The organism is Massilia sp. UYP34 (assembly GCF_056279385.1).
This window is the reverse complement of record NZ_JBWBRF010000007.1, coordinates 115343-229359: the sequence shown is the minus strand read 5'-3', so window position 1 is coordinate 229359 and position 114017 is coordinate 115343. Positions and strand designations below refer to the sequence as shown.

The following is a 114017-nucleotide window of genomic DNA, read 5'->3' as shown; positions in this document are numbered from 1 at the left end:
GGCCAATGGCGCTGTCGGGCACGCGGTAGACGCCCTCGTCGTCCGGCAGCACGCGGCGGTATTCGGGATACACGGTCAGGCTCTGGCCGCCGCGCGCGACGAAGTCGAGCGCCCACTGCCATTCTTCCTGCGCCAGGTGGCGGTAGGACCAGGCCTGCCGCACTTCCTGATACAACTCCTCGGAGCGAAAGCCGCCGCCCAGCGCCACCGTCACCAGGTGCTGCACCAGCACGTCGAACGGCTTGTTGGGCACGTAGCGCCCTTCGATGCGGCGCGCCGCCACCGCCTTCCTGGCCCCGGCCGCTTCCAGCAGTTCCAGGCTGTTGGTCGGCACCAGGGTCACGCGCGAGACCCGGCCGGGCGCATGGCCGCTGCGGCCGGCGCGCTGCAGCAGGCGCGCCACGCCCTTGGCGCTGCCGATCTGCAGCACCCGCTCGACCGGCAGGAAGTCCACGCCCAGGTCCAGGCTGGCGGTGCAGATCACCGCTTTCAGGATGCCGCTCTTCAGGCCCAGCTCGACCCACTCGCGCACCTCGCGGTCGAGCGAGCCGTGGTGCAGCGCGATCACGCCGGCCCAGTCGGGCCGCGCCTCGAGGATGTTCTGGTACCAGATCTCGGCCTGCGAGCGGGTGTTGGTAAACACCAGGGTCGCCTCGTGCCCCTCGATCTCGTTGATCACCGGCTGCAGCATCTGCAAGCCGAGGTGGCCACCCCAGGGAAAGCGCGAGACGTTGTCGGGGATCAGGCAATCGACCACGATTTTCTTGCGCGTGTCGCCTTCGACCAGCACCCCCGCATCTTCCCCTTGCGCACCGCCCAGCAGCACCTGGCGCGCCAGGTCGAGATTACCCATCGTCGCCGACACGCCCCATACCAGCAGCTCCGGGCGCCAGCGCCGCAACCTGCTCAGGGCCAGCTGCACCTGCACGCCGCGCTTGCTGCCCATCAGTTCGTGCCATTCATCGACGATGACCATGTCGAGGTGGCGGAACTGTTCATGGGCAGCCGCATTGCTGATCATGAGCGACAGGCTCTCGGGCGTCGTCACCAGGGCCGCCGGCATGCTGCGCGCCTGGCGCGCCCGCTCGGCCGGCTTGGTGTCGCCGGTGCGCGCGCCGATGCGCCATTCGGGCAGCAGCTCGGCGGCGGAGTCTTCCAGCGCGCGCTGGGTGTCGGCCGCCAGCGCGCGCATCGGCGTGATCCACAGCACGCGCAAGCCCGACTTGGCCCTTCCCGTGTCGAGGCCGGCGCGCTGCAGCGCCGCGAACCAGACAGCGAAGGTCTTGCCGGCGCCGGTATTCGCGTGCAGCAGGCCCGATTCGCCCTTCAGCGCGGCCTTCCACACCGCGCGCTGGAATGGAAAGGCGGTCCAGCCGCGGCTGGACAGCCATGCGTCGATGCGCGCGCTGACTGGATTACGGCTCATGCGGTGGCCGCCTCCAGCAGTCCCTTGAGCGTGTCGAGCGTATCGGCGTCTTCCACCGGCTTGTCGAGGCGCCGGCGCAGGATGCGCGGAAAGCGCACCGCGATCCCCGCCTTGTGACGCGGCGACAGCGCAATGCCCTCGAAGCCGATCTCGAACACCATGGTCGGCTTGACCGAGCGCACCGGCCCGAACTTTTCGATGGTCGTGCGCCGCACGGCGTTGTCGACCTGGGCGATCTCGGCGTCGGTCAGGCCCGAATACGCCTTCGCGAACGGCACCAGCCTGCGCTCGGCTCCTGCCCCGTCCCACACGGCAAAGGTATAGTCGGTGTAGAGCGACGCGCGCCGCCCGCTGCCCGGCTGGGCGTACAGCAGCACGGCGTCGATGGCGTACGGGTCGATCTTCCACTTCCACCAGGTGCCGACAGTCTTGGTGCGGCCGACGCCGTAGTGGGCGGTGCGGCTCTTGAGCATCATGCCCTCGACGCTGCGCGCGCGCGAGCCGGCGCGCAGCGTCGCCAGTTCTTCCCAGCTATCGGCGTGGACCAGCGGCGACAGGCGCAGCTGCGGCTGGTCGAGCTTCGCGACCTCCACTTCCAGCAGCGCGCGCCGCTCGTGCTGCGGCAGGCCGCGCAGGTCGACGCCGTCCAGCTCCAGCAGGTCGTAGCAGCACAGCACCGCCGGCAGCTCGCCCAGCAGCTTGGCCGACAGGGTCTTGCGCCCGATGCGCTTCTGCAGGTCGGCGAACGGCGACGGCATGCTCGATCCCGGCTGCCAGATCAGCACCTCGCCGTCGAGCACCATGCCGTCGGGCAGGCGCGCCGCCGCCAGCTCCGGAAAGCGTTCGGTGATCAGGTCTTCGCCGCGCGACCACAGGAAACTCTGGCCGTCGCGCCGCACCAGCTGCGCGCGGATGCCGTCGTACTTCCATTCGACCAGCCAGTCGTCCAGTTCGCCCAGGTCGGCCGGATCGCCATTCAGTTGGTGCGACAGGAAGAAGGGGTAAGGCTGGCCGCCGCGCAGCTTGTGCTCTTCGTCGGACTGCTCGGCGATCAGCTGCAGGAACCCGCTGGCGGTGGGTTTGACGCGGCCGTCGGTCCAGCCCATCAGGCGCTGGGCAACGAGCTTGCTGTCCACCGCGGCGATCGCGGCCAGCGCGCGCGTCACCAGCAGCTTCGAGACGCCGACCCGGAAGCCTCCGCCGATCAGTTTCACCAGCAGGAAGCGCTCGCGCCAGTCGAGCTCGTTCCAGTAGCTGAACAGCGCTTCGCGGATGCGGCCCGGATCGGCGCCGCGCAAGGGCCCGATGCGTTGTTCCATCCACTCGGCCAGGCCGACGTCCGAGCGCTCGGTGGGCGGCGGCAGGATGTGGGCGATGGTTTCGGCGAAGTCGCCCACCGCATGATAGGACTCGTCGAACAGCCATTCGTCCAGGCCCGCGTAGTCGATGGCGAACTGGCGCAGCAGCTTGGTCGGCACCGCCTGGCGCGGCTTGCCGCCGGCCAGGAAGTACACCGCCCACGCCGCGTTCTCGGGCGCGGCGCTGGCGAAATACCCCTGCAGCGCTTCGAGCTTGCGGGTGGTCGACGTTGTTTCGTCGAGGTCGGCGTACAGGCGCGCGAATTCACGCATCGGCGTCTCCGCCGGAAGCCTGCTGCGCCTCAGCTGTCGCCGCCGCGGCGCCGGCCGGCGGCGTCGGCGGCTCCACCGCCTCATCGGCTTCCTCGTCGCCATATTCGGTATCGAAGCCGGACGCGTCCAGCCCGTTCTGGCACAGCCAGCGCACCAGGATCGGGATCGAGCCGTGGGTGACGATCACGCGCTCGGCGCCGGTGCCCTTGATGGCGCTCATGAGGCCAGGCCAGTCGGCGTGGTCGGACAGCACGAAGCCGCGGTCGACGCCGCGCCGGCGCCGCGCGCCGCGCAGCAGCATCCAGCCGCTGGCGAAGGAATCGCTGTAGTCGCCGAAGCGCTTCATCCACGGCGAGCCGCTGGCCGATGGCGGCGCCACCACCAGCGCACGGCGCAAGGCGGCCTTGTCGACGTCGCTCACCATCACGGTCGGTGGAATCGCGATGCCCTCGGCGCGGTAGGCGCGGTTGAGCGACTCGACCGAGCCATGGCAGACGATCGGGCCGATCGCGGGATCGAGCCCGGCCAGGATGCGCTGGGCCTTGCCGAAGGAATAGGCGAACACCACGCTGCAGCGGCCCTCCTCGGCATTCTTGCGCCACCAGGCATTGATTTCGTCCATCACCTGCTGCTCCGGCTGCCAGCGGTAGATCGGCAGGCCGAACGTCGATTCGGTGATGAAGGTGTCGCAGCGCACAGGCTCGAACGGCGCGCAGGTCTTGTCCGGCTCGACCTTGTAGTCGCCCGACGCCACCCATACCTCGCCGCCGCATTCCATGCGCACCTGGGCCGATCCCAGCACATGGCCGGCCGGATGCAGCGAGATGGTGACGCCGTTGTGGACGACCTTCTCGCCGTACGCGAGCGCATCGACCGAGATATCGCCCAGGCGCGACTTGAGGACGCCGATGCCGGGCGCCGCCGCCAGGTAGCGGCCGTGGCCGACGCGCGCATGGTCGCCGTGGGCATGGGTGATGACGGCGCGCGCCACCGGCCGCCACGGGTCGATGTAGAAGTCCCCCGGCACGCAGTACAGGCCCTCCTTGCGGACGACGACCATGTCTCCCGTCGGCATCGTCTACACGGGCCCCGGTTCGAGGAAATCGGCCATGAAGCTGCGGCTTTCCCCGTCCGCGAAGTCGACCGTCACCTGCTCGCCGGCGATGGCCACTACCACCCCTTCGCCATACTTGGCCGACCTGGCGCGCGCGCCCACCTCGAACTTCGGTTTTGGCGCTTCCACGGCCGGCTCGCGGTCGAATTCGTCGTCGCGGATTTCGATGTCCTGCGGCAGGCTCAGCGCCGGTGGATTCAGGCAGTTGTCGCACTTGCAGCACCGTTCGAAACCGGGCGCGTGGTCACCGAAATAATCGAACAGCAGCTTCCAGCGGCAGTAGCCGCTCACCGCATAGCCCACCATCTGGTCCAGCGCTTCCTTGTCGCGCTCCTGTTTCTGCACATACACCTGGGCCAGGCGCGCATACACGCCGGGGCGCGCCTCGGACGCGCTGGGCACGTATTCCAGCTTGCGGTTCTGGCGCACCAGCTTGGCATCCTTGAGCAGCTTGAGGCAGACCTTGATGTTGGCGTCGGCGATGTCTTCGAGCGCGTCCTCCAGCCGGCGGCTGGTGACGGCGCCTTCCTCGGCCAGGGTGCGCACCGTCTCGTGCACCAGTTGCAGTTCTTGCGCATCGGGATAGTGCTTGACCAGGAAGAACTGCTGGATGCGCTTGTCGTCCTGCAGGAACAGCAGCGTGCACTGGGCGTCGAGCCCGTCGCGGCCGGCGCGGCCCGATTCCTGGTAATACGATTCGAGGTTGGCCGGGATCTGCAAATGGATCACGAAACGGGTATCGCTCTTGTCGATGCCCATGCCGAAGGCATTAGTGGCCACCATCACACGCCGCTCGCCTTCCATGAACAGGTCCTGGTTCAGTTTGCGCTCGGCTGCCGACAGCTTGCCGTGGTAGAGCGTGACCGATTCGCCGGCTTCTTCCAGTACCGCCAGCATCTCCTCGGCCACCTTGACGGTGGCGGCGTAGACGATGCCGACGCCGGGCGTCTCCTGCACCAGGCGCAACGCCTCGCGGTATTTCTCCGTGGCGCTGGTCACCTGCACCACGCGGTAGTGCAGATTGGGCCGGTAGATGCCGGTATTGATCACGTTCAGCTTGCGGCCCAGCTGCTTGCCGATGTCGGCGATCACGTCGTCGGTGGCGGTGGCCGTCAGCGCCAGCACCGGCGGCCGGCCGATCGCCTCGATCGCGGCGGCCAGGCCAATATAGGCCGGGCGGAAATCGTGACCCCATTGCGAGATGCAGTGCGCCTCGTCGATCACGACGATGTCGAGCGTGACCGCGCGCAGTATGGCGATGAACTCGGGCGAGACCAGGCGCTCCGGGGTGCAGAACACGATTTCGCAGGATTCGTTGGCGATCGCCGCGAGTGCGGCGTGTTCTTCTTCGGCGCACAGGCTGCTGTTGACCTGGACCGCGCGGATGCCGACCTCTTCCAGCTTCTCGAGCTGATCCTTCATGAGGGAGATGAGCGGGGAAACGACGACCGTGATCCCCTCCAGCATCTTGGCCGGGATCTGGTAGCACAGCGACTTGCCGCCGCCGGTGGGCATGATGGCCAGGGTGTCCTTGCCGTCGAGTACGCTGTCGATCACGCGCTGCTGGCCGTCGCGCAGTTGCGCGATGCCGAACACGGCGTTCAGGAGGCGTCGGATGGTATTGCGGCGCACGGCGAGCAGGCCGCGGTGCATGAGTGTGGGGTCGTGTCGTGTCATGGTGATGCCGACTTTATTAGCACGGCGACAACTCGACTATAGGACGCCACCTACTTCAAGCGTAGGAGGTCAACGTCTGGCGAATTCGGCGCGTTATGGAGCTAGTGCCAGGCCGCTCGTATCAATTGTGCGACACAAATTCTCCACAAGGTTTAGTCCTACAACCAGACGGATAATTCACCGATGCCGGGTGTCCAGCTAGACATTTACTATTGTGACCATCATCCACATCCCGCCACCTTCAGGAGAATCATCATGTCGCGCCGCCCTATGACCTGGACCGCTGTCCACCTGGCCCTTGCCAGCGCGGCCACGTGGTTTTTGCTGGAGTCCGGCGCGCTGTCGTCGGCCTTGCTGTTCTCTTTCCACTGAGCCCCTGCCCGGTAGCTTCGATACGTCGTTCCCGCGCAGGCGGGAACCCAAGTTCGACGCGCATTGCATACGCATCAAGTATCTCTACTCTACCGGCCTTGGATTCCCGCCTGCGCAGGAATGACATTCACTGGGCGCGGACCAGGCTGGCCGCAGCTGGAACCGAATAAAAAAACGCCGCGTCCCACTGGGATGCGGCGTTTGTCTTTTTGCACCGGCGGGCCGTGAAGCCCGCCGTCGTTCATCAGGCAGCTTTCTGCTCTTCCTCTTCCACCGGCTGGCGGATCAGGTAATCGAAGGCAGCCAGCGACGCCTTGGCGCCCTCGCCCACGGCGATCACGATCTGCTTGAACGGCACCGTGGTCACGTCGCCGGCGGCGAACACGCCCGGCAGCGAGGTGTGGCCGCGGGCATCGACCTCGATCTCGCCATGCGCCGACAGGTCGATCGTGCCCTTGAGCCATTCGGCGTTCGGCACCAGGCCGATCTGCACGAACACGCCTTCCAGGTCCAGCTTGTGCACGGCGCCGGTCGTGCGGTCCTTGTAGCTCAGGCCGTTGACGATCTTGCCGTCGCCGTGAATCTCGGTGGTCTGGGCCGACTTGATCACCTTGACGTTCGGCAGCGAGTACAGCTTGCGTTGCAGGACCGCATCGGCGCGCAGCTCATTGCCGTATTCGATCAGGGTCACTTCCTTGACGATACCCGCCAGGTCGATCGCCGCCTCGACGCCGGAGTTCCCGCCGCCGATCACCGACACGCGCTTGCCCTTGAACAGCGGGCCGTCGCAGTGCGGGCAGTACGCCACGCCGTGGTTCTTGTACTCCTTCTCGCCCGGCACGTTGATCTCGCGCCAGCGGGCGCCGGTCGCCAGGATCACCGACTTCGACCTGAGCACTGCGCCGCTCTCGGTGTGCACCTCGATCAGGCGACCCGCCACCAGCTTGCTGGCGCGCTGCGTGTTCATGATGTCGACCTCGTAGTGCTTGACGTGCTCTTCCAGGGCGACGGCGAATTTCGGGCCGTCGGTTTCCTTCAGCGACACGAAGTTCTCGATCGCCAGCGTATCGAGCACCTGGCCGCCGAAGCGGTCGGCCAGCACGCCGGTACGGATGCCCTTGCGGGCGGCGTAGATCGCGGCTGCCGCGCCGGCGGGGCCGCCGCCGACGATCAGCACGTCGAATGGGTCTTTCTGGCTCAGTTCGGCAGCCTTGCGCTCACCGCCCTTGACGTCGATCTTCGACAGGATCTCTTCGACGTTGGTGCGGCCCTGGCCGAAATGCTGGCCGTTCAGGAACATCATCGGCACGGCCAGGATCTGCTTGTCTTCCACTTCCTTCTTGAAGACGCCGCCATCGATCGTCACGACCTTGATGCGCGGGTTGATGACCGACATCGTGTTCAGTGCCTGCACGACTTCCGGGCAGTTATGGCACGACAGCGAGATGTAGGTCTCGAAAACGTAGTCGCCGTCCAGGGCTGCGATCTGGTCGATGACGGATTGTTCCAGCTTGATGGTGTGGCCGCCGACGTGCAGCAGGGCCAGCACTAGCGAGGTGAATTCGTGGCCCAGCGGGATGCCGGCGAAACGCACGCCGATATCGGTGCCGACGCGATTGATCGCGAACGACGGGGTCCGCTCGTTCGCTTCCTGGCGAACGGTGATCTTGTCGGACAGGGCTGCGATCTCGCCCAGCAGCTCATTCATTTCGCGCGATTTCGGCGAATCATCCAGCGATGCAACCAGCTCAATCGGCTGCACCACTTTTTCCAGATAGGCTTGCAACTGCTTCTTGAGGGTTGCGTCCAGCATGATGTTTTTCCTTTTGTTTATCTACTTTTACTTGCACAGGCCGGGCGTAAAACGGGCCGCCGCAGCGGCCCGTTCACGGGTGCTACTTGACTACTGCTTGACTACTTAGATCTTGCCGACCAGGTCCAGCGACGGGGTCAGGGTTTCGGCGCCTTCGGTCCACTTGGCCGGGCAGACTTCGCCTGGGTGCGAAGCGACGTACTGGGCTGCCTTGACTTTGCGCATCAGTTCCGAAGCGTCGCGGCCGATGCCGTTGTCGTGCACTTCCATGATCTTGATCTGGCCTTCAGGATTGATCACGAAGGTGCCGCGCAGTGCCATGCCTTCTTCTTCGATCATGACTTCGAAGTTACGCGACAGGACGCCGGTTGGGTCGCCGATCAGCGGGTAGTTCACTTTCTTGATCGCGTCCGAGGTGTCGTGCCATGCCTTGTGGGCGAAGTGGCTGTCGGTCGAGACGCCGTACACATTGACGCCCAGCTTTTCGAATTCCGGCTGGAATGCGGCCAGATCTTCCAGTTCGGTCGGGCAGACGAAGGTGAAGTCTGCCGGGTAGAACATCACCACCGACCAGGTACCCTTGAAGTTCTCTTCGGTCAGGTCGATGAACTTGCCGTTGTGGTATGCGGTTGCTTTGAACGGCTTGATCTGGGTGTTAATGAGGGACATGTAATCTCCTGTTTGGGGTTGATGAAACGTATGACAAGCAGTGTACCGCTCCGCCTGCCGTTTGGGAAATTGATTGATTCGATATTCTTGATTGATTTTGGCTATCAGTCAAGTGTTACTTTGCCGTCTTGCAATAGAGTTGGCTCGAAACAAACCCGGACAGTGTGTCGCAAATGGCAAGCGGGTGCAACCAGCGTCTCGTTTGCCCACCCACCTTTTTCGGCAATCGCCCATTGATCCGGGGCGGACAGTAGCCGACCCGGGGCGGGCCGGATATGGGTACAGCGTCAGATGTCGGCTTCGGCGTAGACCGGGACCTCGGTGCAGGGCAGCACCAGACTGAACACCGAGCCTTCGCCGGGACTGCTCGTCACCCGCAGCTCGCCGCCGTGCGAGACCGCCAGCTGGCGCGAGATGTACAGGCCCAGCCCCAGGCCTTTCGGTTCGCCGTTGCGGGCGCCCCGCTCGTAAGGCTCGAAGATGCGTTCCAGGTCGGACGTCGCGATGCCCTTGCCCTGGTCGCGCACGTCGATGCGCACCATCTCGCCGGTGCGCTCGACGCTGACCTCGACCGGCTGGCCGCAGCCATAGCGCAGTGCGTTGGTCAACAGGTTGACGATCACCTGCTCGACGCGGAATTCGTCCCAGCAGCCGGTCACGCCGTCGTGCGGGCGCAGGGTCAGCGAGCTGCCGGTGGTGGCTGCCTGCAGCGACAGGTCGCTCACCACCCGTTCCAGCAGGTTCATGAGTTCGACCTGGGCCGGGCGGATCGACAGCTTGCCGCTGCGCATGCGCGAGACGTCGAGCATGTCGTCGATCAGCCGGATCATCGACTTGATCTGGCGCTCGTCGCGCTGGATCATCGCCTCCATCGGTTGCGCTGCGAAGGCGGCCGTGTTGCCGCGCTTGAGCTGCAGGCTGCGCATCTGCGTTTCCAGGAACAGCGTGTTGAGCGGCGTGCGCAGCTCGTGCGCCACCAGCGACATGAATTCGTCGCGCATCTTGAGCGAGCGCTGCAGTTCCTGCTGGGTCTGGTTCAGCTCGCGTACCAGCGCCTCTTGCTCTTGCCGGCTCTGCTCCAGCGCCAGCACCTGGCGCCGCGTCTCGCGCCGCTGCTGGTCGAGCGCCACGAAGACGTTGACCTTGCTGCGCACCGCGTCCGAGTCGAGCGGCTTGTACATGAAGTCGACCGCCCCGCTCTCGTAGCCCTTGAAGGCGTAATCGAGTTCGCGCCCGGCGGCCGAGACGAACACGATCGGAATGTGGCGGGTTCGGGTGGTCGAGCGCATCACCTCGGCCAGCTCGAAACCGTCCATGCCCGGCATCTGCACGTCGAGGATGGCCAGCGCGAACTCGTGCTCGAGCAGCAGCGCCAGCGCCTGTTCGCCGGAGCCCGCCTGGTAGATGGCGCGCTGCTCATGGCGCAGCAGCGCCTCGAGCGCCTGCAGGTTTTCCGGCAGGTCGTCGACAATTAATATCTTGCTATGTTCCTGGGCGCTCATGGGGTCTCCAACAAGGGCAGCACGGTGCGGATCGCGGATAGCGGCAGCACCAAATGCGGAGCGCAGCGCCGTATTGCCTCTCCGGGCATGGCGCTGGCCTGTGCTTCATCAGGGTCTTGGACGATGGTCAAACCACCGCATTCGCGGATGCGGCACATGCCCTCGGCGCCGTCGAAATTGGCGCCGGTTAATAGTATACCTGCCAGCGCCGGACCGTACACGTCGGCGGCAGACTCCGTCAAGATGTCGATCGCCGGGCGGGCGAACTGCACCGGCGGCTCGCAGCTGAGCGAAAAGCAGCGATCCGGCTCGACCGACAGGTGGTAACCGGATCCGGCGAAATACACGGTGCCGGGCTGGATCGGCTCCTTGTCCCGCGCTTCGCGCACCGGCAGGGCGATGCGCGCGGCGAACAGCTCGGCCAGGCGGCTGTCGCGGTCCGGCGGCACGTGCAGGATGCAGGTCACGGCCGGCCCGAACCCCACCGGCAGCGCCGGCAGCAGGCCGATCAGGGCGTCGACGCCGCCGGCCGAGCCGCCGATGACGACCATCTCGATCCGGCGCTTGCCCATGGCCGCGGCCAGCTGTTGTGCGGGATTCACGGCGACACCTTGCGAAACAGGCGCTCGCGCTTGGCAAGCGCCTCGAAGCGGTCGGCGTAGCCCGAAAAGTCGATGCTTTCCTTGCTGCCCAGGCCCAGGAAGCCGCGGTGGCACAGCGAATCGTGGAACAGGCCGAGCACGCGGTCCTGCAGGCGCCGGTTGAAATAGATCAGGACGTTGCGGCAGCTGACGAAATGGGTCTCCGAGAACACGCTGTCGGTCGACAGGCTGTGGTCGGCGAAGGTCACGTTGTCCATCAGGCTGCGCTCGAACAGCACGCCGCCATAGGCGGCCGTGTAGTAATCCGAGAATGCGGCCTTGCCGCCGGACTTCTGGTAGTTCTCCGTATACAAGCGCATGCGCTCGAGCGGGAACACGCCGCGCCGCGCGGCATCGAGCGATTCGGGATTGATGTCGGTCGCGTAGATGATGCTGCGTTCGAGCAGCCCTTCTTCCTTGAGCAGGATCGCCAGCGAATACACTTCCTCGCCGGTGCTGCAGCCGGCCACCCAGATCTTCAGCGACGGATAGGTCTTGAGGAAAGGCGCCACCTGCTCGCGCACCGCCAGGAAGTATTCCGGATCGCGGAACATCTCGGTGACGGGGATCGTCAGGTATTGCAGCAGCTGGGCGAAGCCGTTCGGCGCGTGCAGCACTTTCGACTGCAGTTCCGACACCGTGGCGCATTCCATCTCGCGCATGGCGACCAGCACCCGGCGCTTCTGCGAAGCGCCGGTGTAGTCGCGGAAATCGTAGTTGTACTTCAGGTAGACGGCCTCGACGAGCATCCGCAGCTCGATGTCGAAGTCGCTCGGGGGTTGGCTCAAATTCGCTCCAGGGTGGGCATCCAGACCCGCAGCAGCGAGTACAGGCGGGAGAGGTCAATCGGTTTGGCCAGGTAATCGTTGGCGCCGGCGGCCAGGCACTGCTCCTGGTCGTCCTTCATGGCCTTGGCGGTGATGGCGATGATCGGCAGGCGGTCGAAACGGCCGTCGGCGCGGATGCGGCGCATCGCTTCCAGCCCATCCATGCCCGGCATCATGATATCCATCAGCACCAGGTCGATCCCCGGCACCTCATCCAGTTTCGCTATTGCTTCAAATCCATTGCGACCGACTTCGATCCTGGCCCCGCGCTGCTCCAGCGCCGACGTCAATGCGAACACATTGCGCACGTCGTCGTCGACCAGCAGGATGGTGCGGCCTTCGAACACTCGGTCGCGTCCGCGCACCGCCTTGAGCATGGTCTGGCGCTCGGTCGACAGCTCGGACTCCACCTTGTGCAGGAACAGCGTCACTTCGTCCAGCAGGCGCTCCGGCGAACGCGCGCCCTTGATGATGATCGAGCGCGAATAGCGCAGCAGCTGCGCCTCTTCGTCGCGCGTGAGGTTGCGGCCGGTATACACGATCACCGGCGGGAAGGAACACAGTTCTTCGTGCGACATGCGTTCGAGCAGCTCGCCGCCCTGCATGTCGGGCAACTTGAGGTCGATGATCATGCAATCGAACACGTCGCTCTTCAGATGGGTCAGGGCCTCGCTGGCGGTGCCCACGGCCGCGATCTCGACGTCGTCGTCGGCGATCAGGGCCACCACGCTGTCGCGCTGGCGCTCGTCGTCCTCGACCAGCAGCACGCGCTTGATCTTCTGGGCCGACTTTTCCTGCAGCTTGCGGAACACCTCTTCCAGCGCTTCGCGGCTGGCCGGCTTGAGCGCATAGCCGATGGCGCCCAGGTGCAGGGCTTCGCCGCCGTTCTCGATGCTCGAGATGACGTGCACCGGAATGTGGCGGGTCGACGGATTGTCCTTCAGTTGCTGCAGCACGGTCAGGCCCGAGCGGTCCGGCAGGCGCACGTCCAGCAGCACGGCGTCCGGACGCTGGCTGACGGCCAGCGCCAGCCCCTCGTCGGCGCTCATCGCCACCAGGCAGCGGTAATCGAGTTCGTGGGCCAGGTCGTACAGGATGCGCGCGAACGGCGCCTCGTCCTCCACCACCAGCACGGTGCGGCGGCCGTCGGCCGATCGGTCGCGGTCGTCCGGGAAGCTGCCGACCGGTTCGGCGCTGCCAGTGGGCGTAGCGGGCGCCGTGGGCGCCACGGCGGTCGGCGCCGCTGCGGGCGCCGGCGTGTAATGCGGCAGCGGGGCCGACACGACCGGCAACTCGGCCGGCGCCGGCAGCGCCGGGATGCCGCGCGGCAGGACCAGGGTGAACACGCTGCCCTCGTTCGGCGCGCTCGATACGGTCACGCTGCCGCCCAGCAGGCGGGTCAGGTCGCGCGTGATCGACAGGCCCAGGCCGGTGCCGCCGAACCGGCGGCTGGTGGTGCCGTCGGCCTGGTGGAAGGCGTCGAAGATCTTGTCCTGCTGGTCGGCCGCGATGCCGATGCCGGTGTCCTGCACCCGGAAGGCAACGTCGCCGTCAGGCGTGGTCGCCACGGACAGGCTGACCGAGCCGACTTCGGTGAACTTGACGGCGTTCGACAGCAGGTTCTTGAGGATCTGCTCCATGCGCTGGCGGTCGGTGTGCAGGCTGGCCGGCACGCCAGGCTCGACGGCGATCCTGAACTCGAGCTGCTTCTGGCGCGCCAGCGGCTCGAAGGTGCGCGCCAGGCCCTCGACCACGCGCCGCACCGGCACGTCTTCCGGCACCAGCTCCAGTTTGCCCGCCTCCACTTTCGAGATGTCGAGAATGTCGTTGATCAGCTGCAGCAGGTCGTTGCCGGCCGAATAGATCGTCTGGGCGAAGCGCACCTGTTCGTCGGAGAGGTTGCCGCTGGTGTTGTCGGACAACAGCTTGGCCAGGATCAGGGAGCTGTTCAGCGGCGTGCGCAGCTCGTGCGACATATTGGCGAGGAATTCGGACTTGTAGCGGCTCGCGCTTTCGAGTTCGACCGCGCGCTGGTGCAGTTGCTCCTGGGCCGCTTGCAGGGCCGCGTTCTTCATGTCCAGGTTCAGCGCCTGCTCGGCCAGCTGGTCGTTGGTCGTGCGCAGCTCGGCCTGCTGGTTTTCCAGCGCCGACTGCGATTCTTCCAGCGCGCGCGACTGTTCTTCCAGCTCTTCGTTGGCGGTGCGCAGCTCTTCCTGCTGCACCTGCAATTCCTCGTTCAGGGTCTGGCTTTCTTCCAGCGCGGCCTGCAGGCGCTGGCGATACAGCACCGCGGCCATGGCTGCGCCGACCGACTGCGCGATGAAGCCCAGGAACTCGCGGTCGCGCTGCTCCACCGGCCGCAGGAAGGCGATCTCGAACACGCCCTTGACCTTGCCGTGGTTGTGGAACGGCGCGATGATCACGGCGCGCGGCGCCGTGTCGCCCAGGCTCGAGCTCACCTTGACGTAGTCGGGCGGCAGCTGGTCGAGGACCAGCAGGCGGTTCTCTTCGGCTGCCTTGCTGGCCAGCGTGGCGCCCGGCGCGATGAACTCGGCGCGCTCGGTGTCGGTATGCCTGAAACCATAGGCGCCGATGCGGCGCATCGCGCCATCTTCGCTGCGCACGTACATGGCGCCGATCACGCCGCCGAGGTATTTGACCACGTAGGGCAGCACGGCCTCGGCCAGCGGCTCCAGGTCGATCTGGCCGGCGCTGCGCATATTCAGTTCGTTCTGGCCGGTGCGCAGCCAGTCCTGGTGGCGCAGTTTTTCGTTGTGCTCGGCCTCGTGCCCCAGCACCTCGTTGTAGGTCTCGGACAGGCGCACCAGCTGGCGCCGGCCGAAGGCGGCCAGGCTGCCGCCGACGACCGCGGACAGGAGCAGGAAGGCGGCCACCGACCAGAAGGTGATGCTGCGCGCCGAATCGCTGCGCTCCTGCAGCAGGCCCATCTCGGACGCCAGCACCAGGTCGAAGTCGCGCCGCATCTCGTCGGTCAGCGCCTTGCCGCGGCCACTTCTGACGGCATCGATATAGCTGATGTCATTGGCGCGGCGGCGGTCGATCATCTCCTGGGCGAAGGCTTCCCACTGCTTCTGGATCTGGGAAATCCGGGTCAGGCGCTCGGCCTGGGCGATGTTGTCCTTGACCAGGTCGCCCAGCGACTCCAGGCTGGACGCCATGCGCTGCCTGGACTGGACGTAGGGCGAGAGGAATTCTTCGTCACCCGCCAGCAGGTAGCCGCGCATGCCCGCCTCCATGTCGGCCGACAGCTTGCGGATCTCATGGGCCCCGCCGATCACCTTTTGGGAATGCTCGACCCAGGTCAGGCTGTTGATCAGGTAGGCGATGATGCCTACAAACACGAGCGCGCTCACGATACTCATGCCCAGCGGCAGCGCGACATTACGGGTAAGGATGCGGCGAAACTCGCTGTTTTTGATGGTTGGACCGGCCATGCTTGTTGTTATGTTAGAAAAAAAATATCCCAAGTGTAACTCAACTACATGATTCGACGCACACCAGAGCGGCACGGTCGTGCGCAAGCCGGTAGCGGCCGGCGCACGATGATCTTATCAAAATAAACACAAATTCCACAAGGCGCCCGGCGCGCCGGTTGTTCGGCCTTAGGTCATCTGGGCTGCCAGGTAGGGCGCAGTGCGACTTTTCTTGTTGCGCGCGACTTCCTGGGGCGGGCCGGAAGCCACCACCGAACCGCCTTCGTCGCCGGCGCCGGGGCCGACGTCGATCACCCAGTCGCTGCCGGCCACCACCCGCATCGTGTGCTCGACCACGATCACGGTGTTGCCGGCGTCGACCAGGCGGTTCAGCTGCACCATCAGGCGGTCGGCGTCGACCGGGTGCAGGCCGGTCGTCGGCTCGTCCAGTACATACAGTGCATTGCCGCGCGTGGCGCGCTGCAGCTCGGACGCCAGCTTGATGCGCTGCGCCTCGCCGCCGGACAGTTCCGTGGCCGGCTGACCCAGGCGCAGGTAGTCCAGGCCAACCTCGCTGAGCACTTCCAGCGCGCGCTCGACCGACGCTTCGTCCTTGAAGAACGCGCTGGCTTCGCCCACCGTCATGCCCAGCACCTCGGCGATGTTGCGGTCGCGATAGCGTACCTGGAGCGTCTCGGCGTTGTAGCGCGCCCCTTCGCAGGTCGGGCATGGCGCGTAGACGCTGGGCAGGAACAGCAGCTCGACCATCACGAAGCCCTCGCCGGCGCAATGCTCGCAGCGGCCCTTGGCGACGTTGAACGAGAAGCGGCCGGCATCAAAGCGACGCTGCTTCGCATCCTTCGTGGCGGCGAACAGCTTTCTCACCTGGTCGAAGAGGCCCGTATAGGTCGCCAGGTTCGAGCGCGGCGTGCGGCCGATCGGTTTCTGGTCGACCCGCACCAGGCGCCGCACGCCCTCCATGCCGGATACGATGTGGCCGGCCAGAGGCAGTTCCTCGTCGCGTTCCAGATCCGGTTCGTCCGGCTGCTCTTCCGGCTCCGCGCCGCCCTGCCCCAGGGCCTGGCTCACCAGTTCGACCAGCACCTGGCTCACGAGGCTCGATTTGCCGGAGCCCGACACGCCGGTCACGCTGGTCAGCACGCCGAGCGGAAAGGCGACTTCGAGGCCCTTCAGGTTGTTGCGGTGCACGCCCGCGAGTTTCAGCCAGCCGCTCGGCGCACGCGGCGTGCGCTGCGGCGGCGGCGCCTCGCCGAACAGGTAGCGCCTGGTCTGCGACTGTTCGACCTTGCGCAGTCCTTCCGGCACGCCGCTGTACAACACCTGGCCGCCGCGCTCGCCGGCCAGCGGGCCGACGTCGACCAGCCAGTCGGCCTGCCGGATCACGTCCAGCGCGTGTTCGACCACGAACAGCGAATTGCCGGCCGCCTTCAGCTCGGCCAGCGCATCGAGCAGGGCTTCGGTGTCGGCCGGGTGCAGGCCGCTCGAGGGCTCGTCGAGCACGTACACCACGCCGAACAGGCTCGAGCGCACTTGCGTCGCCAGCCGCAGGCGCTGCAGTTCGCCCGGCGACAGGGTCGGCGTGCTGCGTTCGAGCGCCAGGTAACCCAGGCCCAGTGCCAGCAGCACTTCCAGGCGCGCGACCAGGTCGGCGGCGATGCGGCGGCGCACGATCAGCTGCTCGTTGTGCAGGTGCGCCTTGTCCTTTTCCTTGTCCTTGTCCTTGCCTAGCGCATACGGCTGGAGCAGCTCGGCCAGGCGCGCCAGCGACAGGCGCGAGATCTCGGCGATGTCGTGGCCGGCGAAGGTGACCGACAGCGATTCGCGCCGCAGGCGCTTGCCTTCGCATTCCGGGCAGGCGCTGCTGACCATGTAGCGCGCCACGCGCTTCTTCATGGAGGCGCTCTCGGTATTGGCGAACGTCTGCGTGACGTAGCGCCGCACGCCGGTGAAGGTGCCCTGGTAGCTGGGCGTGTCCTTGCGCCGTAATGCCGCCTTCGTCTCCTTGGGCGTGAGGCCGGCGTAGACCGGCACCGTCGGGCTCTCGTCGGTGTACAGGATCCAGTCGCGGTCCTTCTTCGGCAGGTCGCGCCATGGCGTATCGACGTCGTAACCGAGGGTGACCAGGATGTCGCGCAGGTTCTGGCCATGCCAGGCCGGCGGCCAGGCGGCGATCGCGCGCTCGCGGATCGTGAGGCTGTCGTCCGGCACCATCGACGCTTCGGTCACGTCGTAGATACGGCCCAGGCCCGAGCAGCGCGGGCAGGCGCCCTGCGGGGTGTTGGGCGAGAACGATTCGGCGTACAGCAGTTCCTGCCCTGGCGGATAGTCGCCCGCGCGCGAGTACAGCATGCGCAGGGAGTTGCTGAGCGTGCTGACGCTGCCGACCGAGGAGCGCGCGGTCGGCGTGCCGCGCTGCTGTTGCAGGGCGACGGCCGGCGGCAGGCCTTCGATCGCGTCGACCTCGGGCACCGGCATCTGGTGGAACAGGCGGCGCGCGTAGGGCGAGACCGATTCCAGGTAACGGCGCTGGGCTTCCGCATACAGGGTGCCGAAGGCCAGCGACGACTTGCCCGAGCCGGACACGCCCGTGAACACCACCAGCTGCCCGCGCGGAATGTCGAGGTCGACGTTCTTCAGATTGTGTTCGCGCGCGCCGCGCACGTGGACGTAGCCGTCTTCGGCCCTGCTTTCGGCCATACGTTTCTTGTTGGAATTTTTGCTGGGCATCTGCCCTCCGACATCATCGAGAATCCACCATTGGACGCCTGCCGGCGCCCGACGTCGGTGCGCTTGCCAACAATGCGGTCAAGCCAGGGTCTCCAGGCGCGCACACAATCCATCGACGCCGCCCTGCCCCGCGAATCGCATGGCGAGCCCGGCGCTCTGCGCCGCGAGCTGCGTGTTCCCGACCACCCCTTGCAAGGCCCTCGCCATGCGCGCCGGCGTGACGCGCGCCGCGTGCAGGCTGGCGCCACCCCCCATCGCCACCACCCGCGCCGCGTTGTCGAACTGGTCGTGCGCCAGCGGCACGACCAGCTGCGGCGTGCCCGCGCGCAGGGCTTCGGCCGTGGTGCCGATGCCGCCGTGGTGGACCAGGGCCGCGACGTGGGGCAGCAAGGAGCGCAAAGGGACGTATTCCTGCCAGCAGACGTGGGGGCCGAGCGTGGCCGGCAACTGTTCGGCGTGCGGCGTCAGGAACACCGCGCGCAGGCCAAGTTCGGCCACCGCCTGCGCCGCCGCCTCGAAGTAGCCGCGCGCCTGGCGGTTGCCGGTGCCGGGGGTGAACACGACCGGCGGCTTGCCGCCGTCGAGAAAGGCGCGCAGCGCGGCGCTCGGCGCGGCGTTCGGGGCGGGATCGTGCAGCGGAAAGCCGGCCTGGTACAGCGGCTGCGGCCAGTCCGGCTGAGGCGCGGCGAACCAGTCGGGAAACAATGCCAGCGACAGGTCGGGAACGAAGGGAATGAAGTCGATCATGCTGGCGACCCGCGGCAAGCCGCGCTGCGCGCGCGCCTTGTTCAGGCCCGGCAGCGCCACCGGGTCGAGGGAGTACGCCGCCAGCGCCCGCCACAGCCAGCGGCGTGCGCCGTGCGGCACCCAGGCGGGCACCGGCCAGGGACCGAGCAGCAGCGGGTCGTGCACGGTCGGCAGGTTGGCGGGCGCCAGCCAGGCCGCCGCGACCTTGAGGCCAGGACAGGCGTGGCGGCACAGGTCGGCCTCCGGCAACGCCAGCGGATGCACCAGCAGCACGCGCCGCGCGTTCGGCTGTTCGCGCGCGAGCGCCTCGACCACCCGCGGCAGCTGCGCCATCGCCGGCCGCGTCGCTTCCCACACCACGGCCAGGCCGCGGGTCGCGTGCCACAGGTCGGGATGGTCGAGCACGGCCATGTCGGCCGGCAGGCCGTGGAAAGTGAGCCCGGCCGCCTTGACGTAGTGCGCATGCTGCTCCGGGCCGAGGAAATCGACCCGGTTGCCGCGCTCGCGCAGCGCGCGGCCGATCCAGAGGAAGGGAAACAGGTCGCCGGCCGAGCCGATCGTCGCCAGGATGAAATGCACCCGCTCTTCTCCTCTTAGAACGACAGCGTGCCTTCGATCGAATCGTCGAGCGTCTTGCCGAGCACCGCGCCGACCGCGACCTTGACGCCGGCCACCGCGTCGCCGTGCTTGTTGTCCCAGTAATAGCCGGCCTTGGGCGTGATCTTGACGACGCTGATGCGCGGATCGTCCTCGCCTTCCGTGAATCAGGTCTTGAGCAGCGGGTTCCACAATTGCTTGATGCGCGCCTTGTCTTGCGAGATCTCGGCGTGGCCGTCCAGTTCCAGGAAACCCGAATGCTTGCCCGACTGGAACAACAGCTTGACGGTCGGATTGGCCTGCACCTCCTGGTTCTTGTGGCTGTCGATGCTGCTCAGGAACCAGATGGCGCCGGCATCGTCGGTCTCGCGCACGCTCATCGGGCGCACGCCGCGGCTCGGACCCTGGCCATTGCCGGTGCAAAAGAAGCACGCATCGGCAGCGTCGATCATGTCCTTGATGCGCTCGATGGCGTCCACACCGGCCAGGTCGCGGCGGTTCTGTTCGGGTTGGTTGCGGTTGATGGAATCCATTGTCTTCTCCTCAAAGCGTGGCCATGTGGCCGATGAGAAGACTGTAACCGGATTGTTACCGACGGTATGTGGGAGGCCGAACGCTGGACGACGCTTCAGAAAAACGCGCCGCCCGGCGCCCGTTCATACCAGGGTCAGAGGAAGCGATCGAGGATCTTGCGGCTGTGCTTGTCGATCTTGAACATATCGCGCACCAGGAAGTTGATGCCGTGGCTGTCCGCCACCAGCAGCGACGCTTCGCCGATGCGGCGGATGTCCTCGTCCACCTTCAGCACGAACTCGGTGTCGCCGCGGTCGGTCTTGACGAACCAGGTGCAGGGCGTGGCGAAGCTCGTCACGTCCTTGATGGCCAGGATCTCGGGGATGAACTCGCGGCCCGCGATTTCCTCGCCGATCAGGGTGCGGATCGCGTCCGGCATGTCGGCCAGGTCGTCGATCCAGGCGACTTCCTTGCCGCCTTCGCGCACCAGCGAGATGCCCCTGGTCGGCGCCTGGATCGGGAAGGCGCGCACCGGCGTCACGCCGACCCATTCCTCGCCGTTTTCGAGCGTGATCACGAGTTTTCCAAAACTGTCGCGGCGCAGCTGGAAGGGGATGGTCGAAACGGTAGTCATTTATGCGTCCTTGTCGTCCAGGTCCTGGTCCACGTTGCGCGCCTGCGCTTCGTAGAGGCGGTGGTAGGCGCCTTCGCGCGCCATCAGTTCGTCGTGATTGCCTTCTTCGACCACCACGCCGCGGTCCAGCACCACCAGGCGGTCGGCCCGGTGCAGGGTCGACAGGCGGTGCGCGATGGCGATCGTGGTGCGGCCCTGCACCAGGTTGTCGAGCGCTTTCTGGATTTCTTTTTCGGTTTCCGAATCCACCGACGACGTCGCTTCGTCCAGGATCAGGATCGGCGGGTCGATCAGCAAGGCGCGCGCGATCGAGATGCGCTGGCGCTCGCCGCCCGACAGGCCCTGGCCGCGCTCGCCGACCATCGAATCGTAGCCCTGCGGCAGGCGCAGGATGAATTCGTGGGCGTGGGCGGCGCGCGCCGACGCGATGATCTCTTCGCGCGTTGCGTTCGGTTTGCCATAAGCAATATTCTCTGCGATCGTGCCGAAGAACAGGAACGGCTCCTGCAGCACCAGTCCGATGTTGCGGCGGTAGTCGGCCACGGCAAATGAGCGAATATCCTGGCCGTCGAGCAGGATCGCGCCTTCGGACACGTCGTAGAAGCGGCAGATCAGGTTGACCAGCGTGCTCTTGCCCGAGCCGCTGTGGCCGACCAGGCCCACCATTTCGCCGGCCTTGATCTTGAGGGAGATGCCGCGGTTGACCGCGCGGTTGCCGTAACGGAAACCGACTTCGCGCAGCTCGATATTGCCCGCGACCTTGTCGACCTTCACCGGATTAACCGGGTCCGGCACGCTCGAAACGTGGTCGAGGATGTCGAAGATGCGCTTGGCGGCCGACGCCGACTTTTGTGTCACCGACACGATGCGGCTCATCGAATCCAGGCGCACGTAGAAGCGGCCGCTGTAGGCGATGAAGGCCGACAGGGTGCCGACCGTGATGTCTCCGCGCGACACCTGCCAGATGCCGAAGCACCAGATCACGAGCAGGCCCAGTTCGGTCAGGAACGACACGGTGGGCGAGAACAGCGACCACACCCGGTTCAGCTTGTCGTTGACCGTCAAATTGTGCTTGTTGGCTTCGCGGAAGCGTGCCGCCTCGCGCTTTTCCTGGGCAAAGGCCTTCACCACCCGGATGCCGGGGATGGTGTCGGCCAGCACATTGGTCACCTCGCCCCAGACGCGGTCGATTTTCTCGAAGCCGGTGCGCAGCTTGTCGCGCACGATGTGGATCATCCAGGCAATGAACGGCAACGGCAGCAAGGTCACCACGGCCAGCCACGGATTGATGGTGAACAGGATCAGGCCCGTCATGATGATCATCAGCACGTCGGACAGGAAGTCGAGCAGGTGCAGCGACAGGAACACGCAGATCCGGTCCGAACCGCTGCCGATGCGCGCCATCAGGTCGCCGGTGCGCTTGCCGCCAAAGAATTCCAGCGACAGCCGCATCAGGTGTTCATAAGTGGTCGAGCGCAGGTCGGCGCCGATGCGTTCGGAGGCCAGCGCCAGCACGTAGGTCTTGGCCCAGCCCAGCAGCCAGGCCAGCAGTGCGGCGCCAAACAGGCCGCCCATGTATAAATAAACAATATTGGTGTCGATGGCCTGCCCGTTCTGGTACGGAATCAGGACGTTGTCCATCAGCGGCATCGTCAGGTAAGGCGGGATCATGTGCGCGCCGGTCGAGCCCAGCATCAGCAGGAAGCCCAGCAGCAACTGCCCTTTGTATGGCTTGGCGAAGCGCCAGAGCCGGAACAGCGTCCAGGTCGACGGCGGCGTATGCAGCACCTTTTCGCAGATCGGGCAGTCTTCCTGGTCCGGTTCGAGCGGGGCCTTGCAACTCGGGCAAGTGTGCTGGTCGGGCGGCTGCACGGGCACGCCGCTGGCCACGCTGTGCACCTGGTCGCGGAAATGGTCGGCGACGCGGATCGCGTGCAGGTTCTGGCCCAGGGTGAAGCGCCAGGCGGCCAGCAAGCCGCCGTCGTCGACCAGCTCGAGATGGCCGACGCCGGCGTGGTCATGGTGGTGCAGCGCGGTGCCGGCGCGGTGCGGCCAGTCGCGCCACCCGCTTTCGCCCGGCGCGCGCGCCAGCAGGCGGCGATCGGTGACCAGCACCAGGCCTTTTGAAAAATGTAATTTCGCGTCGAGGTCAACCTCTACGCTGCTTAAAACGTTTTCCCCTGGTGCAAGCTGTTTCGCGACGTCACTTTGCCACTGTTCAGGTACAGAACTGGCGGCTACCGCAAGCGACGATGGAATAGCAGGTTGTTGAGTTGTCATGTATTGCGCCCGATAACAGGCTTTTGTTCTCGAAGGGTGGACATGGCGCCGGCTCGGCGATGCACGAGGACCGTCGTTACGCCGTTGCGTGAAACGCTCCACAGAGCGGTAAAACGTTTGTGCGTATCGTTTGGATGACACGGAAAACGTGATAGTAGGAATGTTGCGGCGCAGCAGGTTGGCAAGTGGTCCTGTTTCAGGCGGGTCGCGGCCGCTTTCGGCACCGTTTTGAAAGTCGGGCAGACAAGGACAAGTCGCCAGCGCAAGAGAGGCGCCAGGCGGCAAAAGTGATTACATGACCAAGAAGAATGACATCAAATTCCTGCGCGTGACCTATCTGCGCGGACCGAATATCTGGACCTACCGTCCGGTACTCGAGGCCTGGCTCGACATCGGCGAGCTCGAAGACTATCCGTCGAACCTTCTTCCCGGCTTCACCGAGCGCCTGACCGCCTGGCTGCCCGGACTGGTCGAGCACCACTGCGGGCTCGGCTACCGCGGCGGCTTCCTGGAGCGCCTGGTCGACGGCACCTGGGCCGGCCACATCCTCGAACACATCGTGCTCGAGGTGCAGAACCTGGCCGGCATGAAGACCGGCTTCGGCAAGACCCGGTCGACCGGGGAACACGCCATCTACAAGATGGCTTTCCGCACCCGCGACGAAACCGTCGGCCGCGCCGCCCTGGACGTGGCCCACCGCCTGATGATGGCCGCGATCAACGACGCGCCGTTTGACCTCGCCGCCGAAGTCGCGCGCCTGACCGACATGGTCGACCGCCACTGCCTGGGCCCCTCGACCGCCCACATCGTGGACGCCGCCACGGATCGCCGCATTCCTTCCATCCGTCTGACCGACGGCAACCTGGTGCAGCTCGGCTACGGCGCCGCCCAGCGCCGCATCTGGACCGCCGAGACCGACCGCACCAGCGCGATCGCCGAAGGCATCGCCAGCGACAAGGACATGACCAAGTCCCTGCTCTCCTCGTGCGGCGTGCCGGTGCCGGAAGGCGCGATCGTGCGCAGCATCGACGCCGCCTGGGACGAAGCCCAGGACATCGGCCTGCCGGTGGTGATCAAACCGATCGACGCCAATCACGGCCGCGGCGTGTCGCTCAACCTGATGACCGAGGCTGAGGTCAAGGCGGCCTACACGATCGCTTCCGAAGAAGGCGAAAGCAAATCCGTGCTGGTCGAGCGCTACGTGACGGGCAACGAACACCGCCTGCTGGTGGTCGGCCGCAAGGTGGTGGCTTGCGCCCGCGGCGAATCGGTCTGGGTGACCGGCGACGGCCGCCACAGCGTGGCAGAGCTGTGCGACACCCAGATCAACATCGACCCGCGCCGCGGCGAGAGCGAGGAATTCCCGCTCAGCCCCGTCAAGCCGCGCGAGAGCGAAGAGAACCAGCTGCAGCTGCAGCGCCAGGGCCTGACGCCCGACTCGGTTCCGGCCGAGGGCCAGAAAGTGCTGATCCAGGTGAACGGCAACGTCGCCGACGACGTGACCGACCTGGTGCATCCCGACGTCGCCTACGCCGCCGCCCTGGCCGCGCGCATCGTCGGCCTGGACATCGCCGGCATCGACCTGGTGTGCGAAGACATCTCGCGTCCGCTGGAAGAGCAGCGCGGCGCCGTCATCGAAGTCAACGCCAGCCCGGGCCTGCTGGCCCACATGAAGCCGGCCAGCGGCACGGCGCGCAACGTTGGCAAGGACATCATCGACCACCTGTTCGAGCAAGAGCAGACGGCGCGCATTCCAGTGGTGGGCGTGACCGGCTCGAAGGGCTGCAGCCTGATCACGCGCCTGGTCGGCTGCCTGGTCAACATCACGGGCAAGGAGGTCGGCGTCGCCAACGGCGAAGGCCTGTACCTGAACGCGCGCGCCATCTCGAATCGCGATTCGACCGGCGTCGAAGCGGCCCAGCGCATCCTGATCAACCGTAACGTCGAGACCGCCGTGTTCGAATCGAACGCGCGCTCGATCCTGCAGGACGGCCTGCCCTACGACCGCTGCACGGTGGGCGTGGTGACCGACATGAACGGCATCGAGGATGTGGCCGAGTTCTACATCCGTGACCAGGAGGCGATGCGCAACGTGATCCGCAGCCAGGTCGACGTGATCCTGCCGGACGGCGTGGCGGTGCTGAATGCCGCCGACGCGCAGGTCGCCGGCCTGGCCGAACTGTGCGACGGCAGCGTCATCTATTACGCCGCCGACGAGACCAACCCGATCCTGGCCGCGCACCGCCAGAACGGCGAACGCATCGTGTTCACGCGCGACGGCCGCATCGTGCTGGCCGCGGGCGAGCAGGAAACGCCGCTGATCGCCCTGTCGGCAATGAAGCCGTCGACCGTGAAGTACCCGGAAAACGTGCTGGCGGCGGTGGCCGCCGCGTGGGCGCTCGGCGTGCCGAGCGACCTGCTGTGCGGCGGCCTGCGCGCCTTCGACGCGACGCCGAAGAAGTAATCCATCAATAAAGGAACACGGTTTATGGAAGTATCTCGCGTACGGGCCCTGCGTGGCCCCAATCTCTGGAGCCACCACACCTCGGTCGAGGCCATCGTGGCGTGCACGCCGCAGGAAGCATCGATCGACGCCCTGGCCGGTTTCGAATCGCGCCTGCGCGTGCGCTTCCCGCAGATGGGCGCCCTGCAGCCCTATGGCCACCACGACACGGTGCCGCTGGCGCAGGTGCTCGAACTGACGGCGCTGACCCTGCAGGCCGAAGCCGGCTGCCCGGTGACCTTCAGCCGCACCACCGCCACCCTGGAAACCGGCATCTACCAGGTCGTGGTCGAATACAGCGAGGAAGACGTCGGCCGCCTGGCGCTGGACCTGGCGCAGCAGCTGATCGGGTCGGCGCGCGACGACACCCCGTTCGACCTGGCCGCCGCATTGAAGCAATTGCGCGACCTGGACGAAGACGTGCGCCTGGGCCCATCGACCGGCGCGATCGTGCAGGCCGCCGTGGCGCGCAACATCCCGTTTCGCCGCATGACCGAGGGCAGCATGGTGATGTTCGGCTGGGGCAGCCGCCAGCGCCGCATCCAGGCCGCCGAGATCGACGCCACCGGCGCCATCGCCGAGTCGATCGCCCAGGACAAGGAGCTGACCAAGAAGCTGCTGGATGCGGCCGGCGTGCCGGTGCCGCAGGGCCGCAGCGTGGTCGACCCCGATGACGCCTGGGCCGCGGCCCTGGAAATCGGCCTGCCGGTCGTGATCAAGCCCAAGGACGGCAACCAGGGCAAGGGCGTGACGGTCAACGTCACCACCCGCGAGCAATTGGACGCCGGTTTCAGGGCGGCCAGCGAATTTCGCGACGACATCCTGGTCGAGCGCTACCTGCCGGGCCACGACTACCGCCTGCTGGTGGTCGGCGACAAGCTGGTGGCCGCCGCGCGGCGCGAGCCGCCGCAGGTGATCGGCGACGGCAAGCACACCGTGCGCGAGCTGGTCGACGAGGTGAACCGCGACCCGCGCCGCGGCGACGGCCATGCCACGTCGCTGACCAGGATCCGCTTCGACGACATCGCCCTGGGCACCCTGGTGCAGCAAGGGATGCACGCCGACTCGGTCCCGGCCCTGGGCCAGCGCGTGGTCCTGCGCAACAACGCCAACCTGTCGACCGGCGGCACCGCCACCGACGTGACCGACGACGTCCACCCCGAAGTGGCCGAGCGCGCGATCGCCGCCGCCCACATGATCGGCCTGGACATCTGCGGCGTCGACCTGGTGGCCGACAGCATCCTGAAACCGATGGAAGAGGTGGGCGGCGGCATCGTCGAAGTCAACGCCGCGCCGGGCCTGCGCATGCACCTGGCGCCGTCGTTCGGCAAGCCGCGCGCGATCGGCGAAGCGATCATCGACACCCTGTACAAGGACGGCGACAACGGCCGCATCCCGGTGGTGGCCGTGACCGGCACCAACGGCAAGACCACCACCGTGCGCCTGATCGCGCACCTGCTCACCGCGTCGGGCCTGCGCACCGGCATGACCAATACCGACGGCGTCTACATCGAAGGCCGCCGCATCGACAGCGGCGACTGCAGCGGTCCGCGCAGCGCGCGCAACGTGCTGCAGCACCCGGACGTCGACGCCGCCGTGTTCGAGACGGCGCGCGGCGGCCTGCTGCGCGAAGGCCTCGCGTTCGATCGTTGCCAGGTCGCGGTGGTGACCAATATCGGCGCCGGCGACCACCTGGGCCTGAACTACATCACCACGCTGGAAGACCTGGCCGTGCTGAAACGCGTGATCGTCCAGAACGTGGCCGTGGGCGGCATGGCGGTGCTCAACGCCGCCGACCCGACCGTGGCGGCGATGGCCGAGAAGACCCGCGGCGACGTCACCTTCTTCGCCCAGGACGTGGGCTTGCCCGTCATGGCGATGCACCGCGCCCAGGGCCGCCGCGTCGTGTTCGTGGAAGACGGCCACCTGGTCGCCGCGCAGGGCCGCTTCATCGAGCGCATCGACCTGAAGGAAGTGCCGATCACCCGTGGCGGCGTGGTGGGCTTCCAGGTCGAGAACGTGATGGCGTCGGTGGCGGCCGCCTGGGGCGTGGGCACGTCGTGGGACGCGATCCGCCTGGGCCTGAAGACCTTCGTGGGCGAGAGCGACAACGCGCCGGGCCGCTTCAATGTGTTCGACTACCGCGGCGCCACCGTGATCGCCGACTACGGCCACAATCCGGACGCGATCGCCGCGCTGGTCAATGCGGTCGAAGGCATGCCGGCCAAGCGCCGCTCGGTGGTGATCAGCGGCGCGGGCGACCGCCGCGACCAGGACATCCGCCAGCAGACCGAAATCCTCGGCAAGGCGTTCGACGACGTGCTGTTGTACCAGGACCAGTGCCAGCGCGGCCGCGCCGACGGCGAGGTGATCGCGCTGCTGCGCGCGGGCCTGGCCGGCGCCACCCGCACCGGCCACGTGGAAGAGATCAATGGCGAATTCGTCGCCATCGACCGCGCGCTCGACCGCCTGAACGAGGGCGACCTGTGCCTGGTGCTGATCGACCAGGTCGATGCGGCGCTGGCGCACATCACGCGGCGCGTGACCCAGGCCAAGGCGGCCTGACGTTCCGCCGGGCTGGACGGAGTGCTATCCTGCGCGGATGCGCATTCCGTCCCCCGCTTCCCTTCCCGCTCTTCCTCCATTGGGCGCGGCCATGCTGCTGCGGGCGCTCGTCAAGCGCCCGGCGCGCGCGCCGACCAGCCAGATCGGCGCCACCTGGCGCCTTGAGCGGATCGACCTCGATCACGTGCGCCGCTATAACGCCGCGTTTGGATTCGCGGGCGTCGCCATTCCGGTCACCTTCCTCTATCTGCTGGCGCAGCGCGCGCAACTGGCCACCATGCTGGCCTGCCCGATCCCGTTTCGCATTCCAGGCCTGATCCATGTCGAGAACCGGCTGGCGCTGCACGGCCCGGCGCCGCATGACGCGCCGCTGGCGCTGGCGACCGCCTTGCACTTGCCGCCCCCGGCGCCGAACGGCGCCTTGCACTGCGTGCTGGAGACGCGCGCCTTCGACGGCGAGCGCCTGGCCTTTTCCTGCGACAGCACCTATCTGATCCGGCGCGGCAGCCGTGCCAGCCGCGCCGCGCCGCAGCCCGACGCACCGTCCGGTCAGGCGCTCGGCCGCTGGACCGTCGCGCATGACGCCGGCCGGCGCTATGCGGCCTTGTCGGGCGACTGGAACCCGATCCACCTGTGGCCATGGTCGGCGCGCCTGATGGGCATGCGCGCGCCGATCATCCACGGCGCGCACACGCTGGCGAAGGCATGTTCGCTGCTGCAGGCATCGACGGAGCGCGACATCGCCGCGCTCTGGTGCCACTTCCGCCAGCCGGTGGCGCTGGGCGCCGATGTCACGTTGCTGGCAGGCGGCAGCGACGGCGAGTTCGCTGTCATGTGCGGCGGGCGTCTCGCCATGGAAGGAAGGTATTCATGAGCGGGCGCTCCTTGTAGCCGCCTGGGATCTTGGCGGTCGATCACGGCTGCTTGTCGAGATGGGCGCGGAGGTGGCAATGACGTCAAGTGAAGGCGAAAGTCTTCTTGAGTCAGCGTATAAACGTCGTCCCCACGCAGGTGGGGACCCAATCATGCAAGCGTTTCGACGATGTTTGCAGAACTTGGGTCCCCGCCTGCGCGGGGACGACGTAGTTGACTGCTAGCTCAGCAGCTTAACTTCACGGCATTAGCGCGGAGGTGACCTTGCACGCCTGCGACACCGGAAACGACTTCCATGCGATCTGCAACGGGCGCATTGCCCTAGAAGGACGGTGGGAAGCCGCGACAGACCAGTGCCTGCCACAATAAATAAATCAGATTGACTTATCATTAGATTTTAACTATAATTCATGCCCATTAGGCAATAGTTACTTTTAGCAATACCCTGCCGCACCGTATTTTCCATCCATTGATGGGAAATCGCTCTCAGGCCCAGCGTCTGCATCCGTAGTCGTTGACGTCATTGTCGTCAGCATCCCCTCGCCGGTCCAGCGTGCCAGTTCCTTGCGCCGCCTGCGCTTGCACGCCATTTGCACCGACGACGGCGCGGGTCCACCCACTCCCATGAGCGCCAATGGCCGCAGGGTTTCATTCATTCGCCCAATCGAAGGAGAACAACAACGTGGCAAAACAAATCATCATCGACCATGTCTTCAAGGTGTACGGCGACCGGCCCGACGACGCGCTGGCGCTGGTGCGCCAGGGCGCCGACAAGCAAGACATCCTGGCCAGGACCGGCTGCACGATCGGCGTGTTCGACGCCACCTTCACCATCGAAGCGGGCGAGATCTTCGTCATCATGGGCTTGTCGGGCTCGGGCAAGTCGACCCTGGTGCGCATGCTCAACCGCCTGGTCGAGCCGACCGACGGCCGCATCCTGGTCGACGGCAACGACATCAACACGCTGCCGGACGCCGAGCTGCGCGCCTTGCGCCGCAAGGACATCAGCATGGTGTTCCAGTCGTTCGCGCTGCTGCCGCATATCACCGTGCTCGACAACACCGCCTTCGGCATGGAGCTGGCCGGCATTCCCAGGGCGGAGCGCCATGCCCAGGCGCGGCAGGCGCTGGAACAGGTCGGCCTGGCGGCCTATGGCGCCAGCTATCCCGACGAGCTGTCCGGCGGCATGCAGCAGCGCGTGGGCCTGGCCAGAGCGCTGGCCAGCGATCCATCGATCCTGCTGATGGACGAGGCGTTTTCGGCGCTCGACCCGATCATGCGCACCGAGATGCAATCCGAGCTACTGCGCCTGCAGCAGATCAAGCGCCGCACCATCGTCTTCATCTCGCACGACCTGGACGAGGCGATGCGCATCGGCGACCGGATCGCCATCATGAAGGATGGGCACGTGGTGCAGGTCGGCACGCCCGAGGAAATCCTGCGCAAGCCCGCCAACGACTACGTGCGCAGTTTCGTGCGCGGCGTCGATGCGGCGGCGGTGTTCAAGGCCGGCGACATCGCCCGCAAGAGCCAGATCGTGGTGTCGGAATCGCCGACCCGCGGCTCGCGCGCGGCGCTGTCGATGCTCGAGGAGCAAGACCGCACCTACGCCTACGTCGTCAATCCGCAGCGCGAATTCCTCGGCCTGGTGTCGGTCGATTCCCTGCGCAGCGCCCTCGACGGCCATTCCGGCCCGCTGGGCCTGGCGCATGCCTTCCTGACGGAAGTGCAGACCATCAAGGCGGACGAGCCCGTCGCCGGGCTGTTCGGCCAGGTGGCGCAACTGCCGTACGCGGTGCCGGTGGTGGCCGATGACGGACGCCTGTGCGGCGCGATCAGCAAGACCACCTTGCTGAAATTCCTCGACCCCGACACGCCCGCCATTCCCGAGGCCCCGACTCAGAAAGGACCAGCATGAGCACCACCGAAAACAGTATCACGGCAGTCCAGCCGGCCGCAGAACAAGCCGCAGGGCAGGCAGCAGAACAGGCCGCCCAGGCCAACCCCTGGCTGCCGACGCCGCCGGGCGACACCTCCTGGCTCGACGCCGCGCCGGCCGTCACGCCCGGGGACGCCGGCAGCGTCGGCCTGGCGCGCATCTTCGATGGCGCGCTGCCGCTGCAATCCTGGATCAACGACGGCCTGGGCTGGGTGGTCGAGCATTTCCGCCCCTTCTTCCAGGCCGTGCGCGCGCCGATCGACGCGACGCTGACCGGTTCCAGCCAGCTGCTGCTGGCCGTGCCCTCGCTCGTCCTGATCGCCATCATTGGCCTCTTGGCATGGCAGTTCACCAGCCGCGCGCTGGCCGTCGGCACCGTGCTGGCGCTGCTGGCGATCGCCATGCTGGGCGTGTGGCCGGAAGCGATGGTCACCCTGTCGCTGGTGCTCACTTCGCTGGTGTTCTGCCTGGTCATCGGATTACCCTTGGGAATCTTCCTGGCCAGCAGCGACCGCGCGCAAAACATCCTGCGCCCGCTGCTCGACGCCATGCAGACGACGCCGGCCTTCGTCTACCTGGTGCCGGTGGTCATGCTGTTTGGTATCGGCAATGCGCCGGGCGTGATCGTCACCATCATCTTCGCCCTGCCGCCGCTGGTGCGCCTGACCAACCTCGGCATTCGCCAGGTACGCCCCGACCTGATCGAAGCAGCGCGCGCCTACGGCGCCTCGCCCTGGCAGCTCTTGACCCGCGTGCAACTGCCGCTGGCCATGCCGTCGCTCATGGCCGGCATCAACCAGTCGCTGATGCTGTCGCTGTCGATGGTGGTGATCGCCTCGATGATCGCGGTCGGCGGCCTCGGCCAGATGGTGTTGCGCGGCATCGGCCGCCTGGACATGGGCCTGGCCACCGTGGGCGGCCTCGGCATCGTCCTGCTGGCCATCATGCTCGACCGCCTGACCCAGGCCATGGGGCAACCGCGCCGCGGCGTGCGCCACTGGTACCAGACCGGTCCGGTCGGCTTCGTCCTGCGCCGCCTCGGCGGCGCCGCGCGCACCGATGCGGACCCGGGCGCCAAGCCCGCCACCGCACAATAATTCGAAAGGAACCCGATGCGTCAAACCGACCACTTCAACGCCACCTATAAAACACGGCGCGCATTCCGCTGGATCTCGACCCTGGTACTTGCCGGGCTCGCCCTGAGCACCGGCATCGCGACGGCGCAAACCCCAGGCGCCAGCCTGCCCGGCAAGGGCGTCAAGGTGCAGGCCCTGCAAGGCCCGCTGGCCGAGGAAACCTTCCAGACCATGCTGGCCAACCGCGCGCTGGAACAGCTGGGCTACGAAACGCAACCGATCAAGGAAGTCGCCTACCCGACCGCGCACGTCGCCGTCGGCAATGGCGACGCGACCTTCCTCGCGGTGCACTGGGACCCGCTGCACCAGGACTATTACGACAATGGCGGCGGCGACGCCAAGCTGCTGCGCACCGGCCAGTATGCCGGCCCGGCCGCGCAGGGCTACCTGATCGACAAGGCCACGGCCGAGAAGTACGACATCACCCAACTCGACCAGCTGCGCGACCCGGGCATCGCCCGGCTGTTCGACCATGACGGCGACGGCAAGGCCGACCTGACCGGTTGCGATCCGGGCTGGGGCTGCGAAGCCATGATCGAACACCATATGGACGGCTATAAACTACGTCCGACGATCAAGCACGTGCAGGGCAGCTATTCGGCGCTGATCGCCGATACGATCGGCCGCTACGGGCGCGGGGAATCCATCCTGTATTACACCTGGACGCCGTACTGGGTCAGCAGCGTGCTTGTTCCCGGCAAGGACGTCGTGTGGCTGCAGGTGCCGCATTCGTCGAATCCGCAAAACGCCAACACCCGCCTGGCCGATGGCAGCGACTATGGATTTTCGGTCAACACCACGCGCTTCGTCGTCAATCGCGCCTGGGCCGAAAAGAATCCGGCAGCGGTCAAGCTGTTCGAGGTCATGCGCCTGCCGATTGCCGACATCAATGCGCAGAACGAACGCGTGCGCAATGGGCAAGGATCGCAGGCGGACATCGCGCGCCATACGGCAGGCTGGATCAAGTTCCACCAAGAACTGTTCGATAGCTGGATTGCACAGGCGAAGGCAGCCGCGAAACCGTAATCCCTGGAAAGGTGGCCCGCTTCTTGCGGCCACCGGCGTTGCGGACGAAAAACTGTCGAGCAACGACGATCTTTGCCGCGGACTGCCGGGTCGATCGGGTTAAAATGGCAAGTCCTGGCCTTCCACGCGCCAAGCCGTACCGATTCAGACCACATGACCACCGCTCCCAAAGAAATCAACGCCGCCGCCATCAAGCACAGCGCGACGGAAAAGCTCACTCCCATGATGCAGCAATACCATGGCGCGACTTTTTTAAGCATCTCTTCAAGAGGCAGCGACACTTTTCTCGCCTAAAAATCGCGAATTCAGTCCCCCTTTGCTCCCCGCGCGGTTTAACGCGTCGACTGACCAACGATTCATGAATCCCTTGCACACTCAACCTTTCCAAGCGGTTTTGCTGCGACTGGACGAAGACAGACAAACTTGCTCGTTGCCTGGGAAGCCATGATCGGCGGAAGCGGAACGCCGTTCTTCCCGCTCGATTTGCTCGCCAGCGGCGCGGTCAAGCGTGGCGTCAGCGCTTCGGCGGCCGTCAAGGTTTTGGTGGAGTCCTGGAACCTGGTGAGCGCCAGGTCGCTGCTGCGCACGGACCTCGACATCGCCTTGATGCTCGCAAACACGTCGTTTGTCGAAAACGCGCATGAGTTCGTGGTCCTGACGACCTGAGGCAAGATCTTACGTTGTCAATCGTGACGAGCCGCCGTTGTCTCGAGGCATGACACTTGCCGAACATGATCTACGGCTAAGCTTGGACTAAAATCTATTCCGACAGGACGGTCGCTCCGCGCGCTACGCGACGGACGGGCCGACTTTCCTACGTATCCGAGACCAACACTCTTGCCTTTTGGGCCCAAAAGAAGGAAGATTAATCCATGGCTGCTGTAAAGACTGTCAACATCGAAGAAGCCTTTGGCGCATATATCTCTCTCCCCGATCGCATCTCTATCTACGTGCCAAGTCAAGATAAACATGGAGCAAAAATTGACAACGCAAAATGGGTTGATCGAACTCTTACCTTGTTGGCTGAGATTAATGGCGGTGCGACTGCCATGCCACCCGTGCAGGGCGCCTGGCTGAACGACGAAGGAAAACTCATCAAAGAGCAACCAGTTGTCGTGTATGCTTTTATTCGTCCAGATGCATTTGAAACCCGCCTCTCTGAAATAGTTGGCCTGGTTAAAGAGATTGGAATCAAAACCAACCAAGGCGAAATGGCTGTCGAGTTCAACAATGAGCTTTTTTTGATTAAGATCGAGCAATAGGAGGCAGTATGAATTCCGAAGTCAAATTTGTCAGTGGTCGTAAGCAAGCTGCTCGGCTTTCCGCCACCCTCTCTTCAACTCGCCGGGTGGACCCCGAACGTGTGCGGGAAGCGTTTGACGGCATCAAAGTCGGAAACGTCCAAGGATTAGACCTATATAGTGTTCGCGAAGCGATTACACGACTCTTGTCGCCGAAAGGTGGGCGCCCGAGCGTGGAAGGTTCAAGCGCCCAAGTCAAAATTCCGCGACTTGACGAAGATTGGAATAAAATTGAGCGGATAGCGCGCGCGGCATCCGGTCTTCCTCATAAGCCTTCAGTCACTCAAACCGCAGCGCTCATACTGCATGTAGCGTTATCCAGCATTCCTGAACACAAACTCGACGAGGAAATGAAAAAAGCTTTTGGCTAAGCTAGTCGCTCGATTCAAATAACTCGGACTGGACTGATTTGTCGCTATGCAAGTGATTGGACTATTTCCCTGTTTTCGTAGCAACGCTTAGGGAAGGCCGGTTTAGGTTTCATTCACTCGTCCGTTCCAATTCGACGAATCCCGATCTCGGCGCTCGAATTAGATTCCATTCGGCGGGCGCAAGCCGAGCGACGCCTGAGAAGCTGTTTGCATAACTTTGGCTGACAAGTCTGCTCCAGACACATCCTCGTATCGGGCTGGGATGCGCTCTTTCAATCGGAAAAGCCGCTTGTTGGCAGAGCGAGTGAGCTGATGGTAAGTGGTAGCTTGGACACGCCCGCGGACGACGCCATCCTCCTTGATCTCCTTCTCCCCCGCCGTCTTGGCCGCGATCTCGTGTCCAACGACGAAAGCCCTGAACATTGGCGTCCCCTCAAGGGCTCCGCTTTCAAGAAAATCCTGGATGTAGCCATCGGCTTGCGTCATCTCATCACGGCCAATCGCAGAGCGCCCTTTCTTTAACTCGATGATCAGCACGCTCTGGATGCGCGTGAGCATGGTGTCCGAGTGATCGAATCCTTCGGTGCCCACGATCGAGCAGGTCGAGTCTTTGAGCACAAGAATGTCCGGACGTTTCTTAGCGTTGATGAAGGCCTGCGCCGGAAGACTCTTGCCAAAGACCTTCTCCGCAGCGGTTTTGAGACTGACGTTTGAAGCGTATTCGCTGCTGTCGAACTCGGGACCGAAAAGCCATCGCGCCTGCGTCACCAGAGGATGCAGCGTGTGCAGCTCGTCGGCCGCTTCGTCCCCAGAAAGTTTTTCGATCGCGGCGATCACCGCCAATCGCTGATCGATCTCGTCGAGGACCGATAGAGCATCATTAACGGTCCACTGGCTCAGCAGCCGATCAAGCCCTTCGACGTCCGACTCGTCAAGTTTGGTGAGCTTGTCGAGCAACGCCGCGCCGCCGCGGGCCTTCTCGATATTGATCAACGCCTGCACCGCTGCTGAGAGCACGTCCTGTGAGACGGTTGGCGTGGCCTTAACTAAATCGCGGGCGAAACTGGCTACTTCGGCGCGGCCTAGGGGTGATAACTCCTTGAAGTCCTCTCGGTTCTTAACCAACGCCTCTTCCGAGCTCTCCTCCACCAGCGTCGCCGAAATCTGGGCAAAAACCTTCTTGGCGTAGTCGCGTGCGGCCTCGAAGAGGGCCTCGACCTTCTTGCTGCTCTTGAATCGAACCCAGTCCTGCTCGACCTCAGGCAGCCAGCCGTCGTCGGCCTTGATGACGATCGAAAACCGTTTGGCGAAGCGCGCTCGCCCATCGATCACAGCCTCCGAGCCGACCACCCAGCTCGGCACGCCGACTAGGCGCCCATTCACCCAGAAAGCGATGCCTTGGTAGAGCGTGTATTTGGCAGTCCGCGACGTGTCGACGACAAAGGCCTCGGCTGGCGGGCAACCGGCAATCCGCAAGTCCTGCTTCTCGATGAGTCCAGTTTGGTCGGCCAACGCAACCGACACGCCATTGACCCGGACAACGAACTGGGGATCGTGAACGAAGCGGCCCGCTAGTAGCCCACGGATGGCGTCGGCGTTGGGCAAGTGTCGCTGGACGATGACAGAGAGCTTGGTCCCATGGCCTTTTCGGAGGAAAGATCCTTCTTTTTCGATCTTAAAGGGATTCTCTTCGCTTTGGGTGCCGATGTCGAAGTTTGCGCCCTTGTCCTCGCGCCATGTCTCCACCGAATACTGGTCGGCGAAGCACAGCAGGCCGTGGCGGCCGACGCCGTTGCGCCCATAGGCCCTGCGGCGCCAGCCGTGGCGCTCTGGCGGGAACTCGACCATGGCGCTTTGGTGCTTGAGGCGGTTGTAGCCCAACTTCATCCAGCGGCCTTTGAACTGGGCGGCACTCATGCCATGCCCATCGTCCTCAACCGTGAGGGCCAGCTCGTTGGTAGGAGGTATCGTCAGATCGACCAGGGAGGCGCCGGCATCCCAAGCGTTGGCCACGAGTTCTGTGAGAGCAACCTCGGGGTCTTGGGCGATGCGCCCTAGCGTGCGGACGAGGTAGTTCTCCTCGAAGAGCGATCCGGTCGCAGCGTCCGCGATCATTTTAGTCCTTGAAGCCATCCCCTCCCCTTTCATGAGTTTGCCGCACCTTACCGCGGAAAAATGTCGCGCTCCCGCTCAAGGCGTCTGCGTGTTCACGCAATGCAAAGTCGTCCGGACAGCTAAATTTCGAGCGCTGCTCGACGGCCGAATGGGCTCATCGCCGCAAACGCCGCTCGCAAGCGCGCGCTGCCCGCTGGTTGAACGCCTCTCCGTTTCACTCGGGCAGCTTCTTCGCCTGACTCCCAGCCTTTGGTAAAGACAGGGTTTTGTCGCCGAGTTTAAGTTTCGCTGCCTTCACGACGACCACCGCCGGCATTGTAGCGGCTGGCTGGGCAGGGTTCGAGTTGATGCCGGCGGCCACAACCGCAGCTCTGACGTCGGCCAAACGGCCGTCAGGCACTTTGCCAAAACCGCGAAACATCGCGACCGGGCCATATGACGGTTTGAACCACTCGACAGTGAATGGGAGCCACACAAAGCGGGAACAATCAAAGCGCGTCTGCTCATCAAGCGAGTTGCCTCCCTCGCCTTTATCCAACTCAAACTCATGCGACATCAAGACAGGCCCCGACTTCGCGGTGGTTGCCTGTCCGGTGCCGTAGATTAGACCGATCTTGGGGTGGTCTTCGAGCATGTGCATATTCACCGCGACGACGAATACCGGCCTGAATTTCGGGCCAGGAGAGTGAGGTGCATGGTCGTAGGGGAACCAGCATCCGACAAGTTGTCCCTTTTGAGGAACCGGACCAGGCATGCGCACAGACATGCTCATATCCAATCCGTCGCGCTGGCGTTCGCCGGAGCGAACTTCATGCGGAGCGCGGCGGCGGTCTCGAGGGACAGCGGACCACCCTCGTAGTCGACATCGAAATTAGCCTGGGGGCCAAGCGAGCTACCGTAGGTCGCGATCCATTCCTCGTAATCAGCCATGACGAGCTCCGAGCGCTTTAGGATCGGCATCAAGAATGACTTCCTATCCGGGTGCGTGTAGATTTCCGGCTCGGTGTTGGCCGCATCGAGAAGCTCGGAGAACTTCCCGAACCGCTCCTCCCACGGGTAGTCGACGCCGCTTGCGGCCATCGCCAAGATCATCTTGCGATGGATTCCCTTGTTTCGTGATTGGCCGACCCGGTCCATCGCTTTGAACAAGGCTGCCAGGAACGCCTTTAGTTTTGCGATCAGGGCGAGCTTCTGCTGCTCTGTGAGCTGCAGCGCGGTGAGCATTTCGAGGGCGTCAGCGACGGCCTTCGGCGAGCGCGGCTCCGCCGACGAACCGGGCTTCTTACGCTCCCTCTTCTCCTGCTCTTCGGGCAGCTCGTCGAGGCCCCAGCCGTCGGCCTCCTCGACCATGTCGACATCGAAGACGGCAGCAACCCTCCCGTCGACTTCCTTCGCCTTCGCGCGAAGGTGGACGAGGACCTGCTCAGCGAAGGCCGCCTTGTTATCATCGTTATGCTTGGCAAGCTCTGCTCGCGCGAAATCCAGGATGCCCCGTAGGCGCATTCGTGCGGCCAGCCAGGCTCCGGCGGCCTTTTTGAGAAGCTCAGCGCGTGGCAGGTCTTTCGCGACGAGCCCGTCGAGAAAGTCCGACAGCGCGGTGGCCGTCTGTAGCTTCGTCGCCGGGGTCGTGGACTTCCACTTCTTCCAATGGGCGTCGATATCCGCGTCCTTGAAGAACGCGCAGTAGGCAGCGTCCATCTTTGCCATGAGATCCATCGCGTCCAAATCCGACACCGTGATTCCACCGTATTTGGCGAACACCTTCGGAAGGTTCTTCGAGACCACGCCGTCGCGCGAGAAATCGATGATCAGGCAGTCGTTTTTCCACTTGCGCACGCGATTGACGCGGCATGCAGTCTGGAACAGCAGCACGTCATCCATTCCGCGGTCGATGAAGATGGTATGCAGCGTCGGCTCGTCGAAGCCGGTCAGCAGCTTGTCAACCACGACGAGGACCGAGTTGCGCACCTTGAGCCCTGGCTCGGACTCGATCCCCTTGCGCCGAAAGTCGTCGATGATCTCCTGCTGCGACCTGCCCCCGTTCTTCTCCATGCACGAGGGCTCGCCCTGCTTGTCGGTGTAGAGGACGAGGACAGGGATCTTCCTTAGCGTCTCCGCGAGCTCGGCGAAGCGCGGATCAGAGGCCAAGGCGACGAGCTCCTCCTTGATCAGATCCTGGTAGGCGATCGCAGCCTTGATCGAGTGGGCGGCGAACATGGCCTTGCCCTCGCCTAGAGCCCGGCCGCCAGGCGGCCGGATCGCCATGATCGTTTTGGCGGCGATGATCAGCGCCGCCTGCTTGGCCACGAGGCGCTGCCGGCTCGGGTTTTCGTAGATCTCGTCGGCGTTCGGCGCGCGCACCTTATCGTCGTCGGCGAGCTTCGCGACAGTCTGCGCGATCTTGTAGTCGATATGATCCCCGAAGCGCAGAACGTTCTGGATCGGGTTGAGGATGACCTTCTCCTTGATCGCCTGCGACATCGTGTAGGCGAAGAAGGGGGCCCATCGGATGTCATCGCCCGGGGCCTTTGGAGATCGAAATTCTCCGATGCGCGCGAGGATATCATCCTTCGGCGTCGCCGTGAGACCAATAATGAGATTGCGCTTCGCGCCGGCAGGACGCAGCGTTCCCCACTCGTCGAAGAGCTCGATAGTTGCATCGTGGAGGACGCCGTTCTGGCTGCGGTGGACCTCGTCGATCACGATCGCGACGCGCTTTGAGCGCAGAAGCTCGGAAAGCTTCGAGTCGTCGGCAGCCACACGTTTCATCGACGGGAACTTCTGGATGTTGACCACGACAACGCGAGCGGCCCCCTCCAGAGCGCCGCGAAGGTCGGTGAAGGACTCTGCCTCCATAACGAGGCTCTTGGTCGCCCGGAGACGAGCCGCTTCCTCTGCGACGTTCTTGCGCAGGTCCGTTCGGTCAGTGAGCAGGATGACACAATCAAACAGCGGCGCGGCAGCTGGGCTCCGCGGGTCCGCCATGTCGGCCAAGGCCTGCGCCGACCAGACGATGACGTTTGTCTTGCCCAGGCCTGCCGCACCTTGCAGCAGGATCGAGTGTGAGTCCGCGCCGTTGCGGTGGAGCGAGGCTTTGGTCAGGATCTCCTGCATCTTCGCGGGGTCGAGTCCCGGCAGGTCCCGCTCGACGCGCGCGCGGATGTCGTCGGGACTGAACTTGGGCTTCTCCTCACTCGCGTATAGTTCCGCAACGCGCCGCATAGCTTGGTGCAGCATCGCGCGCTGAGCGGGGCGCGGTCGCAGGATCTCGTTGCCGGTGGTTGTGCGGCTCGATCGAACCTGGTTGAAGAAAAAGATCTCCCGGTCAATTCCGTCGGTGGGGTCGAACAACGAGGCAAGGTGGTCGGCAAGCGCAGCGCTGGGGGTCTTGTCCCGAATCTCAGCTGCAGGCGCAAACGACGCGATCAACTTGGCCGGGATGGAGGAGTCGAGGGCCGCCCGGTCGTCCCGCTCGATCGCGTCATCGACGTCGGCAAGCAGCCATTCGAGGTCTTGGACCAACATCAACGAGCCCATGTCCGAGCACGTAATGTGGACTGCCTTCTCATACAGGCAAATCTGTTGCCTAATCCGGTTGCGCTCGGAGGCCTGAAGCGAGCGGTTTCGGAACCCAGGCCATTTGCCCCCGGCATGCTCCCAACGCGCGCGCGCCTCGAGAAGCGCGGCCTTGGCGGCCTCAACCGCATTGTGAGCAATCTTCTTGCGGCCGTGGGTGCGCGCCGTTTGCCCTGTCTGCGCCGTCTTGAGCTCAGAGTAGGCGAAGTAGATGCCGTTCACGAAGAACACAACGTCGGGGCGGCGCGTGACGTCCTTACCCGTAATGGGGAACAGGCGTTGAAAGGTCGCCTCGGGGATTACCCGCAACGCGTTCTTCGCAAACAGAGCGACGGAATCGCCTGCCGCTCCAGCTCGTGGGGCCTCATTCCAGAGGGTGAACGCGAACGCCCCTCTGAACTTCACTTCCTCGCGCAGCACGAAAGCGGCGTTCGGCGCGCTTTCGAGCGCGGGCAGAAGGGCCTCGTCCACGAAAGCTGCTGCGCATGCCTCGTCGGAGTCGAACTGCTTACGAGCCTGCACAAATGCGGACGCGTTACGCGGATTGCCGTCGCGGATGAAGGCGAGAACGTCCTCCATGACAACCCAGCGCTCGGCGTTAACGTCGCCCGGCTTGCCAAGAATCCAACCCAGTTGGCCTGGGCCGTGGTCAGTGAGAAATGGCAGGACGATCCCATTTTGAAAATCACTCTCTTTGATTCTTGGATTCATCACATCCTCACTTTGACGTGGCCATCTCGGGCGAGGGCGCGGATGCAGAGATAGAGCTCGCCGACGCCAACCGCCCCGTCACTGATTCGAAGACGAGCGCCCTCCTCTGCTCGGACAAGGCAGTAAGTAGATCGTCAATGACCTCGATCTCCAAGTCGACGATGGCAATGCGACTGTCGATCTCCGAGGCAATGCGCCGCTGCTCGGGAACATCCGGATAAGGAATCACCATTTCCTTAAACTCATCCCAATACAGGCGAAGGCGAAAGTCCGTGATGCCACGAGAGCGCCGACGCATTTCCTCGATCGCGCGTGGCGACCGAAGTAGATGCTCGACGAATTCCGGCGAAACGTTCCTTCGCGGGCGCGCCACGACATAGGCGGGGCTGACCAGGCCTTCGACCTTAGCGACACCAAAGCCGCCTTGCCAGGCGCGCATTTGGTTGTATACGACGTCGCCTGGAATCACTCGCTTGTATACGCCGCGATCCTCGCTGCGACTGACTTTCCGCTCGAGAGCGTCGTCGTCGAGCTCCTTATCCGAGATGCCTGAATGAATCGACACGCTGAGGACAGGCAGGTCCGTGAAGCCGAAATCGCACGCCTCCCGAAACAAGTTCCCGAGGCGCTCCACGCGCCATGACGCGGGCAAGTTGATATGCCAAGGTTCAGAAGAAGCCGCACGCACTCCCGGCACAGTGGTTCCGAACGTCCACTCCTCGCGCACCGAGGCCTTCAAATCCCGAAGCAGCGCTTTCTTGCCATTTAGCGCCTCCATGCGCTGATCGATCAACGCGCACTCGCGATCGAGGAAGTCCGCAATCGCCCTGCGCACTGGGCGCCCAGGCATCGCGATGGGCATTGAGAGAAATGTCTCTCGTTGAAGCTCCGTCTGCTTCGTGGCACCTAACGCGCAAAGGCTATTGATCGTCTCGTAGTGGCCGACCACCCACCAATACAGGAAGCGCGCATCGTCTCTATCGCGGCAGCGAACGATCGAGACGTGGGAATCGCAGTAACCGCTCGCAGTGGTCAATGCGCATTTGCCTAGGACACCCTCGCCCGTCGATGCGACCAGCAGGTCGCCTGCTTTGAACCGGCCCTTTGGGCCAGCAAGCGGCTTGCACTCTCGCATACGGCTCTGCTCTATGCGATAGCCGGAGATAGTGCCCTGGTTCGCAATCCAGAATCCAGTGCCTTCCTCGTAATCAGGGTGGGCTCCGCGCGCCATCGAGACTACGAGTGTCTTGATCTGCTCAAGAGGCCAGCTCATTCGCCTGCCCCCAGCGCTGCCTCGAACTGACGCTCAAGCTCCACCATCTTGCGATTGAGGCCAGAGATCTCCGCAAGGACGTCCTTCGTCGAACGCGCCCCACTCAGACGTGGAAATGCCTTGTTGAAGTTGATTTCGCTACCCAGTGTGACTTTCGTGATAGTTCCCGGCTCGCGCATCCACCGGGTGAGGTAGTCCTGCACGACCTTCTGGTTCTCGGCTTCATCGGTCCGATACTCGACATGCTCTACGTCGCGCTGCATCAGCGGCTCGAGCGAGGCGTTGACTCGGCACCGATCAACCTTTTTCACTTTGCCCACTTTCGCCTTGACCGCAAGCTTCCCGAGTCCAAGCTCGATGGATTTGCCTGCCTTTGTGGCTACGACCTCGCCGGTAGAGACATCCCAGACCCAGCTGCCCTCCGTGGTGCTCACCCCAATGCGCGATGCGTTCTTCACGCGCTCGTTGAAGTTGGCTGCCAATTCCTTGGGAGAAAGTTCGGGCGCACCCGTCGGAGCACGAAGCTCGCCTTCGGCCACTTGGAACTCTACTTCGTCGATGTGGATTGCCATGGAGTCCCGGCCGAGGTCGAGCAGATCCTGCACTGCGCGCCCGTCCTCATCGTGACGGTGCACCAAAAGCTCCACTTTATTGTATAGCAACTGGTCGACGGTCAACACCTTGCTGATCGGCCCGTCTTCAAAGTTTCTGAGCGCCTCGACGATTCGGGCCCGGTTAGTTGCGTCCACTTCGCAGTTCTTCTTGTTCAAGTTTCGCTTCAGCTTAACGCAGCACCTCTCAGCGTTGATCAAGAGGACCCTGCCTTTGCGAGCGGCCGGCTTGTGTTTGTTCAATACCCAAACGTAGGTAGAGATTTCCGTGTTGAAAAATTCGTTCTTGGGAAGCTGGATGATTGACTCTACGATATCGAGCTCTTTCATCAACCAGCGACGCGTCTCTGACTCGCCTCCGCCCGCATCGCCGGAGAACAGCGTCGATCCGTTATGGACGATTGTCGCCACGCCGCGCTCTGCCAAGTGAAAAGCAGCGTGCTGAAGAAATAGCAGCTGGCCGTCTGACACGGGCGGTAGCCGCTTTTTCGCGAAGCGCCCCGTAGCATCGGCCTCTACGGTCGCCTTGAAGTCCTTCCAGTCGCTACCATAGGGCGGATTGGCTTGGATGACGTCGAAGCGCTCGGAGAGGAAGTGGTCGTGCGTCAGCGTGTTGCCGTGCGCTATGGTCGCGTCCTCGCGAAAACGCGCCTCGATGGCGGCGAGCGCGTAGAGCGCGTCGTTTAGCTCCTGGCCGAAGGTCTGGACCGACAGCTCTGGAAACTCCTGACGCAGCGCGTCCTCGCCCCCGAACAAGAAGTTGCCGCCGCCGCAGGTCATGTCATAACACTTCGCGATGCCATCGGGCGCGTGCCCGCCCCGCTTGCGCATCTCGACCACGAGCGTGTTGCACAGGTCGATAACGTCGCTCGGGGTATATTGCTCACCCGCGGTCTCCGCCGAGATGTCGCCCCACTTGCGTTTGATGTGCTCTTCCATGGTCGTGACCTCCGAGTTGCTGAACGGAGTGAGGTCGATCGCAGCCCACTTCTGGGCGAACGCGAAGAGCAGACTGTTGGGCCGAGCGAAGAGGTCGGCGGCCTTACCCTGTATATCGAGGTATTTGGGGTCGCTCTCCGCGTAGCCCAAACCAAGCAGCTTTTTCGTTTCAGGATCGTATTGGTCAAGGTGCGCCATAAGGCGGGCGCGGAAATTGCCTCCTGGCACCGCGCAGGTCTCGCGCAACCCCTTATCGAGCAACAACAGCTCGGGGTGATAGCCCTTGTTGACAGCCTTTGCGGCTGCTTCGAGCCAGTCGCGGTGGTCCTTGTTGGCTGGATCAAACTTGACCTTCATAGCCTTCTCGAACTCCGCAACCTTTTCGGCCTTGAAGCGGCGCAGTCTTGACTCCAGCAGCATGAGCGCGAAGAAAGGCATCATGTAGCTCGGAAACTCGCTTTCCTTGACGCCAGCCGCCCGCAACGTATCGGCAGTGCGCCAAATGGTTTCTGCATGCGCGAGCAACGCCGCGCCGATCTTCTGTGCCATGTGTCCTCTTCAGTCCTTCTTAGTTCGATGCACGGCGCTCGGTTCGGTCGGCATCGCCGCATCCTCACCCGCTACCGGGGGCCAGCCCAAACCCTCCGCTTGGCAGTGCTTCCTAATGAGCCACTCGAGCGTGTTTGCCATGCTCCGGCCCTCCCTATCGGCGATGAGGGCCAATGCCGCCTTCGACGCTGGGTCGAATCGGAATGTGGTCGGCTGATTTTTGGGATTCTTGGTCGGCATGGCTTCGTCGTGCACTACACCCGAGCTACATTACCAGCCTATTCCCCAAAGTCAATAGCTCTTCAGCGATTTCATGCGTTTTAGGTCCACGAAAACCACCTTGGCTTATCCGGCGGCCTAAGTGAATCCGTGGGAAGCCGTCGCGTCGGTTCGGCCGCAACTTCACCTTCCTGGCTTCGCCTCGTATGCGGCGACCCACTCGGCGTGCTCCTTCAACGCCTTATGCTGATGCTCGATGCCGAGCATGTAACGGGCCATGGACTCGGCGCGCTCGATCGGACTGTTGCGCATCGCCCCCCCCCCCGATGACGATGTCGCGGCTCGGCATGGTTTGGCGCTTTGAGAGAGAGAGATCGTTTGCCAACACTACAGCGTGTCCGTGCGATTTTTGATTGAACGCGGTGGCGAAACATTCGGGGTCTTGCTGGCGCGAGCAATCTGGCTGGACTCGTGGATCGCTAGCAGCCGAGCCGGCGCGGGAGCGATGACTTCGTAAGACATGTCCGCCCTCTTGAATCCTCTCGGTGAGCATGCACCGAACTTCGCTGCCAGAGACACCAACCACTCGCCCTGGCCATCCTCGCGGCCTGCTGGGTAGAACGAGACCTTCACTGTGAAGTCGCCGCTGTTGATCTGCCGTCGCATGGCGGCCGCGGAGGAGGAGACACGCTTTTCAGTCTCGGCGCCGCAGTCCAAATAACTGACGCCGGCCAGCTTTTTGCAGCAGATGAACTCCTCACCATGCTTGACGAGAAGGAGCGCAATTTCTTTGGCAGGCAGAGTGAGCGCATTCATCAAAGCCTCGCGTTTTTACGAAAAGCGACCGTCGCGGCGGCCGCATGTCCAAATTTGATGACGAGACGCCCTCGCAGCATTTTCCGTCCCGCTCTTGAACGCGCCGCATTGCGAGCTCGGCCAAGCCGATCCCGTGTTTTCTCGCGATGGCGGCGATCAAAATGGTTGGGGCCAACTGGACCGCCATGCCCACGCTCAGCGGGCAAGCTCTCGATCACTCGGCAGTCGGTCAAATGGAACCCGCGCGGCGGGCATCCGACGCCTCCATTTCGGAGAGCGAGGATTCCAAAGCGAATTTTGTTTTCAGCGCATCGAGCCCGGCGTCGGTCAAGAATGGAGCCAGCCGAGCATGCCAGCCCGGCCCAGGCCCAACCTCGCGACGCACAAGCTCCATAAAAGCTTTCATCTCGGCGCCTTCGTCGTCCCAAGTGAATTCCGCACTTTTCGAGCCGTAAGTCTTGTCGAACGGGTTGCCGCCCTCGCACAAGCATTTGATCGCCTCCTCAATCCCAAAGACGTAGCCTACATACCTTCCGGCGATGAACGAAGCTTCCCAGTCTTTTTGCTTAGACAGCAGAGGATCGGTGAGTGAGGGAAGATCCGTTGCGGCGCCATTGGCTTGGGCCTCATGGAATTTCTCGACCAGCTGCCTGACCCTGGCGTCCACCGAAAACTGGATCTCGAAACCGGTAACTCGGCGCTCGCCTTGCCAAATCGGGCCGAAGCTAAGTTTCCAACGGCTCGCGCCACCCCGCCTGGCATCTTCGCATTTCGCATTCTTGATGCGGCCCCACTTCGACCCGATGAGCTTGGCGGCGGCTTTCGCGGTGTCCAGCCCTCGCAGTTTGGTGCCTGGGTCACCCGAAAGCAGTGTCGTGATCCCAGAAAACTCGTAACCTCGCAGAGCCACAAACTCGACAAGCGCGCGACTCCATCGATCGGGGCTCTCCGCCATCGGGGGAAGAGCTTTGAGACCGCGCGAGCGCGCCGCCTCTTCGATCACCAGCGACACTGGACGCGCCCCACGACTCTTCGCCAAATCACGCAACCTAGTCGCCCCGTCAATCCAAAAGGCGTCATAGTCCGCCTTGGCTTTTAGCGCGCCCATCGCCGCCTCCGCGTCCCCTTCTACGATCGACTTCGCTAGGGCCAAAGTGGCCAGTTCTTTCGCGCTCGCCTTTTTGTTCATCCGTCCGCCTTGTTTTGGTGTGTCTGAGCTCGTTCGCTGCCCCCGTGCAAGCAGCACGATCCAACTGGCGCCCGTCAACAGCGCGAACGTAGGCGCGCAGGGTCGACAATGCGCACCGCATATAAACAAGTCCGTGCAATCCCGATGACAAACTATAAACCAAAAAGTTCATATTTAAGCAGCGACGCTCCTCCTTGGCGGCGCAAGCGCGCGGTTTATAATCGGCGAACCATCAGCACAATGAAGCCTTCATGAAATTCATCGCCCTGGCGCGCAAGTTCATCGAGTGGAGCAGCGAAGCGCAACCCGACCCGGAACCTTGGCAACAAGTCGGCGCCGCTGGGGGCTGGCTGACCTGGGACCAAATTTTGCAGTCGAAACGAACCGTGATTTTGGCCGAAGGCGGGTCCGGCAAATCGACCGAGTTCACCGAGCGCGACCGCGCTCTCAACGCGCAAGGAAAATTCAGTTTCCATTTGACCGTCAAGAAAGTTGGCTCGGGAGGCTTTGAGAACTCGCTCCCGCCCAGGCAGCGCTTGCGGTTCGCGCAGTGGCGCGCTTCGGATGAGCCGGCATGGATTTTTGTCGACTCTGTCGACGAAGCCAAAAACGCTGGCGTTCCCTTAGCGGACGCGCTCGTCCATATCGCCGACGCCATTGAAGGCGCAGAGGCGCGCGCGCACGTCATCTTCTCGGGAAGGCCCACCGACTGGGAGTATCGACATGACTTGGATGCCGTCATGGCGTTGTTGCCGCCGCCCGCGCCCCCCTCGGCGCCCGAGGCGATCGACTTCGATCAGCTCGTGATCAACGCGATCGAGCGGGAGCGAAAGCAGCCCGCCCCTCCCGAGAGCGCGGCGCTCATTGCCATCATGGCGCCGCTAGACAACCCTCAGGTTGAAGCGTTCGCTCGCGCGAAGGAAATCGATAACGTTTCCGAGTTTCTCAAAGGCTTGGAGGATGCCCACTTGTGGCCCTTCGCTCGCCGCCCATCCGACTTGGACTGGCTTTCGAAGTATTGGCGAGGGCATGGCAAGTTCGCCAGCTTTGAGCGAATGTTGAAGGCGAACCTGAACGAACGGTTGACCGAGGCGGACCCTGCCCGCGCGCGAGGCTCTCGCCTGGACCTTGACAGCGCCATGCGGGCGTTGGAGCGCGTCGGAGCGGCCATGGTTTTGGGCCGCAAGCGGGATGTAGAAATCGACGACAGTGGAAATGGGGGAGTGCCCAGCGATGGACTGCGCTTGGGCGACGCGCTCTCGGACGTCGCACCTGCTTTGCAAAAAGAGTTGCTGAGCGCCGCGATTTTCATTCCGGCTTCGGCTGGCTTGGCCCGTCTGCAAAACGACAACGATGGAATCGTCAGATCCTACTTGGCCGCCCGATGGCTGCGGCGCATGTTGAAGCAAAACTGCCCGTGGAGCGCCGCGCGCGACCTGCTGTTTGCGCAAACCTACGGCGTGCCCACCGTGAAGCCTTCGATGGCGGCCGTCGCGGCTTGGCTCGCGATTTGGGAACCGCGCGCAGCCGAAGAGCTTATCAAGCGCCAACCCTTTGCTCTTATCGAGCATGGAGATCCTTCGAGCTTGCCGGTGTCGGCGCGGCGTTCAGCCCTGCGCGCCATCTTCGCCATCCTGGGCGGTGAGTCGCCGATTGCATTCTTGCATCATGAAGGCCTGATGCGGTTTGCGACCTTGGACATGCAGGAAGATATCAAAGAGCTTTGGGCCGAGCTTGAACACTCTTCGGAGTCCGAGACTCAACGCCAGTTCCTGTTGCGGCTTATCGCCGAAGGTAGGTTGCGCGATTGCGCGCTCATCGCGTTCGAAGCTGGCGTGGCCGCTCGCGCCGACCCCATCACGCGCGCGCTTGCCGTCCGCGCCATCGCCGAGGCGGGCGACGATGCCCTGCGCGCCAGCTATGGGGAATTTTTGCGCCGCGAAGCCCACGCGCTCGACCCAGATTTGGTCTGGAGCGCGTTTCGTCTTCTGTTCCCAGTGGCCTTGACGGTGGACGATCTCTTGGCCTTCCTGCCCCAGCTGAGCGACGACGAGCGAGTGGCCGGCCAAGGCCTCGATTTTTATGGCCCACGACTGGCTCAGCGAATCAACGACCTTTCAGGAGCCAAGAAGCTTCTTCTCGCTCTGTTTGCGAGACTTCCGCAAACGGCCCAGGCCGTCGCGTCCGTGGACCACGAGAGCATGGCGCACTTGACGCCGACGATCGCTACCCTAGCCATGCGGGTGTTGGACTTGGACAGCGCGCTGGAGCCCGACGTCTCGGCCATCGACGCCTCGCTGCGGCTGACTGCTCTCACTTGGCGGCATGGATGGCGGGAGGAAGCTTTGACGACGCTGGCCGAGCGGCTGCGTTCGACTCCTGAGCGCCGCCGCGCCACGATCTGGCGTCTATGCGAAACGCATTTGACGCTTGAGGCTGCGTTGGCCGAACCCCTGAGCGACCTGCGCCAGCTTCATGTGGCTAGATTCGATCCCGGCGTTGGCTTGGCCGATCTGGATTGGCTCACGCGTGACATCCAGTCGCGTTTGCACTCCAACGAGAAATTGCTAGCAGTCCATTTAGCGATGTCGGTTTGGTTTCAAAATAACAAACCCGACTGGGCTCTTCATGACATATTGAATGCGGCCGGCTCATCGGGCGAACTCGTGAGCGCCATTGAAACCTGGGTCGAGCCGCCGCCGCCCTCACCTGAGCAGCTTCGAATGGAAGAAAGCCATGCGCGTTACGAGGCCGAGAGCCGCGAGCGCGAAGCGGAGCGCAAGGCCTCCTGGGTTTCTTTTGCCGCGCGCGTTCGCGACGACCCGGCGCAGCTCGACTCGCCGCGTCCACCCGACGAGAAAGGAGTCGACTCCAACCTTTACCACATCTGGCAACTGCTCGATGGGCTCAGCCGCAACTCGCAGGGCCGGTCAATGTCTGACGTGAAGTTGCTGGAGCCGATTTTTGGACCCCGAGCTCTGTCCAATATTCAACGCGCCTTCATTCGCTACTGGCGACTTGGAGCGCCAAAGTTGCGATGCGAGCGTCAACCCGAGGACTTCAACGCCGTGACCGCCATGGAGCTCATCGGCCTGGTCGGCGTCTCGATAGAAGCGGCGAGCGATCCCACCTGGCCTCGCGGACTCACGGACAACGAGGCCGCGCTGGCGACGATTTACGCCACGTTAGAATTCAACCGCTTTCCGAAGTGGTTTAATGCGTTAGCGCGGCGCGCGCCGGGACCGGTCCGCGCCACGCTGCGGCGCGCGTTCGCCGGCGAATTGAGCCAAGCATTTGTCGGCGATCGTCGCGAAGTTTTGGAGCGCATCGCGAGCTCGTCTGACGAGATCGCCGCGCTGGTCGCTGACGATTTGATCTCCATTCTTCATGCGCCAATTCCACCAGCTTTGGACCTGTTGCGCCTCGCTCTGCGCATCGTCCGCCGCGGCGCCTCCGATCAGCTATCGCTCCTCGCACTCGTTCTGTCGAAGGCTTGCGAATCCGGCGAGCCCGACCGCCTGGCCGCTTATCTCGCGTGCGCGTTCGCCATCAACGGCGACGCCGCCACCGACGCGCTGGTTGAGATTTCTCGCCAACTGAGTTCGGCTGACCAAGCCCGACTCGGACTCTCCCTGATTCCCTCCATTGTCGGCACCGATTGGGACTTCGGCCGTGAGAACGATCGAGAGCCTGCGCTGTCCACCGAGAGCTTGGCGAAGCTGACGCGTTTCGCGTTCCAAGCGGTGCATCCTGCCGAGGACAACGACAGGTCAAATGGCGGGGTCTACTCACCCGACATTCGGGACAATGCTCAAAGCGCGTGCTCGGCGTTGTTGAAGCGGCTAGCGGCGACGCCGGGAGCGGCCACGTTCCACGCGCTGCGTCAATTGGCAGCTGATCGTGAATTCCCGGTTCGCAAAAACTGGCTGCATGAGCTTGGCCAGACTCGCGCCGAAGAGGATTCCGAAAGCGCTCCCTGGACGGCGCGCGACGTCAAAGCTTTCGAGGATGATTTCGACACGATTCCACGAAGCTCCCAGGACCTGCAACGCGTCGCGATGGGTCGCATTGAGGATTTGCAGCATCGCCTGCTTCACGCGGATTTTGGTTTGGGTGTCCAGTTCAAAGCCTTAAAGAGCGAGGTTGAGGTGCAGCGTTGGGTGGCCGGCGAGCTGCAAGCAAAACAAGGACGCAGTTTCACACTGGAGCGAGAGGCGCATGTGGCCGAAGAGAAGGAGCCCGATATCCGCCTCAGCAGCAAGGGCAGCGACGCGCGTCTGCCAATCGAAATCAAGGTGGCTGAGAGCTGGAGCTTGGGAGACCTTGAAAAAGCCTTGACCGTTCAATTGATGGGCAGATACCTTCGCGACAGAAACGCGCGGTGGGGGATTCTTCTCTTGGTCCACCAGAATAAGCCCAAGTTGGGATGGAAAGGCGGGCCAGGACAGTTTTTGACGTTTGACGAAACCGTCGCGCGCGTGCGGGCGCTGGCAGCGGCTATCTCCGCATTGGATAGCTCTGGGGCGCAAATGCAGGTAGGGGTAATCGATGTGTCGGCAGTCGAACTGGCGCGCCGCAAGAGCAAGACTTAGTCCTAAGCTTTCGTCCGCCGAAGGTTGTTCGCAGGGTGAGCCAGTTTGGCTCACCATGGCTTACCTATTGCAGGCTCATTAAATAAAAGCTGTGGGGCCAACCCGAGTCATTAACGCGTTGAGTTTAGGGAAACGACACTGTGAGTTGAGCGAATCGCGTAAGCGCAGGCGCGAATCAAGCTCCCATGGTGCGCTTGCTGGGCACTGGCGATACCTCAGGCTCAGCGGCAACGAACATCCTCAAGGGGAACAAATAACTTTCGCCAGACTCGTCTACGATCCGCACACGCCCGCGCTGCTCCGCTTTCCTGTCTGGAATCGATTCATATTCTTGGCCCACCTCAAGGGAAAAGCTATAGCCTTGATTGGCAATGCACTTTAACTTTGTCATAAATATTCCTTGATCTTCATCTCCACTTTGCCGATACCATGGGCTTCATACCAATGTATCTCTGCCAACGCTGGGGCGCAACCTTGCTCTCTGATGAGCGCCTGCCCTTTCTTCTTCTTCCAGTTCTTTCCGGAGTAAAACTTCTTTAGACGAACGAGACACCGAATGCCGCCACCTTCGGCAATGGTCTCGATGTTGGTGATCGGGCCCACCACTTCGAAGTCTGACAAATTTCACTCGCTTTCCAAAGCAAAACACACACACAGCGCGGCGCATCGTCGGCATGCAGATCCGAAACACTTTCGGCGCGAGGGCGAACGCGCTCTCTGCCAAGTCGTGCGGCGATCGTTAGCGCTCCATTAGGCCACCAGCGCGCTGAGCTACCTCCCGCAGCAAAATTTCAGCGCGCGCCGGTTTGACAAGGTGGGCGTCGAATCCCGTGGCCGCCGACCACTCGCGGGCCTTGGCGTTTCCCCACGCGGTAAGGGCCACGATGCGAGTCCCAGAGAAGCGGCCCGAGCGGCGCAGCGCCGACGCGACCTGATATCCATCCATGCCTGGCATGCCAATATCCAGGAATACCACTTCGGGAACCAATCGATCGGCCACCGCCAGGGCATCGGCGCCGCTGCACGCAAAGAACACTTCGTGGCCTTCCAAGGCCAACAGTTGCGCGACGAGCTCCGCCGCGTCGGGGTTGTCGTCGACGACTAGGATGCGGCGAGAAGGACGTTGTTGGCCCATGGTTCACCTCTTCTGGATCGAACAGCTTGGCGTTGTTCAGCGGCGGCCTCGATTCCATTATGCCTCAACCCATGGGCGCCTCCCGGGCGTTCGCTTCAATTGAAGCGAGGTAAAGAAAGTGGATCAATTGTGCGGCCTCCACGCCACAAGTCGGGGCGACCGAGAGCGCCAAGGGAGTAGAATTGCGCGCTCAACAGAGAGCGCTGGATCGCCTACTCTCGCTCCAAGGCTTCTTATTAAGCGGCAACGCAGGCTGCTAGCTTGCCGGAACTATTCTCACCTGAATGAACATGAACTTGGCCACCGATCAAAATCTCGCCGACGACGGTTTGTCCGACACTGGACGCAAATTCGTCGCGCTGAGAGATTCGACCATCGCTCGCTGGGAGCGCGAAATCCGCTCGCGCATCGATGGCGCCGACGAGCTTCGCAGCCCCGTGCTCACCAACACGATCCCGGCCTTTTTCGACAATATTGCCGAGGCGCTCAGCCCAGGCCACAACCGCCGCGACGCGACGAGCAACACCAACGCGGCGGCCGTCCACGGTGGCGAACGCGCGCGCATGACGTCGTTCAGCCCAGACCAAGTTATCCACGAGTATCAGATTTTGCGCGAATCAATCGCGGCAGAGGCTTCGGGCAAGATCGATTTGACGGCGAGCGACTGGGCGATCATCGACCGCTCGATCAACCGCGCGGTGCGCGAGGCTGTGCGCGAGTTCGTCTCCATTCAAGACGACTTGCGCCGCAAGCTCGCTGCCGCCTTGTCGCATGACATGCGCACCCCGTTGGCGGTGATCCTCAATGGCGCCGAGGTCGTTCAAATGGCGCCGGACTTGGCCATGGCCCAGCGGGCGGCTGCGAAGATCTCGAACAACGCCATCCGACTTAAAGACATGATGGAAGAGCTTCTCGACGCCCTGACCTCGAAAGGCGGCGATCAACTCCCGATGACCCTCTCATCATTCGACATCGTCGACTTGGTGGACGATGTCGCCGTTTCGTATGGCCAGCCGGGCGGAATGAAACTTGACACTTCGTTGGAGCCTGTTGAGGGGTTCTGGTGCCGCGGGTCACTGCGGCGAGCTTTGGAAAACCTGATCAACAACGCCTCGAAATATGGCGACGGCTCGAAAGTGCGCGTCGCGGCGACCCAAACGCGTGGGAGATTGATGCTTTCCGTGCGCAACACCGGTGAGCCGATCCCCAAAGAACGCCACGGCGCGATCTTTGATTATTTGACCCGTGAACGCGCGGATGCGACCGTCGGCTGGGGCGTGGGGCTGCCCTTCGTCAAGCGCGTCGCCGAAAGCCACGGCGGCAGCGTCGCTGTAGACAGCTCGCTTGAAACAGGCACCACCTTCCTGATCGACATCCCCGTCGATTGCCGCCCTTATGTGGTTCCGTCCAGCAGCTCGACAGATCGCGCAGACTGACGACGCACACGCAAGCGCGTTGTGTGGAATCCCGCGATAGGGCTCATCGCCGGGTTTAATTCAAGCTCACTCTCCACCCGCCATCCGATGCGATGGCGTGGCGTTGGGTCGCCACGACAATCTGCATGGACCCAGCTCACTTGGCAGCGCGGACCAAGATAGCCTCGTTAAGCAAGCTCTCGATCTTAGCCGGCTTCACTAAATGAGCGTCAAAGCCACATTCGACGACGCGCGCGCGCGACTCGGCGTCGCCCCAAGCTGTCAGCGCGACTATTCGCACGGCGACCAGCGAAGGATTGCGCCTTAACTCGATGGCCACTTGGTAGCCATCCATTCCGGGCATTCCAATGTCCAGAAACACCACGTCCGGCAGAAAATTGGCGGCCGCAGCCAAGCCCTCGCGGCCGCCGTGGGCCACCTCCACGACATGCCCTTCCATGGCCATGATCGCGCCAAGTAGGTCCGCGGCGTCGGCGTTGTCGTCGATGACCAAAATTCGCCGGACATTCAATCGTTGATCCGCCAACAAAGCTCCAACGCTCATCATTTGTGAATTATTATGGAAATTAACTTCACACTATAGCATTAGGAGAAACATCCTGCTTCTATATCCCAATCCTCATCCGTGGCGTGAATCCAACATTGACAAGGGGGCGTGGTTCCTCGCGTATGATTTTAACGAAAGAAATAATTATCGAAGTGAGATCGCAAAGGCTCGATTCGTATTAAGATCCAGGCAAGATATTCGATCGTTCAAGGACCCGTCTCATGGGCTTGAACGCGCTCCGATGGCGCCTCGTTGGCACCACTGGACGTCTATCCGTCAATCCTCTCGCGATTAGCAGCAGTCCTCATCCACTGGATCGGAACCGCCATGCCGCTTGAACCACGCCTCGAAGCGATGGGGCTTTCGCCAAACGGAGAGAAGCTCTTGGCCCATGGCGAAGAAATCGCCTCGAAGTGGGAGCTTGTGGCCAGATCGCGGATCGTCGGCGCCGACGCCCTGTCCAGCCAAGCCTTGACCTTCATGCTGCCCGCGTTGCTCGTCGACATCGCCGAAGCCCTGACCCCTGATTTTTCCAAACCATTTCGAGACCGCGCCGACATCGCGGCATCCCACGGCGCGGAGCGAGCCCGATGCGCCAATTATGGACCGGAGCAGATCGCGCAGGAATATCAGTTCGCGCGCGAGACGATCAGCGAATTCGCCGCCGCCCACCTCGACTTGACGGCGGAAGATCGCGTGGCCATCGACCGCCTGATCGATTTGGCCCTGTGCGATTCACTGCACGCGTTCGCCTTCACCCAGGAAGAATTGCGGCGCAGGCTGGCGGCCTCGATCTCACATGATATGCGCACGCCGCTGGCGGTGGTGCTCAACGGCGCTCAACTGGTCCAACGTTCTTGCCGACCCGACCAGGCCAAGCGGTGGGCAGAAAAAATCGCCAACAACGCCGACCGGCTGAAGGAGATGGTGGGCGAACTTCTCGACGCCCTCACCTTCGCTCATGGCGACAAGCTGCCCTTGGAGCTATCTAGCTTTGACATGGCCGATTTGGTGAAGGAGGTTTGCGCCGAGTATCGGCAGATGAGCTCGACGCGCGTCCGGACGCGCTGCGATGCGCTTCCTGGAATCTGGTGCCGCAAGTCGATGCGGCGAGCCTTGGAGAATCTGGTCAACAACGCCGTCAAGTATGGCGACGGTCAAGCGGTGGACATCGAGTCTAAGCGCCGAGGGGAAAGACTAATCTTGTCGGTTCACAACAGCGGAGCGCCCATCCCCGCCGAGCAACAAAACAGGATCTTCGAGTATTTCACGCGTGACGTGACCGCGGCGGCGTCCGTCGGGTGGGGGTTGGGCCTTCCTTTCGTCAAACGCGTCGCCGAGAGCCACGGAGGCTTCGTCGCGGTCGAAAGCTCGGCGGGCCATGGCACCACGTTTATCATCAACGTGCCGATTGACTGCGTGCCCTACGTGTAGGTTGACGACCGAAAGCAGCCACGGCGTCGCGACGAGCGCCAATTTGCGTTCGCGTCGACGGAGCGATAGGGTGGATGGGACGTCCCAGCTCAATGCTGGCCTACCGATGCTCTTCCACCGCGTGGCGACCCATGACCTCCATCACCGCAATCGACATCGTCCAGTTTTTCTGGCCTGAGGAACCTTCCGCTAACGGGGTTGCTCCTCGCGGCGCGTCGCTGGACAAACTGCGCAAGCCTTGGTCCATTCAAGACATTCATGAAGCTGGCGAGGCCGCCCTGATGCGCCACTCCACCAATAGCCATCGAAAGCTCCTCGCGCCTCTTTGGGCGCAACTGGACGATCGGGAATGGCTGGAAAAGATCAAGGCGCGCCACCGCCAAGAGTTCCATGAGCGACGCCTTGGCGCGCCGCTGTCGAATTTCCATCTCGCTATCGCCAGCGGCGATATCGAGAAAATCTACTCGCTCACTGGCGGCGATATCCCTGATTCAGATATCCGCGACGCGCTACTTGTGGCGGCCGTCGAGGGCAACGCGGCGTTGATCGACGCGCTGGCCTCAAATGGGGCGCTTGCTCAATCGACGAACAAGCAGGGCATGACGCCTGCGCACATCGCTGCCGCGGCGGGCAACCGCTCGGGGCTCGGAGCAATCCTGCGATATGGAGCTGATCCCAACGCTGTCGATCTCCAAGGCGCAACGCCGCTGATGCTCGCCATTGGAGCGATGTCGACCGCATGCGCGGAGCTTTTGCTTCCCCTATCCAATCCGAGCGCTCGGGATCTGGACGGTTACGAAGCCAAGAACTACGCGCCAGCATTCCATGCCGACCCCGACGATCCCGGTTTCGAAGACGCAATGCGCTTCTCCCAGTTGCTGCAGAGTTTGGAGGAAGCATCGACGCTTCAAGCGGCATGCGCGGACACCGCATCGGTCAAACCTCGAACGTTATGAAGTCAGCGCGGTGAACGCGAACGCCACCTCAAGGGTGGCGTTCCATCACACATTTTTTTCCTCAGCAGGGCCTTAAAAAGATCGGTGCCGATGGCGAGACGTTGCATCCTTCGATGTTGCAGTTGAAAAACTCCTCGGCTCCCTCCAGGTCCATGCCGTCGCGGCGCATCAGCCGCCGAATGACCGCGCCATGATCATAGACCACGCGAGTATCGCCCTCCACCTCCGCCACGCCCAGGAGGGCGTCGTCGTGCCCGTCGATGAAGACGAGCTTTTCGTCGCCAGAGAAGTCCGAGCAAAAGCGTCGACGGCAGGCGCATGAGCCTTCCAACTCGCCACAGTTCTCGCAGATTGTCTTTTCCATCAAGCGCTCCTCGCGTTGTCGTATTCTTCGACCCATTGTTGGTGCTGCCCGATCGCCGATCGCTGCTTTTCCAAATCAAGCATGTAGCCAGCCATGTGCTCCGCATCCCTGGCGGCTGAGAAGATGGCCATGGGGTCGGCCGCTACCACTTTTAACCAGCTTTGCAGGTAGGCGGCGTGGTTGTCGATGTGCGCCTGAGACACTGGCACACCCGTCTCCGCCGCCATAATCGCTGAGCAGATTTCCGCACGCAGCTCCTCCACCGCATAAGCCTCGTCGCCCCACTTTTTCGACAGCGCTTCCTTGCGGTCCAGGCGCTTCGCATGGAGGGTGCTGTGGGCTCCCTCATGCATGGCGGTCGCGTAGTAGTCGTAGACGCTGTTGAACTTCTTCTTTGGAGGCAGCCGGATCTCGTCGAGATCCGGGATGTAGCATGCCTGCGCGCCTTTGCGGACGACGATCAGTCCGGTTTTCTCCTGCAGGGCCGCTATCACCGAGTCAGCGCGTGCGACGGGGTCGAAGTCCAGCGGCGCCGGCGCTTCGAGCTCCGGAACCCCATCGATCTGCTGAGCATTGAACACGGTGTAGCGCCTGAGCGCGAACGCCCGACGCTGCCCGCCCGCCTCTTGCCCTTGCTCGGCATCGCCGCCGGCCTGCCCTGCCTCCTGGGGACTGAGCTCGACGAGCTTGACGATGGCCGTTCCTTTCTCGCCGCGGCGCACTTGCCATTTGTTGGCCTGGGCTTGCTGGTAAGTCATCCAGCGCGGATCATCCCGCCCGGACATGGCGAGAAGCAGTCGATTAATGCCCCGGTAGCCGTTGCCCGAGGTGGGGTTCGTGGGGCGCAAGGCTTGGGAGTTCCAAGGCTTCTGCCAGGGCGTGTCGCCTCGCTCCATGGCCTCGATCAGTTGCTTGGCGATTTCTGACTTGACGTCCACTCGCGCTGCGACGGTTTCGCTTGCCACTGCCGGGGCGCTCATCGCGCGCCTCGCTGCAACGAGTCGCGATCGTTATTGCCCCCATCAGTCGGGGCCGGTGGAGGCGAGACTTGGCTGGGCCCGCCGCCACCGCCATCATCCTCGCGCAACTTCGCGAAAAGCGCCGACTCGCTGAGCGCGATCCAGTCGGCATCCGAAAAAATGGTTCCGCCATCCAACCGGGACGCTCGCCGTTCTTGGGCGCTCCGAGTCCACAAAGTCCTAAGCCGCGCGAGAATCGCGGAGAGTTTCCTGTTGTCGATGTCTTCATCGAGCGCTTCTTGGGGCGTTTGGCGCCGAAGATGCTCCTTGTCGGAGCCGTCTGCCGCAAACAGAGGATACAGATCATCGCATCCGCAATCCGTCGAACTTCCACACCTCGTGCATCGCTGTTTCTTTTCCATGCGCATCTCCGGTTGATGCGCCCCCATGGGCGCTTCGCGGAATGCTGGCCGTCGTCGTCCTGCGGCGGGGAGCCCGCTAAACGGCGCGTAGGATGCGCGCCGTCGGAGATCTGTGAGGGCCGGCGACGCGCATGGAAGTCAGTGGGTGTCCACGTTAGCCAGCAACGCTTCGATCTCCGCGAGGCTGGGCATGGAGGCCGTGGCTCCATCTTGTCGATGCGGCTCCTCATCCAGGTCGTCGACAAGGTCAAGCAGATCCGCCAGTTCAGCCGCTTGCTCGGCCGACAGCGCATCCCCTCCATTCAGGGGCAGCTCGCTCCCGTCGCTAGACAGGACCGCGCCAACCGAGGCGCCTGCGACGGGCTCGGCGTCGGCCAGCATGGCCACGTTCTCAGACTCTTCCCGGTCCGGGACGGAGGCGTCCAGCGACTGGACATCATCGAAGACAAAGCGGCGTGTCCAAGGCGCTGGGACGTGAGCGCGCCGAGCGTTATCCATGTCAAAGCGCGGCCAGAACAACTCGTAGGCGTTCCCCGCGACACAAAGGGCCAACCGCACGCCCCGCCCGTCCGCGGTCAGGCCCAGACGGGAGGCCAGCTCCGAGGGCTTGTATAGGGCGAGCTCGTCGCGCGAGAATGAGAGCGTTGTCGAGCGGCCCGATCCGGCCCCGACCGACGCCGACACGTTCGCTCGCTCCACTTCGCGAGTGCCCAACGCCTTGCAAAGCTGTTCGGACGTTTCGCCTGGCATCATCTGGCCCAACAAGATCGAACCCGCCATTGACACGATGGCCTTCACCGTCTTGTCCCCATGGATCTCTTCAAGCTGGCCGAGGTCTTGGCAAGCGACAACGCAGCGGACGCCGCGAGAGCGCCCAACATCGAACAGTGGCCGAAGCGGGATCTTCCCCATCTGGGCCGACTCGTCGGCGATGAACCATATTTTGCGACGGGGATCGTCGTCCATCTCGACGCTGTTGACGATCGCGGCCATCACGCCAACGATCCCCTCCAAACAACTTTTAGCCAAGTCTGGATACGCCCCGTGCCCCTGCAAAATGATCTGTTTTCGCTTGTCTCGCCCATGCGTCCATTCCACGAAGCTGACTCGACGCGCTTTGGGGATATTGCCCCAAGCCTGCGCCAAGTCCCGCACCGGCGACATGAACGACGCGAGGTTGATCAGGATGCCTTGCGTCGTCACCGAAGCGCGCTCCACGGCGCGGACAGCCTCCGGATGGTGCTCCTCCATCATCGGCAAAATATCGGTCTGCGGCGCCGACGCGATCTCGTCGAGCTCTTTCCAGCCCCAGTCGTTGCGGCGCGTGGCTTTGAGGTAGACCATGAACCCCACGAGAAGCTGGCGCGCGGCGTTGGACCACATGGGATCTTGCGCTTCTCGGACAAAGGCTGCCGCGAGCCGGCGCATGTCGCCGATGTTGCGCATGTCCTTCGCCACGTCCCACGCGACCGAGCGCGCGTCCCAAGGCGCCAAGATGGCGGGCCGGCCAAACCCCTTTGTGAATTCGCCTTTGGGGTCGAAGATCAGCGCGCGTTCGTTCGCGTTGACGACCTTCGCGATCAGCGGCTTCAACGCGGTCGACTTTCCACTGCCCACGCCTCCGACGACGAGCATGTGCCGGGTCCACATATCGGCCGGATAGGGAACGTTTGGCGCGACGTCGTGGTCCGGACGAACAGCGGCGCGCTTGGACAGCATCTTGCGCAGCTCGCTCTTGGCCGCCTCGCCTTCGAGTCTGGTCGGCCCGCGAAGCACGGTCAACCCGTCGCGGGGCCGCAGCATCCTCGGGGCCAGCAACGCGGCAGGAAGGCAAGCTGCCAACGCGGCGGCGCAGGCCCGCCATTGCAGCGCGAATTTGGCCGAAGGCCCGAGCCCCGCCAAACCTGAGGCGTAGTCCGAAGCTTCGCGCGCGAATGCCGGCGCGAAGGCTTGATGGATCGCCCAGCGCATCGCCATCCCCGCATGCTCCCGAAGTCCCCCGACGGGCGCTTCGAGCCCCGGCCACGGCCGCCACGAGAGCGCCAGGGCCGCCACTCCCGACACCACCCCCAACGCGACACCGGCAAACGCCCACGATGACACGCCCACGCGCTTTGTCGTTGGCGCCACCAGCGGCATCGCTCCAAGGTCGCGCCATGTCTTGTCTCTTCGCTCCATCGCCTCGCCTCCTGCGCGGGCAATGCAGGCGAGACCTTTCAAGCGCCATCGCATTCGCTTCGCCCCGACGGCCGGCGTTTCGCCCCTCCGGTCGGGCCGCCGGGCCGCGGCGGCGTCTGAACCGCCATCTGAGCAAAGCCCACATCACATCAACTTTGGAATGCACAATGACCCAACACGCCACGCCGCAGGACATCATGGACGCCTTCGCCAATCTCTCCGATCGGGAGCGGCGCGTCATCCATGCGATCGCCCGCAAGCATCTGGGCGGCACCCGCTTTTCCGAGCCGCTCGACCTGGTCCACGAAGCGCTTTATCTCGCGGTCGAGGGCCGGCGCAACTGGCCTTTGGGTTTGGACTTCGCGATCTTTCTCGCGATGACGATGCGCAGCGTCGCCTATGCCGACCGCACCGTCAGCGAGAACGCGATGGCCGTCAGGGCGCCGGTTGAAGATATTTTGGAATGGACGACTGGGGACCATGCCTCGCACGCCTCTGCCGAAGACTGCGCCGCGCAGGCGCAGGACTTCCAGATCGCTTGGAGCAAAGTGGCGTCGGCGCGGGGACGCTTGGCCGAGCGCGATCCGATCGCCGCGCGCGTGCTCGATGGCTTCGTGGCCGAGGCACCGGCCGCGGAGCTGCGCCGAGAGCTCGGGCTGTGCGCGGCCCAGTTGGACGCGGCGAGAAAAAGGGTCTTGCGCGCGCTGCGGAATACAGCGAGACTTTGACGCCGACGGGGCGTTCAAAAAGGCGCAGCCTTCGCTACCGCCGGCGCTCGGAGCCTGCGCCCATGAAAAACAAAGCGAAGCGAAACAGCGAGAACAAATCCATCGACGACCATCCTCTCCCGGTGGAGGAGTTCGCTCGCTTGGTCGAAGGCCTCGACGCTTCTGATATCGAAGCGGCTTGCGTCCGAGACGGAGCGGCCCCTGGTGGCGTTCCCCCTGCCTGGAACAGCGACGCGCTCATGACGGCGCTTGATCAGCGGGCGGCCGAAGTCCGCGCCAGCGATCAAGCATCCCGTTCGGAATGGGGCGTATGCCCAAGCGAGCCAGTCGGTCAAACCTGCGAATCGCCCCGTCGCTTGGTCATCGCCCGTGGGCGCGAGCTAGCGTCGCTGGGCATCGAGGACGGCGCGACGTTGGAGGCTCACATGGATTTGATCCCGAGCGAAGGCGATCTTGTCATCGCCGAGATCGCAGGCCTTGGCCGATTTCTCCGTTGTTTGCGCCTCATCGGCGGCGCCATCGTGCTCTGCTCCAATCACCCGGAGCGGCCCGCGATTGTTTTGGACAGTTGCAGGCCCTATTGGGTCAAAGTGGTCACGCTGCTTCCGCGGCGCGAGTAGACGCTAAGCCGAATCGGTTCAATCGGAGCTCGGCGCCAGCGTCTTGAACATGCGGCTGCGGTCGCCTGTCAACGGCGAGGCGTAAGTCCCTTCAAATTCCAACGCGGCAAGGACGAATCGGACCACCAGCTCGCGCGCGAGGCGGACATGCGCCATCATGTCCTCGTTCGGGTCCTTCGGCAGATACTGGCCACGATGGACGACGTGGTCGCGAGCGCGCTTGGCGGCGCCAAGCGCATCATCGGAGATCTCGTCCATGGGGACGCCCCAGCGTTTAGCGAGAATGTGGATTTTGTCCTTCAATGGCCGACGGTTGATATCTTCCAGTTTGTCTCGCATCGTCGCCAACTCCGCTTCGATGTCCTCGCCGGGAACGCCCAGCCCCTCCAGCGACCGCTTTGCCGCATCCAACATGGCGGCACGCAATGCCTTGGCTTGCTTGTCTTTGCGTAGCTCCATATCGGTTCGGGATAGATTGTTGGTCAAAAGGTGCTCCAATACGGTCATCGCCGAAGTTAACTTTGCCTCGCGGTAGCCATGCTGCATGGTGAACCACTCGATAGCGATGTTGATGCTCTTCGCCCGCGGCTTCTCGTCGAAGTGGGACGAAACCGCACGGCGAAAAATCGTCTCATAGTTGAAAGGCGTAAAAATGTTCATCGGCTGGTTATCATCGTCGTCACTTCGATATCGAGCCACGACTTCAATCCGCCCGTCCCAAACGGTTTCCACCAAAGGGGCATGCACTTGGGCACTGCGGGCGAAAGATAAGATGGCGCGCACATGCTTGAACAAGCTTTCAACGTCCTCTCGCCAGGGAGCAAAATCAGCGTTCGGAGGCGGTCCATCGATCACGAGCGCGCCTGCCACGTGATTTTTTTCCGATGTAGTCACGATCATGGGACCGGACAGCTCAACCGTTCCAAGGCGGCAGGTCGCGGAGATTGGCCTGATGCAATCGAAGCCTCTCAATAGGAAACGCACTCCCGCCCTCGCGTTCGGATCTGCTCGGGAGACAAGTTTGCATTTCGTGCACAACAGCTTTGGCTGCATGGTCGCAGGCGCGCTGTCCGAGAACGAGCTGCTTAACCTGAGGATGATGACCGAGTCGCTGTGAAAGGTCATTCCGTCACGGGTTTGGCCTGTCAGCGTGAAGTTCGCAAAACGTCGCGTCGCTTCTTGCCCGTCGGACGCGGCGCTGATGAACTTTGTCGACTCTTCGTAAGGCAACTTGTCCAGCTTCACTTCGGGCGCGCCCTTTTTTGTTATCGCCACCGAAAACCGCACGCTGCGGCTTTGACCTTCGAATTCGATCGTCCCCGCGAACTTCTTTGGTGCCATATGCCATCGTTTCACGCGCGGTTCCCATTGATCTCAATGATAAGCATTGTAGTTTAGGTCGCAAACGCGGCTCTCCGGCCGCCTGTTTCAAGCACTTACGGCCTGCGTCGTCAACGTCGGGGTAGATTAATGCCGATCGACCACGACATGGCAGCGTCCAGTTTTTTGTAGGCCGCAAGATCGGTTGGCGCTTCGACAGCGCGCCGCACTCCCTATGAACCCTGATGAGTTGGCGCAACTGTGCGCGGCGCGGCGCGTCGCAAAATCGAGAAGAAATCGTTGCTAAAATTAATTTTGCTGGACCCGAGCTCGGCTTGTGCTATGCTTCCGGACTCACTTTTTTTTCGGCGCCTTGACCTCCGGTCGAATACTAGAATATTTTTAGTGCGCCCCCCTCCGTATGTGATAAAAGATCATATACGTAAAGTGCTTTCGCAAATGTTGAGCAATGCACCACAAAAGGAGTATTGACAATGGCCAAAGAATTGCAGATGACGACTTTAGGACTGATGACGCACAGCGCTCACGCTGCTGCTCAATGCTTAATGAATGACATGCCGATCACCGTAGCGCCCTCGTCGAGCAAATCGCCGACTGTGGCTCCGGCTCCGCGCGAACTGACCGATGTCGAGGTTCAGTCGATGTGGGCAAAGCATCCTGGCGTTTCTTTCTCCGATTTTCTCTAAGGCGCAGATAGCATGACGTTTGCGTCGATGCCCTCCAAGTGGTCGATCGCCTCGTGCCTGTTTCCCCGCGAGGAAAATCCGACCCTTCCTGGTCCTGGTCCTCATCCAGTTCTCATCGCGGGTGTCATTCCCGAAAAGAGGTTGGTTCTGGCTGCGTATGGGAGTGGGCAGACCAATGTGACGCTGGCGCGAGCGTTGGAGCCATACCAGATTGAGATCACGCAGCGCACCTCGTATCTCAAACTTACTACTCGCTTCGATTTTCGCAAAGCCGTCCCGATCGAGTGGAGTGAAGAGTGGTTCAAGCCAATTGGTCACAACGTGCCCATCATCATGGGCACGTTGGATCGCGCTCAGATTATTCAAGCTAGCAGGGCAATGAAAGAGTGGAACGACCGACTCACGGCTGGCGCCGCCCCATGGGGAGCCGCGCAAATTGCTGTCGCACCGGCACACACGGCAATACCTCAGAAAGCTTCGCCAGTGATCGTCGTTCGACAGCGGCGCAACTACTCAGCGCCTGGCAAAAGTGAAGAGTAGACTGAACAAGATCAAGCGAGTTAGGGCTGGCTTACTCCTTGGCTCATAGAGCTGTAGTGACGAATATCAGTCGTGCGAGCAGATAAAAAAAAGGCGTCCACAGGGACGCCATTTTTATCTGCTCGGTTGTTTACGTCGACGGCTAGAAGGGTCGATGCCCATCGAGCGCATGGCGTCGTCTGCAGCCTTGTGGACCGCCGCGTCGACCTCCGCCTTTGACAGCGCTCGGCCCTCCCCTCCGTCGCCCTCTTGATCGTCCCCGGCCAGCTCGCGCCATGGCTTGGCCCCGAAGGCCGGCACGACGCCGCGTCCCGAGCAGTGCCACTCCACGAGGTCGTCGATGAAGATCTTGGGCGCCGCGTTGAACATTCGGTAGGGAAGGAAGAACCGTCCGCTGCGCATGTGCCCGTAGATCGCCGACGGTGATATTCCCAAAATCCTCGCGAGCTGGCTGACTCCGATGTATTCCGAATCCAGCTTGTATTGAGCGATCAGCTTGGCGCGATAGCGATCCCGTTGCGCCATGCCAGCCACGTTTGGCGTTTCGGACGGATTCTGAACAGGCGAAGCATCCGCTGCGTGCCCGGCTTCCGCCTCCCTCTCCTGCGGATCTACTCCCAGCCCCTTCCCCTGGCTGTGGTCCTGCCCCTGGGCCCGGGCCCGGCCCTGGGTATGGCCGTTATCCAATCGGCGCCTAGCGCGCAGCTTTTCCACATCGAATTCGTGATTCATCGTCCGCCTCCTCGCGATCGCCGCCCATGCGGCGCGCTGGCGTTTGCTCGGCCGGCCATGCGCGGCGCCAGCGCGAGCCTGTCTTGCGGCATCGAATTGGACGCGCGGGCGACCATTGGCCGCGTGTCGGAGGTTCTGGAAAATTTCGGCTCAAAAGCCGAGCTGGGGAGCCTTTAGCAAGCGCGGCCCGGTCAATGGCGCGACGGAGTGGGTCCAGGGCGCGCCGTTTTTCCTGAGCGCTTTCAGGAGATTTGAGAATCGCGACGACGGCTATTGACAAACCGCTTGGCGCTTGAGAAGGGTTAACCCGCCCGAATGCGTAAACCATCGTTTACGCATTCATCGATTGCCAGGAGAACGCGATGGAAACTTCTCAAACCGTCCCCGACGACGACCCGCATGGCTGGCCGAGTGTCTACGAGCCCGACCCTATGCCTGCGGCGCAAGCAACCGCGAAGCCAGCGGTTGGCGCGCCCACAACCCAACGGACCCCAGAACCGTCCCCCGGGGGGCGAGACAACGCGCATGTCCAAGGAGGCGACGAGGATTGGTCCGAAGGCGCCAACACGCCTTTCGAAGCACCCAAGGACGCCGAAGCCAGCGACGCTCTCGCGGCGAGAGGCCTGGGCCAGGGCGACTCGGCCGGCAGACGCGCCTTCGGCAAAATCGCCTCACCCGCCGCGTCCACGATGTCCAAAATTTTGCCTCACGCCGACCACGAGGACATGTTCCCCGCATTCATGTCGAGAAGCGCCCTTTTCGGGGCCTTGCGGCCAAACCTTGGGGATGCCTGCGCGGGACCGCTCAAAGCGGCCGGGGACGTCTCCCTGACGTTCCAGGGCCCACGACTTTCGATGGCGGACAAACGCGTCTGGGAGGCCTTGATCCGGATCGCCAAGCGAGACCGGATCGACGCATCGGAACCTTTCGACGCCCGCCTTTCGGAAGTGGCGCGGTTGGCGGGTTACGGTCAAGGCCAATCCCGACCGGCCTGGGCCTCGATCGAACGGCTTGCGCGCTCGAAGCTCGACGCGACGGTCTACGGCGCGAAGGCCAACGGCTGGCTGGTGATGTCCAGTGAGCGACGCGGGCGAATCGCAAGGGTCCGATTCGATCCGGCGTTCATCCGGCCCGCCCTGTCCCTGACGATGCAAGCGTCGATGGCCGGCGCGGTGGGCGATGGCCCGCGCTCGTTGCTCGGGCAATGGCTGCGCGACTACCTGTCCACCCACAAGCCTCCCGCCAGGCCGCTCACCTTGGGCTACCTGCGCGAGCTGAGCGGCTACGTCTCGAAGCCCAAACATTTTGTGGCCGCGCTCGAAGCCGCGATGGGCGAGCTGGCGTCCGTTCGCCCCGACCTGGTCGCGTCTTGGTCGATCGACAAGGGCGAAGCGGTCGGCAACGCGAGCGATCGTTGGACCCTGCTTGCGATCCGTGGTCCCGCGATGCCCGTGGTGAAGCACCCGCCCAAAACGGCCCCGGCCGAGGTGCCTGCAGCCACGACTGCAACGAAACGACGGGGCGGACCAAGCCTGTGATTTCAAGTCGTCTTGGCCGGCAATGCTCGCGCTTATGCCTGTTTAAAATTTAGCATTTTGCGAGATCGATAGCTGAACTTATGAAAGCCTTCCTCGACGAGGATGGGCCGCCCAAACACGCATACCCGATTATTCATTTGCTCCAACCCGCGTTGAGTTGGCCGACTCTCCTATGAAGTCATCGTTTTCGTCCGATCGGCCGATCAAGTCGAAATTGCCAGCGCTTCACTGCGAAGTGTCGACGAGTCGGCAATCCAAACGCCGAGGCATGGAAGCGAACATTCAAATGTCTGAGCACAGACACCAGGACAGCCTCGCGCTCGCCTGTTTTTTGCGTCGTTCCCAGACCGAAAAATCGTGAAGTTTGGACGCCGAAAGAGGCCTCGTTGGCGACCTGCGTCATCGGATGCCCAAGCGCCTCGGATTTGTCCCCGCATGAGAAATCGGCGCCAGAGAACCTGCGTTGAATTGGCCGGAATCGGTGTTGAATTGGCCGCAACCCGCGTTAAGTTGGCCGACTTGTCTCAAAACCCGCGTTGGATTGGCCGCAAACCCGCGTTGAGTTGGCCGATTTCCCTATGAGCCATAGGTTTTAAATAGAACTACAAAACCCATAGGGAAACGCCGCGGCCTGTGATCGGCGCTTTGGCGCCGCCGACGTCCGCCGTGTCGAACAAGCGCGGCGCCAGCGCCGCTAGCTGCCTGACGGCCCAAAAACCCAGCGACTGCGGCAGGCCCTATGGGGCCTCGCCGTAACGGGGCAGCCGCGTTAACGATCGAGGCGCTAGATTGGTCCTGAGCCCGCCTTGCGAGATACGCGTTCGAGTATGATGACGAAAACAGGGCGGAGCGGTCCTGTGGCGCGCAGGCCATGAGGACTGCATCGACAAACACGCGCAAGGAGCACGAATGGATTTTCCATCCACTGATTGTGAACGCCAGGTATTGAAGCGTTTGAAAGTCCAAGGCAGCTTCGCCCTGTCCTTTGGAGTCATGCACTACATTCACGCAGCCTGCCAAGCGGGGTTTCCCTCGTCGATGACAGCCCTTCATTGCGCCCGTCTTCTGGCGTGGCCAAAGATATTCCAAAAATTGCGCGACAAATTTCCTGAACTCGCGGACTCGTCTCTGATCGAAAAAGAGCTTCGAGAGCTGCATTTGAACAAGGGGATAAACTCGAAATTTCTCGAGCGGCTGTCACAATTTCTCGAGGCAGCCGGCGGCCACGAAAAAGAGGTGAGGCTGCTCGAAGAACGAATCAAGCAGCGGACAGAAAGAAGGAAAGTGTGGGACGCGGCCATGGCGGCCAGCGCCGAAGCCCACAATCCACGTTTTGAGCACGAGCTCCTTCTCGACTATGAGGTGTTCAATCTGTCGCTGGAACAAGCTCAACGAGAATTGATGCGCATGGCCGACGCGGAGGACCACGCAAACGGCCAGACCGCATCGATCACCAAGGCAACTCTGACTTAAGCGAACGGTGAGGCCGCCCACTCCATCAACATTTTTTTCTGCGACTCAGGCCAGGAAAACGGCGCGCTGGCAGCCAGCGAGGCCAGCGCGAGCACTGACTGACATTCCCGCCACGGCAACCGGCGCACGATCTCGCCCAAGTCGATAGGGTATTCGTCGCGCAAGCCTCCTAGATTTAACGCGGCGCGAGCGAGCCGAGGGCGAAATTCAGAGCTCTCCAAGCTCTCGAGAAACACGAGCTGTCCAAAACAAAGATCTTCTTTTCGGGGTCGGCTCATCGCGGCGCTCCTATGTCTGCTTGGCCAACATAGCGCAGCGCATCGCCGTTTACAACGAGCAGGCGCGGGCCGTGGACTCACGCTTGCTTCACGATCTGGTCCCTACGGGACGGTGGAAGCAGTTCCACTTGCCTCGGTTTCGTCACTTAAATCCTGCGTTGAATTGGCCGGAATCGGTGTTGAATTGGCCGCAACCGGCGTTGAGTTGGCCGACTTGTCTCAAAACCCGCGTTGAATTGGCCGCAAACCCGCGTTGAGTTGGCCGATTTCCCTATGAGCCATAGGTTTTAAATAGAACTACAAAACCCATAGGGAAACGCCGCGGCCTGTGGTCGGCGCTTTGGCGCCGCCGACGTCCGCCGTGTCCTCGAAGCGCGGCGCGCAGCGCCGCTGGCTGCCTGATGGCCCAAAAAACCCAACGACTGCGGCAGGCCCATGGGCCTCGCCGGAATAGCGACGGCGCCCCGCGCCGCCATGACAGCCTCAGCGAAATCAGTTTGCGGCGTTGAGACCTGGGACGCGACTTTGACATCGACGACTCTTCTGGGTAGCCTGAACCGCTGCTAAACGATTTCGTCCTTCTTTCCTCTTTGCCCGCGCCAACCCATGCCTCTCAAATGCCATCGCGACGACCAACCCCTCATGGCTTTCGACTTCGAGTCCGAGGAAGCGTGGGAGGCGCTGCGCCGCGAGAACGCGCGGGAGAAGAACCTCCGGATGCCGTGCTGCGGCGCCGGCGTCACGCTTCGAACCAGCGCGCTGGGGACCAAGCACTTCGCGCATGCGCGCCGCGGCCCTTGCGCGACGGCGCCGGAATCGGCCGAGCACTTGCTTGCGAAGCGAACGATCGTCGAGGGCGTTCGTCAGACGGACTGGGAGGCGGTCGCCGAGCACGCCGGATGCTCACAGGACGGCGAGCCTTGGATCGCGGACGTTCTCGCTACCAATGAGCATCGCCAAGTGGCCTTCGAGGTCCAATGGAGCCGGCAGGAGAACCCGGAGACAAGGCGCAGGCATCAGCGCTACGCGGCCTCGAGCGTGCGCGCGCTATGGTTCTTCCGCCAACATGCCTTCCCGATCGAGAAGGAGGTCCCCGCGTTCCGCCTGGTCTTCGATGAGGAAGCGTCGCGCTTCATGGCCCAGTTGCCCTCCCCGTCCCACAACGAGTGGATGAGCGCCAAGGACAAGGACGAGCCGCGCTATTGGCGCCAATCCGTCGAGCTCTCGCGCTTCGTCGAAGGCGCGCTGACTGGACGCCTGCGCTTCGCCCCGGCGCTTGGGCAGACGATGCCCGTCGAGGTCCTCACTGAAACGACCGTTTGCTGGAAGTGCAAAGAGGACACGCGCCTCGTCCTGGGCCTCACGTTCGCCGCCAGCCGCGTCCTGCCGGGATGCGCCGACATCGAACTCAACCTCCATTCGTTCGGGGACAACTTGAAAGATGGCGCCAGCGTCGTCGCCCGCATTCTTCCGGCCTCTTTGTTGAAGTCCCATGGTATCGGCGAACTGCGCCCGCGCCACAGCCGCACCGAGGGCGGCTCCTACCTCTCCAACGGCTGCGTCCGCTGCGACGCCCTGCAGGGGCGCTTCTTTGAGCATGAGCATGGCTATGATTTGGAGAAGACGCTCGAAGTCGAGGCTCGCTTCGAGCCCGAGTGGGGCCCGCTCATGGAAGACGCCGCGAGCGACATCTATCGCTGGTGGTTCGACGAGCGCGCCTGATGATTTGGTCCGGGACGAGCGGAAAAAACGACGCTTTTCGTGCCGCTCGTCGGCCAGTTTAACCGCGCGAAACGCAGCGCGTTTTCCGCAGAATGCTCGTTCTGCCAAGTAAAAAAAATCAAAAGCACATATATAGCATCATATAAAATAAAGTTATGACAGCCATAACATTAATTTTCCTATAAATTCCTCGAATAAGTCAACACACTCCTCCACCATGAATGCGAGTGCGCTTGATAGCTCTGTTCAGATAAGTAAAAAAACTAAGCCTTGTGCTAGCAGACCGTTAGCGCTTTCATTGTATTCGAGTTGGAATACGCACCGCGAATCTGAGCGCCACATTGGATCAAAAAATTTGACTGCCTTTCATCGTTTTTGTGGCGATGCAAACCCGCTTGTCAGCAAGTTGCCTCCGACTCAAAACCATTCACTTCAATCGGAGATCCCATGGGAATCAAAAAAATAATCCTTGCCAATGGCGCAATAAAATTTGCAGCAGATGCTCGAGTTCGCGGCACCCCACGACGAACCGCAACGTTTGACACCAAAGAAGACGCTGAAAAATTCATTTCAGAAATCCGAGTCGCCGCTCGCAAAGCATTGAACTCAGAAGCCAAATACAAGCTGGCTCAAGCGGCGAAAATCGGTGGCCAACGAACCTATGAACGGGCAAAACTGTCCGACGTCATCGCCGCCTTCCGTGAGTCCCCAAAATGCTCCCCCCGAGGAAAAGATGCATTAGTGCGCGCTGCTGAACTTGTTGGCGACGTGGATATCGCAAGCGCTAACGAGGACTGGGTCGAACGCTACGTGTCCCAAATGCGTCACCATGGACGCAACGGCAAACCTTACGCCTATAGCACTATCAAAGCTCATCTCATTTATTTCGAGTTGGCATGCAATTGGTGGGCGAAACAAAATCGAGTTACTCCTGCGCAAAATGAGTTTTCAACCGAATGTTTTCCCGAGCAATGGGAGGTCAAGCGGACTCGAAGAATTGAAACCGGCGAGTATGATAAAATCATAAATCGAATCGCACAAAAGGAGCACAGCGAGCACTGGAAATGCCTTATCGACCTTTGTTTGGAAACTGGCGCACGACTGCAAGAGTTGATCCTTGCCGAGTGGGGTGAAATTGGACGAGGCGATCAAATCTGGACTATCCCGCTTGGGCACACTAAAAAGCGGACGGAGCGCAAGGTTCCCCTTTCCAGCAAAGCCCGATCGATAGTTACTAAGCTGAGATTGCTGAGCAGGGATGATGAAACACGAATTTTCTGGGTTTTTCCTACGCCTCGATCGGTCTCTGTAATTTTTCGCCGGATGGCGAGGCAGGCCGGAGTTCAGAACTTCAGGTTTCACGATCTCAGGCATGAATCGATCAGCAAAATGATCATTAATTATCCAGATGTTCCCGTCAGGGCTGTGATGGAAATCGTTGGACATAAGTCCTACGATGCGTTTGTGCGATATTCTCACCTGCGAGAAGACGAACTGATTGGCCTCTTTGACTGAACTCTTCCCCGCTTCGGCGGGGTTTTCGTTCGGCGGAGCGGATCGCTCGCCAGCAATGCCTCTTCGAGGAGGCATCCATGCGCGAAGAAAAATCGGTCTCGGACATCCAGCGAAAGCGGCAGGCGTCCAAAGCGTCATACGTCAAAAGCAAAAATGACCATGAACATGCGCTGCTGAGGCTGCGCCCTGGTTCGCTCGCCAGGCTGGACGCGGCAAGGGCTCCCTTGGGACTGTCCCGATCGGCCTACGTCGAGTCCCTTCTGGAAGCCGCTTGCCAATCGCAGTCATCGCCTGCCGCGAACCTCGTCCTTACGCCGAGTTCCATCAGTGACGAGTTCGAAGCGCTTTTTGGCGGCGGCGCCTGAGCCATGCTGTCGATCACGAAGATTAACTCCGCCTCCAATCAAGCCAAGCGCGGCGACGCTGGCGGATATCTGCATTACCTGGGCGGGCCATCGACGTCCACGAAACAACGCGGCGACTTCGACGACTATGCCCGCGGCGACGCCAAGCAAGCTGGCCCCCAGCCCACTTGGGCCTGCTCCGGCGCTTCGCTGCTGGGCCTTTCCGGCGCCGCCCTGCCCGAGCAAGTGGAGCGTCTTGCCCAAGGATTTCATCCCCTCACTGGCGAAGCGCTGGTCAAGGGAGCGGGAGCCGATCATGTGATGGGATTGGATATGACGTTTTCCGCGCCGAAAGACGTCTCGGCCGTCTTCGCCGGCGCCGACTCCGCCACCCGCGACGCCGTCGCGGACGCGGTCATGCAAGCCGCCAAGACCGCCTTGTCCCACGTCGAGACGCAATGCGTCACCCGCCATGGGCGCGCCGGCGCCGAGAAGCGTTTCGCCAAGGCCACCGTGGCCGCTTGCTATCCGCACTTTGCCAGCCGCGCGGGTGAACCGCAGCTCCATGTCCACGGGTTTCTCTTCAACCTGGGCAAACGTGAAGGCCAAGATGAATGGAGCGCGTTGGAGCAGCGGGCCCAGTTCGAGCGCAAGATGAGCGTCGGCATTCTGTTCCGGACGGAGCTTGCCAGCCGCATGAAATCGCTGGGCTTTGAGGTCGAGGCTGAGGGCAAATACTTCACCTTGCGCGGCATCGATCAAGCGCAGCGCGACGCGCTGTCGTCGCGCTCAAAGCAAATCGCCGAATATGTCCGCGAGGGCGGCATGCTGGGCGTCGACGGCGCCGCCGCGCGAGAAGTCGCCGCCCTCAACACCCGCCGAGCGAAAGCGGAGCCGCCCCTGCCGGAACTTCTGGCCAGCTTCTCCGAACAGGCGGCCGCCATCGGGCTGACGCCGCAAAGCGTCGCGGCGATGAGAATGCCGCTGCCCTCGCCTGGCCTTGGCTCCGACTTGCCCAGCCTTGCCAGCGGTTCGTCTGGGTCGTCGCGCGACGCTTATCCAGCCAGTGCAACCGAGGGCCAAAGTAAGGCGCAAAGCGACGCGCGAGAGCCCTTCCAAATCGACCACCGTGACTTGATGGACCGCCTCATGGAGTCGCAGTCGTGCGCGACCTCGTCGGACGCGCTGGCCCTCATCTGCGAGATGGCCATGGGCCACTGGGACGCGGCGCAATGCGTCGCTGAACTGGACAACTTCTTGGCTTCGCCCCTCGTGGTTCAGCTGGGGCGCACCGAGCAGCTCGCGGAGGTCTTCACCTCCACCGCCACCCTCGCCGCGGAGACCGAGTGCTCGGAGGCCGTCGAGCGATGGGCCGGAGACGCTGCGCACCGTTTGAGCCGCGCCGCAATCGATCTCGAATTCGACCGGCTCGAAGCGGAGATATCCGCCAAGATCGGCGCTCCGGCTTCGCTTGTCCAGCAGCGCGCCGCGGCGCTGCATGTGGCTTGCGAGACGGGCCGTCACGCCTTCGTCGAGGGCTGGGCCGGCACGGGCAAGACGACCATGCTCAAAGCCCTTGGCGACTCGTATAAAACCTCCGGCTTCGACGTCCTGGGATGCTGCCAGTCCGCGGCCGCCAGCCAGAACCTCGCGCGCGAGACCGGCATCCGCTCGCGCACCATCGCAAGCCTCCTGCACGCCGTGAACCAAGGCAAAGCGAAGCTGAGCGACAAGACGATCATGGTGCTCGACGAGGCCGGAATGGTCGGCTCGAAGGATTTCTATCTGCTGCAGCGGGCCGTGCTCAATGCCGGCGGCAAACTGGTCGCCGTCGGCGACGCCAAACAGCTCCAACCGATCGCCGCCGGCGGCATCTTTCGAGCGCTGTGCGAGCGCCACGGCAAGATCGAGATATCGAACATCCAACGCCAGCGCACCGACTTTGCGCCCCTGCTCGATTGGCTGCGCTTGCGCGGAGATCTGACCAAGCGAGCCGCCGCCGCGCTGCGGACCTTGCCCGAGGATGCCAAGCTTGGAGCCTTGGAGTCGCTTTGCTCCATCCTGCCCAAGCTGGCCAGGGCGTTTGCCAGGTGGCGCGAGCGCTACGACCACCGTTGGCTGCGCGACGTGGTGCGCGCGTTCGCCACTGGCGAGGCCAAAGACGCGCTGTCGGCGCTCGACGAGCGTGGCCGCTTGAAGCTGATATCCGGCCACTGGGCCACGGTCGACGCGCTGATATCCGACTGGGCTGCCGACAAGGCGGCGCTGCCGTCGAAAACCATGATCGCCGGCACGCGCGCGGAGGTCCGCGAGCTCAACGCGATGGCCCGCGCGCTGCTAATATCCGCCGGCCACGTCCGCGACGGCGTGGGCTTGGATATCGAGATCATGCACCGCGACGAGACGCGAGAGTTCAAGCGCTTCGCGCCGGGCGACCGCGTGGTGTTCACCAAGAACGACAAGAATCTGGGCGTGGCCAACGGTGTCGCCGGCACGATCCTGGCGATCGAACAAGCCGCATACACCCCACTGCTGCGCGTCCAGCTCGACGACGCCAACGAGCGCGGCGAAACCATCGCCATGGTCCCGCCCTCGTTTGGCCGATTCGACCACGGATACTGCTTGACCAACCACAAGAGCCAGGGCCGCACGTTCGATGCCGCATATGTCCTCGTCAACCCGTCGATGGCCGACCGCGAGTGGACCTATGTCGCCGCCAGCCGATCGCGATTTTCGACGACGCTCTACGTCAACCGCGGCGCGCTCGCTCCGATCGACATCGACTCCCATCAGACGCCGGCGCCAGCCCCCGGCGTGGGGGATCGCTCTGCCTTGCTTGAAAAGCTCGCTTTTGGCATGTCCAAGAGCCGCGGCAAGGGGACCGCATTGGATTGGGCCGCGCAAGCCGAAAACAGCGCGTCTTCGCGCATTCCAGCGGCCAATGTCACGCCCCACGCTGCCGCGCGCTTTTTGGCAGCGCTTTCAGCCAGTGCTGCACGCGATCACGAGGCGGAGCCTGAGCGGTAAGCAATCTTGACCCTGGTTTTGGCTCGCGATGTGTTCGAGATCAGAAACGTCGAAGCCCAACTCGCCTTTTGAAGTGTTTAAGGACATGTCATGAAACAGAAACGAAGCAATCCGAGTGTGGCGCCTGTCCCGTCAACGCGCGCGGCAGCCATGGCCCCTTATGCGCCCGCGGTCGATTCCGCCTCGTGGCTGGCGGACATCGAAGCAGCGTGGGCGCGCGAGGCTGTGACGTTGCGCCTGACGGTCGAACGCAAGCGGAAGCTGCGCGCCTTGTTCGACCACGGCGAAGAAAATCTGTCGCCGACCGGGGCTTTGGATCTAGCGATTGAGCGGGCCATCGTCGCCAGCATTCTCGAGCCAGACGACGAGACCAGATGTTCGCCGGAGCGCGACGTGCCGCCCCTGGTCGACGAACTCCGGAACGCGACCCAAGTTTTCGCCAGCGCTTCGGAAGACTGGGCCAGCATCCGGGCGCAGCTCGCGGGCGTAGCCGCCGACTGCGCGGAGCTTCGGTCGGCCATCTCTTCGGCTGCCATGTTGCGCGACGGCGTCCCGGCCATTGAGCTGGACGCTCCGATGCCCCTAAAATCTTGGCTCGATCGCCAAGCTGAGCCATGGCGCGCATGGGTGCTCGCCAAAGCCAGGTGGATCGCCAAAAGGTCGGCTGGCTTGGCCTCAAAGGCCGCCATGTGGGAATTTGAGATTCAACGGGTGGACGACTCCGGCGGCTCGAAGCAGCCTCAGCCCTCGCCCACCACGGTTTACGTCGGGCCGGCTCCAAACCATGCGCCAATTTCGCAAATCGAAATGGGCGAAGTTCTCATTCTCGTTTGCAGCCGATCTCGCGAGGGCTGGGCCATTTCGGCGCGAGCAATCCATGACGGCGCGAAGGTGGGCGAGGTTCTTGCGACGTTCACACTGGAATAACGATCGAGAATTTTATGTCGCGCGGCTGCGCGATATCCGCGCGAAGAATGCGGCATGTCCCGTTCTAAAAAAGAGACATCAGTTTCAACTCAAAATTGACCATTGACACTTTAATATCTAAAATTGCTCGGTATGAGCCTGAATCTCGCAATCTTAGGTAGCAAGGTCGCCGCATATCGCCAGCAGCTCAGCGATACCGTCGACGAAGTCGCCATCGCTACGGGAGTCGCTGGCGAGCGGATCGCGGCCATCGAGGCGGGCAAGTGCGAGCCTACCGGCGATGAGATTCTCATCCTGAGCGACTACTTTCGGTGCGACTACAAAGTCTTTCTCTCCAACGACGCAGCAGCGGGTTCTCCGCCGGCGCAAGCTCTGTATCGCGCCAAGAATGAGGACTTCAACAAAGACGATCGCCGCGCTATCTGCGACTTTCTCTACTTGTGCGAAACTGAGCATGAGTTGGCCAATGAGCTTGGTAGGCTCCCCAAGCCATTCGAGCTCCCCCCTGCCACCCACGTCAAACGCTCCGCCGCCGAAGGCGTCGCCGCCGTGCGCGCCCACCTTGGCCACCGGGGACAAGAGCTCCCTTATGACGTGTTTGGCGACTGCCGGCGACTCGGCATTCATGTTTTCCGTAGGCGCCTAGGCGACTCCAACATTTCTGGCCTGTTCATTGTCCATCCGGTGGCTGGAAAGTGCGTGTTGGTGAACTCCAGCGAGGACATGTATCGTCAACGATTTAGCGCGGCTCACGAGTTAGCCCATGCGCTGTTCGACGCCGGCACTGTCGCGCGCGTCTCCTTGCGCTCGGAAGGATCTAATCCACTGGAGCGGCATGCAAACGCCTTCGCTTCCGAATACCTCATGCCTACTCATCTTCTTCGACAGCTTCCCAAATTGTCCGCATTGAGCGATGACGAGATCAAGCGGTGGGCCAACCATTTCAAGGTAAGCTGCGACGCGCTCGGTGTGGCGGCGCAAAGAGCCCGAATCGTGGACAACCAGCAGAGCCGTCGCATTCGCGACCTTCGGGTCGCGGCGGCCGACAAAGTCGATCCTGAGATCCCAGCGTCATTGAGCGAAACGCAGCGTCGGCAAAAGTCCACGCTGCTTGACTTGGGGCTATCGGATCACTATGTCGCGCTGTGCTTCGACGCCCATCGGAATGGATTGATCAGCGCGGGACGGTTGGCCGAGGCCCTGCTCCTCAGCCATGGCGAGCTTCAAGAAGTCGCGGCGCTTTATGGAAGATCGTTGAATGGCCATTGATCCATCCAATTTTCACCGCGTGAACGTCGCCGACACGTGCGCGGTTTGGAACATCCTGTCATCGGAAACTTTGCACTTGGCCGCCAAGAAAGCTGGCTGCTCTTTTTGCGTCACCGGCGTCGTGCAGTATGAGCTTTTGGTCAAACCTCGGTCTCAGCGCAAAGCTTGCGACGTTGAGCTGCGCGCTCGTCTCGAACGAGAGCAGGCGGCGGGAGGATTCCCTAGCCACGCTTGCACACTTGATGACCTTCGCATGGTGAGCGCGTTGGAAGAGCGCAAAAAGCTTGGCAAGGGGGAGCTATCCTCGATCGCGCTGGCCATGAGGCTCTATCAGGCTGTTATCACCGATGACCGTAAAGCAGCCAAACTGTCCCGAGAAGCGGGCCACAATCTTACCCAAACCACGCCCCATCTGCTCTCCTGGTTGGAATTCAATGACGCGCTGTCCGAGGCGGACAAGCAATCAGTCATGCAGCAGCATGCCGAATTGAACGGCACATTGGTCAGGCCGTTCCACGACGCGCTGGATATGGCGCGCCAGTGCAAAGCAAACGCGGGAAGCGCGGCTGCGCCGCCGAAGGCGACTACTCCAGCCTAATAGGCTGGGCACCGCGCCCGCGCCGCACAGCAAACAGGCACGCCAACTCTACGGAGTTCCAATGTCGAATAAGTCGGTCTTTGATTCTGATCAAAGAAGCAAACGCAAACGTAGTGGGCGACGACATTGGTCTGTGCAAGCCGCTCCCTTGAAAGGGCTAAGTTTTAGCCAATCAAACTAGCGTTGATTGATATCGCCTCGGCAACTGGGATCACGATTTTCTTTCGTCCATGCCCAGCGTTGCTCACTTCCTCAACTTTGACCAAACCCAGCTTTTTCAATCGCCCAATATCTTTGGACACGGCGCTATGCTCTCGACTGACGGCATTGGCCAGTTCCGAGATTGAGTGCGTCTTCTTGAACGCCAAGCGCAAGAGCTCAAAACGCTTTGGCGTCAATTCAGAAATGAAAGTCGCGAATTCCACGCTATTGAAAGTGACGGCATAGGGCAAGCTGGGCGCGCTGGCGTCCAGCGCCTTCGCCACCTCTATCCCTTTCCGTGTCAGGTCTTGGAGTTCGGGATCATTTAAAAAGTCATCTCGCGTAATTTTCTCGCTTGAAAAGTCATCTCGCGTAGTTTTCTCGCTCATGGTAATTTTCCTCCATTCACATGCCGCATGGCGACGTTCATCCATTCTTCCTGAAATTTCTTGTAGAGTTCTTCATAGCTCGTGAACTCCTCAGGAGTGATCGTGCCGAAATAGTGTTTATGCGAGTGACCGTGGCTGTTGTCATACCCCAAGACCCTTCCATTGTCGCCAGCGTGAATGACGGGGTTGATGTATGCCAGCGCGTAGTGGACAACTTCTCTCGACGGCAATTTTCTGACAACCAATTCTTTGAGGACCCCTCCGCCCAACTTGCCTTTGATTTGAACGTCATCAGGCGCATAGCGCTCTAACTTGGACACCGACAGTGACTTTTTCCCCTTTCCAGCCATGATCCCTCACTTCCTACCTGTTGTCAACCTGTGCTTCCCGATCGCCAGATGAAGGGCGAGGCGGCTGATCTTCCTTGGCAAGCACAACATGCGTTCAAGCCCTGATATCTCAAGGCACTACGATGACTAAAAACGTTATCAATCATACACCTTGACATCATGGTTAACCAGCGCGAGTCCAATCGCGCACCGCGCCCGCACCGCGGAAAGGTGCGTCAGGTGTATATCAAAAAAACGTATGAACAACCGCTAGCCATCGCGTCGCCCCGCGTCGCAGGCATGCCGACTACACGGCCCTGAGGCTCTGTGGGCTGCGTTGCAGCGCTTCGCCGATGGCCCGGGCTTGCCTCCCCACCTTTCGGCCGCGGATCAAACGGCAGATGCCCATGCAAGACGCCACGCCCGATCCAAGCCGCTGCCTCGACCGTGACCCGCTAGCGACGGAGCGCCACCGGCCGCTTCGCCCCTAAACGCCAGCTCTCGCCTTCTCGTCGAGCAAAAATTTGTCGACGGAGACGGTCTCGGCTTTGGCGAGCAAGCTGGATTTGAAAACGGCTTCAAGCGCAGCGATCTTCGGCGTTGCCGAGCTCTCCCATTGCGCCAGCAACTTGGCAGAGACATCCTTGGGAAGGGGGCCAAGCTCCACCGAGATATTGCGCGCGCCAGGCGTTCGCTCAACGCGACCGTGATAGCGCAGAGAGCCATCGCCCCATCTCAACACGTAGTCTTGCGCGACCCTCCACTCGGTCGAGCGATGGTCGATGACGACGCGCATTTCGCCGGTTGCGTATTCGATCGAATGCCCCGGCTGGGGCACTGGCATGGAAATGGATTCTCCGCTGTAGGTCCTGCCGTAGACGTTGACCAGCGTGCCGCGATGTTCTGTTTTCACGACTTTGCTGAACGCCACGGAACATTCCAGCAAGGGGCGGATCAGAGTCACTGGCCCCTCGTTGAAGCTCGAGGAGGCGTCGGACCAGTGCGCGCGTCTGGCGCGAACCCGCAATTCGCCAGCGGTCAAATCCACCGCGATCTCCAAACCATCCGCCGTGAACGTCCAGTCCGCCATGCGGCCGCTTGTGTCGCGCAGCACCGACTCTCCCTTGCTAAACCCCATGTCGCGACGGCCCCGACTCCATCCGTCTGCGGCTGCGACTGCGATCAGCGGTCCCCAGGCTGCGAGAAGATAAGCCATCCCCCCCGCTGGGGGATAGCGTCCAAGCAGATAAAAGGACCCGAGGAATCCCCAGAAAAAGCATAGGAGCTTCAAGCTCCCCAGCGGAAATAAAATTGGACCGAATCCCACCGCGGCGATAAAGACCACTCTCGACACCAGGACGTTTCCAAACAGGCCCAAAAAGACCTCGCCGACGGCGCTCAACGACACCGCCGTGATCAGGCATCCCCAGACAACTCGAAGCAACAAAGCCATATGCTCTTCTCCATGTGGCCGTCGACCGGCGTAGACTGATGTCATGTCTTGGCCGATCGACGGTCGGTCCTGTTCAGTTGGCGACTGACCAGCCGGCGTCGGTTTTCACGAAGCGAGCATTCGCCACGGCGCCTTGGGCAGTCGAGACGTCGCAATCGAAGCCTCCACGCTCGGCTTTCTCGCAACCGACGAGCTTGACCTTGGCGATCGTCTCTTTGTAATCCGGCGCGACCATCCTGACGCCACTGGCTTCGGCTTGTTTGATCATCGCGTCGCGCACATCCGACTCGCTCGGTCCGCCACTGCAGGCCGCCAAAGCGATCGCGGTTGCGGCGATAAAAGCTGCGCGAACGCAGACCATGGATGCATCCATTTCTTCTCCTTAGTTGTGTGGTTTGGATATCTGACGCGCCCGCCTTTGGGACGCTCCGCTCGCAGACGCGCGAATCGGTGAAGTGAAAACGAATATTAAACTAATTTGGTTGACAGTCAACTTTTAAAGTCCTTCAAAGCGCAGCGTCGACACTCGACCATTGAAGTCGAGGAGGCTTCATGCAACATTCAATTCACACCCAGCCCAGCGACGCCCCGTCCAGCAACGTCCTGGGCATTCGCAAAACGATCGGCTTGGCCATTTCCAACGCTCGACAAAACGCCGGACTTACCCAAGAAGATGTCGCCGAACGCTTGGGCATCGGCCCCGAGGCGGTGTCGCGCTTGGAGCGTGGCATCGGCTCGATCACCGCAGAGCGCTTAGTCGTCCTCGCGGACATGTTCGGTTGCCGCTCCGACCAACTCCTTCTCGGATCAAGCTCCCGCCAAGATGATCAGGCCGCCGCCATCGCTCAGCTTCTTGATGGCTTGGCGCCGGCAGACCGCGCGTTCGCGCTCGAAAACGTCGAGCGCCTGACGGAGTTCTTGCGCTCGAAGCCTTCGGGATCAAAAGGCCGCCGCCCGTAAGTGCGCGCGCGCCCGCCCATCTCGACGCATGATCGAGACGTTATCGAAAGTTGACGGAAAAGAATTGAATTGGCGCGACAGATCTTCAAAAGATCGCGCTTCAATGCGCTGTGGCGTTTGGCGACCGCGCCGCCGCGATCCAGGCTAGAACGCGCTAGATCTCTCTTTCAGCATGCAGAGATTCTTGCGGCCTCCGGTATGGCAATCGGGACGGGGAGACGCTGAGCTTTTCGTCATGGCGCGCGATGGCGATGAGCATCGACGGCGTCATGCCACACGCGGTTCGAAACGATCGGCTCATGTGCGCCAAGTCCGAGAAGCCGCAGTCGAGCGCGATCGCGGTCGCGCTATCGCCCGAGAACAGGCCCGCGGTGGCCCGCAGCATGCGGTCGGCTTGCCGAAGCGACTGCGCGGTGAGGCCGACTTCTTTCAGGCGCCGCTCCATCGTGCGCTTTTGGCATCCGAGTTTGCGAGGGAGATCCGCCACGGGAGCGAGCCAGTCGTCTTCGATGGCGCGCGAGACGTCGGCCGCCACGCCATGGCCGCGGCCAAGGAACTCCGCCAAGCGCGACAGCGACGTCGGGCGATACATCCGCTGCCCCTCGCTTTGCACATGCTCGAGAACCGAGCCCATGACGCTGAGGGTTGCCGTCCTGCAGGGCTGGGGGTCGTCGCTGTCGGCTACCATCGCGCGGCTCGCCGCCAAGCTGCCCACGCCCCGAAGGGAGGGATTGGCTAGCGTGACGCTGGTGCGCACGCCCAGGTTGGCGGCGGCGTTGTAGGCGTTATAAGCCATCAATGCGCTGGCGGGATGACGCAGCCCGGAGATGAACGAAATCGCTGGGTTGACGTCGGTTTCCAGAAAGTCGTCGACCAGCCGCGCGACGCCCTCTTCTCCAATGCCTTCGCGAGCCCGCTGCCGGCCGGCCGCGTGATAGCGGGAATAGGCTAGGTGGCCGTGGATGGCATGGTGAACGGCGACTGCGAAGCGGCGGTCCTCGGTCCAACCGCGCCTCGCTTCCAGGGCATGGACGACAGTGTGATACGCGAACGGCTCCATGCGAACTTTCTGCCCAACCGGGCGGGCGCTCCGCGAAAACGGCGGCGCAGATCACAAAAAAAGCGCCGCGACATATTCGCGGCGCCCACCTTTGCTGATATCCAAAACTGCGGATCGGCCGTCGCGATTCGTCTCGCGTCTGGCGCGCGCAATCTTCGCACATGTCGACATTGATCGCTTGAATCTGCGCGACAACGCACGCTATATGCTTCCAAGTGCAATGTCTTTATTTGGTTTGGCCTGTCGGGACGAGCACTGCGTTGACCGACACCGGGGCAATCAACGTTTGGGCTGCCTCCGGCGCTGTCGCTTTGGGCTCAGGCGCCGCGGCGATCTCGGCGACAACCTCGTTGGCCCTGACCTCCTGAGCCTGTTTCGTTTCAAGGTTCTTGGTGAGCTCTTCGAGGTTTTTCGCAGGCTTGTTGCCGCGCGCAGCGCTGGCGGACGCATTGGCTGAAAGTTGCTCAACCAAAGCGGGAGTCAAAGCTTGCGTAGTGGGCCGAGCGAAAAAATCTTTGAGCTCGGGCGTGTTAGCGACCCTCGCCGCCTCGACCGCAGGCAGCGCCTTTTGCGCGCTCACCACGCTTTGGACGACGGCCTTGGCCGCTGCTTCTTTTTGCGCGGCGATTTCCTGTTGCTCTCGATCCGCTGTGCGCTGGGCAGCCAGCTTGTCCGCTTTGTAACGGTCGCCAAAATTTCGGAGGATCGCAATGTCTTGAAGCATCTCCTTCCGTCGCGGCTCGTCCTTAACTGAAAAATCTTCAAACAGCTTTTTCGAGTTCGGCGAAATCATTGATTCGATGAACGTGGAATCCCCAAGTTGGACGATTTTCCCCAGATATAGCTGATAGAGCTCGTCGTCATTTAGGCGCTGCGCCTTTTCGCCGTAGATATCCACCGACAGCTTCGATGCCAGCACGTCCGCTTGAGCCTTTGCGATCTCCCCAGCGAGCGTCGTGTCCGCGGGCTGATATTTGACCGCAGCCAAGCTCGTTTTCAACAGATTCTTGACTGCATGAGGCGAACAATCGCGATGGTAGGCGAGCAGCTGTCCTTTGGCATCGTCATAGTTTGTAGTCCTTGGAATGTAGCTCCTGATGGTAGCGGCGGTAATCTTGCGCCCCTCGTTGAGCTTTGCTTCGATGTCGGATATTGTGCCGAGGATCACCTCGTTTTTGAAGGAATCGATGGAGGCATTGCCAGCCGCAATCGCCAATGAACCCCGCGCGAGCGAACTTGGGTTGGCCCCATTGATTCCAGAAATCCCCAAGATCAAGTTGCCGACAATGTTGAGCACATCCTTGGCGAAGCCGGCGTCGCGGTCAGCCCTACCCAGCGTGTCCAACCAATGCTCGCAAGCCAAGTTTGACAGAATGATGCCGGAGCGGAGGTAATCGGCAATGTCTGCTGGCCTACCTTGTCCTTCAGCAGCTCTATCAAACTTATTGAACCGCTCGATGGCTTCATCGATTTTGTGAATCGGCTGGTCGGGCTGATATGAGCGTCTCCAGAAGCCATCCGAACCATGTGCGGGCGAGACGGCGCAAGCTACAAACGCGACAGCTGCCCCAACGAATTTCAATCTCAGGCGCATTTTTTCCCCTCGTTTTGATTTGGCTTGGCCGCTGCTGGTGATCGCATGAGCAACATGCACGCAGCCCCGCTCCGCGTTGCGCGGATACGAATCATCTTACAAGGAGAAATTTGCTCTTGAGTTTGTTATCTTTTAAATATTTTACGCGTGTTGTATATATGTAACCATATGTTACCAAAAGCCGTAAGATCGCGTATTGATCTAGATCAGGGTATCAACGCGTTTGGGAGCGCCGACTACAAGATCCGATTGCCCAAACAGCACCGGGCGTCCAAGGGTATGCTTCCTAGCCTTGGCCAAATTTGCCACCGTTACTGGTCTGCGCAGTCACTGGCACGTATGGATGATTTTGATCCCCCTCTCAGCATCCGCACGGCGGTGAGAATAGCGTCGCTTGAATCCAATGGCGCTTGGACTTCCATCTCTCTGGCAACTGGGAGATGCTCCAATGGCCCGTCTCTGAACTGTGGACTGCCAGCCCTTATCAGGCTGTTTGTGGCGCCACGTTAGGCGCGCCGACAGCTGAGGCAATTTCGCTCGCATCGAAGCCGGCCGCGATTTTGTTGAGCTCTTGCTGCAAGATGTTAATGAGGCCGCCGCCGAACGCGCGATGCTCCGCGATGTTGCCCCACGCCCGGCCCGCCGCGTCAGCGGGGCGCATCCACTCGATGTTGAACACGCCAAGACGTTCGATGACCGTCGAGACCGAGGCGGCCTCCACCATTCCGACGACTTGGCCATGCGCGTCGACCCAAAAGGCCTCGGGCTGCCCCAAGTCGCCCAGTGTCGTGAATAGCTGCCCCTTGCGGACCGCGGCTTCAACGGTCGAGCTAATCTTGTTCGCCCGCTGCCACGCCAAAAGGTCGGCCTTCTCGTAGAGGCATTTCTGATTCGCTCCTCGCGAACCTTTGACGCCAGCCTGGATGTAAGTCGGACCAGTTCCGGTGGTTCGCATGGCTTCAAGAGCGCTCACTGAGCTGCGCAGAAACACCGCCGCTTCACTCGTGGTCAACGCCACTGCGTCGGGCAGCGCATGTAGGCGGGCCAAGACGTCAAGCTGCGCCAGTGGTTCATTTGGATCGATCAGTTTTGGCATGTCGAGATAGGAGGACGAATTATTTCAACTCTAGCATGGCGTGTCGTCGACCCTGAATGCCTTATCGTTCCGGCACGCCCGCATTGCACGCAGGCTTCATCATATATACTGTATATTTATACAGTATCAGTCCGACAATCATGTCCATCAAAATGCTCAAGCTGCGGGCGCGCGGTGTTGAGGTGCCCAAGCGTTCGCTGCACGACCGATTCAACATCGCGCGCGCCGGATCTCTCGAAGTTCTCGACACGACGAGTCAAGGCCTGCATCGCATGGCGAAGGTCGCCAGATTCACCTACCGTGATTTCAACCGCGCAGGGGATGAGCTCTACGATCCACACCTGCTCTGGTGGAACGGCGGACGCTTCGTCCTTAGCGGCTTTGAGCGGATCAAAAACGAGAGCCTTGAAGTCGTGGACTTCGCGCAATCTTGGCTTTGCTTCCACGACACCGAGCCTCCCACGGTGCCGGAAGGCCGCTGATGGCTCACTGATCAAGTGTCACGGGTCACACAACGTGTCCCAAGTCGCTTTCCTCGGCGATGGGACTCGTTTTACGAGGCCGGCCAGAACGCGCTTTCGCGGCTCGACTTACGTGAGGCTCCGGCGCTGCGAGCATCGGCCAGTCTACCGGTTTGAGCGCGTTGTAGACGTTTGGCGCCTTCGCCAAAATCTCCTGCTCAATGCGCGTCATCCACTCCCTCAACATTGCCCATTCAGCGCGGGTGTAGGTGTCCGTAACGCTGGCGTCGCTGTGATTGAAGAACCGCTTTCGCACGCCTTCGGGCACGTCTAGCGTTGTCATCATCGCGCCGAAAGAGCGGCGCAAATCGTGCCGGGTCAGCTTCTCGATTCCGGCCTCATCGCGCAGCGCGTCTAGCAGTGTGGTCGCGTCTGAATAGTGCCCGCTCTTGGACTGTTTGCTGCGCGCAGGGAAGACGAAGCCGCGCGACTTGGCGTCAAAGCCGCGACGCGCGCTTTCCTCCGCCGCTGACGCCTGGCGGCGGCGCAGCAGCTCAGTCGCCATTGGCCCCAACGGCAAGCGATGATTGCGGCCGTTCTTCGTGCGAGCGAAGAAGACATGCGCGCCATAGTCGTCGCCGCCGTCCAAAACCACATGGCTGGCCACGCGGCGCTCGTCGCGCGAGAGCAGCTCGCCCCACCGGCATGGCGCATGCTCAGATTTGCGACATCCCCACAGCAACATCAGCATCAGATAATGCACGCCGGTCTCGTTATCATTCACAGCACGCTTCGCCCACGCGACTTCAAGAAACTGTCCAATGGTTTTGGAGGGCGTCAACGGATTGCGCTTGCCCTTTTCCTCGCGGTCGCGCTCGACTTGCTCGCGCGAGCGGAACATCTTGTTGAGCGTCAGGACCATGAACGGATTGGCGCGCAGCAGCGGCTCTCGGCCAGCAGAAGCGGCATCCAGCTCTTCCATGCCCATGGACCAGCGCACTGCCGCCATCCCCCATCGGAATGCTTGCTCGTTGGCGGTGGGGTGGGCCGACTTGCTCTGCTCAAAACGCTGCTGGATCTCTTCGGGCGTTAGGTCCTTGATGCGCTTGGCCATCCACTTCCAGCTGTCGAATTTGCGAGCGGCGCGGTCGGCGACGCGCAGCGTCTCCTTGGTCGCTGGCCTCTGCGTTCGAGTAGCGAGGTGATGCCGGTATTTTTCAAAGGCCTCGCCAAGTGTCAGCTCCGCCGCGGAGCGCTTGCGCGCGGTCTCGTTCGGATTGGCCCTGGTCTCGACGATTTCCAGAGCCATTTTGGCAGCCTTGGCGCGTGCATTCGACAGCGCGCTTTTGGTGTCGGCCAAGAAATCAGCGACGTTGCCGACGGTCGGCATGAAGGACTTGCCGTGAACTTTGCGGCGGATGACGAACGTCTTCTTCTTCGCGACGCGCACGCCAAATCCTGGCGGCGCCTCCTGGCTCGCGTCGTAGATGATGTAGTCTTTGCCGGAAGGGTTTGGCCCGAACACCAAGTCCCCTTTCGCGTCGACGCCCACTGGCTTGGAGTCCAGTCTCAGCCGCTTGATGAGGGCCATCGTCAATTCCGTTTTCATCCCGTTCCTCGAAGAAAGCAGTCGCCCGGCAACGGGGACTGAGCAAAAAGATTCACGTATAATTCTGTCCTCGTTCTCGCTGGCCGCCAAGGGGACCGTGAAACTGGAAATTTCCCCTATTATTTCAGAGACTTACGAAAAGATATGGCCAGCGGGGGACTGAGTTTTATTATATCCAAATTGAACTGACTTTAGTTCCCTTTCCGCACCCTTCAAATGCGGGGAACAACAGGGCAAACAAGGGCAAATTGGGGCAAACTAAGGAATCGAATTTTGCGCAAGTCGTTGAAATATATGAGCATTAGCTACAACAGGAACTGGCAACGATGAGCGCAGTTTTGAAAAGTCAGCTAACGCCCATGATGCAGCAGTACATGAGCATCAAGGCCGACTACCCCACCATGCTGGTGTTCTACCGCATGGGCGACTTCTACGAGCTGTTCTTCGAAGACGCCGAAAAAGCCTCGCGCGTGCTCGGCATCACCCTCACCGCGCGCGGCAGGTCGGGCGACCAGCCGATCAAGATGGCCGGTGTGCCCTTCCACTCGCTGGACGGCTACCTGGCCAAGCTGGTCAAGCTGGGCGAATCCTGCGCCATCTGCGAGCAGATCGGCGACCCGGCCCTGTCGAAAGGCCCGGTCGAGCGCAAGGTGGTGCGCGTGGTCACGCCCGGCACCCTCACCGATTCCGACCTGCTGCCCGAAAAGGCCGAACGTCCGCTGCTGGCGCTGTGCCTCATCAGTCAACGCAAGACCGTCACCGCGGGTCTCGCCTGGCTGTCGCTCGCCAGCGGCAATCTGCGCCTGATGGAATTCTCGGGCGATGCGCGCGCCGTCGAACAGCGCCTGACGCACGAACTCGAACGCATCGCGCCGGCCGAGATCCTGCGCGCCGATTGCGCCGACATGTTCGAAAGCGACAGCACCAATGTTCACACCCAGCGCGTCCCCGAATGGCATTTCGACGTGCTCAAGGGCCACGGCGCCCTGCTCGAGCAACTGGGCGTGGCCACCCTCACCGGCTTCGGCGCCGACGGCCTGGGCGCCGCGTTCGGCGCCGCCGGCGCGCTGCTGCGCTATGCGCGGTCGACGCAAGGCCGCGGTCTGCAGCACGTGCGCGGCCTGGCCTGCGAACTTGAAAACGAATACATCGGCCTGGACGCCGCCACCCGCCGCAACCTGGAACTCACCGAGACCATCCGCGGCCAGGAGTCGCCCACCCTGTTCTCGCTGCTGGACGGCTGCCGCACCGCGATGGGCTCGCGCCTGCTGCGCCACTGGCTGCACCATGCGCGCCGCGACCAGTCGGTCGCGCGCAGCCGCCACCAGTCGATCGCCGCGCTGATCCAGGCCGAGGCCAATGATGCGCTGTCGTCGACCCTGGCCCAGGTACCGGACATCGAGCGCATCACCACGCGCGTGGCGCTGCTCACCGCGCGGCCGCGCGACCTGGCGGCCCTGCGGGATGGCTTGACCGCGTTACCTGTGGTGCGCGAGCAGGTGGCGCGCTGCTTCATTCCGGGCGACACGTCCCTGCTGCGCGAGATCCACGACGACCTGGCCACGCCCGGCGCGTGCGTGGACCTGCTCACGCGCGCCGTGATGGAAGAACCGGCGGCGATGGTGCGCGACGGCGGCGTGTTCGCGCGCGGCTTCGACGCCGAGCTGGACGAACTGCGCGCGCTGTCCGAGAATGCCGGCCAGTTCCTGGTCGACCTCGAAACGCGCGAGCGCGCCCGCACCGGCATCGCCAACCTGCGGGTCGAATACAACAAGGTGCACGGTTTCTACATCGAAGTCACCAACGGCCAGACCGACAAGGTGCCGGACGACTACCGCCGCCGCCAGACCCTCAAGAACTGCGAGCGCTACATCACGCCCGAGCTGAAGGCCTTCGAAGACAAGGCCCTGTCGGCGCAAGACCGCGCGCTGGCGCGCGAAAAAATCCTGTACGACCAGCTGCTTGCCGACCTGGCGCCGCACATCGGCGTGCTGCAGACCATCGCGCGCGCGCTGGCGCAGGTCGACGTGCTGGTGGCCCTGTCCAGCCACGCGCTGCGCCACAACTGGTGCGCGCCGGTCCTGAGCGACGCGCCATGCCTCACCATCGTCGAAGGCCGCCATCCGGTGGTGGAAAACCAGATCGAGCGCTTCATCGCCAACGACTGCAAGCTGTCCAACGACAGGCGCCTGCTGCTCATCACCGGCCCCAACATGGGCGGTAAGTCGACCTTCATGCGCCAGGTGGCCCTGATCACCCTGCTGGCCTACGTCGGCAGCTACGTGCCCGCCGCCAGCGCCACGATCGGTCCGATCGACCGCATCTTCACCCGCATCGGCGCCAGCGACGACCTGGCCAACGGCCGTTCGACCTTCATGGTCGAGATGACCGAATCGGCCGCGATCCTGAACGGCGCCACCGAGCACTCGCTGGTGCTGATGGACGAAGTCGGCCGCGGCACCTCGACTTTCGATGGCCTGGCGCTGGCCTGGGCGATCGCGCGCCACCTGATCGACGCCAGCCGCAGCTTCACGCTGTTCGCCACCCACTACTTCGAGCTGACCCAGCTGCCCGACTCCCATCCGAGCGCGGCCAACGTGCACCTGTCGGCGGTCGAGCACAAGGACAGCATCGTGTTCCTGCACGCGGTGCAGGACGGCCCCGCCTCGCAGAGCTACGGCCTGCAGGTGGCGCAGCTGGCGGGCGTGCCGCAGCAGGTGATCAAGGCCGCGCGCAAGCACCTGGCGCGCCTCGAAGCGCAGGCGCTGGATGCAACGCCGCAGCTCGACCTGTTCGCGGCGCCGGTCGCCGAGGAAGAGATCGGCGAGGCGCCGGCGCAGACGCCGGCCACGGCGCCGCGCGACGACGGCCTGCGCGACGCGCTCGATGCGATCGACCCGGATGCCTTGAGCCCGCGCGAAGCGCTCGAACGTCTCTACGAGCTCAAACGCCTCGCCGCCTGATGCAAGCACGGCGCCGATCATTCCTGCTGGCCGCGCTGCTGTCCTTCACGGCGCTCGCCGGCGCGATGGACAAGGCGGACAAGGCGGACGAGGGCGCGCACCGGTTCGCGGTGATCGGCAATGGCGCAGGCGGCAAAGGCGACGCGGACGGCGAGGCGCGCCTGAAGCGGGCGCTGGCCGATTCGTCCGAAAAATCATTGGCCTTCGTCGTCATCAATGGCATCAAGGGCGAGAAGGAAAGCTGCGGCGACCGGCTATACCAGGAGCGGCGCGACATCATCGAGCGCGCCCGGCGGCCGACCATCGTGTCGCTGGCCGGCAGCGACTGGACGGCCTGCCGCAACTCGGCCAGCCGCACCAATGCGATCGAGCGCCTCAACCGGCTGCGCGAGCTGTTCCACGGCGAGCCCGAGTCGCTGGGCCGCGAGAAAATCCACCTGACCCAGCTGTCGGCCAGCCCGCGTTTTCGCAGCTATGCCGAGAATGCGCACTGGATGGTCGGCAAGGTACTGTACGCCACCATCAATCTCCCGGCCGGCAACAACCACTACCTGCCGGCGGCCGGCCGCAACAGCGAGTACGAAGACCGGTCGGTCGCCAACCGCTTCTGGCTGAACCGCCTGTTCGCGATCGCGCGCAGCGACAAGGCCGAGGCGCTGGTGCTGTTTTCGGAGGGCGCGGTGCGGCCGTTTTACCTGGACCAGCCGGCGGGGCTGCGCGGCCTGCTGCGGCGCGATCCGGTGGAGAAGGACGGCTTCGAGGCGGTACGGCGCCAAATCCAGGCGCGCGCGGTCAAGTTCGACGGCAAGGTGCTGCTGGTCGACAGCGGCAAGCCGCATGGGAAGAAGCCCGAGATCGAATGGCAGGGCAACCTGGGCCAGCTGTCGGTGGGATCGACGTCGGTCGAGGTGAATGTGAAACCCGGAAAAGAAGCGGCGTTCGCGGTCGAAGACGCGAAGCAGTGATGTTTCGTAGGTGGGTATGCGCAGGAGCTTAGGTTCCCGCCTGGGCGGGAACGACGTGGCAGTGTTGCGTGGAAATCGTGCACTCCCATTTGCCAGCAGCCGAAAGACCGTCATTCCCGCGAAGGCGGGAATCCAAGTCCCTCAGTACACCACCAAAGCAATTACTGCAGCGGCTGGCTACGGAAGTGGTCGCCCTGTTCGCTCTCGTCCATCTCATGATGATGGCCGCCCGCGCCATGCACGTGGCCGTGCTGGATTTCCTCGGCGGTGGCCGCGCGCACGTCGATCACCGACAGCTCGAAGCGCAGCGCCATGCCGGCCAACGGGTGGTTGCCGTCCAGGACCACCTTGTCGTCGGCGATCTCGGTCACGGTGAAGATCACCGGCTCGTCGTCGCCGCCCTCGGCCATGCCTTCGAACTGCATCCCGACTTCGATCGGCTCAGGCAGGCGCGCGCGCTCTTCGACCTTGACCAGCTCTGGCTCGTAGTCGCCAAACGCGTCGTCCGGTTCCACCTGAATCGTCGACGCATAGCCGACTTCCTTGCCGTCGAGCTCTTCTTCGATTTTCGGCAGGGTATTTTCGTAGCCGCCGTGCAGGTACACCATCGGCTGCGCGCCTTCTTCGATCAGGTTGTTCTGGGCATCCGACAGCTTGTAGTTAACCGTCACGACCGTGTCTTTGGCAATCTTCATCGCATATCCTTTCTTTGTAAGCCTTGGATTATACCCCGATGGGTCCAGCGACCGGGTTCCCTACGCTGCCCGGCTGGTTATAATGACGCATGAAAAAATTACCGCTTCTCGGGAATATCACCCCCGCCGAGTTTCTACGCGATTATTGGCACAAGAAACCGCTCCTGATCCGTGGCGCGATCCCCGGCCTCAAACCCCTGCTCACATTCGAAAAACTGGCCGAGATGGCGCGCCAGAATCACGTCGAATCGCGCCTCGTCACCCAGAAAGGCGGCAACTGGGACATGCAGCACGGCCCCCTGACCGAGCTCCCTTCGCGCACCGAACCGAACTGGACGATGCTGGTCCAGGGCGTCAATCTCTATGACGAGCGCGCCGACGAGCTGCTGCGTCAGTTCCGCTTCGTGCCCGATGCCCGCCTGGACGACCTGATGATCAGCTTCGCCACCGATGGCGCCGGCGTCGGTCCCCACTACGATTCCTATGACGTGTTCCTGCTGCAGGCCCACGGCAAGCGCCGCTGGAAAATCGGTGCGCAGCAAGACCTGACCCTGGTCGAAGGCTTGCCGCTCAAGATCCTGGCCAATTTCAAGCCCGAGGAAGAATTCGTGCTCGAGCCGGGCGATATGCTGTACCTGCCGCCGCATTATGCCCACGACGGCATTGCCGAAGGCGAATGCATGACGTATTCGATCGGTTTCCGCTCCCCTTCGTTCCAGGAATTGGGCGAAGCCTTCCTGCAATTCATGGCCGATTCCATCGATTTGCCGGGCCGCTATAGTGATCCAGAATTAAAGCCGGCCAAGAACCCGGCCGAGATTCCGCGCGATATGCTGGACACCGTCACCGAAGAATTGAACAAGGTGCGCTGGGACGAGGAAGACGTGACCGTCTTCCTGGGCGAACACATGTCCGAACCCAAGCACAATGTGTTCTTCAGCGGTCCTGCGAAACCGCTGACCGTGGGGCGCTTCATGGAAACCGCCGCCAAGCGCGGCATCAAGCTGTCCAGCAAGACCCTGATGCTGTACCGCGGCAAGCACGTCTTCATCAACGGCGAGTCGTTCGCCGTGGGGCGCGCCGACAAGGCGGTGCTGGACGTGCTGGCCAACGAGCGCCGCATCGCTGGCGCAGTGCTGGCCAAGGCCACCGACGACGTGCTCGAAGCCCTGTACACCTGGTACCAGGACGGCTGGGTCGAGCTGGGCTGAGGAACGCCCGGCCGATGAACGCACCACGCACGATTGTCTTCGACACCCGCCGCGACTGCGAGGCGCAGTTTCACGCCTGCGTCGGGGCGGCCCGGGCGACCCTGGCGGTGTTCGATCCGGATGCGGCGGTCTTAACACTTGGCAGCACCACGACCGATGCCGCGCTGCGGGCCTTTCTGGCCCGCGGCGGCCGGTTGCGCCTGGCGCTGCACGATCCCTCTCACATCGAGCGCCACGATCCACGCTTCGTGCGTCTGCTGCGCGACTACGGTCACCAGTGCGAGTGCCGGCAAACGCCGCCGGGCCTGCGCCAGCTCACCGATTCCTTCTGCATCGGCGACGACCGGCACATCGTGCGCCGCTTTCATAGCGACCACATGCGTGGTGAAGCGTCCTTCGATGATCCTGGCGCCTGTGAACTGTCGCAGCACCGCTTCGAAGCGATTTGGCAAGAGTCACATCTCATATTGCAAATGTCCAGAATCGGCTTGTGAACAGGGCTAGCCGTCGGCTGGAGACGTCAAATCGTTACAAATGGTGATGATTGGCAGCCGCGTTGCATCTTGTAACAATATGAAGCTTATTCATCCGCAAATTTCTTTCACTACGGCATGTGTTCGCTATTGCGAAACAGTAAAATTGTCTATAATATCAATCAGGAAGGTTCCGTTGCGTCTATGGCGTTAACGCTATTTGTGAAGGCACGAGAATTCCGCCGAGCAATAATTACCGGTAATTATTAATCGCAACAAGTGTTCGTCTCTGTACATTCTAAGGAAAAATCATGAAAAAAACCCTGCTGATCGCCTCCCTGTTCGCTGTGACCCTGGCTGCTTGCGCTAAGAAAGAAGAAGCTCCAGTCGCACCAGCTGCTACCGAAACCCCAGCTGCTGTTGCACCAGTTGACGCAACCGCAACCCCAGCTGCTGACGCAACCGCACCAGCTGCTGCTGACGCTGCCGCTGCTGACGCTGCTGCCGCTGCCAACACCGCAACCGACGCTGCTGCTGCTGCTCAGACCTCGGCTGACCAGGCTGCTGACGCTGCTGCTACCACCAAGTAATTCGTTACTTCGGTAATAAGAACCGGCCTGCGGGCCGGTTTTTTTACGTCTGTCGTTTGATAGTGCGCGCCGAACGCCTGCCCATACTCTACCGTCAGCACAAAAAAGTCGTCCCCGCGCAGGCGGGGACCCAAGTGCTGCATGCGGTATCGAACCGCATGAAAACCTGGATCCCCTCCTGCGCGGGGACGACGTGTTTGAAGCCGGTGACCGGCGTCAGGATTACTTCAACTCGGTATGCAGCAGGTTCAGGATCCTGACCGCGGTCGGGGAGGCATCCGCCTGGCCCTCGTTGTTCTGCACCGTGACCTTGCTGACGTTGGCGCCCTGCTCGGTCTGGACCAGCACGCGGTAGCGCTGGGCTTCCTTGAGCTCGTCTTCCGACTTGCCGCCCCACGAGAACAGACGCTTGAAGAAGCCGTCCCTCTGCTCGGCCGCATCCGGATCGACGTAGCGGACGAAGTAGACGCCCTGCACGCGGTCGCGGTCTTCGACGGTGAAGCCGACGCGGTCCAGCGCCAGCCCGACGCGGCGCCAGGCGCGGTCGAAGCCTTCGTCGACCTCGACCGTGTTGCCCACCAGCCTGGCGTGCTGCGGCGCCACCGGCGCGTTGACGACCGCCGCTTCGGCCGTCGCCACTTCCTTGGTGCCGGTCAGCATCGCGACCATGCGGCCCAGGAATTGCGATTCCAGGCCGGGATCATTGGGGCGCGAGGTCCAGGTGGTGGTTTCGTTCTGCGGGCCGGTCAGGACTTCCTCGGCGCCGCGGTGGCTGACCCAGATCTCGGTCGAGCCGTCCGGCAAGCGCTCGAGGCGGGTGCGGAACTTGTCGCGCTCGCCGGTCGAGTAGGCGCGGTCGAACACGCGGCCGATGGCGTTGCGCACGAAGTCTTGCGGGATCTTCGAACGGTTCTCGACCCAGGCGGTTTCCATGGTGCCGGTGGTGGTCGACTCGGTCTCGATGGCGAAGCCCTGCTCTTCCCAGAACTGGCGCAGCTGCGGCCACAGTTGTTCCGGGGTCTGCCTGACCACCAGCCAGCGCTGGTCGCCGTTGCGCTGCACGCTGACGGCGTCGGTCGAGATCGGGCCGATCTGCTGGTTGGTCGCCATGGCGCCGGGGACGAAGCCGCCGCCGGCACCGGCGGACGCGGCCGCCGCCTGGCCGGACGCGGTGGCGACACCACGGCCGTCGGGGATGGCGTAGCGGTTATCGCGCTGCAGCTTGGTCAGATCGGGCGGCACGTCCAGCGGCGCGGCCTTCTTGGCGCCCTTGTAATCGACCTTGTCGCCCTCGAAGATGGTGGTGCAGGCCGCCAGGCTGAAAGCGAGCGCGGTGAGCGTCAGCACGCGCGCGGCGGCAGGAGCGGACACCAGGGGCGAGAAATTGGAACGCGCGGAGTTGAATCCCGAGTACTTGCTTTTAGTCATGTCGTTCGATATCAGGTCAGGAACCCGAACCCTTGCGGGTCCGGGATTAGGAATGAACGCCGGCTTCCACCAGGGCGGCGCGCACGATCTCGTGGTACTGGGCAGACAATGGCGCGAGCGGCAGACGCAGGCCGGCCGGCATCTTGCCCATCTCCGCCAGCGCCCACTTCACCGGCACCGGGTTCGGTTCGACGAACAGCTTGGCGTGCAGGCCGAGCACGCGGTTGTTGATCTCGACCGCACGGGCGACGTCGCCGGCCATCGCGGCCACGCACAGTTCGTGCATCGCGCGCGGGGCGACGTTGGCCGTCACCGAGATATTGCCGGCGCCGCCGCAGAACATCAGGGTCATCGCGCTCGGATCGTCGCCCGAATAGACGGCGAACGATTTGTCGACCATCTTGAGCAGCTCGATGCCGCGGCCGATATTGCCGGTGGCGTCCTTGATGCCGACGATATTGTCGATCGGCGCCAGGCGCGCGACGGTCTCGTTGGCCATGTCGGCCACGGTACGGCCCGGCACGTTGTACAGGATGATCGGCAGGTCCACGCTCTCCGCGATGGCGCGGAAGTGGCGGTACATGCCCTCTTGCGTCGGACGGTTGTAATAAGGCACGACCTGCAGCGAGGCGTCGGCGCCGCATTCCTTTGCGTGGCGGGTCAGCGCGATCGCTTCCGCGGTCGAGTTGCCGCCGGTACCGGCGATGACCGGGATGCGGCCGGCGACGTGATCGACGGCCAGCTTGACGAGCTCGCAATGCTCGTCGGGCGACACGGTCGCGGATTCGCCCGTCGTGCCCACGATGACGATCGCGTCCGTGCCTTCCGCGACGTGCCAGTCGATCAGCTTGCGCAACGAATCGCGGTCAAGACTGCCGTCTTCGAACATCGGGGTGACGAGTGCTACGATACTGCCCTTAATCATAATCTTGGCCGTGCCATTCAATAAAAAATCTGATTGTAGCGGATAGCCCGCCGCTATGGTTCATTCCTGACCACAATATGGTCGAGCCGGGCCTCGGTTTTGGCAAATGCCGGACCGGCCGCGCACAGGCGCTGCACCTGGGCCGGATGCGGCCGTTCCACATGGCCGTCCTCGTAGGCCAGCACCTGCAATCCGCCGTCTCGCGCCAGTCCCAGCAGCTCGCCGGGCGCCAGCAGGAAGGCGGGATTCGATGGCTTGCCGTAGACTTGGTTTCCTTGTGCAAAGGTTTCGTAGATCAGGATACCATCCGGGCGCAGGCTGGCCGCCAGCGCGGCGAACAACGGCCGGTGCAGGTAATTGGTGACCACGATCGCCGAGAAACGTCCGGCCTCGAACGGCCAGGGCGAACCCTCGGCCTCGAGGTCATAGTCCATCGTCGTGACGTTGGGGCCGGCGCTGGCGGCCAGCGCCTCGGGCTTGCGGTCCAGCGCCAGCACCTGCAGGCCGCGCGCCGCCAGCAGGCGCGTGTGGCGGCCATTGCCGCAAGCCAGGTCGAGCGTTTCGCCGGGCGGCGCCAGGCAAGCGAAGCGTTCGACCCACGGCGACGGCGGCAGTGCAGCTGGCAAATGCGGCATGTTCACGCGTGGAGTATCGGCTTGCATCGGCTCAGAACAGCACGAAGGTGAACGGCAGGACCATCAGGTCCACGATCCAGCGGCCCAGCTGCATCACCGGCATCACCCAGTAGCCCACCAGCTGCATGAACACCAGGCCCAGCACGATGAAGAAGCCGTACGGCTCGATGCGGGCGAATTTCCAGGCCAGGCTGTTGGGCAGCATGCTGGTCAAGACCCGGCCGCCGTCCAGCGGCGGGATCGGCAGCAGGTTGAACGCCATGATCAAGAGATTGGTCAGGATGCCCGCCTCGGCCATGCGGCGTGGGAAGGTTTCGTTGACGCCGAAGAACACCAGCAGCGCGGCGAACAGCAGCCACAACGCGGCCATGATCAGGTTGGCGATGGGACCAGCCAGCGCGACCCAGGCCATGTCGCGCTTCGGATTGCGCAACCGGTCGAACTCGACCGGCACCGGCTTGGCGTAGCCGAACACGAAGGGCGTGAACAGATACATCATGATGGGAATCACGATGGTGCCCCAGATGTCCACGTGCACCAGCGGATTCAGGCTCATGCGGCCCTGGGAGTAGGCGGTGTTGTCACCGAAATATTTAGCGGCGTAGGCGTGGGCGGCTTCGTGCAGGGTAATCGCAAAAAGGACGGGCAGCGCGTAGACAGCGATGTTGCGTATCGTTTCATCCATAAGGCGATTCTATCAGAGGCCGGTACGCACTTGTCCCGTGGAATTCTTAAGCCGCTTATTGACCCAGCATCACAGGCCGAAGGCCGCCGGATCGCCCCTGCCCTCGCGCACCAGCTCCGGTTCGGGGCCGGTCAGGTCGATGATGGTGGTCGCCTCCAGCAGGCCGGCGCCGCCGTCGATGATCAGCTCGATCTGCTTTTCCAGCCGCTCGCGCACTTCTTCCGGGTCGGACAGCATGTGGTCGTCGCCCGGCAGTTGCAGGGTGGTGCCGATCAGCGGCTCTCCCAGTTCTTCGAGCAGCGCCAGCGTGATGCGGTTCTCGGGTACGCGCAGGCCGATGGTCTTGCGCGACGGGTGCGACAGGCGGCGCGGCAGTTCGCGCGTCGCCTCCAGGATCACCGTGTACGGGCCCGGCATCGTGGCCTTGAGCAGGCGATATTGTGTGTTATCCACGCGCGCATATTGCGCGACCTCGGACAGGTCGCGCACCAGCAGGGTCAGGTGGTGCTTGTCGTCGACGCCGCGGATGCGGCGCAGCTTGTCGACCGCCGACTTGTCGTCCAGGCGGCATACCAGCGCATAGGCGGAATCGGTCGGCAAGGCGACGATGCCGCCGCTGCTGACGATCTGCGCCGCCTGCTTGATCAGGCGCGCCTGGGGATTATCGGGGTGTATCTGGAAATATTGGCCCATCTAAAACGTCCTTAAAGTGATTGGCGCAGTTGCTGGAGCGCGGCGATGCGTTGCTCCATCGGCGGGTGGGTCGAGAACAGCGCGCCCCAGCCGCCGCCGCTGCCGGAAATGCCCAACGCGGCCATCGACTGCGGCAGTGCGCCCGGCGCGAGGCCGCCCAGGCGGGCCAGCGCATGCTGCATCGGCACCGGGGTGCCCATCAGTTTCGCGGCGCCGGCGTCGGCGCGGAATTCGCGCTGGCGCGAGAACCAGGCAACGATGATCGAAGCCAGAAGCCCGAACAGGATTTCGCACACGAACACCGTGGCGTAGTAACCGATGCCGGGCGCGCTGTCCTCCTTGCGGAACAGTAACTTGTCGATGAAGAAACCCACCACGCGCGCCAGGAACACGACGAAGGTATTCACCACGCCCTGGATCAGGGTCAGGGTGACCATGTCGCCGTTGGCGATGTGCGCCACCTCGTGGGCGAGGACGGCTTCGACCTCTTCCTGGTTCATGCTCTGCAGCAGGCCGGTCGAGACGGCAACCAGCGCCGAGTTCTTGAAGGCGCCGGTGGCGAAGGCATTCGGCTCGCCCTCGTACACGGCGACTTCGGGCATGCCGATGCCGGCGCGCTCGGACAGGCGGCGCACGGTCTGCACCAGCCATTGCTCGGTGGCGTTGGTCGGCTGCTCGATGACGCGCGCGCCGGTCGACCACTTGGCCATCGGTTTGCTCAGCAGGAGCGAAATGAAGGCGCCCGTAAAGCCGATGACGATGGACATGACCGCCAGGGCGGGAATGTTGAGCCCTTGCTCGGACACGACACGCCCCAGGCCGAGCAGGTTCATGACCAGCGTCAGCACCAGCACGACGGCAAGGTTGGTGGCAAGGAACAGAACAACGCGCTTCATGGCAGACATCCCCGGTGAGTTGATGACAGGATGCCAAGATTGGGCTGAACTGCGGAATATTCAAGGCCCAGCCATGAGCGCAGCAGGCCGGACCGGGCGCGGACCGGGCCGCCGGGGCGTTACCTCTGCAGGAAAAAGCGCAGCATCTCGCGCGAGGCGCAAGGGCCGAGCGCATCGGTGTGCGAACCAGCCGCATCGCCGCCCGTCCAGGTGTGGCCGGCGCCGTGCACGATCCAGTGCTGCGCCATCGCGCGCCCTTCTTCGTCGCGCCAGGTGCGGCAGGTACTGCGCCGTCCGCCCTGCGACGATTCGGCTTCGCTCGCCTTCAGCGGCGTGGCGCGCAGGCCGGAATGGGCGCCGACGAATTGCGCGAGCACCGCTTCGCCGTTGGCCGGGCTGACGACATGGTCGGCGTCGCCATGGAACACGATCACCGGCACGGCTTCGCGCAGGCTGCGCGAGCGGCCCGGCTTTTTCATCGCCTGCAGGCCCGTGATCATGTCGCGCGCACTGCCTGCCGGCAAGCCGGAATGGACACCGATCGCGGCGAACAGCTCCGGATACTCGGCGCCGAGCACCGCCGCCATCGCGCCGCCGGCCGACATGCCGGCCACGAACACCTGCGACGGCTCGGCATCGTGCTCGCGCATCACCTGGCGCGTCATGCCGGCGAGGACGCCCGGCTCGCCCGCATCGCGCGCCTGGTGGCCCGGCTCGAACCAGTTCCAGCAGCGGGAATGGTTGGCGCGGCCATCCTGCTCGGGGTACAGCACCAGGAAGCCCAGCTCTTCGGCCAGCGCATTCATGCCGGTGCCGAGCGCGAAGTCATCCGGGTTCTGTGTGCAGCCGTGCAGCATGACGACCAGCGCACGGCGCCCCTCGGCCGGCTTTGCGGGAATGTACAGCTTGTAGCGGCGGCTGCCCGCTTCGCAGTCGTGGCTGCCGGCGATGAAGCGGCCGGGCAGGTGCGACGCCGGACCGGCGGCGGGACGAGGCCCGGCTCCGCCTGCGGTCCGTGACTTCGGCTTGCTCCAGGCCGGCGGCGGATTGAGGTCGACGAATTGCGCCTCTTGCGGCGGCGTCGCGGCCGGTTGCTGGGGCGCGAGCAGGCCCGCCTGGGCCAGCGCCTGCTGGATGATATCGGTGGCGGCGTGCGGGTCGCGTGCCTGCACGCGGCGCGCCGATTCCATCATTTTCTCGATGAACTGTTCATAAGGTTTCATATTGGTATTCCTGTTTCAGGATTGAATGCGGTCAGCCAGTGCTTCACGCACGGCTGGCGGTGCGATGAAGGCGCCCAGTACCTGGATCGATGCGATGACCTCCCTGGCCAGGGCGGCCGGCACGTCATCCTCGATGAGCGCCAGGCCCAGCACGTGGATTTCAAGCCGTTGCCCCGATGCCGCGAGTTCAGTCAGCTCGTGCCGGGAATAGCGGTACATCCCCATGACGTAGCGCTTGCGGGTGACGGTTTGCCGGATGGCGTCCGCATGAACCTGTAACTGATTGCGGATCGCTGTCCGTACGAAGTCGGTCCTGTTGGAATAAAACCCTTCTTCCACCAACAGATCGAGCTGGGCCAGATCGACCAGGCCCACATTCACCGTGACCTTGTCGCTGTCGGGCAGTCGTTGAGATTGGCTAACGGTCTTCATCGCGATTTATACTCCTCATATACTCTGATTGGAGTATAGATCGAATGAGACAGCTGCGCCGGGCACGGCCGGATTTATTTGACGACGTTATCAATAAAATAAAAGGCGCTGTCATCGTCAGCTGTGGATGAGCATTGAACTGCTGAGCTGACCCGCGGTCCAATCCCGGTCGTCATCGATCGGGAGCGTACGATGAAAGCGCCACAGTTTGCGCGGCTGTTCACCCAGCTGCCAAAGCTGAACCAGCCACAGCGCCAGAAGGTGCTCGCCGCCCTGCATCCGGCAGCCGGGCTGGACCGGGTGTCCGCCCTCATCGGCGAGATCCGGTCAACCGGGCGGCGCTGCCCGGATTGCGCCTGCGAGCGCTGCCACCGGCACGGCCAGGCCAACGGTCTGCAACGCTATCGTTGCTGCGCGTGCGGCCGCACCTTCAACGACCTGACCGGCACGCCGCTGGCGCGGCTCAGGCTCAAGGGCAAGTGGCTCGATTATCTTGAAACGGTGTTTGACTCCCGCTCGGTCCGCTCTGCGGCCAAGCGTGTCGGCGTGCACCGCAACACGGCATTTCGCTGGCGTCATCGCTTTCTCGATCGGGTCAAGGACGACCGCCCGGCGCGTCTCTCAGGCATCGTCGAAGCCGACGAGATGTTCCTGCTCGAATCGCAAAAGGGTTCACGCAAGCTCGATCGCCAACCGCGCAAGCGCGGCGGCAGGGCCGCCCTGCGCGGGATCTCGCATCATCTCGACTGCATCCTGGCGGCGCGCGACCGCAGCGGCCGGACCATCGACGCCGTGACCGGACGCGGCGCCTTGACGACGGCGCAGCTGGTCAGGCACCTGCTGCCGAAACTCGATCCCCAGGCGCTGCTAGTGACGGACGCCAACGCCGCCTATGCCGCCTTCGCCCGCACCCATGGCGTCGCGCACCAAGCGGTCAATGTCAGCGCCGGCGAACGGGTCCGCGAGGGCGTCGAGGGCGCCATTCATGTTCAACACGTGAATGCCTACCACCGGCGCTTCAAGGAATGGCTGGCGCGCTTCCATGGCGTGGCGTCACGCCGACTGCCCAACTATCTGGGCTGGCATTGGGCGCTCGATGGCGGGCGGGTACCATCTGTCGAGCAATTGCTGCGCATCGCATTCGGGGTCATCAACAGCTAACGGGTACAGCGCCAAATAAAAACCCGCCTGAGGCGAGTTTGTGGGGGGGGGAAACAGTACAGGTCAGAACCAGTCGTGCCATACGGGCGTCACGCCGGACGGCAGCGGGGGCAATTCAGCGAACTCGACCCGCGCCTCGCCCGGCGCATGGAAATCGGTGCCGCGCGAAGCCAGGAAGCCGTAGCGCCGCGCCACCTCGGCATAGGCCTGGTACTGGTCCGGCGTGTGGCTGCCGGTGACGACTTCGATGGTCTTGCCGCCCAGCTGGCGGAACTCGTCGAACAGCACCCCTTCGGCAGTGGCGCTGAAACGGTAGCGGCCCGGATGCGCGATCACGGGAATGCCGCCGGCGCCGCGGATCCAGCCCATCGCTTCGCTCAGCGTGGCCCAGCGGTGCGGCACGTAGCCGGGCCGGCCTTCGGTCAGGAAGCGGCGGAATACTTCGGAGGTGGTCGCGCACACGCCGATCTCGCACAGGAAGCGCGCGAAATGGGTGCGCGACATCAGGTCGGGATTGGCGACGTAGCGCAGCGCGCCTTCGTAGGCGCCGGGAATGCCGGCCTGCTCCAGCTGGGCCGCCATCTCGCGCGCGCGCTGCTCGCGGCCGTTGCGGGTCGCGGCCAGGCCCGCGACCAGGGCCGGATTGTCCTCGTCGATCTGCAGGCCGACCACGTGCACGGTCTCGTTGGCCCAGGTGACCGAGATCTCGACCCCGGCCACGAAACGCATGCCCAGGTCGCCTGCCGCCTTGCGCGCGGCCTTGATGCCGCCGACCTCGTCGTGGTCGGTGAGCGCCCACACGTCGACCCCGCCCTTGCGCGCGTAAGCGGCCACGTCGGCTGGAGCGAGGACGCCGTCGGAGACGGTGGAGTGGCAGTGGAGGTCGACTTTCAGCATGGGGCAAATGAGGTATCTGGAACGACACATTGTACGCGCATTTACCGGCCTTCCGCCGGGGGCGTCAAGCCGTGCGCAAGCGGTCGGCGAACGCCCGGAGCACCGGGGTCGCGAAGCCGTCGCGCCAGACCAGGCAGGTCGCAACACGCTCCAGCGGCAGCGCCCGGAACGCGGCCGGCGAACGCGCCCTCGCCTGGCGGGCGTCGGCGACGTCCGATTCGCCGGGCAGCAGCAGGAGCAGCAGCAGCAGCAGCGGTTCCTCGGCCCATCCCGGCTTCGATCTCTGACAGAATGATAACATCGCTACATTCTTCATTTGAGAATACACATCGAGCGCACGTCATACAAATCAAGCGCAAATCGAGCAAGTCGACCGAACAAGGAGCCAGCCATGCAACCGTCCCACCCATTCTTCAGCCAGCTGTCCATCCGGCATCCGATCATCCAGGCGCCGATGGCGGGCACGGCAACGCCGCAGATGGCGGCGGCGGTGTCGAATGCCGGCGCACTGGGTTCGCTGGGAATCGGCCCGAGCACGGCCGCACAGGCGCGCGCGATGATCGAGGAGACCCGCGCGCTGACCAGCAAGCCGATCAATATCAACGTGTTCTGCCACGCCCCGGCGCGGCGCGATGCCGCCCTCGAAGCCGCCTGGCTGGCCCACCTGGCGCCATTGTTCGATGAAGCCGGCGCCCGCACGCCGGCATCGCTCGATGAAATCTATCCTGGTTTCAACGATGACGAAGAGAGTTTCCAGATGCTGCTGGCGCTGCGCCCGGAAGTGGTGAGCTTTCACTTCGGCCTGCCGTCGGGCGAACGCCTGGCGGCGCTGCGCGCGGCCGGCATCCGCACCATGGCCACCGCCACCAATCTGGAAGAAGCCTTGCGGATCGAACGGGAGGGATTGGATGCGATCGTGGCGCAAGGCATCGAAGCCGGCGGCCACCGCGGCATGTTCGACCCGGAGGCGACCGACGAACGGCTGAGCATGGCGGTGCTGGTGCGCCTGCTGGTCAAGCGGACGAGGCTGCCGGTGATCGCCGCCGGCGGCATCATGGATGGCGCCGGCATCAAGGCGGCGCTGGACCTGGGCGCGGCGGGCGCGCAGCTCGGCACCGCCTTCATCCTGAGCCCGGAATCGGCGGCGAACGACGCCTACCGCGCCAACCTGCAAAGCGCACGCGCCTCCACCACGGTCCTGACCACGGTGATTTCGGGACGGCCGGCGCGCGGCATGGTCAACCGCCTGATCGCGCACGGCGCGTCCGGCGTCCCGGCCGCCTACCCGGTCGCCTATGACGCGGCCAAGCAGCTGCACGCGGCGGCGGCAAAGACGGGCAACCATGACTTTGCGCCGCACTGGGCCGGGCAAGGCGCGCCGCTCGCGCGGGCCATGCCGGCGGCGGAACTGGTGGAAACGCTGGTGCGCGAACTGCATGCCGCCGGCAACCCGGCCTGAAGCGGACCAGCCTCGCCCTGCATCCGGTGCGCGCGTTGCAGCGCCATCGCGCCAGGGCGGGCCGGTCGGCCGCCCTGGTGCGATGGTAATTAGTCTGGCACCAGCATCGAACGGATCGTCCCCTGCTTGGCCAGCACGTAATCGTGCCCGGCCAGCACCAGGTTGGTGGTCGGCTGGATCACCTTGACGTTGATGAAGATGGTGTCGCGCGTTTCGGCATACGAACCCACGACCACCGCCTGGGCGTTGTGCGTGCCGGCCACTTCGCCCAGCTCACGGGTGAGCATCAGCTCGCCCTGGTTGCGCTTCAGGTAGACGCTGTTACGCAGCTTCATTTCCAGCAGCGGCAGGCCGCCCTGGGCCAGGCGGGTGGCGATCTGCTCCGACACCACGCGGCCCAGCATCGAGCTGTGCTCGAGCGCGTCGATGTTGACGAGGGTGGCCATGATCAGGGGCTGGTCACCGGTCAGCTTGCCGGCCAGCTGGGCCTGCAAGGCATCGGCCGCCCGATAGTTGGCGGCGACGAAATCGTTCGCGCTCACCGAGGTGTAGTTGGGCTGCTCGACCAGGGCGCAGCCGCCCAACAGCAAGGCCAGGCCCAGCGCGGCCGCCGGTAGGGTGAATGTGCGCATAGTCAGCTCAATGGTCCTTGACCGCGAAGGTCTTCGATGTCTGCACCGGCCCGGCTGGCGCGGCCAGCTTCGCCGCCAGGGCGGCGTCGTACAGCGCCACGTCTTCGTCGGCGGTGTAATAGACCGCGGTGTTGCGCGCGTAATAGCGCTGCTCGTCCGCCACCGAGACGGTCACGATCATTTCGGTCTTCGGCGTGTCGCCCGGCGCGAACTGGGCGGTGAACCAGCGGTGGGCGTCGTAGCCGTAGATGCCCGCCGTGACGAGCCACTCGGGGCTATGCTGGATGCTGGTCAGGACCCAGGCGCCGCTGGCCAGCGCGGTCGGCAGGCCGGCATAGCGGTACTGCGGCCGGTCGGCCGAGAAGGCGACCACCTGCGTGTCGAGCTCGATCTTGAGCGCACCCGGCACCGGATTCTTGACCACCACGAAGCCGTCGTTGACCAGCGCCGTGACCAGATGCGACTTCACGCCCTCGCCGAAGGTCGACGACTGCAGCGGCTGCACGTACAGGGAGCGGCTCGGCGCCGTCTTCAGGGTCGGGCCCAACTCGGTCGCCATGTGGCGCGCGATCACGCCCCAATGGGCCGCGGCCTGCACCTTCAGCTGTTGCGTGCTAGAAAAATTGGTGGCCACTGGGGCCGGGCTGTAGGGCATCGCGCAGCCTGCGAGCAGCAGGCCGGCGGCGAGTGCGGACGCGCCTCGGTAAGCCATCGTGAATCCTGTCGGTCTATGGCGCGGCCGGACTGGCGCACGCTCGGGGGCGACTGTATCACAGCAGTTTCCCACCGGCAATTTATGTGTGGAGGATGAGGTATGCTTACAACGACAATGGGGGCGCCAGCCGGCGCCCGTCGCCAGTCGCCCCTACTCAGCCGAGAGGAATTCCTCGACCATGCCTGCCAGCAGTTCCGGCTGGTCATGGTGCAGCATATGGCCCGCCTGCGGCACCATGCGCGGCGTCACATTGTTCAGATAGGCCATGCGCCGGTCGACCTCGGCGCGCGCCTGCTCCTTGGCGCCCATCCAGCGCCACATGTCGGTGTCCTCGGCCTCGACCCACAGTACCGGCGCCGTGATCGCGCTCCAGCAGGCCATGATCTCGTCGACGTGGTACAGCAGCGGCGCACTCTTTTTATGCGCCGGGTCGCCCAGGATCTTCCACAGGCCGTCGCGCTCCTGCTCCGCCCAGTGGGCGGCCAGGAAGGCGGCGCGCGCCGGCGCCAGGCGCGGATTGGTCTTGCGCAGGCGCGCCGCGACGGCTTCCAGGTTGGCGTAGCCGCGCATCTCGGGCGGCTCGCGCAACTCGTCCAGCCACGTGGCCACGCGGCCCGGATACTGCTTCGGGTGCGTGGTCGGCAGGCCGAAGCCTTCCAGGTTGATCAGCCTGGCGATGCGCTGCGGCCGCACGCCGGCGTAGATGCCGGCGATATTGCCGCCCATGCTGTGGCCAAGCAGGTCGACCGCCTGGTGCGGCGCATAATGGTCGAGCAGCACCTCGAGGTCGGCCACGTAGTCCGGGAACCAGTAGGTGTCGGCGCCCGAACGCTGGCTCTGGCCGAAGCCGCGCCAGTCGGGCGCGATCACGTGCCAGTTCCCCTGCAGGCAATCGACCATGAACTGGAACGAGGCCGATACGTCCATCCAGCCATGCAGCATGAACAGCTTCGGCGCGTCGGGCGAACCCCAGTGGCGCACGTGCATGCGCAGGCCGCGATTGGAGAGGAATTCGGAACGTGAGGGTTTCATGCGGCTCCTGAAATAGCATGGTCGTTCGGATGATTATATAGGGGGACGGTTGAATTCGGGCGCCACGGCCCCATCTGCCGGGCTTCGGAACCAAAGATCGCAGCGTGGACGTGGCCCGGCGGCGGGGGCGGTAAAATAGCGCCATTTCCACCTCAGCGAGCAACTCCATGGCGATTTACCAGCTGGGCGAGCATGCGCCCGAGATCGATCCGTCGGCGTACGTCGCCGACACGGCCACCCTGGTGGGCAACGTCACGCTCGCCGCGAATGCGTCGGTGTGGTTCGGCGCCACGCTGCGCGGCGACAACGAGCGCATCACGATCGGCGAGAACAGCAATGTTCAGGAAGGCACCGTGATGCATACCGATCCCGGCTACCCGCTCGACATCGGCAAGAACGTGACGGTCGGCCACCAGGCCATGCTGCACGGCTGCACGGTGGGCGACGGGTCGCTGATCGGGATCCAGGCCGTGGTGCTCAACGGCGCGCGGATCGGCAAGGGATGCCTGGTCGGCGCCGGCGCCCTGGTCACGGAAGGCAAGGAATTTCCCGACCACTCGCTGATCCTGGGTTCGCCCGCGAAGGTGGTGCGGACACTGACACAAGAAGACCTGCTGCGCCTGGAACGCACCGCCGCGAGCTATGTGGCGCGCGGTCAGCTGTTCAAGGCGCAGCTCAAGAAAATCGGATAAAGAATGACGACTACGGATACTGGCACCACCAACAGGGACACCCTGCAAAAATTCATCTTCGACAATGCGGCCGTGCGCGGCGAGCTGGTCGAGATTTCGGACACCTGGCGCGAGATCCAGGCCCGTCACGCTTATCCGAAGGCGGTGCGCTCGGTGCTGGGCGAGATGGTGGCGGCCGGCGCCCTGCTGTCGGCCAACCTAAAGTTCAATGGCGCGATCGTGATGCAGATCCACGGCGACGGCCCGGTGCGCCTGCTGGTGGTCGAATGCGACGCCGACCTGCGCATGCGCGCCACGGCCAAGCTGGCGCCGGACGTCGAGATCGCGGACGACGCCACCCTGGGCCAGCTGTTCAATGCGAACGGCAAGGGCCGCTTCGTGATCACGCTCGACCCGGCCGACAAGGTCCCGGGCCAGCAGCCCTACCAGGGCGTGGTGCCGCTCGACGGCGACGACATGGCGACCGTGATCGAGAACTACATGCTGCGTTCGGAGCAGATGGACACGCGCCTGTGGCTGGCGGCCGATGACAAGGTCGCGCGCGGCCTGCTGCTGCAAAAGCTGCCGCGCCACAGCGGCAAGGAAGACCAGACCAAGCAGGCCACCGAGGCCGAAGACCTGGAAACCTGGAACCGCGCCGCCATGCTGGGCCAGACCGTCAAGCGTGAAGAGCTGCTGTCGACCGATATCTCGACCCTGCTGCACCGCCTGTTCTGGGAAGAGACCATCCGCGTGTTCGACCCGCTGCACCCGCAGTTCCACTGCAGCTGCAACCGTGAGAAGGTCGGCAACATGCTCAAGATGCTGGGCCAGGAAGAAGTCGAGTCGGCGCTGGCCGAGCTGGGCGAACTGGGCATCAACTGCGATTTCTGCGGCAAGCACTACGCCTTCGACAAGGTCGACTGCGCGCAGCTGTTCGCCAGCGACAGCCCGGTGCAGACCATGATACCGCCGAGCGGCAGCACGCACTGAGCGTCGATCGCTTGCACCGGGCGCGTGGCGCCCGGTTTCCATCGGGGCGCCGCGGCGCCCTTTTTCGTTTCATGGCGGAGCTAAAGGCGCGCGCCGCGTCCAATCGGGTCAGCGAACAACAGGGTTTCGTCCGAGATGATAAGCTGATGCTGTTATGACACTGTTGTATTTTCGAACATCAGCACCACATACCCATCATTGACTGACGGAGGAAACACATGAATATCGATATTGGCATCAACACCGAAGACCGCGCAAAGATCGTCGACTCGCTGTCGAGCGTCCTGGCCGACAGCTACATGCTGTACCTGAAGACCCACAACTTCCACTGGAACGTGACCGGCCCGATGTTCCAGACCCTGCACGTGATGTTCCAGGAACAGTACACCGAGCTGTGGAACGCACTGGACGACATCGCCGAGCGCATCCGCGCCCTGGGACACTTCGCACCGGGCACCTACAAGCGCTACGCCGAGCTGTCGAGCATCAAGGAAGAAGCGAACGTGCCGGGCGCGCAAGAAATGATCCGCCAGCTGGTCGAGGGCCAGGAAGCGGTGGCGCGCACCGCGCGTGCGGCTTTCCGCATCGCCGACGCCGCCGACGACCAGCCGACCGCCGGCCTGCTGTCGAACCGGATGGAAGTGCACGAGAAGAACGCATGGATGCTGCGCGCCTTCCTGGAGCAGGGCGCGGGCCATACCCAGGGCGAAGCGTCGTCGGACTCCAAGAACTGATGATCTGAGGTTGCGGCTCGCATGGGCCGCACGATCGGCGCTGCAACCGCGGGCGCCGAAACGTCGTTCCCCGCCTTCGCGGGAACGACGAGCCAACGAGTGCTCGTGACGTCACTAGCCAGCGCTACGCCCACCGCTCATGTGCAAATCGACCACCTTCATGATCTCGAGCGTGAGATCGAGGTCGAATTCGCCCGACGCCAACGCAGCCGCAAGCTGCTCGCGCGGCACGCCGACCGCGGCCGCCAGCGCACCCAGGCCCGGCGCCTGCGACACCGCCTTCAACGCAGCGCCAATCACTGCGCCATCGCCATCTTCGAAGGCATCGGCCAGGCAGTTGGCGACCGCATCGAGCGAATCGAGGCTGGCGGGGTCGATCGGGGAATGCTGTTCACTCATGACGATGGCTCAGTGGGTTGGGGTCGCGCCCGGCTTGGCGCCGTCCTTCGGGGGCGGCGGAGGAGGCGGCACGGTCATCGACTCGACCGGCTGCTCGTTCTTGCGCAGCACCTGCACGAAGATCTCGCCCTGCTTGATCATGCCCAGGTCGTAGCGCGCGCGCTCTTCCACCGCACCCAGGCCCTCGCGCAAATCTTCGACTTCGGAAGCCAGCTTGGCATTCCTCGCGGTGAGCTGCTCGGTCTTGAGCCGCGTGGCTTCGACCTGGCCCTGCATGTCGGCTACCGACAGCCAGCCCCCCTTGCCGAGCCAGAGTGGGTACTGGATCAGCACGAGCAGTGCGGCAAGGGCGATCGTGATCAGGCGCATGGCGGCAAAAAGAGGATGCAATTTGGCCGGAGAACAAGAAGGGCAAGCGCCCTCCCCGCCCGCCGGCCAGGTGGATTACTTCAGGTTGTAGAACGCGTCGCGGCCAGGATAGCTGGCGATGTCGCCCAGGTCTTCCTCGATGCGCAGCAGCTGGTTGTACTTGGCCATGCGGTCCGAACGCGACAGCGAGCCGGTCTTGATCTGCAGCGCGTTGGTGCCGACCGCGATGTCGGCGATGGTCGAGTCCTCGGTTTCGCCCGAGCGGTGCGAGATCACGGCGGTGTAGCCGGCGCGCTTGGCCATCTCGATGGCGGCGAAGGTCTCGGTCAGGGTGCCGATCTGGTTGATCTTGATGAGGATCGAGTTGGCGATGCCCTTCTGGATGCCTTCCTTGAGGATCTTGGTGTTGGTGACGAACAGGTCGTCGCCCACCAGCTGCACCTTCTTGCCCAGCGCCGCGGTCAGCGTTGCCCAGCCTTCCCAGTCGCCTTCGGCCATCGCGTCCTCGATCGAGATGATCGGGTACTTGTCGCACCAGGTGGCGAGCATATTGGTGAAGTCGGCTGCCGACAGGGCCAGGCCGCCTTCGCCTTCGAGCACGTACTTGCCGTCCTTGAAGAATTCGCTGGCCGCGCAGTCCAGGCCCAGGGCGATGTCCTGGCCGGCCACGTAGCCGGCCTGCTCGATCGCCTGCATGATCAGCTTGATCGCTTCCTCATGGTTGGCGACCGACGGGGCGAAGCCGCCTTCGTCGCCGACGGCGGTGTTCAGGCCCTTCGAGTGCAGGATCTTTTTCAGGGTGTGGAACACTTCGGCGCCGTAGCGGATCGCTTCCTTGAACGACGGAGCGCCGATCGGGATGATCATGAATTCCTGGATGTCCAGGTTGTTGTCGGCGTGCGCGCCGCCGTTGATCACGTTCATCATCGGCACCGGCATCTGCATCGCGCCCGAACCGCCGAAGTAGCGGTACAGCGGCAGGCCGGCTTCTTCGGCGGCGGCCTTGGCGACGGCCATTGACACCGCCAGCATGGCGTTGGCGCCCAGGCGGCTCTTGTTCTCGGTGCCATCGAGATCGATCAGGGTGCGGTCCAGGAAGGCTTGCTCATTGGCGTCCAGGCCCATGATCGCTTCGGAGATCTCGGTGTTGATATTCTCGCAGGCCTGCAGCACGCCCTTGCCGAAGTAACGCTTCGCGTCACCGTCGCGCAGTTCGATCGCTTCGCGCGAACCGGTCGAGGCGCCCGACGGCACCGCGGCGCGGCCCATCACGCCCGATTCCAGCAGCACGTCGCATTCGACGGTCGGGTTACCGCGCGAGTCAATGACTTCGCGGCCGATAATATCAACGATAGCACTCATGTTTCTCAATCTCCAGAAAGGGTAGAAATGGGTGACCGGCACGGATCCGCAGTCTGCCGGACCTGCGGATGCGCGCCGAAGTTGCGTTTACTTGAACCTGGTTTCCATGAAACCGGTCTTCTTGACGATGCGGTCGATCTCGACGAGCGTGGTCAGGAGTTCCTTCATGTGGCCCAGCGGCACGGCGTTCGGGCCGTCCGACAGCGCGTTGGCCGGATCGGGGTGCGTCTCCATGAACAGGCCGGCGATGCCCGCCGCCACCGCGGCGCGCGACAGGACCGGGACGTGCTCGCGCTGGCCGCCGGACGAAGCGCCCTGGCCGCCCGGCAGCTGCACCGAATGGGTCGCGTCGAACACCACCGGGCAGTTCGATTCACGCATGATGGCAAGGCCGCGCATGTCCGACACCAGGTTGTTGTAGCCGAACGAGGCGCCGCGTTCGCAGGCCATGAAATTGTCTTCCGGCAGGCCCGCCTCGCGCGCGGCGGCGCGCGCCTTGTCGATCACGTTCTTCATGTCGCCAGGCGCCAGGAACTGGCCCTTCTTGATGTTGACCGGCTTACCCGAGCGCGCGCAGGCGTTGATGAAGTCGGTCTGGCGGCACAGGAAGGCCGGGGTCTGCAGCACGTCGACGACGCTCGCCACTTCGGGAATCATCTCTTCGTCGTGCACGTCGGTCAGGACCGGCACGCCGATTTCGCGGCGCACGTCGGCCAGGATCTCCAGGCCCTTGTCGCGGCCGGGGCCGCGGAACGACTTGCCCGACGAGCGGTTGGCCTTGTCGAACGACGATTTATAGATGAACGGGATGCCCAGCGCCGAGGTGATCTCTTTCAGGGCGCCGGCGGTGTCCATCGCCATCTGGCGCGATTCGATCACGCAGGTGCCGGCGATCAGGAAGATCGGGTGCTCGAGGCCGACGTCGAATCCGGCGAGTTTCATGCTGCGTCTCCTTGCAAGGCCGGGGCCGCATTGACTGCGCCGGCCGCGGTATTGGTGTTGGAAGCCTGGTGCGCCAGCGCCGCCCGGATGAACGAGGTGAACAGCGGATGGCCGTGGCGCGGCGTCGACTTGAACTCGGGGTGGAACTGCACGCCCATGTACCATGGGTGCGCGTTTTCACCCGTGCGCGGCAGCTCCATGATCTCGCACAGATCTTCGTTCGGGGTACGTGCCGACACCGTCAGGCCGGCCGCTTCGATTTTCGGCAGGTAGAAATTGTTGCCTTCGTAGCGGTGGCGGTGACGCTCGGTCACGACGTTGCCGTAGATCTCGGCCGCCAGCGTGCCCGGATTGACGGCGCAGGTCTGGGCGCCCAGGCGCATGGTGCCGCCCAGGTCCGAACTCACGTCGCGCTTCTCGACCTTGCCGTCGTGGTTCTGCCACTCGGTGATCAGGGCCACGACCGGCTGGTCGGTTTCCGGATCGAACTCGGTCGAGTTCGCGTTCGGCAGGCCGGCCATATTGCGGGCGTACTCGATCAGCGCGACCTGCATGCCGAGGCAGATGCCGAGGTAAGGGATCTTGTTTTCGCGGGCGTAGCGCGCGGCCATGATCTTGCCTTCCACTCCGCGCTTGCCGAAGCCGCCCGGCACCAGGATGGCGTCGTACTTGGCCAGGTGCTCACACCCCCTGCTTTCGATTTCTTCCGAATCGAGGTATTCGATATTGACCCGGCTCTCGGTGTGAATGCCGGCGTGGCGCAGCGCCTCGGTCAGCGACTTGTACGATTCGATCAGGTCGACGTACTTGCCGACCATGCCGATGGTGACCTCGTGCTTCGGATTTTCCAGCGTGTGAATCAGGCGGGTCCACATCGACAGGTCGGCCTTTGGCGCTTCCAGGCCCAGGGCTTCGAGGATGATGTCGTCCAGGCCCTGGTCGCACAGCACCTGCGGCACCTTGTAGATGGTGTCCACGTCCCATACCGAGATCACGGCCTGTTCTTCGACGTTGGCGAACAGCGAGATCTTGGCGCGCTCGTCGTCCGGGATGCGGCGGTCGGCGCGGCACAGCAGCGCGTTCGGCGAGATGCCGATCTCGCGCAGCTTCTGCACGCTGTGCTGGGTCGGCTTGGTCTTGAGTTCGCCGGCCGATGCGATGTAGGGCACCAGGGTCAGGTGCACGAAAGCGGCGCCCTTGCGGCCCGAGCGCAGCGACAGCTGGCGCGCGGCTTCCAGGAACGGCAGCGATTCGATGTCGCCCACGGTGCCGCCGATCTCGACCAGCGCGACGTCGACGCCTTCGGCGCCGCGGCGGATGTAGTCCTGGATCTCGTTGGTGATGTGCGGGATGACCTGCACGGTCTTGCCGAGGTATTCGCCGCGACGCTCCTTGCGGATCACCGATTCATAGATCTGGCCGGTGGTGAAGTTGTTCACCTTCTTCATGCGCGTGCTGATGAAGCGCTCGTAGTGGCCGAGGTCGAGGTCGGTCTCGGCGCCATCGTCGGTGACGAACACTTCGCCGTGCTGGGTCGGGCTCATGGTGCCCGGATCGACGTTGATGTAGGGATCGAGCTTGAGCAGGGTGACTTTGAGACCGCGGCTCTCGAGGATCGCGGCAAGGGAGGCGGCCGCGATCCCTTTGCCCAGGGAAGACACGACGCCGCCAGTGACGAATACAAATTTGGTCATTGTGCTGATGGTGCCGAACGGCACACGCGGGAAATGGAAATTATACCTTAATCCTGCAAATACTTCTTCATATCAATACAGCAATATCTCGGGAGACACTGTCGTCGGACGTTCACAAAACCACTAATCTGAGTGCTTTTTTGTTTCGGTTGGGCAATAATCTTTACCGGTCGGACGAGACAATATTTTCCCGACAATATTCGTAAAGACAGTTCTGGTGTCATCAGCATACATGCCGCAACGATGCCCCCGCTCCAGCGCACCTCCCCTACTTCAACTACACAATACATGGG

General features: G+C 63.1%; 98 protein-coding genes and 1 pseudogene (2 of these 99 running past the window's edge). 40 read left to right on the top strand and 59 right to left on the bottom strand.

The window, feature by feature from the left end:
• The 15 genes and pseudogenes from ACZ9AQ_RS14025 to ACZ9AQ_RS13955 all read right to left on the bottom strand — a co-directional run.
• Positions 1 to 1426 carry the 5' portion of a ligase-associated DNA damage response DEXH box helicase gene (locus ACZ9AQ_RS14025; RefSeq protein ID WP_429203928.1) on the bottom strand. Its footprint begins 1046 nt before the window's first position, so the window shows 1426 of its 2472 coding nt (coding positions 1-1426); its start codon is at positions 1424 to 1426; its stop codon lies off the left edge, out of view.
• Complete coding sequence (locus tag ACZ9AQ_RS14020; RefSeq protein ID WP_429203926.1) at positions 1423 to 3057, bottom strand: ATP-dependent DNA ligase; 1635 nt, start codon at positions 3055 to 3057, stop codon at positions 1423 to 1425. The genes ACZ9AQ_RS14025 and ACZ9AQ_RS14020 overlap by 4 nt, the downstream gene beginning before the upstream one ends.
• A complete protein-coding gene (locus ACZ9AQ_RS14015; RefSeq protein WP_429203924.1) occupies positions 3050 to 4117 on the bottom strand; it encodes a ligase-associated DNA damage response exonuclease in 1068 nt (355 codons plus the stop codon). The genes ACZ9AQ_RS14020 and ACZ9AQ_RS14015 overlap by 8 nt, the downstream gene beginning before the upstream one ends.
• A gap of 18 nt (positions 4118 to 4135) precedes the next feature.
• On the bottom strand, positions 4136 to 5848 hold the full coding sequence (locus ACZ9AQ_RS14010) for a RecQ family ATP-dependent DNA helicase (protein ID WP_429203923.1): 1713 nt from the start codon (positions 5846 to 5848) through the stop codon (positions 4136 to 4138).
• 616 nt (positions 5849 to 6464) lie between these two features.
• Complete coding sequence (gene ahpF / locus ACZ9AQ_RS14005; protein WP_429203921.1) at positions 6465 to 8033, bottom strand: alkyl hydroperoxide reductase subunit F; 1569 nt, start codon at positions 8031 to 8033, stop codon at positions 6465 to 6467.
• Positions 8034 to 8138: 105 nt separating this feature from the next.
• Entirely contained in the window at positions 8139 to 8702 is a 564-nt protein-coding gene (gene ahpC / locus ACZ9AQ_RS14000; protein ID WP_005662712.1) for an alkyl hydroperoxide reductase subunit C, read from the bottom strand.
• Between the two features lie 287 nt (positions 8703 to 8989).
• Positions 8990 to 10204 (bottom strand): hybrid sensor histidine kinase/response regulator, encoded by a 1215-nt coding sequence (locus ACZ9AQ_RS13995; protein WP_429203919.1) that lies wholly within the window; start codon positions 10202 to 10204, stop codon positions 8990 to 8992.
• The gene (locus ACZ9AQ_RS13990; RefSeq protein WP_429203943.1) at positions 10201 to 10776 is read right to left on the bottom strand and encodes a chemotaxis protein CheB; all 576 of its coding nucleotides are present in this window, start codon (positions 10774 to 10776) and stop codon (positions 10201 to 10203) included. Before ACZ9AQ_RS13990 ends, ACZ9AQ_RS13995 begins: the two co-directional genes overlap by 4 nt.
• Before the next feature lie 26 nt (positions 10777 to 10802).
• Positions 10803 to 11594, bottom strand: a complete 792-nt coding sequence (locus ACZ9AQ_RS13985) for a CheR family methyltransferase (RefSeq protein ID WP_429203941.1) — start codon at positions 11592 to 11594, stop codon at positions 10803 to 10805.
• Positions 11595 to 11629: 35 nt separating this feature from the next.
• The gene (locus tag ACZ9AQ_RS13980) at positions 11630 to 15127 is read right to left on the bottom strand and encodes a response regulator (RefSeq protein ID WP_429203917.1); all 3498 of its coding nucleotides are present in this window, start codon (positions 15125 to 15127) and stop codon (positions 11630 to 11632) included.
• 168 nt (positions 15128 to 15295) lie between these two features.
• Positions 15296 to 17824, bottom strand: coding sequence for an excinuclease ABC subunit UvrA (uvrA, locus tag ACZ9AQ_RS13975; RefSeq protein WP_429203916.1), 2529 nt, complete (start codon positions 17822 to 17824; stop codon positions 15296 to 15298).
• A 108-nt stretch (positions 17825 to 17932) separates the two neighbouring features.
• On the bottom strand, positions 17933 to 19180 hold the full coding sequence (locus ACZ9AQ_RS13970; RefSeq protein WP_429203915.1) for a glycosyltransferase: 1248 nt from the start codon (positions 19178 to 19180) through the stop codon (positions 17933 to 17935).
• A 14-nt stretch (positions 19181 to 19194) separates the two neighbouring features.
• A pseudogene (locus ACZ9AQ_RS13965) lies at positions 19195 to 19731 on the bottom strand (pyridoxamine 5'-phosphate oxidase family protein).
• 134 nt (positions 19732 to 19865) lie between these two features.
• A complete protein-coding gene (locus ACZ9AQ_RS13960) occupies positions 19866 to 20345 on the bottom strand; it encodes a cyanophycin metabolism-associated DUF1854 family protein (RefSeq protein ID WP_429203913.1) in 480 nt (159 codons plus the stop codon).
• Entirely contained in the window at positions 20346 to 22625 is a 2280-nt protein-coding gene (locus ACZ9AQ_RS13955) for a cyanophycin metabolism-associated ABC transporter (RefSeq protein WP_429203911.1), read from the bottom strand.
• A 295-nt stretch (positions 22626 to 22920) separates the two neighbouring features.
• Between ACZ9AQ_RS13955 and ACZ9AQ_RS13950 the strand changes: the two genes are divergently transcribed.
• The 10 genes from ACZ9AQ_RS13950 to ACZ9AQ_RS13905 all read left to right on the top strand — a co-directional run bounded on the left by ACZ9AQ_RS13950 (position 22921) and on the right by ACZ9AQ_RS13905 (position 34339).
• Positions 22921 to 25089 (top strand): cyanophycin synthetase, encoded by a 2169-nt coding sequence (locus tag ACZ9AQ_RS13950; protein ID WP_429203909.1) that lies wholly within the window; start codon positions 22921 to 22923, stop codon positions 25087 to 25089.
• A 24-nt stretch (positions 25090 to 25113) separates the two neighbouring features.
• Positions 25114 to 27693: a cyanophycin synthetase gene (gene cphA / locus ACZ9AQ_RS13945; RefSeq protein ID WP_429203907.1), complete on the top strand. Its 2580-nt coding sequence runs from the start codon at positions 25114 to 25116 to the stop codon at positions 27691 to 27693.
• Between the two features lie 91 nt (positions 27694 to 27784).
• Entirely contained in the window at positions 27785 to 28567 is a 783-nt protein-coding gene (locus ACZ9AQ_RS13940) for a MaoC/PaaZ C-terminal domain-containing protein (RefSeq protein ID WP_429203905.1), read from the top strand.
• 681 nt (positions 28568 to 29248) lie between these two features.
• Positions 29249 to 30484 carry a glycine betaine/L-proline ABC transporter ATP-binding protein ProV gene (gene proV, locus ACZ9AQ_RS13935; protein ID WP_429203903.1) on the top strand — a complete coding sequence of 412 codons (1236 nt, stop codon included), beginning with the start codon at positions 29249 to 29251 and terminating at the stop codon, positions 30482 to 30484.
• A complete protein-coding gene (gene proW, locus ACZ9AQ_RS13930) occupies positions 30481 to 31602 on the top strand; it encodes a glycine betaine/L-proline ABC transporter permease ProW (RefSeq protein WP_429203901.1) in 1122 nt (373 codons plus the stop codon). The genes proV and proW overlap by 4 nt, the downstream gene beginning before the upstream one ends.
• A gap of 15 nt (positions 31603 to 31617) precedes the next feature.
• Positions 31618 to 32667: a glycine betaine/L-proline ABC transporter substrate-binding protein ProX gene (gene proX / locus ACZ9AQ_RS13925; protein ID WP_429203899.1), complete on the top strand. Its 1050-nt coding sequence runs from the start codon at positions 31618 to 31620 to the stop codon at positions 32665 to 32667.
• A 153-nt stretch (positions 32668 to 32820) separates the two neighbouring features.
• Complete coding sequence (locus ACZ9AQ_RS13920) at positions 32821 to 32961, top strand: hypothetical protein (protein ID WP_429203897.1); 141 nt, start codon at positions 32821 to 32823, stop codon at positions 32959 to 32961.
• Positions 32962 to 33090: 129 nt separating this feature from the next.
• On the top strand, positions 33091 to 33333 hold the full coding sequence (locus tag ACZ9AQ_RS13915; protein WP_429203896.1) for a hypothetical protein: 243 nt from the start codon (positions 33091 to 33093) through the stop codon (positions 33331 to 33333).
• A 206-nt stretch (positions 33334 to 33539) separates the two neighbouring features.
• Complete coding sequence (locus tag ACZ9AQ_RS13910; RefSeq protein WP_429203894.1) at positions 33540 to 33929, top strand: hypothetical protein; 390 nt, start codon at positions 33540 to 33542, stop codon at positions 33927 to 33929.
• Positions 33930 to 33937: 8 nt separating this feature from the next.
• Positions 33938 to 34339 (top strand): hypothetical protein, encoded by a 402-nt coding sequence (locus tag ACZ9AQ_RS13905; protein WP_429203893.1) that lies wholly within the window; start codon positions 33938 to 33940, stop codon positions 34337 to 34339.
• Positions 34340 to 34498: 159 nt separating this feature from the next.
• Here the strand turns inward: ACZ9AQ_RS13905 and ACZ9AQ_RS13900 are convergent, their stop codons facing one another.
• The 7 genes from ACZ9AQ_RS13900 to ACZ9AQ_RS13870 form a co-directional block, all read right to left on the bottom strand.
• Positions 34499 to 36454 (bottom strand): ATP-binding protein, encoded by a 1956-nt coding sequence (locus ACZ9AQ_RS13900; protein ID WP_429203892.1) that lies wholly within the window; start codon positions 36452 to 36454, stop codon positions 34499 to 34501.
• A 214-nt stretch (positions 36455 to 36668) separates the two neighbouring features.
• Positions 36669 to 37088 (bottom strand): hypothetical protein, encoded by a 420-nt coding sequence (locus ACZ9AQ_RS13895; RefSeq protein WP_429203890.1) that lies wholly within the window; start codon positions 37086 to 37088, stop codon positions 36669 to 36671.
• 134 nt (positions 37089 to 37222) lie between these two features.
• Positions 37223 to 40741, bottom strand: coding sequence for a type I restriction enzyme subunit R domain-containing protein (locus tag ACZ9AQ_RS13890; RefSeq protein ID WP_429203889.1), 3519 nt, complete (start codon positions 40739 to 40741; stop codon positions 37223 to 37225).
• Positions 40742 to 40748: 7 nt separating this feature from the next.
• Complete coding sequence (locus tag ACZ9AQ_RS13885; protein WP_429203887.1) at positions 40749 to 42014, bottom strand: restriction endonuclease subunit S; 1266 nt, start codon at positions 42012 to 42014, stop codon at positions 40749 to 40751.
• Positions 42011 to 44113, bottom strand: coding sequence for an HsdM family class I SAM-dependent methyltransferase (locus ACZ9AQ_RS13880; protein ID WP_429203886.1), 2103 nt, complete (start codon positions 44111 to 44113; stop codon positions 42011 to 42013). Before ACZ9AQ_RS13880 ends, ACZ9AQ_RS13885 begins: the two co-directional genes overlap by 4 nt.
• Before the next feature lie 606 nt (positions 44114 to 44719).
• Positions 44720 to 45148 carry a hypothetical protein gene (locus tag ACZ9AQ_RS13875; RefSeq protein ID WP_429203884.1) on the bottom strand — a complete coding sequence of 143 codons (429 nt, stop codon included), beginning with the start codon at positions 45146 to 45148 and terminating at the stop codon, positions 44720 to 44722.
• Positions 45149 to 45377: 229 nt separating this feature from the next.
• Positions 45378 to 46337: a hypothetical protein gene (locus tag ACZ9AQ_RS13870; RefSeq protein ID WP_429203883.1), complete on the bottom strand. Its 960-nt coding sequence runs from the start codon at positions 46335 to 46337 to the stop codon at positions 45378 to 45380.
• A 251-nt stretch (positions 46338 to 46588) separates the two neighbouring features.
• On the opposite strand from ACZ9AQ_RS13870, the gene ACZ9AQ_RS13865 reads away from it, so the two are divergent.
• A complete protein-coding gene (locus tag ACZ9AQ_RS13865) occupies positions 46589 to 50929 on the top strand; it encodes a hypothetical protein (protein WP_429203881.1) in 4341 nt (1446 codons plus the stop codon).
• A 387-nt stretch (positions 50930 to 51316) separates the two neighbouring features.
• On the opposite strand, the gene ACZ9AQ_RS13860 is transcribed toward ACZ9AQ_RS13865, so the two are convergent.
• Together ACZ9AQ_RS13860 and ACZ9AQ_RS13855 are read right to left on the bottom strand one after the other, a co-directional pair.
• On the bottom strand, positions 51317 to 51550 hold the full coding sequence (locus ACZ9AQ_RS13860; RefSeq protein WP_429203879.1) for a hypothetical protein: 234 nt from the start codon (positions 51548 to 51550) through the stop codon (positions 51317 to 51319).
• A gap of 118 nt (positions 51551 to 51668) precedes the next feature.
• Complete coding sequence (locus ACZ9AQ_RS13855) at positions 51669 to 52064, bottom strand: response regulator (protein ID WP_429203877.1); 396 nt, start codon at positions 52062 to 52064, stop codon at positions 51669 to 51671.
• 290 nt (positions 52065 to 52354) lie between these two features.
• Between ACZ9AQ_RS13855 and ACZ9AQ_RS13850 the strand changes: the two genes are divergently transcribed.
• The gene (locus ACZ9AQ_RS13850; RefSeq protein ID WP_429203875.1) at positions 52355 to 53500 is read left to right on the top strand and encodes a sensor histidine kinase; all 1146 of its coding nucleotides are present in this window, start codon (positions 52355 to 52357) and stop codon (positions 53498 to 53500) included.
• 136 nt (positions 53501 to 53636) lie between these two features.
• On the opposite strand, the gene ACZ9AQ_RS13845 is transcribed toward ACZ9AQ_RS13850, so the two are convergent.
• A complete protein-coding gene (locus ACZ9AQ_RS13845; RefSeq protein WP_429203873.1) occupies positions 53637 to 54026 on the bottom strand; it encodes a response regulator in 390 nt (129 codons plus the stop codon).
• 348 nt (positions 54027 to 54374) lie between these two features.
• On the opposite strand from ACZ9AQ_RS13845, the gene ACZ9AQ_RS13840 reads away from it, so the two are divergent.
• Together ACZ9AQ_RS13840 and ACZ9AQ_RS13835 are read left to right on the top strand one after the other, a co-directional pair.
• Positions 54375 to 55481, top strand: a complete 1107-nt coding sequence (locus ACZ9AQ_RS13840) for a sensor histidine kinase (RefSeq protein ID WP_429203872.1) — start codon at positions 54375 to 54377, stop codon at positions 55479 to 55481.
• A 131-nt stretch (positions 55482 to 55612) separates the two neighbouring features.
• Positions 55613 to 56437: an ankyrin repeat domain-containing protein gene (locus ACZ9AQ_RS13835; RefSeq protein ID WP_429203871.1), complete on the top strand. Its 825-nt coding sequence runs from the start codon at positions 55613 to 55615 to the stop codon at positions 56435 to 56437.
• A gap of 61 nt (positions 56438 to 56498) precedes the next feature.
• Here ACZ9AQ_RS13835 and ACZ9AQ_RS13830 read toward each other — a convergent pair whose 3' ends face one another.
• The 4 genes from ACZ9AQ_RS13830 to ACZ9AQ_RS13815 all read right to left on the bottom strand — a co-directional run bounded on the left by ACZ9AQ_RS13830 (position 56499) and on the right by ACZ9AQ_RS13815 (position 60402).
• Positions 56499 to 56801 (bottom strand): hypothetical protein, encoded by a 303-nt coding sequence (locus ACZ9AQ_RS13830; protein ID WP_429203869.1) that lies wholly within the window; start codon positions 56799 to 56801, stop codon positions 56499 to 56501.
• Positions 56801 to 57781 carry an ArdC family protein gene (locus ACZ9AQ_RS13825; protein WP_429203868.1) on the bottom strand — a complete coding sequence of 327 codons (981 nt, stop codon included), beginning with the start codon at positions 57779 to 57781 and terminating at the stop codon, positions 56801 to 56803. The genes ACZ9AQ_RS13830 and ACZ9AQ_RS13825 overlap by 1 nt, the downstream gene beginning before the upstream one ends.
• Complete coding sequence (locus ACZ9AQ_RS13820; protein WP_429203866.1) at positions 57778 to 58182, bottom strand: hypothetical protein; 405 nt, start codon at positions 58180 to 58182, stop codon at positions 57778 to 57780. Before ACZ9AQ_RS13820 ends, ACZ9AQ_RS13825 begins: the two co-directional genes overlap by 4 nt.
• A 138-nt stretch (positions 58183 to 58320) precedes the next feature.
• Positions 58321 to 60402 carry a type IV secretion system DNA-binding domain-containing protein gene (locus tag ACZ9AQ_RS13815; RefSeq protein ID WP_429203864.1) on the bottom strand — a complete coding sequence of 694 codons (2082 nt, stop codon included), beginning with the start codon at positions 60400 to 60402 and terminating at the stop codon, positions 58321 to 58323.
• A gap of 125 nt (positions 60403 to 60527) precedes the next feature.
• On the opposite strand from ACZ9AQ_RS13815, the gene ACZ9AQ_RS13810 reads away from it, so the two are divergent.
• Positions 60528 to 61088 (top strand): hypothetical protein, encoded by a 561-nt coding sequence (locus ACZ9AQ_RS13810; RefSeq protein ID WP_429203862.1) that lies wholly within the window; start codon positions 60528 to 60530, stop codon positions 61086 to 61088.
• A 62-nt stretch (positions 61089 to 61150) separates the two neighbouring features.
• The gene (locus ACZ9AQ_RS13805) at positions 61151 to 61708 is read left to right on the top strand and encodes a hypothetical protein (RefSeq protein ID WP_429203861.1); all 558 of its coding nucleotides are present in this window, start codon (positions 61151 to 61153) and stop codon (positions 61706 to 61708) included.
• An 18-nt stretch (positions 61709 to 61726) separates the two neighbouring features.
• Here the strand turns inward: ACZ9AQ_RS13805 and ACZ9AQ_RS13800 are convergent, their stop codons facing one another.
• Positions 61727 to 63049: a hypothetical protein gene (locus tag ACZ9AQ_RS13800; RefSeq protein WP_429203859.1), complete on the bottom strand. Its 1323-nt coding sequence runs from the start codon at positions 63047 to 63049 to the stop codon at positions 61727 to 61729.
• 473 nt (positions 63050 to 63522) lie between these two features.
• Between ACZ9AQ_RS13800 and ACZ9AQ_RS13795 the strand changes: the two genes are divergently transcribed.
• Positions 63523 to 63735, top strand: coding sequence for a hypothetical protein (locus ACZ9AQ_RS13795; RefSeq protein ID WP_429203857.1), 213 nt, complete (start codon positions 63523 to 63525; stop codon positions 63733 to 63735).
• Positions 63736 to 63747: 12 nt separating this feature from the next.
• Positions 63748 to 64275 carry a hypothetical protein gene (locus tag ACZ9AQ_RS13790; RefSeq protein WP_429203855.1) on the top strand — a complete coding sequence of 176 codons (528 nt, stop codon included), beginning with the start codon at positions 63748 to 63750 and terminating at the stop codon, positions 64273 to 64275.
• A 114-nt stretch (positions 64276 to 64389) separates the two neighbouring features.
• Here the strand turns inward: ACZ9AQ_RS13790 and ACZ9AQ_RS13785 are convergent, their stop codons facing one another.
• Positions 64390 to 65007, bottom strand: coding sequence for a helix-turn-helix transcriptional regulator (locus ACZ9AQ_RS13785; RefSeq protein ID WP_429203853.1), 618 nt, complete (start codon positions 65005 to 65007; stop codon positions 64390 to 64392).
• A 362-nt stretch (positions 65008 to 65369) separates the two neighbouring features.
• Here ACZ9AQ_RS13785 and ACZ9AQ_RS13780 point away from each other — a divergent pair, with 362 nt between their 5' ends.
• Positions 65370 to 66545 carry a hypothetical protein gene (locus tag ACZ9AQ_RS13780; protein ID WP_429203851.1) on the top strand — a complete coding sequence of 392 codons (1176 nt, stop codon included), beginning with the start codon at positions 65370 to 65372 and terminating at the stop codon, positions 66543 to 66545.
• Between the two features lie 909 nt (positions 66546 to 67454).
• Positions 67455 to 68018: a hypothetical protein gene (locus ACZ9AQ_RS13775; protein ID WP_429203849.1), complete on the top strand. Its 564-nt coding sequence runs from the start codon at positions 67455 to 67457 to the stop codon at positions 68016 to 68018.
• On the opposite strand, the gene ACZ9AQ_RS13770 is transcribed toward ACZ9AQ_RS13775, so the two are convergent.
• Positions 68015 to 68296: a hypothetical protein gene (locus ACZ9AQ_RS13770; protein ID WP_429203848.1), complete on the bottom strand. Its 282-nt coding sequence runs from the start codon at positions 68294 to 68296 to the stop codon at positions 68015 to 68017. The genes ACZ9AQ_RS13775 and ACZ9AQ_RS13770 overlap by 4 nt on opposite strands.
• 642 nt (positions 68297 to 68938) lie before the next feature.
• On the opposite strand from ACZ9AQ_RS13770, the gene ACZ9AQ_RS13765 reads away from it, so the two are divergent.
• The 7 genes from ACZ9AQ_RS13765 to ACZ9AQ_RS13735 all read left to right on the top strand — a co-directional run bounded on the left by ACZ9AQ_RS13765 (position 68939) and on the right by ACZ9AQ_RS13735 (position 77698).
• Positions 68939 to 70018 carry a competence protein CoiA gene (locus ACZ9AQ_RS13765; RefSeq protein ID WP_429203847.1) on the top strand — a complete coding sequence of 360 codons (1080 nt, stop codon included), beginning with the start codon at positions 68939 to 68941 and terminating at the stop codon, positions 70016 to 70018.
• Between the two features lie 447 nt (positions 70019 to 70465).
• Positions 70466 to 71533, top strand: coding sequence for a tyrosine-type recombinase/integrase (locus ACZ9AQ_RS13760; protein WP_429203846.1), 1068 nt, complete (start codon positions 70466 to 70468; stop codon positions 71531 to 71533).
• Positions 71534 to 71610: 77 nt separating this feature from the next.
• Entirely contained in the window at positions 71611 to 71898 is a 288-nt protein-coding gene (locus ACZ9AQ_RS13755; protein WP_429203845.1) for a hypothetical protein, read from the top strand.
• Between the two features lie 3 nt (positions 71899 to 71901).
• Positions 71902 to 74904, top strand: a complete 3003-nt coding sequence (gene mobF, locus ACZ9AQ_RS13750) for a MobF family relaxase (RefSeq protein ID WP_429203844.1) — start codon at positions 71902 to 71904, stop codon at positions 74902 to 74904.
• Positions 74905 to 74994: 90 nt separating this feature from the next.
• Positions 74995 to 75831, top strand: coding sequence for a hypothetical protein (locus ACZ9AQ_RS13745; protein ID WP_429203842.1), 837 nt, complete (start codon positions 74995 to 74997; stop codon positions 75829 to 75831).
• 132 nt (positions 75832 to 75963) lie between these two features.
• The gene (locus ACZ9AQ_RS13740) at positions 75964 to 77100 is read left to right on the top strand and encodes a helix-turn-helix domain-containing protein (RefSeq protein ID WP_429203840.1); all 1137 of its coding nucleotides are present in this window, start codon (positions 75964 to 75966) and stop codon (positions 77098 to 77100) included.
• Positions 77090 to 77698, top strand: a complete 609-nt coding sequence (locus tag ACZ9AQ_RS13735) for a hypothetical protein (RefSeq protein WP_429203838.1) — start codon at positions 77090 to 77092, stop codon at positions 77696 to 77698. The genes ACZ9AQ_RS13740 and ACZ9AQ_RS13735 overlap by 11 nt, the downstream gene beginning before the upstream one ends.
• Positions 77699 to 77862: 164 nt before the next feature.
• On the opposite strand, the gene ACZ9AQ_RS13730 is transcribed toward ACZ9AQ_RS13735, so the two are convergent.
• The 4 genes from ACZ9AQ_RS13730 to ACZ9AQ_RS13715 all read right to left on the bottom strand — a co-directional run bounded on the left by ACZ9AQ_RS13730 (position 77863) and on the right by ACZ9AQ_RS13715 (position 80443).
• Entirely contained in the window at positions 77863 to 78288 is a 426-nt protein-coding gene (locus ACZ9AQ_RS13730; protein ID WP_429203836.1) for an HVO_A0114 family putative DNA-binding protein, read from the bottom strand.
• On the bottom strand, positions 78285 to 78638 hold the full coding sequence (locus ACZ9AQ_RS13725) for a toxin-antitoxin system TumE family protein (protein ID WP_429203834.1): 354 nt from the start codon (positions 78636 to 78638) through the stop codon (positions 78285 to 78287). Before ACZ9AQ_RS13725 ends, ACZ9AQ_RS13730 begins: the two co-directional genes overlap by 4 nt.
• Positions 78639 to 79104: 466 nt before the next feature.
• Positions 79105 to 80070: a hypothetical protein gene (locus ACZ9AQ_RS13720; RefSeq protein WP_429203832.1), complete on the bottom strand. Its 966-nt coding sequence runs from the start codon at positions 80068 to 80070 to the stop codon at positions 79105 to 79107.
• A gap of 73 nt (positions 80071 to 80143) precedes the next feature.
• On the bottom strand, positions 80144 to 80443 hold the full coding sequence (locus tag ACZ9AQ_RS13715) for a hypothetical protein (protein ID WP_429203831.1): 300 nt from the start codon (positions 80441 to 80443) through the stop codon (positions 80144 to 80146).
• 179 nt (positions 80444 to 80622) lie between these two features.
• Here ACZ9AQ_RS13715 and ACZ9AQ_RS13710 point away from each other — a divergent pair, with 179 nt between their 5' ends.
• Complete coding sequence (locus tag ACZ9AQ_RS13710) at positions 80623 to 81030, top strand: helix-turn-helix domain-containing protein (RefSeq protein ID WP_429203830.1); 408 nt, start codon at positions 80623 to 80625, stop codon at positions 81028 to 81030.
• 154 nt (positions 81031 to 81184) lie between these two features.
• Here ACZ9AQ_RS13710 and ACZ9AQ_RS13705 read toward each other — a convergent pair whose 3' ends face one another.
• The 3 genes from ACZ9AQ_RS13705 to ACZ9AQ_RS13695 form a co-directional block, all read right to left on the bottom strand.
• Positions 81185 to 82090 carry a helix-turn-helix transcriptional regulator gene (locus ACZ9AQ_RS13705; protein ID WP_429203829.1) on the bottom strand — a complete coding sequence of 302 codons (906 nt, stop codon included), beginning with the start codon at positions 82088 to 82090 and terminating at the stop codon, positions 81185 to 81187.
• 226 nt (positions 82091 to 82316) lie between these two features.
• The gene (locus ACZ9AQ_RS13700; RefSeq protein WP_429203828.1) at positions 82317 to 83744 is read right to left on the bottom strand and encodes a hypothetical protein; all 1428 of its coding nucleotides are present in this window, start codon (positions 83742 to 83744) and stop codon (positions 82317 to 82319) included.
• A gap of 424 nt (positions 83745 to 84168) precedes the next feature.
• On the bottom strand, positions 84169 to 84780 hold the full coding sequence (locus tag ACZ9AQ_RS13695; RefSeq protein ID WP_429203827.1) for a hypothetical protein: 612 nt from the start codon (positions 84778 to 84780) through the stop codon (positions 84169 to 84171).
• A gap of 140 nt (positions 84781 to 84920) precedes the next feature.
• Between ACZ9AQ_RS13695 and ACZ9AQ_RS13690 the strand changes: the two genes are divergently transcribed.
• Entirely contained in the window at positions 84921 to 85262 is a 342-nt protein-coding gene (locus tag ACZ9AQ_RS13690) for a hypothetical protein (protein WP_429203826.1), read from the top strand.
• A 25-nt stretch (positions 85263 to 85287) separates the two neighbouring features.
• Here the strand turns inward: ACZ9AQ_RS13690 and ACZ9AQ_RS13685 are convergent, their stop codons facing one another.
• A complete protein-coding gene (locus ACZ9AQ_RS13685) occupies positions 85288 to 86850 on the bottom strand; it encodes a tyrosine-type recombinase/integrase (protein WP_429203825.1) in 1563 nt (520 codons plus the stop codon).
• A gap of 374 nt (positions 86851 to 87224) precedes the next feature.
• On the opposite strand from ACZ9AQ_RS13685, the gene mutS reads away from it, so the two are divergent.
• Together mutS and ACZ9AQ_RS13675 are read left to right on the top strand one after the other, a co-directional pair.
• Positions 87225 to 89813: a DNA mismatch repair protein MutS gene (mutS, locus tag ACZ9AQ_RS13680; protein ID WP_429203824.1), complete on the top strand. Its 2589-nt coding sequence runs from the start codon at positions 87225 to 87227 to the stop codon at positions 89811 to 89813.
• Positions 89813 to 90778, top strand: a complete 966-nt coding sequence (locus ACZ9AQ_RS13675) for a hypothetical protein (RefSeq protein ID WP_429203823.1) — start codon at positions 89813 to 89815, stop codon at positions 90776 to 90778. Before mutS ends, ACZ9AQ_RS13675 begins: the two co-directional genes overlap by 1 nt.
• 161 nt (positions 90779 to 90939) lie before the next feature.
• Here the strand turns inward: ACZ9AQ_RS13675 and ACZ9AQ_RS13670 are convergent, their stop codons facing one another.
• A complete protein-coding gene (locus ACZ9AQ_RS13670) occupies positions 90940 to 91473 on the bottom strand; it encodes an FKBP-type peptidyl-prolyl cis-trans isomerase (protein WP_429203822.1) in 534 nt (177 codons plus the stop codon).
• Between the two features lie 89 nt (positions 91474 to 91562).
• Between ACZ9AQ_RS13670 and ACZ9AQ_RS13665 the strand changes: the two genes are divergently transcribed.
• From ACZ9AQ_RS13665 to ACZ9AQ_RS13655, 3 genes are all read left to right on the top strand, one after another.
• Positions 91563 to 92684 (top strand): JmjC domain-containing protein, encoded by a 1122-nt coding sequence (locus ACZ9AQ_RS13665; RefSeq protein WP_429203821.1) that lies wholly within the window; start codon positions 91563 to 91565, stop codon positions 92682 to 92684.
• 14 nt (positions 92685 to 92698) lie between these two features.
• Positions 92699 to 93178 (top strand): DUF7931 domain-containing protein, encoded by a 480-nt coding sequence (locus tag ACZ9AQ_RS13660; protein ID WP_429203820.1) that lies wholly within the window; start codon positions 92699 to 92701, stop codon positions 93176 to 93178.
• Positions 93179 to 93468: 290 nt separating this feature from the next.
• Positions 93469 to 93747 (top strand): hypothetical protein, encoded by a 279-nt coding sequence (locus tag ACZ9AQ_RS13655; RefSeq protein ID WP_429203819.1) that lies wholly within the window; start codon positions 93469 to 93471, stop codon positions 93745 to 93747.
• A gap of 222 nt (positions 93748 to 93969) precedes the next feature.
• On the opposite strand, the gene bamC is transcribed toward ACZ9AQ_RS13655, so the two are convergent.
• The 8 genes from bamC to ACZ9AQ_RS13615 all read right to left on the bottom strand — a co-directional run bounded on the left by bamC (position 93970) and on the right by ACZ9AQ_RS13615 (position 100664).
• A complete protein-coding gene (bamC, locus tag ACZ9AQ_RS13650; protein ID WP_429203818.1) occupies positions 93970 to 95175 on the bottom strand; it encodes an outer membrane protein assembly factor BamC in 1206 nt (401 codons plus the stop codon).
• A gap of 46 nt (positions 95176 to 95221) precedes the next feature.
• On the bottom strand, positions 95222 to 96100 hold the full coding sequence (gene dapA / locus ACZ9AQ_RS13645) for a 4-hydroxy-tetrahydrodipicolinate synthase (protein WP_429203817.1): 879 nt from the start codon (positions 96098 to 96100) through the stop codon (positions 95222 to 95224).
• A gap of 53 nt (positions 96101 to 96153) precedes the next feature.
• Positions 96154 to 96735, bottom strand: coding sequence for a class I SAM-dependent methyltransferase (locus tag ACZ9AQ_RS13640; RefSeq protein WP_429203816.1), 582 nt, complete (start codon positions 96733 to 96735; stop codon positions 96154 to 96156).
• Positions 96736 to 96766: 31 nt separating this feature from the next.
• Positions 96767 to 97420, bottom strand: a complete 654-nt coding sequence (locus ACZ9AQ_RS13635) for a site-2 protease family protein (RefSeq protein ID WP_429203815.1) — start codon at positions 97418 to 97420, stop codon at positions 96767 to 96769.
• Between the two features lie 69 nt (positions 97421 to 97489).
• A complete protein-coding gene (locus tag ACZ9AQ_RS13630; RefSeq protein ID WP_429203814.1) occupies positions 97490 to 98113 on the bottom strand; it encodes an L-threonylcarbamoyladenylate synthase in 624 nt (207 codons plus the stop codon).
• 11 nt (positions 98114 to 98124) lie between these two features.
• Entirely contained in the window at positions 98125 to 99009 is an 885-nt protein-coding gene (gene htpX / locus ACZ9AQ_RS13625) for a protease HtpX (protein WP_429203813.1), read from the bottom strand.
• Positions 99010 to 99128: 119 nt separating this feature from the next.
• Positions 99129 to 100232, bottom strand: a complete 1104-nt coding sequence (locus tag ACZ9AQ_RS13620) for an extracellular catalytic domain type 1 short-chain-length polyhydroxyalkanoate depolymerase (protein ID WP_429203812.1) — start codon at positions 100230 to 100232, stop codon at positions 99129 to 99131.
• A 15-nt stretch (positions 100233 to 100247) separates the two neighbouring features.
• On the bottom strand, positions 100248 to 100664 hold the full coding sequence (locus ACZ9AQ_RS13615) for a CopG family transcriptional regulator (protein WP_429203811.1): 417 nt from the start codon (positions 100662 to 100664) through the stop codon (positions 100248 to 100250).
• Positions 100665 to 100856: 192 nt separating this feature from the next.
• Between ACZ9AQ_RS13615 and ACZ9AQ_RS13610 the strand changes: the two genes are divergently transcribed.
• On the top strand, positions 100857 to 101825 hold the full coding sequence (locus tag ACZ9AQ_RS13610) for an IS1595 family transposase (RefSeq protein ID WP_429203810.1): 969 nt from the start codon (positions 100857 to 100859) through the stop codon (positions 101823 to 101825).
• Positions 101826 to 101888: 63 nt separating this feature from the next.
• On the opposite strand, the gene ACZ9AQ_RS13605 is transcribed toward ACZ9AQ_RS13610, so the two are convergent.
• A complete protein-coding gene (locus ACZ9AQ_RS13605; protein WP_429203809.1) occupies positions 101889 to 102722 on the bottom strand; it encodes a 3',5'-nucleoside bisphosphate phosphatase in 834 nt (277 codons plus the stop codon).
• A gap of 64 nt (positions 102723 to 102786) precedes the next feature.
• A complete protein-coding gene (locus tag ACZ9AQ_RS13600; protein WP_429203808.1) occupies positions 102787 to 103023 on the bottom strand; it encodes a hypothetical protein in 237 nt (78 codons plus the stop codon).
• Positions 103024 to 103113: 90 nt separating this feature from the next.
• Between ACZ9AQ_RS13600 and ACZ9AQ_RS13595 the strand changes: the two genes are divergently transcribed.
• Positions 103114 to 104181 (top strand): NAD(P)H-dependent flavin oxidoreductase, encoded by a 1068-nt coding sequence (locus ACZ9AQ_RS13595; protein ID WP_429203807.1) that lies wholly within the window; start codon positions 103114 to 103116, stop codon positions 104179 to 104181.
• Positions 104182 to 104270: 89 nt separating this feature from the next.
• On the opposite strand, the gene ACZ9AQ_RS13590 is transcribed toward ACZ9AQ_RS13595, so the two are convergent.
• The 3 genes from ACZ9AQ_RS13590 to ACZ9AQ_RS13580 all read right to left on the bottom strand — a co-directional run bounded on the left by ACZ9AQ_RS13590 (position 104271) and on the right by ACZ9AQ_RS13580 (position 106560).
• On the bottom strand, positions 104271 to 104813 hold the full coding sequence (locus tag ACZ9AQ_RS13590) for a FlgO family outer membrane protein (RefSeq protein WP_429203806.1): 543 nt from the start codon (positions 104811 to 104813) through the stop codon (positions 104271 to 104273).
• Positions 104814 to 104820: 7 nt separating this feature from the next.
• On the bottom strand, positions 104821 to 105525 hold the full coding sequence (locus tag ACZ9AQ_RS13585) for a hypothetical protein (RefSeq protein ID WP_429203805.1): 705 nt from the start codon (positions 105523 to 105525) through the stop codon (positions 104821 to 104823).
• Between the two features lie 153 nt (positions 105526 to 105678).
• Positions 105679 to 106560 carry an alpha/beta fold hydrolase gene (locus ACZ9AQ_RS13580; protein WP_429203804.1) on the bottom strand — a complete coding sequence of 294 codons (882 nt, stop codon included), beginning with the start codon at positions 106558 to 106560 and terminating at the stop codon, positions 105679 to 105681.
• 167 nt (positions 106561 to 106727) lie between these two features.
• Between ACZ9AQ_RS13580 and ACZ9AQ_RS13575 the strand changes: the two genes are divergently transcribed.
• The 3 genes from ACZ9AQ_RS13575 (at position 106728) to ACZ9AQ_RS13565 (ending at position 108958) form a co-directional block, all read left to right on the top strand.
• Positions 106728 to 107252 (top strand): gamma carbonic anhydrase family protein, encoded by a 525-nt coding sequence (locus ACZ9AQ_RS13575; protein ID WP_429203803.1) that lies wholly within the window; start codon positions 106728 to 106730, stop codon positions 107250 to 107252.
• 3 nt (positions 107253 to 107255) lie between these two features.
• Positions 107256 to 108224: an Hsp33 family molecular chaperone HslO gene (gene hslO, locus ACZ9AQ_RS13570; RefSeq protein ID WP_429203802.1), complete on the top strand. Its 969-nt coding sequence runs from the start codon at positions 107256 to 107258 to the stop codon at positions 108222 to 108224.
• Positions 108225 to 108442: 218 nt separating this feature from the next.
• Complete coding sequence (locus tag ACZ9AQ_RS13565) at positions 108443 to 108958, top strand: Dps family protein (RefSeq protein ID WP_429203801.1); 516 nt, start codon at positions 108443 to 108445, stop codon at positions 108956 to 108958.
• A gap of 114 nt (positions 108959 to 109072) precedes the next feature.
• Here ACZ9AQ_RS13565 and ACZ9AQ_RS13560 read toward each other — a convergent pair whose 3' ends face one another.
• From ACZ9AQ_RS13560 to ACZ9AQ_RS13540, 5 genes are all read right to left on the bottom strand, one after another.
• Positions 109073 to 109357, bottom strand: coding sequence for a helix-turn-helix domain-containing protein (locus ACZ9AQ_RS13560; protein ID WP_429203800.1), 285 nt, complete (start codon positions 109355 to 109357; stop codon positions 109073 to 109075).
• A gap of 9 nt (positions 109358 to 109366) precedes the next feature.
• Complete coding sequence (gene ftsB / locus ACZ9AQ_RS13555) at positions 109367 to 109726, bottom strand: cell division protein FtsB (protein WP_429203939.1); 360 nt, start codon at positions 109724 to 109726, stop codon at positions 109367 to 109369.
• Between the two features lie 75 nt (positions 109727 to 109801).
• The gene (gene eno / locus ACZ9AQ_RS13550; protein ID WP_429203799.1) at positions 109802 to 111088 is read right to left on the bottom strand and encodes a phosphopyruvate hydratase; all 1287 of its coding nucleotides are present in this window, start codon (positions 111086 to 111088) and stop codon (positions 109802 to 109804) included.
• Positions 111089 to 111175: 87 nt separating this feature from the next.
• The gene (kdsA, locus tag ACZ9AQ_RS13545) at positions 111176 to 112030 is read right to left on the bottom strand and encodes a 3-deoxy-8-phosphooctulonate synthase (RefSeq protein ID WP_429203798.1); all 855 of its coding nucleotides are present in this window, start codon (positions 112028 to 112030) and stop codon (positions 111176 to 111178) included.
• Positions 112027 to 113724: a CTP synthase gene (locus tag ACZ9AQ_RS13540; RefSeq protein ID WP_429203797.1), complete on the bottom strand. Its 1698-nt coding sequence runs from the start codon at positions 113722 to 113724 to the stop codon at positions 112027 to 112029. The genes kdsA and ACZ9AQ_RS13540 overlap by 4 nt, the downstream gene beginning before the upstream one ends.
• A gap of 288 nt (positions 113725 to 114012) precedes the next feature.
• Here ACZ9AQ_RS13540 and ACZ9AQ_RS13535 point away from each other — a divergent pair, with 288 nt between their 5' ends.
• On the top strand, positions 114013 to 114017 hold the 5' end (the start) of the coding sequence (locus tag ACZ9AQ_RS13535) for a methyl-accepting chemotaxis protein (RefSeq protein ID WP_429203796.1). Its footprint extends 1717 nt past the window's final position; the window shows 5 of its 1722 coding nt (coding positions 1-5); its start codon is at positions 114013 to 114015; the stop codon falls past the right edge of the window.

Coding starts and splice junctions, on each gene's coding strand:
- ACZ9AQ_RS13585 (WP_429203805.1), bottom strand. CDS start 105,525: ATGGCTTACCGAGGCGCGTCCGCACTCGCCGCCGGCCTGCTGCTCGCA.
- ACZ9AQ_RS13660 (WP_429203820.1), top strand. CDS start 92,699: ATGAACGCACCACGCACGATTGTCTTCGACACCCGCCGCGACTGCGAG.
- ACZ9AQ_RS13575 (WP_429203803.1), top strand. CDS start 106,728: ATGGCGATTTACCAGCTGGGCGAGCATGCGCCCGAGATCGATCCGTCG.
- ACZ9AQ_RS13655 (WP_429203819.1), top strand. CDS start 93,469: ATGAAAAAAACCCTGCTGATCGCCTCCCTGTTCGCTGTGACCCTGGCT.
- ACZ9AQ_RS13985 (WP_429203941.1), bottom strand. CDS start 11,594: ATGCTCGTCGAGGCCGTCTACCTGAAGTACAACTACGATTTCCGCGAC.
- uvrA (WP_429203916.1), bottom strand. CDS start 17,824: ATGGCCGAAAGCAGGGCCGAAGACGGCTACGTCCACGTGCGCGGCGCG.
- ACZ9AQ_RS13900 (WP_429203892.1), bottom strand. CDS start 36,454: ATGATCGCGGACGCTGCGACCGGATCGCTCTTCGAGGAGAACTACCTC.
- ACZ9AQ_RS13665 (WP_429203821.1), top strand. CDS start 91,563: ATGAAAAAATTACCGCTTCTCGGGAATATCACCCCCGCCGAGTTTCTA.
- ACZ9AQ_RS13605 (WP_429203809.1), bottom strand. CDS start 102,722: ATGCTGAAAGTCGACCTCCACTGCCACTCCACCGTCTCCGACGGCGTC.
- ACZ9AQ_RS13885 (WP_429203887.1), bottom strand. CDS start 42,014: ATGAGCTGGCCTCTTGAGCAGATCAAGACACTCGTAGTCTCGATGGCG.
- ACZ9AQ_RS13995 (WP_429203919.1), bottom strand. CDS start 10,204: ATGAGCGCCCAGGAACATAGCAAGATATTAATTGTCGACGACCTGCCG.
- ACZ9AQ_RS13705 (WP_429203829.1), bottom strand. CDS start 82,090: ATGGAGCCGTTCGCGTATCACACTGTCGTCCATGCCCTGGAAGCGAGG.
- kdsA (WP_429203798.1), bottom strand. CDS start 112,030: ATGAAACTCGCCGGATTCGACGTCGGCCTCGAGCACCCGATCTTCCTG.
- ACZ9AQ_RS13760 (WP_429203846.1), top strand. CDS start 70,466: ATGGGAATCAAAAAAATAATCCTTGCCAATGGCGCAATAAAATTTGCA.
- ACZ9AQ_RS13620 (WP_429203812.1), bottom strand. CDS start 100,232: ATGAAACCTTATGAACAGTTCATCGAGAAAATGATGGAATCGGCGCGC.
- ACZ9AQ_RS13735 (WP_429203838.1), top strand. CDS start 77,090: ATGGCCATTGATCCATCCAATTTTCACCGCGTGAACGTCGCCGACACG.
- bamC (WP_429203818.1), bottom strand. CDS start 95,175: ATGACTAAAAGCAAGTACTCGGGATTCAACTCCGCGCGTTCCAATTTC.
- ACZ9AQ_RS13715 (WP_429203831.1), bottom strand. CDS start 80,443: ATGGATGCATCCATGGTCTGCGTTCGCGCAGCTTTTATCGCCGCAACC.
- proW (WP_429203901.1), top strand. CDS start 30,481: ATGAGCACCACCGAAAACAGTATCACGGCAGTCCAGCCGGCCGCAGAA.
- ACZ9AQ_RS14020 (WP_429203926.1), bottom strand. CDS start 3,057: ATGCGTGAATTCGCGCGCCTGTACGCCGACCTCGACGAAACAACGTCG.
- mutS (WP_429203824.1), top strand. CDS start 87,225: ATGAGCATCAAGGCCGACTACCCCACCATGCTGGTGTTCTACCGCATG.
- mobF (WP_429203844.1), top strand. CDS start 71,902: ATGCTGTCGATCACGAAGATTAACTCCGCCTCCAATCAAGCCAAGCGC.
- ACZ9AQ_RS13920 (WP_429203897.1), top strand. CDS start 32,821: ATGACCACCGCTCCCAAAGAAATCAACGCCGCCGCCATCAAGCACAGC.
- hslO (WP_429203802.1), top strand. CDS start 107,256: ATGACGACTACGGATACTGGCACCACCAACAGGGACACCCTGCAAAAA.
- ACZ9AQ_RS13745 (WP_429203842.1), top strand. CDS start 74,995: ATGAAACAGAAACGAAGCAATCCGAGTGTGGCGCCTGTCCCGTCAACG.
- ACZ9AQ_RS13540 (WP_429203797.1), bottom strand. CDS start 113,724: ATGACCAAATTTGTATTCGTCACTGGCGGCGTCGTGTCTTCCCTGGGC.
- ACZ9AQ_RS13840 (WP_429203872.1), top strand. CDS start 54,375: ATGCCGCTTGAACCACGCCTCGAAGCGATGGGGCTTTCGCCAAACGGA.
- ACZ9AQ_RS13875 (WP_429203884.1), bottom strand. CDS start 45,148: ATGAATGCGCTCACTCTGCCTGCCAAAGAAATTGCGCTCCTTCTCGTC.
- ACZ9AQ_RS13895 (WP_429203890.1), bottom strand. CDS start 37,088: ATGCTCGAAGACCACCCCAAGATCGGTCTAATCTACGGCACCGGACAG.
- ACZ9AQ_RS13890 (WP_429203889.1), bottom strand. CDS start 40,741: ATGAATCCAAGAATCAAAGAGAGTGATTTTCAAAATGGGATCGTCCTG.
- ACZ9AQ_RS13595 (WP_429203807.1), top strand. CDS start 103,114: ATGCAACCGTCCCACCCATTCTTCAGCCAGCTGTCCATCCGGCATCCG.
- ACZ9AQ_RS13775 (WP_429203849.1), top strand. CDS start 67,455: ATGGATTTTCCATCCACTGATTGTGAACGCCAGGTATTGAAGCGTTTG.
- ACZ9AQ_RS13910 (WP_429203894.1), top strand. CDS start 33,540: ATGGCTGCTGTAAAGACTGTCAACATCGAAGAAGCCTTTGGCGCATAT.
- ACZ9AQ_RS13800 (WP_429203859.1), bottom strand. CDS start 63,049: ATGGCACCAAAGAAGTTCGCGGGGACGATCGAATTCGAAGGTCAAAGC.
- ACZ9AQ_RS13580 (WP_429203804.1), bottom strand. CDS start 106,560: ATGAAACCCTCACGTTCCGAATTCCTCTCCAATCGCGGCCTGCGCATG.
- ahpF (WP_429203921.1), bottom strand. CDS start 8,033: ATGCTGGACGCAACCCTCAAGAAGCAGTTGCAAGCCTATCTGGAAAAA.
- ACZ9AQ_RS13690 (WP_429203826.1), top strand. CDS start 84,921: ATGTCCATCAAAATGCTCAAGCTGCGGGCGCGCGGTGTTGAGGTGCCC.
- ACZ9AQ_RS13835 (WP_429203871.1), top strand. CDS start 55,613: ATGACCTCCATCACCGCAATCGACATCGTCCAGTTTTTCTGGCCTGAG.
- ftsB (WP_429203939.1), bottom strand. CDS start 109,726: ATGCGCCTGATCACGATCGCCCTTGCCGCACTGCTCGTGCTGATCCAG.
- ACZ9AQ_RS13730 (WP_429203836.1), bottom strand. CDS start 78,288: ATGAGCGAGAAAACTACGCGAGATGACTTTTCAAGCGAGAAAATTACG.
- ACZ9AQ_RS13630 (WP_429203814.1), bottom strand. CDS start 98,113: ATGGGCCAATATTTCCAGATACACCCCGATAATCCCCAGGCGCGCCTG.
- ACZ9AQ_RS13795 (WP_429203857.1), top strand. CDS start 63,523: ATGGCCAAAGAATTGCAGATGACGACTTTAGGACTGATGACGCACAGC.
- ACZ9AQ_RS13720 (WP_429203832.1), bottom strand. CDS start 80,070: ATGGCTTTGTTGCTTCGAGTTGTCTGGGGATGCCTGATCACGGCGGTG.
- ACZ9AQ_RS13810 (WP_429203862.1), top strand. CDS start 60,528: ATGACCCAACACGCCACGCCGCAGGACATCATGGACGCCTTCGCCAAT.
- ACZ9AQ_RS13950 (WP_429203909.1), top strand. CDS start 22,921: ATGACCAAGAAGAATGACATCAAATTCCTGCGCGTGACCTATCTGCGC.
- proX (WP_429203899.1), top strand. CDS start 31,618: ATGCGTCAAACCGACCACTTCAACGCCACCTATAAAACACGGCGCGCA.
- ACZ9AQ_RS13770 (WP_429203848.1), bottom strand. CDS start 68,296: ATGAGCCGACCCCGAAAAGAAGATCTTTGTTTTGGACAGCTCGTGTTT.
- ACZ9AQ_RS13685 (WP_429203825.1), bottom strand. CDS start 86,850: ATGAAAACGGAATTGACGATGGCCCTCATCAAGCGGCTGAGACTGGAC.
- ACZ9AQ_RS13955 (WP_429203911.1), bottom strand. CDS start 22,625: ATGACAACTCAACAACCTGCTATTCCATCGTCGCTTGCGGTAGCCGCC.
- ACZ9AQ_RS13725 (WP_429203834.1), bottom strand. CDS start 78,638: ATGGCTGGAAAGGGGAAAAAGTCACTGTCGGTGTCCAAGTTAGAGCGC.
- ACZ9AQ_RS13740 (WP_429203840.1), top strand. CDS start 75,964: ATGAGCCTGAATCTCGCAATCTTAGGTAGCAAGGTCGCCGCATATCGC.
- ACZ9AQ_RS13940 (WP_429203905.1), top strand. CDS start 27,785: ATGCTGCTGCGGGCGCTCGTCAAGCGCCCGGCGCGCGCGCCGACCAGC.
- ACZ9AQ_RS13675 (WP_429203823.1), top strand. CDS start 89,813: ATGCAAGCACGGCGCCGATCATTCCTGCTGGCCGCGCTGCTGTCCTTC.
- ACZ9AQ_RS13785 (WP_429203853.1), bottom strand. CDS start 65,007: ATGAATCACGAATTCGATGTGGAAAAGCTGCGCGCTAGGCGCCGATTG.
- ahpC (WP_005662712.1), bottom strand. CDS start 8,702: ATGTCCCTCATTAACACCCAGATCAAGCCGTTCAAAGCAACCGCATAC.
- ACZ9AQ_RS13870 (WP_429203883.1), bottom strand. CDS start 46,337: ATGAACAAAAAGGCGAGCGCGAAAGAACTGGCCACTTTGGCCCTAGCG.
- ACZ9AQ_RS13755 (WP_429203845.1), top strand. CDS start 71,611: ATGCGCGAAGAAAAATCGGTCTCGGACATCCAGCGAAAGCGGCAGGCG.
- ACZ9AQ_RS13615 (WP_429203811.1), bottom strand. CDS start 100,664: ATGAAGACCGTTAGCCAATCTCAACGACTGCCCGACAGCGACAAGGTC.
- ACZ9AQ_RS13990 (WP_429203943.1), bottom strand. CDS start 10,776: ATGGGCAAGCGCCGGATCGAGATGGTCGTCATCGGCGGCTCGGCCGGC.
- ACZ9AQ_RS13640 (WP_429203816.1), bottom strand. CDS start 96,735: ATGCCGCATTTGCCAGCTGCACTGCCGCCGTCGCCGTGGGTCGAACGC.
- ACZ9AQ_RS13880 (WP_429203886.1), bottom strand. CDS start 44,113: ATGGCACAGAAGATCGGCGCGGCGTTGCTCGCGCATGCAGAAACCATT.
- ACZ9AQ_RS13980 (WP_429203917.1), bottom strand. CDS start 15,127: ATGGCCGGTCCAACCATCAAAAACAGCGAGTTTCGCCGCATCCTTACC.
- htpX (WP_429203813.1), bottom strand. CDS start 99,009: ATGAAGCGCGTTGTTCTGTTCCTTGCCACCAACCTTGCCGTCGTGCTG.
- ACZ9AQ_RS13850 (WP_429203875.1), top strand. CDS start 52,355: ATGAACTTGGCCACCGATCAAAATCTCGCCGACGACGGTTTGTCCGAC.
- ACZ9AQ_RS13710 (WP_429203830.1), top strand. CDS start 80,623: ATGCAACATTCAATTCACACCCAGCCCAGCGACGCCCCGTCCAGCAAC.
- ACZ9AQ_RS13560 (WP_429203800.1), bottom strand. CDS start 109,357: ATGAGTGAACAGCATTCCCCGATCGACCCCGCCAGCCTCGATTCGCTC.
- ACZ9AQ_RS13635 (WP_429203815.1), bottom strand. CDS start 97,420: ATGGATGAAACGATACGCAACATCGCTGTCTACGCGCTGCCCGTCCTT.
- ACZ9AQ_RS13820 (WP_429203866.1), bottom strand. CDS start 58,182: ATGGAAAAGAAACAGCGATGCACGAGGTGTGGAAGTTCGACGGATTGC.
- ACZ9AQ_RS13905 (WP_429203893.1), top strand. CDS start 33,938: ATGAATTCCGAAGTCAAATTTGTCAGTGGTCGTAAGCAAGCTGCTCGG.
- ACZ9AQ_RS13780 (WP_429203851.1), top strand. CDS start 65,370: ATGGAAACTTCTCAAACCGTCCCCGACGACGACCCGCATGGCTGGCCG.
- ACZ9AQ_RS13855 (WP_429203877.1), bottom strand. CDS start 52,064: ATGGGCCAACAACGTCCTTCTCGCCGCATCCTAGTCGTCGACGACAAC.
- ACZ9AQ_RS13590 (WP_429203806.1), bottom strand. CDS start 104,813: ATGCGCACATTCACCCTACCGGCGGCCGCGCTGGGCCTGGCCTTGCTG.
- ACZ9AQ_RS13695 (WP_429203827.1), bottom strand. CDS start 84,780: ATGCCAAAACTGATCGATCCAAATGAACCACTGGCGCAGCTTGACGTC.
- ACZ9AQ_RS13765 (WP_429203847.1), top strand. CDS start 68,939: ATGGCTTTCGACTTCGAGTCCGAGGAAGCGTGGGAGGCGCTGCGCCGC.
- ACZ9AQ_RS13610 (WP_429203810.1), top strand. CDS start 100,857: ATGAAAGCGCCACAGTTTGCGCGGCTGTTCACCCAGCTGCCAAAGCTG.
- ACZ9AQ_RS14015 (WP_429203924.1), bottom strand. CDS start 4,117: ATGGTCGTCGTCCGCAAGGAGGGCCTGTACTGCGTGCCGGGGGACTTC.
- ACZ9AQ_RS13865 (WP_429203881.1), top strand. CDS start 46,589: ATGAAATTCATCGCCCTGGCGCGCAAGTTCATCGAGTGGAGCAGCGAA.
- ACZ9AQ_RS13670 (WP_429203822.1), bottom strand. CDS start 91,473: ATGAAGATTGCCAAAGACACGGTCGTGACGGTTAACTACAAGCTGTCG.
- eno (WP_429203799.1), bottom strand. CDS start 111,088: ATGAGTGCTATCGTTGATATTATCGGCCGCGAAGTCATTGACTCGCGC.
- ACZ9AQ_RS13825 (WP_429203868.1), bottom strand. CDS start 57,781: ATGAGCGCCCCGGCAGTGGCAAGCGAAACCGTCGCAGCGCGAGTGGAC.
- ACZ9AQ_RS13790 (WP_429203855.1), top strand. CDS start 63,748: ATGACGTTTGCGTCGATGCCCTCCAAGTGGTCGATCGCCTCGTGCCTG.
- ACZ9AQ_RS14010 (WP_429203923.1), bottom strand. CDS start 5,848: ATGACACGACACGACCCCACACTCATGCACCGCGGCCTGCTCGCCGTG.
- ACZ9AQ_RS13565 (WP_429203801.1), top strand. CDS start 108,443: ATGAATATCGATATTGGCATCAACACCGAAGACCGCGCAAAGATCGTC.
- cphA (WP_429203907.1), top strand. CDS start 25,114: ATGGAAGTATCTCGCGTACGGGCCCTGCGTGGCCCCAATCTCTGGAGC.
- ACZ9AQ_RS13960 (WP_429203913.1), bottom strand. CDS start 20,345: ATGACTACCGTTTCGACCATCCCCTTCCAGCTGCGCCGCGACAGTTTT.
- ACZ9AQ_RS13805 (WP_429203861.1), top strand. CDS start 61,151: ATGAAAAACAAAGCGAAGCGAAACAGCGAGAACAAATCCATCGACGAC.
- ACZ9AQ_RS13830 (WP_429203869.1), bottom strand. CDS start 56,801: ATGGAAAAGACAATCTGCGAGAACTGTGGCGAGTTGGAAGGCTCATGC.
- ACZ9AQ_RS13600 (WP_429203808.1), bottom strand. CDS start 103,023: ATGTTATCATTCTGTCAGAGATCGAAGCCGGGATGGGCCGAGGAACCG.
- dapA (WP_429203817.1), bottom strand. CDS start 96,100: ATGATTAAGGGCAGTATCGTAGCACTCGTCACCCCGATGTTCGAAGAC.